Consider the following 112188-nt stretch of genomic DNA (forward strand, 5'->3'; position numbering starts at 1 on the left):
AAATTGACTTGGTTCTGTTCGAACGTCTGCTGATGGACAACGCCACCGCCAGACGCCCGCACAAGTCACCTGCGCACACTGTCAAAGATCACCGGAGTCGGCCTCAGCGCCTTCCCCTCAACCCCCCGAGCATTCCGCCCGAGGGAGCCGCACATCATACAGCAGTTTTCGTGGTCGTCAACACCTCGTCACTGCCGCTTCACCTCTTCCGGATCGGCGCGGGCGATCCGGCTGAGCCCTGAGCCGCTTCGCGGCCGACGGGAGGGACAGTCTACCTCGGCACGCCGGAGCTGGAAAGCTCGGCCGCGTTGGCTTTCGTGAAGCGGTTCGCTCGATGGCGGCCCCGTTTCCGACTGCGCTTCCCGTCGAAGGGGCGCGCATTGTGCACAGCGTCGGTGCGCTTGGGAAGAGCTTGACGCTGCGCCGGCGGGATCGGTATCCGCGCGTGCGCGGCGTTCGCTTGACGTCCTTTGCGGAGTGCCCGAACGTCGCTGGCACAGCGATGTCCGGAGGTGGCCGATGCGGGTGCGGGCGGTATGTGCAGCGGGGGTGCTGCTGGTGTGCGCGGGGTGCGCGAGCGGCGGTGAGCGCTGGGTGGAGCTCAACGGGGAGCGCTACACGGTCGAGATCGCCGACGACGACGCGGAGCGCGCGCGCGGGCTGATGTTCCGCGATCACCTGGACGCACAGCGCGGCATGCTGTTCATCCATGAGCGCGAGGAGCCGCAGGCGTACTGGATGAAGAATACGCGCATCCCGCTCGACATCCTCTACTTCGACAGCCAGCGCCGCCTGGTCAAGCAGCAGCGCGAGGTGCCGCCGTGCTCAGCGGGCGATGCCTGCCCGAGCTATCCGAGCGGCGCGCCGGCGCGCTACGTGCTCGAGCTCAATGCCGGGCAGGCGGCGAAGCTGAAGCTGCAGGACGGCGCGGTGCTGCGCTTCGGGCCCGGCATCGAGGAGTGATGCGCCTCAGAGCGCGACCATCTCGAAGTCGTCCTTGGTGACGCCGCAGTCGGGACAGGTCCAGGTGTCCGGCACGTCCTCCCAGCGCGTGCCCGGCGCGATGCCCTCCTCCGGCAGCCCCTTCGCCTCGTCGTAGATGAAACCGCAGACGACGCACATCCAGGTGCGGTAGGCGGTGGTCGTGGCGGCTTCGCTCATCGGCGGATAATGGGAGCAACGGCGGGGCCCGCATTGTCCCACCGACCCGCATCAACCGGAAGCGAACCCGATGAGCCGACGCTGGCCTGCACGCGGGCTGTACGCGATCACGCCCGACGAACGCGACACCGCGCGGCTGTTGGCGCGCGTGCGCGCCGTGGTGGACGCGGGGGCGTGCTGGCTGCAGTACCGCAACAAGACTGCGGACGACCGGTTGCGGCGTGAGCAGGCGAGCGCGCTGCTGCCGCTGTGCCGTGCCGCGGGCGTGCCGTTGATCGTGAACGACGATTGGCGGCTGGCTGCGGCGATCGGCGCCGACGGCGCGCATCTGGGGGAGGACGACGGCGAACTCGGCGAGGCGCGCGCCGCGCTCGGCTCCGACGCGCTTCTCGGCGCTTCGTGCTACGCCAGCCTCGAACGCGCGCGCGATGCGGTGACGCGCGGCGCGAACTACGTCGCGTTCGGCGCGTTCTTCCCCTCGCCGACCAAGCCGCATGCCCGCCGCGCGTGCCCGACATTGCTGCAGGCGAGCGCCGCGCTCGGCGTGCCGCGGGTGGCGATCGGCGGGATCACTCCGGACAATGGCCGCGCGCTGGTGGCCGCCGGCGCCGACTTGCTCGCGGTGATCAGCGGCGTGTTCGACGCGCCCGATCCGGCCGCGGCCGCACGCGCCTACCGGCGCTGCTTCGACTGACCTTCCCCCGGGCGCTGCCCATCACGGATGCCGATGCATGAAAACCGACCGTTCCCATGAGCTGTTCACCCGCGCGCTCGAGCTGATTCCGGGCGGCGTCAACTCGCCCGTGCGCGCGTTCAAGTCGGTGGGCGGCGAGCCGTTCTTCGCGCAGCGCGCGGAAGGCGCGTACCTGTACGACGTCGATGGCAACCGCTATGTCGACTACGTCGGTTCGTGGGGGCCGATGATCGCCGGCCATGCGCATCCACACGTGCTCGAAGCGGTGGCGCGCACGATGCGCGATGGACTCAGCTTCGGCGTGCCGAATCCGTTGGAAGTGACGATGGCCGAGACCATCGCACGGCTGGTGCCGAGCTGCGAAATGGTGCGGATGGTGAACTCGGGCACCGAGGCCACGCTGTCGGCGATCCGGCTGGCGCGCGGCGCGACCGGGCGCGCGCGCATCGTCAAGTTCGAAGGCTGCTACCACGGCCACGGCGACAGCTTCCTGGTGAAGGCCGGCAGCGGCGTGATGACGCTGGGGCTGCCGAACTCGCCGGGCGTGCCGGCAGCGCTGGCCGATCTCACGTTGACCCTGCCGTACAACGATTTCGATGCCGCCACGCGGCTGTTCGAAGAAATCGGACAGGAGATCGCGGCGCTGATCATCGAGCCGATCGTCGGCAACGCCAACTGCATCCTGCCGCGCGAAGGCTACCTGCAGCACCTGCGTGCGCTGTGCACGAAGCACGGTGCGCTGCTGATCTTCGACGAGGTGATGACCGGCTTCCGCGTCGCGCTCGGTGGCGCGCAGGCGCGCTACGGCATCACGCCGGACCTGTCGACGTTCGGCAAGATCATCGGCGGCGGCATGCCGGTGGGTGCGTACGGGGGGCGTCGCGAGTTGATGCAGCAGATCGCGCCGGCAGGGCCGATCTACCAGGCCGGCACGCTGAGCGGCAACCCGGTGGCGATGGCGGCCGGGCTGGCGACGCTGGATCTGATCCAGGCGCCGGGGTTCCACGACGGGCTCGAACGCCGCACGCATGCGCTGTGCGAGGGGCTGGAGGCGGCGGCGCGCGAGGCGGGCGTGGCGTTCTGCACCACGCGGGCGCCGGGGATGTTCGGGCTGTATTTCCGCGAGGGGCCGGTGGAAACGTTCGAGGACGCCAAGGCCTCGGATACCGCGCGCTTCAACCGCTTCTTCCACGCGATGCTGCGGCGGGGCGTGTATCTGGCGCCGTCGGCGTTCGAGGCGGGGTTCGTGTCGAGCGCGCACGGCGACGCCGAGATCGCGCACACGCTGGCGGCGGCGCGGGAGGCGTTTGCGGAAGTGGCATGAGGGGTTTTGGCCACGGATCCGCGCGAATGCACGCGGATTGGTTTTGCGTGTGCTTCGGTAGTGCCGCGGAGGGCGCATGTGAGTCGCTTCGGGCGCCCCCTAACCCCCCAACCCTCTCCCCCACGAGGTGGGAGAGAGGGGACGATAAGGCGGCGGCAGTGCGCAAGCGCCTTTCCATCGCTGTGGAATAGCGGGGAAGCGGGCAGGCGCGGCTTCGCGAGGCTCTGCCGTTGATCCGCGCCGCTCGAGCCCGCCGCCACTGATCCACGTTCATCCGCGGCAGTCCGTGGCAAACCCTCCGCTCAGCGCGCGCTGCGCCAGGCGTGCAGTGCGCTGCGCAGACGGTCGAGGCCGTCGGCGATGTCGGCGTCCTCGATGTTGAGCGCCGGCACGAAACGCAGCACGTCGGGGCCGGCCTGCAGCAGCAGCAGGCCGTGCGCGGCGGCGTGATCGAGGATGCTGGCGGCCTGGCCGGCGTGTTCGGGGCGCAGTGGGGCGCCGAGCATCAGGCCGCGGCCGCGGATCCCGGCGAACACGCCAAGTTCCGCATCGAGGCGGGCAAGGCCGTCGCGCAGCGCCTGCGATTGGCGGGCGACGTTGGCGAGCAGGGCCGGCGCAGCGAGCTCGCGCAGCGCGGCGCGGGCGACCGCGGCCGCGAGCGGGTTGCCGCCGAAGGTGGTGCCGTGCGCGCCGAACTGCATCGCTTCGGCGGCTTTCTCGCCGACCAGCATCGCGCCGATCGGGAAACCGCCGCCCAGCGCCTTGGCGAGCGTCACCACGTCCGGCGTCACCTGGTACCCGTGGCAGGCGAACAGCGCGCCGGTGCGGCCCATTCCGCACTGAATCTCGTCGAACATCAGCAGCGCATCGAAGCGATCGCACAGCGCGCGCAGCTCGTGCAGGAACGCCTCGCGCGCCGGCATCACGCCGCCCTCGCCCTGCACCGGTTCGACCAGCACCGCACAGATCTCGCCGCTTGCGAGCATCGCCTCGGCGGAGGCGATGTCGTTGAAGTCGGCGTAGTGGAAGCCCGGCGGCAGCGGCTCGTAGCCCTCGTGATACTTCGGCTGCGCGGTGGCGGTCACTGCGGCGAGGGTGCGGCCGTGGAAGCTGCCGCGGAAGGTGAGGATGCCGCGCCGTTCGGGCGGGCGGCCCTGCGCCGTCGCCCAGCGGCGCGCGAGCTTGATCGCGGCCTCGTTGGCTTCGGCACCGGAATTGCACAGGAACACGCGCCGCGCGAAGCGCGAGGCCTCCACCAGCTCTTCCGCCAGGCGCAGCGGCGGCTCGCTGACGAACACGTTGCTGGTGTGCCACAGACGGCCCGCCTGCTCCACCAGCGCGGCCCGCAGCGCCGGATGCGCATGACCGAGCGCGTTGACCGCGATGCCGGCGGCGAAATCGACGTACTCGCGACCCTGCGAGTCCCACACGCGCGAGCCCTGCCCGCGTTCCAGCACGATCCGGCGGGGGCGATAGATGGGCAGGTAGTAGCGCTCGGCGAGCGCCAGCAGGGATTCGGTCATGACGGGAGTCTCGACGGCACGGACGGCGTATTGTCGCCCGTTCGCGCGCCGCCGGCCGAAGACGCGGCGGGCGGTCGCGCCGGTGCCGGCGGCGAGCGCTCACCAGGTGCCGGTGTTCGGCATCGAGCGCCACGGCTCGGCCGGCGGCAACGGTTCGCCCTTTTGCAGAAGTTCGATCGAGATCAGGTCCGGCGAGCGCACGAACGCCATCCGGCCGTCGCGCGGCGGGCGGGCGATCGTGTAGCCCATCGCACTCAGGTGCGCGCACCTGGCGTAGATGTCGTCGACCGCGAACGCCAGGTGCCCGAAGTTGCGCGCGCTGCCGTAGTCCTCGGCGTCCCAGTTGTACGTGAGTTCGATCTCGGCCTCGGGGTTCTCGGGCGCGCCGAGATAGACCAGCGTGAAGCGGCCGTCGGGATACTCGCGCCGGCGGTTCTCCACCAGCCCGAGACCGTCGCGGAAGAAACGCAGGGAAGCGTCCAGGTCGCGGACGCGGACCATCGCGTGCAGATAGCGCATGTCGTCTCCTTGCTCAGCGGCGCAGCCACCACAGCAGCAGGCTCAGCACGACGCTCACGATCAGCATCGTGGCGAGCGGCACGTACACGGTGATGCGTCCGACGTGGAACACCAGATCGCCCGGCAATCGCCCGATCGGCACGCGCCGCAGCCACGGCCACAGCAGGCCGATGGCCAGCAGCAGCAGGCCGATGGCGATCAGCGCGCGCGACATCAGTCGAGGAACAGGTCCGGCAGCAGCGGCTGCGCAGGATCGACCGCATAGCGCGAAAAGTCGGTGACGCCGGCCTCGCGCAGGACCTCCTCGTCGATGAAGAAGCGGCCGTGGATATCGGCGGCGGCGCGCGTGAGGATCGTGTGCGCCGCGTCGGCGACGATCTCGGGCCTGCGGCAGCGGCTCGCGTCGACGCCGGGAATCATGTTGAGCGCGTCGGTGGCGATGATCGAGCGCGGCCAGAGCGCGTTCACGCCCACGCGGCCGGCGAACTCGGCGGCGAGCCCCAGGGTCACGAAGCTCATCCCCATCTTGGCCAGCGTGTAGCCCACGTGCGGCCCCCACCACTTCGGGTCGAGCGAAGGCGGCGGCGCGAGCGTGAGGATATGCGGATTGGCGGCCTGCAGCAGATGCGGCAGGCAGGCCTGCGCGCACAGGAAACTGCCGCGCGCGTTCACCTGCTGCATCAGGTCGAAGCGCTTCATCGGCGTGTCGAGCGTGCCGCGCAGCCAGATCGCGCTGGCGTTGTTGACGAGGATGTCGATGCCGCCGAACGCATCGACCGCCGCCGCCACCGCGGCGCGCACCTCGTCCTCCTCGCGGATGTCGCATTTCAACGGCAGCGCGCGGCCGCCGGCGCGTTCGACCTCTTCGGCGACGCTGTGGATGGTGCCCGGCAGCCGGGGATTGGGCACCGAGGACTTGGCGGCGATCACGACGTTGGCGCCGTCGCGCGCCGCGCGCAGCGCGATCGCGCGGCCGATGCCGCGGGAGGCGCCGGTGATGAAGAGGGTTTTGCCGGTGAGCATGGGTGGGGACCGGGAATCGGGAATCGGGAATCGGGAATCGGGAAGCGGGAAGCGGGAAGCGGGAAGCGGGAATCGGGAAGCGGGAAGCGGGAAGCGGGAAGCGTAGCGACTTCGGATGCGTCGCGAGCGTCGGCACGGCAGCCGCTTCTTGTGGCCCCCTCACCCCGACCCTCTCCCCCACGAGGTGGGGGAGAGGAGGAGGCAAGGCGGCGGCGCGGGGCTGTGCTGAGGCGGCATGAGGGTTGCTGGCCACGGATTCGCGCGGATGCACGCGGATTGGTTCTGGTATGTGCTTCGGTAGTGCCGCGGAAGGCGCGTGTGAGTCGCTTCGGGCACCCCCTCACCCCAACCCTCTCCCCCACTGGCGTGGGGGAGAGGGGGAGAAAGCGGCGGCGCGTGGCGTTGCGGAAGTGGCGTGAGGGTGCTGGCACGGATGCGCGCGGGCCGCACGCGGATTGGTTTCGGTGACGCTGGCGGAGTCGCGGGAGGACGGGCGGGTCGCTTCGCCCCCTCATCCCAACGCTCTCCCCCATGGCGTGGGAGTAGGGTGACCGAGAAGGTCGCTTCCCGCTTCCCGCTTCCCGCTTCCCGCTTCCCGCTTCCCGCTTCCCGCTTCCCGGTTCCCGGTTCCCGGTTCCCAGTTCCCAGTTCCCAGTTCCCAGTTCCCAGTTCCCAATTCCCAGTTCCCAATTCCCAGTTCCCAGTTCCCGGTTCCCGGTTCCCGGTTCCCAGTTCCCCGTTCCCCGTTCCCCGTTCCCCGTTCCCCGTTCCCCGCTTCCCGCTTCCCGCTTCCCGCTTCCCCGTTCCCCGTTCCCCGTTCCCCGTTCCCCGATCCCCGATTCCCGATTCCCGATTCCCGATTCCCGATTCCCGATTCCCGATTCCCGATTCCCGATTCCCGATTCCCGATTCCCGATTCCCGATTCCCGATTCCCACCCTCAAGGCTTCGGCCCTCGCCCCTCGTTGTCCTCCCACTTGAGGATGCGGCGGGTGAGCACGCGGTAGACGGGTTTGCCGGTGGCGAACCACAGCTCGCGCAGCCACGACTGGCGCCGGAGCAGGCGGCGCTCCACCGGCGTGAGCGCATCGCGGCAGTAGGTGCGCTTGTGCTTGAGCAGGTGACGCAGGTCCTCGCGCATCAGCAGGCGCAGCCAGCGCGAGCGCGGGTGGCCGAGCGAGGCGAGCTGGAAGTCGATGATCGCGGGGCTGCCGTCCTCGCGCACCAGCCAGTTGGCTTCCTTCGCCAGGTCGTTGTGCGCGATGCCGCGCCGGTGCAGCTCGAGCAGCAGACGGCGCGCGGCATGGAAATAGGCGACATCGCCGCGCGGCGGACGCTGGTACATCGCCGCGCCGTCCATGTAGCTGCGATCGAGGCGGCGGCCGTCCCAGCGGAGCAGTTGCGGCGTGCCGGGCAGACCGGCCACCCGCCGCAGCGCGCGCGCCTCGCGCCTTGCGAGGAACCAGGCGGGCAGCTGCAGCCAGGCGGGCACGTAGCGCAGATCGCGGCGCACGAACGCCCCGCGCGCGTCTTCCACGAGCGCGATGCGACCGAAGCTGTCGGACTTGAGGGTGGCGATCTCGCGTTCCTGCGCCATGCGGGCAGTGTACGCAACGCACGCGGCGGCGCGTTCGGACCGCTGCCTATAATCGGCCGATGCAGACGGACTGGATCGACAGCGCGACGGCCTGGATCGGCGCCCATCCCACTGCCGCGGGCGCGCTCATCTTCGCGATCGCGCTGTGCGATGCGCTGATCGTGCTCGGCATCGTGGTGCCGGCGCTGCCGTTGCTGTTCGCGGTCGGTGCGCTGATCGGCCTCGGCCACATCAACGGGCCCTATGCGCTCGCCTGCGCGGCGCTTGGCGCGTTCGTCGGCGACGGGCTGAGCTACTGGATCGGCCGCCGCTTCGGTCCGCGGCTGCGGCTGCGCTGGCCGTTCTCGCGTTATCCGCAGTGGATCGACCAGGGCGAACAACTGTTCCGTCGGCACGGCACCAAGAGCATCTTCATCGCGCGCTTCGTGGGCGCGGTGCGGCCGTTCGTGCCGGCGATCGCGGGGATGCTGCACGTGCCGCTGGTGCGTTATCTCGCGCCCAGCGCGATCGCCTGCGTGCTCTGGGCCGCGGCGTTCCTCGCCCCGGGCTGGGTGCTGGGCAAGTCGTACGACGCGGTGGCGGCGGTGGCCGACCGGCTGGCGCTGGTGCTGGGCGCGCTGCTGGTCGCGGTGGCGGCGGTGTGGGCGATCGTGCTCTACACCTGGCGCTGGTTCGCCGCGCGCGCCGACGCGCTGCTGGCGCGCGCCTTGCGCTGGACGCGCGAGCACCCGCACCTGGGCCGCTACGCGGCGGCGCTGATGGACCCGAACCGGCCGGAATCGCCTTCGTTGCTGGTGCTGGCGCTGTGCCTGATCGCGATCGGCTGGCTGTGGTTCACGCTGCTGGGCACGGTGCTCGCCGAAGGCGGTCCGCTGGCGCTGGACGTGACGATCCACCAGATGCTGGCCAACCTGCGCAACCCGCTCGCCGACCGGCTGATGGGCGCGCTGGCGAGCCTCGGCGATCCGCCGATGCTGGGCAGCGCGGTCGCGTGCGCGCTGATCTACCTGGCGTGGCGGCGGCGCTGGATCGCGGCGGCGCACTGGATCGCCGCGCTGCTGTTCGGGCTGGTGCTGACCAGCGTGCTGGGCGCCGCGATCGACATGCCGCGCCCGCCGAGCGCGCCGGCCGATTTCGGCTTCCCGTCGGTCGCGGTGACGATGACCACCATCGCGTTCGGCTTCTTCGCGGTGCTGATCGCGCGCGAGCTGCCGGGACGGCGGCGCGTGTGGCCGTACCTGCTGGCCGGCGTGGTCACCACGCTGCTGGGCTTCGCGCGGCTGTATTTCGGCGCGCACTGGGCCAGCGAACTGGTCGGCGGCACGCTGTTCGGCATCGTCTGGCTGCTGGTGCTCGGCATCGCCTACCGGCGGCACGTCTCGCGCAGCTTCTGGATGCGGCCGCTGGCGTGGGCGTTCTACGGCAGTTTTCTGGTCGCGGCGGTGTGGTACCTGCCGGGCGCGTCGGTGCGGATGGTCGAGAAGCTCGACGTCGCCGGCCCGACCCTGGTGCTCGAGACCCAGGGCTGGTGGGAGCGCGACTGGACGCGCCTGCCGGCGCAGCGCAGCGAGCGCGAGCCGCGCGGGCGCTGGCCGCTGAACGTGCAGATCGCAGGCCCCCTCGGGCCGCTGCGCGCGCGTCTGGAGGCCGCCGGCTGGCGCGTGCAGCCGCAGGCGGACTGGCTCGATACCGTGCGCCTGCTCGACGACGACCGCGCGCCGCACGAACAGGCCGTGCTGCCGGCCACGCTGGACGCGCAGGCCGAGGCGCTGCTGCTGCTGCATACGGGCGCGCGCGCGGACGAGCAGCACGCGCTGCGGCTGTGGCGCGCGCCGGCCGCGCTGCACGACGGCACGCCGCTGTGGATCGGCACCGCGCAGACGCTGCGGCTGGTGAAGCCGCTCGACACGGTGGCGATCTGGCGCCCGGAGCCGGCCGACAGCGGCGCCTACGCGCACCTGCGCACGGCGCTGGCCCCGCTCGGCGCGCTCGAGGCGCCGCATCCGGCCAACGGCACGCCGGTGCTGCGCCTGCGCACGGCGACGGACGGCCAGTAGGACGAAGGCCGACGCGGGCGGCGGATCAGTCGGGGATCAGCGTCAGCAACTGGTCCAGACGCTCGTGCGGATCGTCGATCTGCAACAGCGCCTGCCGCTGCAGATCGGTCAGCGGCAGCAGCTCCGCGAGGCGCCAGCCGACCCAGGCGGCATCGTCGAAGCGCGCGTGCTCGGCGCGCGCATGCTCGCCCCCGACATGCTCGATCACCCGCTCCAGCACCGTCGACAACAGACCGTGCTCGGGCCGCAGCGGCTCGACCGGATCGCGCTCGCACCAGTCCACTTCCGCCATCTGCAGGCCGTTGTCGCGCACCCGCACGCGGCGCGTGTGGAAGCGGCGCGCACCGCGCAGATGCAGCGTGAGCGCGCCGTCGGCGGCGGTGTCGAAATCCTCCACCAGCGCCTCGGTGCCGAACGCCGCGGGCACCGCGGGCGCGCCGCCGCCCTCGCCGTCCAGGATCAGGCAGACGCCGAAGCCGCGGCCCAGGCGCCCGCATTCGCGCACCAGGTCGAGAAAACGCAGGTCGGACACGTGCAGCTCGAGCGCCGCTCCCGGCAGCAACACCGCGTGCAGCGGAAACAGGCCGAGGGTATCGAGCGCGGGCGCGTGCGGCAGGGCATCCATGCCGCGCAGTGTACGCGTCAGCCCTGCCGCAGCGCGTCGAAGAACCGGCGCGGCGCGCCGTCGAAGCCGCCGTTGGACATGAACACCACGTGGTCGCCGGCGCGCGCGCGCTCCAGCAGCGCGGCGATCAGCGCATCGGCGGTGGGCACGGTGACGCCCTCGCCGCGCAACGCGCCGACCACCTTGCCCGCGTCCCACGGCAGCTCCGGACGGTGCAGGAACACCACCGCGTCCGCCTCGTGCAGCGAGGGGGCGAGCGCGTCGGCGTGCGCGCCCAGCCGCATCGAATTGCTGCGCGGTTCGATCGCCACCAGGATGCGCGCGCCTGCGACCTTCGCGCGCAGGCCGGACAGCGTGGTGGCGATCGCGGTCGGGTGGTGGGCGAAGTCGTCGTAGACGGTGACGCCGGCGTGCTCGCCGATCACCTCCAGCCGGCGCTTGACGCTGCGGAAGTTCGCCAGCGCGCCCAGCACCGCGCGCGGATCGACGCCGACCGCGTGCGCGGCGGCGAGCGCGGCCAGCGCGTTCATCACGTTGTGGCGGCCGAGCAGGGGCCAGCGCACTTCGCCGAGCGCCTCGCCCCGGTGCAGCAGCACGAACGCGCTGCCGTCGGCGGCGAGCAGGCGCGCGCTCCAGTCGAACGCGCCGTCCAGCCCGAACGTCTCCACCGGCGTCCAGCAGCCCATCGCCAGCACCTCGCGCAGGCGCTCGTCCTCGCCGTTGACGATCAGCCGGCCGCGCCGCGGCACGGTGCGCACCAGATGGTGGAACTGGCGCTGGATCGACGCCACGTCGGGGAAGATGTCGGCGTGGTCGTACTCGAGGTTGTTGAGGATGGCCACCCGCGGCCGGTAGTGCACGAACTTGGAACGCTTGTCGAAGAACGCGGTGTCGTATTCGTCGGCCTCCACCACGAACTCGCGGCCGCGGCCCACGCGCGCGGAGACGCCGAAGTCCTCGGCGACGCCGCCGATCAGGAAGCCCGGCGCGCGGCCGGCCGCTTCCAGCAGCCAGGTCAGGATGGTGGTCGTGGTGGTCTTGCCGTGGGTGCCGGCCACCGCCAGCGTGTCGCGCCCGGGCAGCACGTTCTCGGCCAGCCATTGCGCGCCGGAGACGTAACGCCGGCCGTCGTCGAGCACCTGCTCCACCGCCGGGTTGCCGCGCGAGAGCGCGTTGCCGATCACCACGGTGTCGCAGTCGGGCGCGATGTGCGCCGGGTCGTAGCCCTGCTTCAGCGAGATGCCGAGTTTTTCGAGCTGGGTGGACATCGGCGGATAGACCGCCTGGTCGCTGCCTTCGACGTCGTGCCCGAGTTCGCGCGCCAGCGCCGCCACGCCGCCCATGAAGGTGCCGGCGATGCCGAGGATGTGGAGTTTGGCCATGCCGCGATTGTCGCCGATTCCGCTCCCGTTCGTGCCGGGGTATCGAAAGGCGCGGGCGCCCGCGCAGATCCGCAGGTTGGGCTGTGCCGAGGGCGAAGCCCAACGTCGCTTTCGCAGCGCGATGGTGGGCTGTGCTCAGCCCACCCTACGAAACTGCGGCGGCCGGCGCGGGCACGGGATCGCGCGCGAGGGCCGTTGCGCCGCAGCACGCGGGCGCCGCCGCGCGCCGGCGGAAACGCACCGATGCGCGGCTGCCGACGCCCGTGACCGGCTCATCACACGCGGGCCCGATCGACGCTGCTAGGTTCGGCCGCCGCCTGTCCCCGCACAGGCGGTAATCCGGCCGCCCCCTCATCACGGAGCCTCCGATGCGCAACTCCCGCTCTTCCCGCAAGGTCGTCCTCGCTCCCCTCGCCGCCGCCCTCGTCCTCGCGTGCACCAGCCTGTCCGCCTGGGCCGCCGACGAGGTCGCGCCCGCGCTGCGCGCCGCCATGCAGCGCGACCTCGGTCTGTCGTCCGACCGCCTCGTGCAGTACCTCAAGGTCGAACGCGCCGCGCTGCAGCAGGAACGCGCGCTCGCGCGCCAGTTCGGTCGCCACTACGCGGGCAGTTGGATCGAGCAGCGCGCGGACGGCTCGTTCCGGCTGGTCGCGGCGCGGACGACGGCCGGCGGCAAGGCGCCGGCCGGCGTCGAAGTGCGCCAGGTGCGCCACAGCCTGGCCGAGCTCGATGCCTCCAAGGCGCGACTCGACCTCCTGTTCGCGCAGGGCGCGAAGGTGCCGAAGGGCGTGTACAGCTGGCAGGTCGATCTGCCCCGCAACGCGGTCACCGTCAGCATCGCGCCCGGCGCCGAGCAGGCCGCGATCGACTTCGTCGCGCTCAGCGGCATCGACGCGGGCGTGGTGCGCCTGGAAACCATGGACGCGCCGCCGATGCTGCACGTCGACGTGAAAGGCGGCCTCGGCTATCTGCGCAATCCGGGCGACGGCTACCTCTACGCCTGCTCGGTCGGCTTCTCGGTGACGCAGAACGGCGCGCCGGGCTTCGCGACCGCGGGCCACTGCGGCACCGCCGGCGAGGCGGTCTACCACGAGCCGTCGCAGTGGACGCTCGGCCCGCGCTGGGGCGCGTTCGCGGCCTCGCGCTTCCCGGCGCCGGGGCAGTCCGGTCCCGACTATGCGTGGGTGCGGCTCGACGCCGGGCATGCGCTGACCGCCACCGTCCACGGCTACGGCCAGGGCGACGTGACCGTGCGCGGCAGCACCGACGCCCCGGTCGGCGCCGCGGTGTGCCGTTCCGGGCGCACCACCGGCTGGCGCTGCGGCACCATCGAGGCGCGCAACGTCACCGTGACCTACGTGTCCGGCGAGACCGTGCTGAATCTGACGCGCACCACCGCCTGCTCCGAAGGCGGCGATTCGGGCGGCTCGTTCATCACTTCGGCCGGCCAGGGCCAGGGCGTGCTGTCGGGCGGCAGCGGAAGCTGCAAGGGCAACACACGGCGCAGCCGGAGCTACTTCCAGCCGCTCAATCCGATTCTGCAGGCGTACAACCTCAACCTGCTGACGAGCCCCTGAGCCGGCACACGCCGGCGGAAACGAAGAACGCCCCGGACGGGGCGTTCTTCTTGCGCATCGCAGGAGCGCTCAGCCGACGGCCTTGGTGGCGGGCTCCAGCACCTCGACGATGCGGCTGAACACTTCGTCCAGCGAGCCCACGCCGTCCACCATCGCGAGCTTGCCCTGCTGCCGGTAGTGATCGACCACCGGCGCGGTGCGGGTTTCGTACACCTGCAGGCGGATCCGCACCGATTCCGGGCTGTCGTCGGCGCGGCCCTCGGCCGCGGCGCGGCCGGCGATGCGCTCGACCAGCAGCTCGGTCGGCACTTCCAGCAGCACCGCCACGTCCATCGGCTGGCCGATGCGCGCGAGCAGCGCATCCAGCGCGTCCGCCTGCGCGAGGTTGCGCGGGTAACCGTCGAGGATGAAGCCGTTCGCCGTATCCGGCTGCGAGAAACGCGACTCCAGCATGCCGAGCAGGATCTCGTCGGAGACCAGCTCGCCGCGCGCCATGACCTCCTGCGCCTGACGGCCGAGCTCGGTGCCGGCGGCGACCTCGGCGCGCAGCAGCTCGCCGGTGGAGATGTGCGGCACCCGCAGGTGCTCCTTCAGACGGGCCGCCTGCGTGCCCTTGCCGGAGCCGGGCGCGCCGAGAAGTACCAATCGCATCAACATCGCTCCTGGGACGCGGAATCCGGCGGCCGGGCCTCGACGGCCCGTCGGCGCCGCGGCGCTACACTCGCCGGGCCGCCTCCGCCGGATGTCCGGGGAAAATCAGGCGGCAGCTTACCGCATCCCGGTCCAGGAGCAGGCAAATCGCATGGCCGCAGGCACCCTGTTCTACGCCCAGTCCGGCGGCGTCACCGCCGTCATCAACGCCACCGCGGCGGCGGTGATCCGCGCCGCCCGCGCGCGCCGCGTGCCGGTGCTGGCCGGGCGCAACGGCATCCTCGGCGCGCTGCGCGAGGAGCTGATCGACACCTCCGCGCTCAGCGCGGCCGAGTTGAAGGCCTTGGCGCACACGCCGGGCGGCGCGTTCGGCTCCTGCCGCTACAAGCTCAAGTCGCTGCAGGACGACCGCGCGCAGTACGAGCGGTTGCTGGAGGTGTTCCGCGCGCACGACGTGCGCTGGTTCCTCTACAACGGCGGCAACGATTCGGCCGACACTGCGCTGAAGATCGCGCAACTGGCGGAGGAGTCGGGCTATCCGCTGGTCTGCGTGGGCGTGCCGAAGACGGTCGACAACGATCTTCCGCTCACCGACACCTGCCCGGGTTTCGGCTCGGCGGCGAAGTACACCGCCGTCTCGGTGCGCGAGGCGGCGCTCGACGTCGCCGCGATGGCCGACACCTCGACCAAGGTGTTCGTGTACGAGGCGATGGGCCGCCACGCCGGCTGGCTGGCCGCCGCCGCCGGCCTCGCCGGCCAGGGGCCCGACGCGGCGCCGCATCTGATCCTGTTTCCGGAGCGCCCGTTCGAGGAGGCGCCGTTCTTCGCCAGGGTGCGCGAGGTGGTCGAGCGCGTGGGCTACTGCGTGGTGGTGGCAAGCGAGGGCATCCGCACGCCAGACGGCCGCTTCGTCGCCGACGCCGGCGGCGGCAAGGACGCGTTCGGGCACACGCAACTGGGCGGGGTGGCCTCGCATCTGGCCGCGCGCGTCAAGGACGCGCTCGGCTACAAGGTGCACTGGACCCTGCCCGATTACCTGCAGCGCAGCGCGCGCCATCTCGCGTCGGAGACCGACTGGCGGCAGGCGACGGCGGTCGGCGAGGCGGCGGTGGAGTACGCGCTCAAGGGCATGAAAGGGGTGATGCCGATCATCCGCCGCACCGGCGATCGCCCGTACCGCTGGACCGTGCGCCCCGCCCCGCTGGCCGAGATCGCCAACCGTGAGCGGAAGATGCCGCCGGAGTTCATCCGCGAGGACGGCTACGGCATCACCGATGCGGCGCGCCGCTATCTCGAACCGCTGATCCGCGGCGAGGCGTATCCGCCGTATGGCCGCGACGGTCTGCCGAAGTATCTCGACGCGCGTCTGCCGCTGGTGGAGAAGCGGCTGGGGCCTGATTGACCGCCATCAGCCCAAGCGGGCACACTCGCCCGCGCCGCCGGAAGCAAGGAGGAGAGTTCCATGGAATGGTTCCTGCGAGTCGCTGCAGCGCTGGTATTGGCCGCGCTTCCGCTTCTCCCAGCGCACGGCAAGCGGCCGCCGTATGCCGATAAGTGGGGCGAGATCAAGACACCCTTCGACGAGGCTGCCGCCGAAGCGGCACTCGAGCCGGGCAACAGCCGACTGAGCGGGCGCACGTTCGCCAAACTCGGCTTCCTGAGCAAGAAGTACGGGGCAGAACGGCTCGTATTTCTCCTTCCGCTTGTTCCGTATTATGAGGAATGGTACGCCCGCTTCCGCCGAAACCCGGCGGTAGGCCTGGACTATCTGGACAAGCGGGCAGTCCAGTACCACGCGCGCGCGCTCACCGACGAGGAAGGCCGCTTCGTCTTCGAGAATCTCAAGCCGGGGCGTTATCTCCTCTACTCGACCGTCGGCTACACGATCACCAACGAATGGCGCGAAGTCGTCGGCGTCGAAAGAGGCTACAACGTTTTCGGCCACCTGATTTCGACAGTACCGATCTATGGGGAGCGCCATGTCGATATCATCCCGCTCACCCATCACATTCTTCGAATAGTCGAGATCAAAACGGATGGCGAACACGTTGACCTCGGCGATGTCAGATAGGAGCCCTTTCGATGCTCGTCATTCGGCTTGTCCTTGCACTACTGCTCCTCATGGCATCGGCAATCACGGCACCGGCGGACGCTCAACAGCCGCGCTCCTGTGAACCGGACGCCGCGAAGTGCTGGTACATCGTGTTCGCACTCGGTGACCCGCCGAAGCGCGAGTTGTTCATCACCAACCACGCGATCCGCGAGCTCGAAGCCGGCATCCGGCAACTGGAGCTCGTCCACATGTTCGAATCCCCCGATCAGCCGCAGTACGTCGTTCTCACGCTGGACTTCCGCTGCCGAACCGGAGAGTTCCGCCTTCGCAAGGCGAGCGGAAGCGACCGCAACGGCAAAGTCGCAAGCGCCAGTGCACCCGAGGAGGCGCCCGACTGGCACAAGGCGGCGAATTCTCCGTTGGAACCGGCGATGAACTTTGCGTGCAACCCCGATGTCCTCAAGAACCCCGAACGGCATTACGTGTCGTACTTCACGGATATGATTCGGGTTCCCGACGTCGTGCAACTGGCGCGCAGGACTTTCTGGCAGCAGCGCTGAGCGTGCTCATTCGCATGTGCCCCGCAACTGCAGGGTCGCTGCGAAGGACGGGAGCGAAACCTCCGAAGCGGCGGCGGATTGCCGTGAGGCGTCACTGAGATAGATCCGCGCCCTGCCCTGCGCATCGAGCGTCGGCGGTGCGGCGGTGCCGGGCTTGCGCCAGATGCGCACGATCGCCTGCTGCCGGGAGCAATCGGCATTTGGCACCCGAATCTCGTCGTTGAGGATCCAGCCGCGCACTGGCGATGGCACCGCCTGCGCGGCATCGACCAAACGGGCACGCGGCTGGCAGCGCGGCGAGGTGCGCACGGCGGTCAGCCGATACGGCGCCGCGGGATCGCCGGTGAACACGCCTTCCAACCGCGCACAGGCCTCGGGAATCGTGCGCACGCCGTGAACCGCGCCGGGCACCTGCGGCGCGGCAGGCGCGCGGCGGATCTCGGGCGCGTCCTGCGCCCATACAGGCAACACCAGAGCGAGCGTGAGCGTCAGGGCAAGGCGCATGGGAGGGCTCCGGCGACGATCTGCCGCGAGGCTGCCACGCGGCATATGAACCGCGCGGCATCGCTCGGTGTCTGCGTGCGAGACGCACCCCATGCCGCGGTGCAACAGCCCTTTCACCCCGGTTGCCGCTAGGCTCCACCTACGGCCGCGCGGCCGAGCAGGCCGCGGCCGGGTAGCCATTGACCTCGCGCGCGGACCGGCGCCCCACCGCCGGAGCTGCGGCACTCACTTGGGGAGAGTCGGAATGCTCGAACAGTACGGTCTGGTCCTGGCGCTCGTGTGCGCCGCGATCGCGGTTCTCTACGGTCTGTATTCCGCCCGCTGGATCGGGCGCCAGCCGGCCGGCAACGAACGCATGCAGCAGATCGCCGGCGCGATCCAGGAAGGCGCGCGCGCGTATCTCAACCGGCAATACACCACCATCGGCATCGCCGGCGTCATCCTGCTGCTGGTGATCGGTTTCGCGCTGAGCTGGCCGACCGCGATCGGCTTCCTGATCGGCGCGGTGCTGTCCGGGGCCGCGGGCTACATCGGCATGAACGTGTCGGTGCGCGCCAACGTGCGCACCGCCGAAGCGGCGCGGCACGGCATGGGGCCGGCGATGAACGTCGCGTTCAAGGGCGGCGCGATCACGGGGATGCTGGTGGTCGGCCTGGGGCTGCTGGGCGTGGCGGGCTACTACTTCGCGATGCAGCGCATGGGCACCTCGCAGAGCGACGCGCTGCACGCGCTGGTGGGCCTGGCGTTCGGATCCTCGCTGATCTCGATCTTCGCGCGCCTGGGCGGCGGCATCTTCACCAAGGGTGCGGATGTGGGCGCGGACCTCGTCGGCAAGGTCGAGGCCGGCATTCCCGAGGACGACCCGCGCAACCCGGCGGTGATCGCCGACAACGTGGGCGACAACGTCGGCGACTGCGCCGGCATGGCGGCCGACCTGTTCGAGACCTACGCGGTCACCGTGATCGCGACCATGCTGCTCGGCGGCCTGATGGCGGCCGAGGTCGGCAGCCACGGCGTGCTCTACCCGCTGGTGCTGGGCGGCGTGTCGATCGTCGCCTCGATCATCGGCGCGTTCTTCGTGCGGGTGAAGACCGGCGGTTCGATCATGGGCGCGCTGTATCGCGGGGTGATCGTGTCCGGCGTGCTGGCGGCGATCGCGTTCTACCCGATCACCGCGGAGCTGATGGACGAATCGCGCTACGGCGCGATGGCGATCTACGGCTGCGCGCTGATCGGCCTGGCGCTGACCGGCGCGATCGTATGGATCACCGAGTACTACACCGGCACCCAGTACAAGCCGGTGCGGCACGTCGCGCAGGCCTCGACCACCGGCCACGGCACCAACATCATCGCCGGCCTCGGCGTGTCGATGAAATCGACCGCGCTGCCGGTGATCGCGGTGTGCGCGGCGATCTGGGGCGCGTACGAGCTGGGCGGCCTGTACGGTGTGGCGATCGCGGCGACCTCGATGCTGTCGATGGCCGGCATGATCGTCGCGCTCGACGCCTACGGCCCGATCACCGACAACGCCGGCGGCATCGCCGAGATGAGCGAGCTGCCGCCGGAAGTGCGCAGCGTCACCGATCCGCTCGATGCGGTCGGCAACACCACCAAGGCGGTCACCAAGGGCTATGCGATCGGCTCGGCGGCGCTGGCGGCGCTGGTGCTGTTCGCCGACTTCACCCACAACCTCGACGCGGTCGGCAAGTCGACGCAGTTCATGCTGTCGGATCCGGCGGTGATCATCGGCCTGTTCATCGGCGGCCTGATCCCCTACCTGTTCGGCGCGATGGCGATGGAGGCGGTGGGCCGTGCGGCCGGCGCGGTGGTGGAGGAGGTGCGCCGCCAGTTCCGCGAGATCCCCGGCATCATGCAGGGCACGGGCAAGCCGCAGTACGACCGCGCGGTGGACATGCTCACCCGCGCCGCGATCAAGGAGATGATCCTGCCGTCGCTGCTGCCGGTGCTGGTGCCGGTGATCGTCGGCTTCGGCATGAACGCGCTGATGGGCCCCGGCGCCGGCGTGCGCGCGCTCGGCGGTCTGCTGATCGGCACCATCGTCACCGGCCTGTTCGTGGCGATCTCGATGACCACCGGCGGCGGCGCGTGGGACAACGCCAAGAAGTACATCGAGGACGGCCACTTCGGCGGCAAGGGCTCCGAGGCGCACAAGGCCGCCGTCACCGGCGACACCGTCGGCGATCCCTACAAGGACACCGCCGGCCCCGCCATCAACCCGCTGATCAAGATCATCAACATCGTCGCGCTGCTGCTGGTGCCGCTGCTGTAGGTCGGCCCGCGCAAGCGCCGCACCGAACGCCCCGCTCCGGCGGGGCGTTCCTTTTGGGGTGCCCGAAGGAGCGCCAACCTGCTTGCTGCATCGCAACAGAGGGCCGCGTAGAATGCGCGCCCACGTCATTTCCCGCCCGCGCGCTCCACCCGCGCGGGCCGCATTCGGAGCGAAGCATGGGTCTGGATCTGGTCCCCACCGGCAAGAATCCGCCGGAGGAAATCAACGTCGTCATCGAAATCCCGAAGGACGCCGAGCCGGTCAAGTACGAGGTCGACAAGGCCACCGGCGCGATCTTCGTCGACCGCATCCTGTCCACGCCGATGCGGTATCCGTGCAACTACGGCTACGTGCCGCACACGCTGTGCGGCGACGGCGATCCGGCCGACGTGCTGGTGGTGCTGCCGCTGCCGCTGATCCCGGGCTCGGTGATCCGCTGCCGCCCGGTCGGCGTGCTGAAGATGACCGACGAGGCGGGCAGCGACGAGAAACTGCTGGCGGTGCCGGTGGAGAAGGTGTTCGCCGGCTACGCCCACATCAGCGACATCGACCAGGTCAGCGCGCACTGGTGCGAGCGCATCGGCCACTTCTTCGAGCACTACAAGGATCTCGAGAAGGGCAAGTGGGTGAAGGTCGACGGCTGGGGCAACGCCGCCGAGGCCAAGCAGATCCTGATCGACGCGATCGCGCGCTACAACGCCACCGCCGACGCCGACAAGCCGAAGTTCTGACCGCGCGCCGCGCTCAGCCGTTGTCGGCCGCGCGGTGCGCGGCCGCCGGCTCCGCCTCCGGCAGCACCGCGGCGCGGCCGACCATCGCGTTGAGCGCGCCGAACCAGGCGAGCTCGTTCTCGAGCAACACCCCCTGGCTGGGTCCGCGGATCTCGTCCAGGAACCGCGCCAGCAGCGCGCGGAAGGCGGGGCGTCCGCTCTCGGCATCGCCATGCTCGGCCCACAGGCCGCGCCAGGCGCGCGCGAAGCGCCCGGCGATCTGGCCCATGACCGGCAGATTGGGGTGCGGGCGCGCATCGTTGAACAGCAGCGCCAGATGGGTGTTGAGTTCCCACGGGCTCATCACCGCCGGCACGTTGGCCGTTTCGCAGGGAAACGCCGCCCGCTCGCCCTCGACCGGCGCGACCATCCGCGGCGACCAGCCGGCGACGGCCGCCGCATGCGGGCGTCCCTTCGCCACCAGCTCCCAGAACGCGCTTCCGCCGACGGTATCGACCACGAGGTGGATGCGCTCGCGGACGGCATCGTTGACCACGCTGTGCTGGCGCCAGGTGTCGAAGATCCAGCACTCGCCCGCCGCCATGTGCAGGACCTGACCGCCGCATTCGAAGCGCACGGTCGGCTGGGTCACGATCGGAACGTGCACGCGCACGCGCTCGGCCCAGTAGTAGCCCTGGTCGGCGTGGCGGGTCACCTCGGCGTTGCCGGACAGCCGCATCAACCGGCTGCGTCCGACCACCGCGCCGAGACTGGCGAACACCTGGGTGAGATACGGACAGCGCAGCAGATGCGGCGTCGGTCGCATCGCGCCGGCGAAGCCCTCGTCGTCGGGGTCGCCGTTCACCGCCACCAGCGGCAGCATCGAATTGCCGGGAAAGCCCTGCGGGTGCGGCTTCCACGCGTCCTCGCCGATGGCCGCGATCTCGGCGGCCAGGCGGTCGGCGTCGAAGCGCAGCGGCAGTTGGATGAACGGTACCTGGAGTTTCATGGCGGCCCCTGCGTCGCCGCCATGGTAGCGCAGGGCCCCAAAAAGCTACGGCCCCTTGCGGGGCCGTAGCGTGCGCTGCGATCGGCCGGGCGATCAGAAGCGCTGGCGGTACTGCACGTACATGAAGCGACCGGGCACGTCGTACTGCGGATCGAACTGGTTGTAGTTCGCCGTCAGCGACAGCGGCGGATCCTTGTCGAACACGTTGTTCGCGCCGACCGAGACCGTGCCGTTCCACGGCGTGTTGTAGCGGAACTGCACGTCGTGGTAGGCCACCGCGCCCATGTGGTTGCGCGGCGCCGGACCGGTCGCGATGCGGCGGTCGGGGTCGGAGCAGTACTGCTGGGCATCCTCACCCGTGAACGGGCAATCCTCGTCGATGCCGGAACGGTAGCGGACGCCCCAGGTCGCACCGAAGTCGCCCATCGTCCAATCCAGGAACAGGTTGGACTTGATGCGCCAGTACGGATCGGACGGCAGGTACAGGCCCTGACGCTGTTCCGCCTCGGAATCGACCGTCGCCTTCGTGCTCCAGTTCGACGTGTAGCTCGTGTCCCACGTGATCGCGAAGCGACCGAACGCCGTCTCGGGCAGACGGTAGTTGACCGTCATGTCCCAGCCCTCGACCTCGTAGGACGCGAGGTTGAGCAGCGGCATGTCCATCTCGGTGATGATGTACGGGTCGCCCGGATAGTTCGGATCGCGCGAGAACAGGGCGCAGTAGATCGCCTGCTCGCCCGCGCTGCCCGCGTAGCACTTGTCGAGGATGAACTGCGCCTGCGGGCGCGAGATCGAGTTCTCGATCTCGACCTTCCACCAGTCGAGCGAGATGTCGAACCCTTCCAGCCAGCCCGGGCTGTAGACCATGCCGAGCGTGCGGGTGGTCGAGGTCTCCGGCTGCAGGGCCTCGTTCGAGGTCCAGGTGAACGGCTCGAGCGTCTGGCGCGACGAACCGTCGCCCGGCTGCACGAAGTCGGCCGGAACGCCCTCGGCCGTGCAGCGCGCTGCCACCTGCGGGTTCGCACGCAGCGGCGAATCGGACGAGCACGGATCGAGGTAGCTCTCGTACGAATCGGCATCGCCGGCGTACAGGTTGTTGATGGTCGGGGCGCGGAAGCCTTCCGACCAGTTGCCGCGGACCAGCAGTTCATCGAACGGCTTCCAGCGGAAGCCGAACTTGCTGTTCAGCGTGTCGCCGAAGTTGCTGTAGTCCGAGTAGCGGCTGGCGATCGAGAAATCGAGCAGCTTGGCGAACGGCACATCCGCCAGGACCGGAACCGCCAGTTCGACGTAGAACTCGTCGAGCGAGTAGGAACCCGCGGTGGGCAGGCTGCCGTTGCCGGTGCTGAGGCCCGCCGCGATGAACGCATCCGGCTCGAACTGGCCGCTCTCGCTCCGGTACTCGTAGCCGGCCGCGAAGCTCAGCATGCCGCCGGGCAGCTCGACGATGTCGCCGCTGATGTTGGCGGTGTAGCCCTTCGAGGTGACCGAGCTGGAGTCGTGGGCGGTGAACGACGCGTAGGCCAGGGCCTCCGGCGTGATCGAACCGTCCGGACCCAGCGGGTTCAGCGGCACGCAGCCGGCGATGACGTTGCCCGGCGTACCGCAGCGGATGACGCCGTCGGCGTCGCGGAACGACGGGCCGTACGCATTGCGCAGATTGGCGACGTTGAACAGACCATAGGTGAGGTCGTTCTGGTCGGTGCGGTCGTAGCGGTAGCCGACGTCCCAGTCGAACGCGCGCTCGCCGACTTCGAAGAAGCCGTTCAGGCCGCCGAAGAAGTGCCAGGTCTTCACGTTCTGGTTGAACGACCGGCCGCCGCTCTCGGTGTAACGGCGGTTGACGCCGATCAGCTCGCGGGCGCCGCCACCGACGCTGCCGCCGTAGAAGCCGTCGGGATTGGTCGGGTTGTAGTAGCTGTTGGCCGCCAGACGGAAACCGGTCACCGGCATCGCAGCCAGCAACTGCTCCGAAATGCGCTCGTTGTAGAGCATCTCGGTGCGGAAGCTGACCTTGTCGGTGATGTCGTAGGTCGCCTGGGCGAACAGCGAGGTGCGCTCCTGCGGCGTCAGCAGGTAGTTGTCGGGCGCGGTGTTGTAGCCGTTGACGACCGAGTCGTACGGCACCGGGTTGCCGTTGGCGTCGAGAACGTAGCGCTCCTCGTCGACCGGGTCGACGAACGAACCGGGCACGCCCGTGCCGCTCTGGCCGGCGTAGAACGGAGGACCGCCGGCGGAAATGCTGCGGTCGCCGGCCATCACGTGCTCTTCCTTCACGTACGAGGCGCCGAGCACCACGTTCGAGCGGTCGGTGCTGGTGCCGATCGTGAAGTCGTAGGCCTGACGGAAGCCATCGCCCTTGTCGAACTCGCCCAGGTAGGCGCCGGCTTCGGCACCGTCGAAGTTGGAGCGGGTGATGATGTTCACCACGCCCGCGATCGCGTCCGAGCCGTAGATGGTGGACGCGCCGTCCTTCAGGACTTCGACGCGTTCGATGATCGCGGCCGGGATCGTGTTGAGGTCGACGCTGCCGCCCAGGGTGGTGGTCCAGCGACGGCCGTTCACCAGAACGAGCGTGCGACCCTCGCCGAGGTTGCGCAGGCTGATGCCCGCAGAGCCGTCACCGCCGTTGTTGAAGGTGGTGTTCAGCGCAGCACCGTTGCTGGAAATGCGCTGCAGCACGTCGGCGACCGAGGTCACGCCCTGCTTCTGGATCTCCTGCCGGCTCAGCGTGAAGATCGGCTGGGACGTTTCGATGTCCGCGCGCTTGATGCGCGAACCGGTGACTTCGATGCGATCGAGCTCGGTCGGCTGGCTGCCCTCGGCACCCGCGTCCTGCGCGAAGGCGGCCGTCGGCGCCAGCGCGAACGCGATCGCCGCCGGCAGGACGCCGAACCGCACAGAGCGGTTGATGCGATGCTTCATCGTGATCTCTCTCCGGAAGTAGTTATCGGCGCGTTAAAGCGCTTCGCAAACTTACGTGCCGGTCTTCGATACCGCTTTGCCGCCCGCCCTCGAAGGCTTTGCCGGATTTGCCCGTGCAGTCATGTGCAGACCGCTGCGGTACTGCGTGGCCGACATCCCGTGCCGGGCGCGGAACGCGCGCGCGAAGCTGCAGCAGTTGTCGAAGCCGCACGCCGCGGCGACTTCGCCGATCGTCATCGTCGTGGTGCGCAGCAGGTCGGCGGCGCGGTCGAGACGGATGCGCACCGAAGCGGCCTGCGGACTTTCGTCGTAGAGCGAATGGAACGTCTTGGAGAAGTACCAGGCGGAGAAGCTGGTGAGCTGCGCCAGCTCGCCGATGCGCACGACGCGGTCGCTGTTGCCTTCCAGGTACAGGCGCGCGCGCTGCAGGCGGCCGAACACCTGGCGCTTGCGGCTGCGCGAGCGTCCCGGGCAGCGCGGGATGCGCGCGTGCAGTTCGCGCTGCAAGCCGCCCAGGTGCAGCAGCAGCGGACGCAGCGCGCCGACGTCGCGCTGGCCGTCTCCTTCGGCGAGCAGATGCTCGAGCGCGCGCCGCCAGAGCTGCAGGGTGATCCGGCGCTCGCGCGGGGCCATCGCGCCGCGGCCGGCGTACAGCACCGCCTCGGAGTACTGGCCCAGCAGGCGCTGGGCTTCGCCGTTCACCGCGAGGCCGATGCACAGCCCGTCGCGGTCGACCTGCACCGAGGGATGCGAGTCGCGCTCGAACGCGATCCAGTCGCCCGCGCGCAGGCGGAAGCGGCCTTCGCGGGCTTCCACCCAGGCGCTGCCGCGCAACTGGAACCAGACCGAGAACGCGTTGCCGGCGAGCTGGAGGCTGCCCAGTCGGGAGACGCCGAAGCACGCCGCCTGCGGCGCCGCATCCGGAAGATCGATCGACAGCAACTGGCCGCGGTCGGCCCAGAGCGCCTTGGACATGATCCACCTCGATTGCCTGAGAAAGGCCGGTGGATTTGCCTGATCCCGCCGCTGGCTTCAGGAAATTGGGCGGAGAGTCCTACGAAATCTTCCGGAAGCGTCCGACGAAAGAGTTCCGATAGCCGGATCGCCTTGCGGATCAATCACTTGACCCAGCCCGCCACCCCGCGCGGCGGCTCCGGCGGCAGCGGCATGAAGGCGATGTCGGAACCGTCCTCGGTCGCCAGCGGCACGTAGATCGCGTTGCCGCTGCCGCTGACGCTGAAGCCGTTGGTGGTGAACAGCCGGTCGCGATCGAGGCAACGCGGCGGCGGCGGCGCGTCGCTGCCGATCTCGCGCAGGCGGGCGGCGCAATCGGCCGCCTGCTCGAGGTAGTAGATGCGTCCGTCGCGGGCGATGTCCCAGTTGCGGAACGCCCAGCGCGCCGGCGCTTCGGCGTCGATCCGCCGCACGCTGCCCGGCGAGAGCGCGAGATCCGCCTGCCAGAGCCCGTCCTCGGACAGCCGGGTGAACAGCACGCGGTCGCGCAACGGATCGACCTTCGCCAGCGACACGTCTTCCAGCGTCGCCAGCGCGCGCCACGGCGCGCGGCTGCGGTCGAACAGCGTCAGCCGGACCTGGCCTGCGCCATCGCCGCTGCCGACCAGCACGCGATCGGGTTGCGGCAGGTACAGGCCCTGGATCGGATCGGTGACCGGCACCGGCAGCATCGTCACCTGGCCGGTGGCGGGCGTCACTTCGTACAGGCCGATCCGCCCCTGTCCGTCGCGGCCGACCACCAGCAGACGCCGGCTGTCCCACGACCACTCGGGCATGCGCCGCATGTCCGGATTCACCGCCGACAGCAGCCGCGGCGGCGTGCGCGCCGCCACGTCCGCCCACCACAGCGCGAACTGGCCGGAGCGGTCGGAGGTGAACACGATCTGCCGCGCATCCGGCGCGATCGCCGGCTGCGCGTCGCGCCCGGACGAGGCGAACAGACGCTCGCCGACCGCCTCCCGGCCCGACGGCGCCACCCGCTCGAAGCGGAACAGGCCGAACTCCGGACGGCGGTTGACGAACGCCAGCCAGCGCCCCGCCACCACCGGCGACTGCGCGTTGTCGATGCCGAGATCGCGCACCTCGCGCGTGCGCAGGTCGAAGCGGTACACGCGCGTGCCGCTGTCGATGCGGCGGCCGAACACCAGCCCTTCGCCGTCGGGAAGCCAGTCCCAGCCGCGGATCTCCATCCGCTGCCCGGTCAGCGGCTCGGCCCGCCCGCCCTCGGCCGGGACCCGCCACAGGTCGCCGAGCTGCGGGTTGCGCGCGAACACGATCCAGCGGCCGTCCGGCGAGTAGCGCGGCGCGTGGTCGAGATCGCGCGCGGCGCTGGCGTAGGGAATCGCGCGCCAGGCGCCGCTGGCCAGATCGAGCACGCGCAGCCCCACCCGCACGCCCTCGGCATGCATGCTGCCGAACAGCAGCCCCTGTCCGTCGGGCGTCCAACTGAAGCTGACCAGATCGCGCGGATCGCAGTCGGTCGCCTTGCGCGGCTCGCCGCCGCTGGCCGGCACCACCATCACGCTGCAGGCGGCGCCCGGGCCGCGGCGCTCGAACGCGATCCGGCGGCCGTCCGGCGACCACGCCGGATTGCGGTCGGAGGCGCCGGCGGGCGGCGCGGTCAGCGCGCGCGCCGTGGTCGGCTCGGTGGTCTGCACGAAGATCGCGGTGCCGCGCCGCTGCGGCCGGCTGGCGGCGTAGGCCACCATCGCCGCGTCCGGGGAGAGCGTCGGCGCGAATTCGAAGCCGGGCGCCGAGGTCAGCAGGCGGTAGGGCCGCCCCGTCTGCGAGGCGTCCGCGAGGCTGCGGGCCAGATCGGCCATTTCCGCCTCGCGCCGCACCAGCAGCACCGCCAGGATCAGCACCAGCGCGGTCAGCACGACCGCCGCGACGATGAGCGCGCGGCGCCCCGGGCTTGCGCCGCGGGCCGGGCGCGCGGGCGCCGCCGCAGGCGCTGGCGGGACCGGCGACGCAGGCAGGGACGGCGAGGGCTCGGGCGCGTCGATCACCGCCAGCGGCGGAAGCGTCACCGTCGCCACCGGCAGCGCGGGCTCCGGCGCGTCCAGCCACTCGACCTCGGCCAGAAGGCGGTAGCCGCTCTTGGCGATGGTCTCGATGTAGCGCGCCTCGCCGCGTCGCTCGCCGAACGCCTTGCGCAGCTGGGTGATCGCCTGCGTGACGACATCGTCGGTCGGCAGCGTGCCCGGCCATACCTCGGCCAGCAGCGTGTCGCGGCCGACCACCTTCCCCGCGTTGCGCGCAAGCGTCAGCAGCACGCCCATGGCCTTGGGCGTGATCCGCACCGGCCGGCGCGCGTGGGGCGCGCGCACCTCGCGCAGCGGAATGTCGACAAGACATTCGCCGACGCGCACGGTCTCGGTCGCTGTCAGGGCCATCGCGGTCGCGGAGCGCACCATCGGAAACCAGAAAGGATGACGGCGCGCTCAGGCACCGTCATGTGCTGAAGGGAACGGGGACAACGCAGCCGCCAGACTCGGCACAAGCGTGCGGATGCGCGAACGCAGCGATTGTAGGTGTTCGGCAAAGCCGCAGGCTGAACGCCGGCGATCAATCCGCGCGCGAACGCGCGCCGAGCATGGCCAGGCCGACCAGTCGCGACACCGCGACCGCGACGTACATCACACCGGCGAACATTTCCAGCATCACCAGCGCGCGCGCCGGCGCCCGTTGCGGCACCACATCGCTCAGCCCCACGCCCGAGAGCGTTGCGAAACTCAGAAACAACAGTTCCATCCAACTGCGCAATTCGCCGAAGCTGCCCGGGTACCACGCCTGGCACACCAGGAAGGCGAATGCGAACGCCCACGCCAGCAGGGTGAATGCCGCGCCGATCGCGAACCATTCGTCCAGCGTCACCCGGTGGTCGCGCAGCATGTAGAGCACCAGCCCGGCGGCGGCGTAGAGGTACAGCGCGCCTTCCAGCAGCCAGCCCCAGAGCTGCCAGTCCGCGCGGTCGGCCAGCACGCCGCCCAGCGAAAGCGCCGCTCCGGGCAGCGCCAGCAGCCAGGCGATCCAGTTGGCGGTCGGATTGCGGTTCACCACCCACAGCACGAGCGCCAGCACTGCCACCCCGAACGCGCCGAACATGGCGCGCCCGGCCGCGCTGTCGTCCATCGCCGGGTACAGCACGACGCCCAGAAGCTGCACCGCCAGCAGCCATGCCGATGGATGCCGCCGCGCGATCGCCAGCGCGCGCGATCCCGTGCCGGTGGGTGTCCTCATGCCGCAAGCTCCCGTTCGTGGTCCCAGACCGCATGGCCGAGCGCGTGCAGGAACGGCAACGCGACCTCGGCGTATTCGTAGCGGTCGTCGTTGAACACGCCGTCGCGATTGGCGTACACGCTGGCGGCGAGCGCGAACTGCAGACCGCGCGCGCGGTCCACCACCCACGCCGTCTCGGTGAGGAAACCGTACGCCATGCCGGCCTTGCCGAACACGGTCAGCTCCGGCGGGTAGCGGCCGCCGTCGCCGACGAACAGCCAGCGCGCATAGCCGTCGGGATGGGTCGCCTCCGGCCAGGTCGGCTCGCCGGCATCGCGCGGTCTTGCGGCGAGCGCATGCAGCAGTTGCGCGCGCAGCGGCCCGGCGATGCGCCAGCGCCGCCACCGCGGCACCGACTCGGGCACCAGGAAGGCCTGCAGCATGTCCAGCGCGTCCGCCAGCGGCAGGAAGTTCGCGTGCGCGAAGTCGTGCGGACCCGGACGCACGCTGCCGTCGTCCTCGCGCCAGCCCGTGCCGTCGAGCGCGGCGCCGAACGGAAACCGCCGCGGCCGGCCATCGCGCGCGGGAAGCGCGGCGACGATGCGCCCGTCCTCCTCGCGCACGCGCCCGCCGCCGGTGCGGCGGTTGGCTTTCCTGTCGGCGGACCCCAGACGCGCGATCAGCCGCACGTGCGGCCAGCCCATCGCGGCCAGCCGCGCGTGCACGGCATCGGTGCCCAGCAGCTCGTACCAGCGGTTGAACGGCGCGTTGTCGCTCACCGCGAACGTGCGGCGCAGCCCGTGCGCGAAGCTTTCCGCGGCGGGCTCGCCGGACGGCCATTCACCGCTCGCGGGCGGTGCGACCTCCAGCCGCGCCCGTGCGTCCAGACCCAGCGCCGAGAGCCGCTCGGCCATCAGCAGCGCCATCGGCAGCTTCACCACGCTGCCGGCGGAGTACCAGCGCCGGGGCTGCAGCCCCCAGTCGAAACGCTCACCGTGGGCCGGGCGCAGACACCGAAGTTGCACGCGGAACTGCGGATCGCGCGCCACCTCGGCCAGCGCGGACGGCATCCGCGCGAACACCGCCTCCCACCAGCCGCGCGCCGTTCCAGCGCCCCTCGCCCGCCGCGGCGACGCCAGCAGCGCCGCGCTTCCGAGCAGGAACGCGCGACGCCGCATCGCTCACACCGCCTTGTAGAGATCGCCGCCCTGGGCGCGGAACTCGGCCGCCTTCTCCGCCAGTCCGGCCTCGATCTCGCGCGCGGCGTCGGCCTTCGCCGCCTCGCGCACGTCCTGGGTGATCTTCATCGAGCAGAAGTGCGGGCCGCACATCGAGCAGAAATGCGCCAGCTTGTGCGCTTCCTTCGGCAGCGTCTCGTCGTGGTATTCGCGCGCGCGTTCCGGATCGAGGCCGAGGTGGAACTGGTCCTCCCAGCGGAACTCGAAGCGCGCCTTGCTCATCGCGTTGTCGCGCACCTGCGCGCCGGGATGGCCCTTGGCGAGATCGGCCGCGTGCGCGGCGATCCTGTAGGCGATGATGCCCTCGCGCACGTCGTGCTTGTTCGGCAGGCCCAGATGCTCCTTCGGGGTGACGTAGCAGAGCATCGCGGTGCCGTACCAGCCGATCATCGCAGCACCAATGGCGCTGGTGATGTGGTCGTAGCCCGGCGCGATGTCGGTGGTCAGCGGACCCAGCGTGTAGAACGGCGCCTCGCCGCACTCGCGAAGCTGTTTGTCCATGTTCTCCTTGATGAGCTGCATCGGCACGTGGCCGGGGCCCTCGATCATCACCTGCACGTCGTGCTTCCAGGCGATCTTGGTGAGCTCGCCGAGCGTCTCCAGCTCGCCGAACTGCGCCTCGTCGTTGGCGTCGGCGATCGAGCCCGGACGCAGGCCGTCGCCGAGCGAGAAGGCCACGTCGTAGGCCTTCATGATTTCGCAGATTTCCTCGAAGTGGGTGTAGAGGAAGTTCTCCCTGTGATGCGCGAGGCACCACTTCGCCATGATCGAGCCGCCGCGGCTGACGATGCCGGTGACGCGCTTCGCCGTCAGCGGCACATAGCGCAGCAGCACGCCGGCGTGGATGGTGAAGTAGTCCACGCCCTGCTCGGCCTGCTCGATCAGGGTGTCGCGGAAGATCTCCCAGCTCAGCTCCTCGGCGCGGCCGTCCACCTTCTCCAGCGCCTGGTAGATCGGCACCGTGCCGATCGGCACCGGCGAGTTGCGGATGATCCACTCGCGCGTCTCGTGGATGTGCTTGCCGGTGGACAGGTCCATCACCGTGTCCGCGCCCCAGCGGATCGCCCACACCAGCTTCTCGACCTCCTCGGCGATGCCGGAGGACACCGCGCTGTTGCCGATATTGGCGTTGATCTTGGTGAGGAAGTTGCGGCCGATGATCATCGGCTCGCTTTCCGGGTGGTTGATGTTGCACGGGATGATCGCGCGCCCGCGCGCCACCTCGTCGCGCACGAACTCCGGCGTGATCCGCTGCGGCAGGTGCGCACCGAAGCTCTCGCCCGGATGCTGCTTCAGCAGGTGCGCCTCGCGCACGGCCTCCAGCCGCTGGTTCTCGCGGATGGCGATGAACTCCATCTCCGGAGTGACGATGCCGCGACGCGCGTAGTGCAACTGGGTGACGTTGGCACCGGCCAGCGCGCGACGCGGCCGCGGCCGGTTCGGGAAGCGCACGGCCGCCAGCTTCGGATCCAGCTCGCGGCGGCGGCCGAACTCCGAACTCAGGCCCGGCAGCGTTTCGGTGTCGCCGCGCTCGGCGATCCATTGCGCCCGCAGCGGCGGCAGGCCGCGGGTGAGGTCGATGTCGGCCTGGGGATCGGTGTAGGGCCCCGAGGTGTCGTACACCGTGACCGGCGCGTTGTCCTCGCCGCCGAACAGCGTCGGCGTGCGCGCCAGCGCGATCTCCCGCATCGGCACGCGCAGATCGGGGCGCGAACCTTCGACGTGGATCTTGCGCGAGCCGGGAATCGGGCGCACGACGTCGGCCGAGAGCCGCTCGGCCTGCCGGATCAGTTCGCTGGGAATGGCGTTCATGCGTTCGTCCAGTGAGGAAGCGGGACGAAGCGGCGGCGCGCACCGGCCACGCGGTGTCGCGAAGCTTCCCTACGCCGGTATCAGCCGGATCAGGTTCGAAGGGTCTGTCTCAACCGCAGCGCTGCGGTACCCCCGCTTCGGCCGGCATTGAACCACGGGCGCGGCGGCGGAACCAGCGGCCGGGAATTCGCGCACCGAGCCGCCCGACGTCCGGGAGGGGGAGGGAGACGTCGGGACGGCTCGGAGGCGAAAACCGTCACGCCGCCTGCGGGCCGGGCTTGACCCGGAACCAGGCGGCATAGAGCGCGGGCAGGAACAGCAGCGTCAGCGCGGTGGCGACGATCAGGCCGCCCATGATCGCCACCGCCATCGGCCCGAAGAACACCGAGCGCGACAGCGGGATCATCGCCAGCACGGCGGCCAGCGCGGTCAGCACGATCGGGCGGAAACGGCGCACGGTGGCCTCGACGATCGCCTCCCACGCCGCCGCGCCGTGGCGGCGGTCCTGCTCGATCTGGTCGACCAGGATCACCGAGTTGCGCATGATCATGCCGAACATGGCGATCGTGCCCAGCATCGCCACGAAGCCGAACGGCACGCGCAGCGCCAGCAGGAACAGGGTCACGCCGATCATGCCCAGCGGCGCGGTCAGCATCACCATCACGGTGCGCGAGAAGCTGCGAAGCTGCAGCATCAGCAGCGTCGCCACCACCAGCACGAACAGCGGCACGCCGGCGGCGACCGAGCGCGAGCCGCGCGCGGAATCCTCCACCGTCCCGCCGGTCTGCAGCAGGTAACCCGCCGGCAGCGCGGCGCGGATCGGGTCGAGCGTCGGCTCGATCGCGGCGGTGACCGACGGCGGCGTGACCTCGCCCTGGATGTCGGCGCGCACGGTCACGGTGGGCAGGCGGTTGCGATGCCAGACGATGCCGTCCTCGAACGCGTATTCGAGCGTGGCGATCTGCGAGAGCGGCACGCTGCGGCCGTTCGCGGTCGGCACCGCCAGCGAGCCCAGCAGCGCGAGGCTCTCGCGCTCGCGCGCCGGGCCGCGCAGCAGGATCTCGATCAGCTCGTTGCCCTCGCGGTACTGGCTCACCGAGGTGCCCGCCAGCGCGCCGCGCAGGAACTGCGACAGCTCCGCGGTGCTGACGCCGAGCGCGCGGGCGCGGTCCTGGTCGATGCGCAGACGCACTACCTTGCTCGGCTCGGACCAGTCGAGATTGACGTTGCGCACGTGGGGGTGCGCGCGCACTTTCGCCATCACCTCGCGGGCGATGCGCTGCACCTCGTCGATGTGCTCGCCGGAGACGCGGAACTGGATCGGATAGCCGACCGGCGGGCCGTTCTCCAGCCGCGTGACGCGCAACTGCAGCGTCGGGAACTGCGGCGCCACCTCGTCCAGCAGCCAGGCGCGCAGGCGTTCGCGCGATTCGATGTCGCGCGTGAGCAGCACGAACTGGGCGAAGTTCGGCGCCGGCAGTTGCTGGTCGAGCGGCAGGTAGAAGCGCGGCGAACCGCTGCCGACGTAGGCGACGTAGTTCTCCAGCTCCGGCCGCTTCGCCAGCAGCTTCTCCAGCCGTTCGGCGGCGGCGGTGGTGGCCTTCAGCGACGAGCCTTCCGCCAGCTCCAGATCCACCATCAGCTCCAGCCGCGTCGAATCGGGGAAGAACTGCTGCGGCACGAAGCGGAACAGCACGATCGACGCCACGAAGGCCGCCACCGTGATCGCGATGACCGTCTTGCGGTAGCGCACGCACCACGCCACCACGCGGCGGAAGCGCTGGTAGAAAGGGGTCTGGTAGGGATCGCCGTGATGCGCGTGCGCGTCGCGCTCCAGCCAGGCGCGCAGCGGCCGGGGCAGCCGCGCGAGCAGCCGCCGGCGCGCGTCCCGCAGGCGCGCGGCGCGGCTGCCGGGCGCGGGCTCGCGCGGCGGCGCGGCGAAGTCCGGCAGCAGCTTGTCGCCCAGATACGGGATGAACACCACCGCGGCGATCCACGACAGCAGCAAGGCGATGGTCACCACCTGGAAGATCGAGCGGGTGTACTCGCCGGTGCTGGAGGCCGCGGTCGCGATCGGCAGGAAGCCGGCCGCGGTGACCAGGGTGCCGGTCAGCATCGGGAACGCGGTGAGATCCCACGCCGCGGCGGCGGCCTTGATGCGGTCGTAGCCCTGCTCGAGCTTCACCACCATCATCTCGACCGCGATGATCGCATCGTCCACCAGCAACCCGAGCGCCAGCACCAGCGAGCCGAGCGAGATCTTGTGCAGGCCGATGCCGAAGTAATGCATCGTCGCGAACGTCATCGCCAGCACCACCGGAATCGACAGCGCCACCACCAGCCCGGTGCGCAGCCCGAGCGAGAAGAAGCTCACCAGCAGCACGATCGCCACCGCCTCGGCGAGCACGCGCACGAATTCGTCGACCGAACTTGCGACCGCCTTCGGCTGGTCGCTGACCTTGTGCAGCGTCATCCCCACCGGCAGCGTGCCCTGGATGCGCGCGAACTCGCGCTCCAGCGTCCTGCCCAGCCGCAGGATGTCGCCGCCGTCCTTCATCGACACCGCGATGCCGATCGCGTCCTCGCCCATGAAACGCATGCGCGGCGCCATCGGGTCGGCCAGCCCGCGGCGCACCTCGGCGACGTCGCCGATGCGGAACGTGCGGTCGCCGACCCGGATCGGGAAGTCGCGGATGTCGTCGAGCGATTCGAACTCGCCGGTGACGCGCAGTTGCACGCGTTCGCTGCGGGTTTCGAAGAAGCTGGCCGGCGCGATCGCGTTCTGCGCCTGGATCGCCTGCTGCACCGCCGCCAGCGGCACGCCGAGCGTGGCCAATTTGGTGTTCGACAGCTCGATGTGGATCTTCTCGTCCTGCAGGCCGATCAGCTCGATCTTGCCGACGTCGGGCACGCGCTGCAGTTCCAGCTCGATGCGCTCGGCGTAGTCCTTCAGCACCGCGTAGTCGAAGCCGGGCGCGGTGAGCGCGTAGATGTTGCCGAAGGTGTCGCCGAACTCGTCGTTGAAGAACGGGCCGATCACGCCCTGCGGCAGCGTCGCGCGGATGTCGCCGACCTTCTTGCGCACCTGGTAGAACAGCTCGGGCAGCTCCTTCGAGCGCAGCGAATCGCGCGCGACGAAGAACACCTGCGATTCGCCCGGCCGCGAGTACGAGCGCACGAACTCGTACTTGCCGGTTTCCATCACCTTCTTTTCGATGCGGTCGGTGACCTGGCGCGCGACCTCGTCGGCGGTGGCGCCCGGCCACAGGGTGCGGATCACCATCACCTTGAAGGTGAAAGGCGGGTCCTCGGACTGCCCGAGCCGCTGGTACGAGAACACCCCGATCAGCGCCAGCGCCACCATCGCGTACAGCACCAGCGCGCGGTTGCGCAGCGCCCACTCGGAAAGGTTGAAGCGCATGGCTCAGCGCTCCGCGCGGGCCGGCAGCACGGGCCGGTTGCGGGCGTCCACCGGCGTCACCGCCTGCCCTTCGCGCAGCAGATGGCCGCCGGCCGCGACCACCCACTCGTCGCCGCGCAACCCGTCGAGCACCGGCACCGCGTCCTCGGCGAACGGCCCGGTGCGCACCGGACGCAGGCGGACGGTACGGCTTGCCGGATCGACCACCCACACCGCGGTGCCGTTCGCGCCGCGCTGCACCGCCGCCAGCGGCACCGCGAGCGAGGCCGCCTCTGCGACGCGGTACACGCGCGCGCTCTGGCCCAGCGCCAGCGCGTCGGCCGGCGCGTCCACCGTCGCGCGCACCGCGAACGTGCGCGAGGCCGGGTCGGCGGCCGGCGCGACCTCGCGCACCCGCCCGCGCCAGCGCTGACCGGGGCGCGACCACAGCTCCACGCTCACCGCCTGCCCCGGCCGCAACGCGCCCGCCTCGCCTTCCGGCACGGCGAAGGCCACTTCGCGTCCGCCGTCGGCGGCCAGCGCGAACACCGGCTGGCCGGCGCCGACCACCTGCCCGACCTCCGCCTCGCGGCGCGCGATCACGCCGTCGCGCGGCGCGCGCAACTGCGCGTAGGCGGCCTGGTTGCGGGCGATCGCCGCCTGCGCACGGGCGGCTTCCGCCTGGCCCTGCGCCGCCGCCAGCGCGGCCTCGGCGGAATCGAGCGTGGAGCGGCTGACCAGTTGCTGCGCGGCGAGCGCGGCGATGCGCTGGCGGTCGGCGCGCGCGCGCTGCAGTTGCGCTTCCGCCGCCGCGAGCTGCGCCCGCGCCGCGCCGGCCTGCTGGGCGACGTCGCGCGGGTCGATCACCGCCAGCACCTGCCCCGCGCGCACGCGGTCGCCGACGTCCACGCGCCGCTCGATCAGCGCGCCGCCGATGCGGAACGCCAGCACGCTCTCCTCGCGCGCGCGGACCTCGCCGGGGTAGGCGGTGGCGGCCGCGTCGGCGCGCAGCGGACGTGTCACCAGCGCCGGACGCGGCGCCTCGGCGGGCTTCTCCTCGCCGGCACAGGCGGCCAGAGCCAATACCGAAGCCAGCACAACTCCCGGCAGAACGGCAGCGACGCGCATGAACGACCCGCGAATTCGTGAACCGGCCGGTACTGTATAATTCACGAACCCGGCAGTCCAGTATTTCGCATGACCCGAGCCTCGCCCTCCCGCCCCTCCGCCCCGCCGAAGACGGCCGGTCCCGGCCGCCCGAAGGATCCGGAGAAGCGGGCCGCCATCCTGGAAGCGGCCAAGCAGCTTTTCCTGCGCCAGGGCTTCGCGGGGACCAGCGTCGAGCAGATCGCCGCCGCGGCCGGGGTGTCCAAGCTCACCGTCTACAGCCACTTCGGCGACAAGGACGCGCTGTTCGTCGAGGCGGTGAAGGCCAAGTGCGTCGCGCAGATGCCGGACGAGGCGTTCGAGCGGCCGGGGCGGGACATCCGCGCCTCGCTGCAGGCGATCGCCGAGAAGTTCCACGCGCTGGTGTCCAGCGAGGACGCGGTCGCCCTGCAGCGCGTGCTGATGACCGACGGCCGCGACAACCCCAAGCTGTGCCAACTGTTCTGGGACGCGGGCCCGGCTCGCATCAGCGCCAATCTCACCCGGTTCCTGCAGGAGGCGGTGGACGCCGGCCTGCTCGACATCCCCGACACCGCGCTGGCGGCCGAGCAGTTCCTGTGCCTGCTGAAGGGCACGGTCAACATGCAGGTGCTGCTGCCGGGCCTGTGCGTGATGCACGGCCACGACGCGGCCACCCACGTGCGCAACGTGGTCGACCTGTTCGTGCGGGCCTACGGCCGGCGGGACGGCGCGCGATGAGCCGCGCGCCGGGTGCCTTCGGTCGCGGTGACTTCCGGCACTCAGTGGCGGCCGCCCGCCCGGCCGATCCTGTCGCCGCAGCCGGATCGCACGGCGGCGTCCGCCGGACGCCTTACAATTCGCGATCCTCCGTCCGCCGATCCGCCCCCATGAGCCTTGCCGCCGACACCTTCGATTACGCCCGCGCCCGCGCCCTGATGGTCGAACAGCAGGTTCGGCCGTGGGACGTGCTCGACGAGCGCGTGCTCGACGTGATCGGCTCGGTGCCGCGCGAGCATTTCGTGCCCGAGTCGCACCGCACCCTGGCCTACGCCGACCTGGCGCTGCCGCTGCCGCACGGCGAGCGCATGTTCAAGCCGGTGGTGGAAGGCCGCGCGCTGCAGGCGCTGCAGCTCGACGCCGGCGACGACGTGCTGGAGATCGGCACCGGCAGCGGCTACCTGACCGCGTGCCTGGCCAGACTGGCGCGCGAGGTGGTCAGCCTCGACATCCACGCCGACCTGGTCGATGCCGCACGCGCGCGCCTGGCGGCGCTGCGGATCGGCAACGTGCATCTGGAGCACGCCGACGCGTTCACCTGGGACAACCGCCGCCGCTTCGCCGCCATCCTGGTCGGCGGCGCGGTCGATGCGATCCCGTCGCGCTTCGTCGAATGGCTGGAGCCGGGTGGCCGCATGTTCGTGGTGCGCGGCCGCGCGCCGGCGATGGAGGCCGTGCAGCTCCGCAACGACTCGCCCGCCTCGCGCATCGAATCCCTGTTCGAGACCGACCTGCCCTACCTGATGGGGGCCGCGCCGAAGCCGACGTTCCGGCTGTAAGCGCGCGTTCCGGCGTCGACGAGGCGCGGAGCGGGCCGCTACGAGACCGTCCAACCGATGTTTCAAGGAAGCCGCATGATCCGCCGTCCGCTCGTTCTTGCCCTCGCCCTCGCGCTGCTGCCGGCCGTCGCCTCGGCCGAGGACTTGCTGCAGACCTACGAACTCGCCCGCACCGGCGACCCGGTGCTGTCCGCCGCCGAAGCCAACCGCCTCGCGGTCCGCGAAGGCTCGGTGCAGGCGCGCGCGGCGCTGCTGCCGCAGATCAACGGCCAGGCCACGCTGACGCGCACGCGCGATCACGGCCGCACCGTGCAGACCGACTTCGACGAGAACGGCAACATCGTCTCCTTCCCCGCCAGCAGCGACAGCGAAACCACCACCCGCCGCGTCGGCGTGAGCGCCGACCAGGTGCTGTTCGACTTCGGCCGCTTCTCCACCCTGCGCAGCCAGCGCGCGCTGAGCGAGGCGAGCGACTTCCAGCTCGAGTCGGCCAACGACGATCTGATCACGCGCACGTCGGCCGCGTACTTCAACGTGCTGGTGCAACTGGAGACGCTGGCCGCCGCCGAAGCCGCGGAAGCGGCGCTGAAGCGCCAGCTCGATTTCGCCGAGAAGCGCCTGGAGGTCGGCCTGGCGCCGATCACCGACGTGCACGAGGCGCGCGCCCAGTACGACAGCGCGCGCGCATCGACCATCCTCGCCCGCAACGCGGTGGAGGACGCCTACCAGGCGCTCGCCGAGATCACCGGGCAGCCGATCCGCACGCTGAAGGGGCTGCCGGAGGACTTCACCCCCGCGCTGCCGGAGGACAAGGGCGTCGAGCAGTGGGTGCAGACGGCGATCGAGAACAACCCGGCGCTGCGCGCGATGGAACTGCAACTGCGCTCGGCCGAGGCCGACGTGCAGACCGCCCGCGCCGGCCATCTGCCCACGCTCTACCTCAACGCCAGCTACGGCGACGACACCTCCTGGGGCGATCGCACCATCCTCGGCCGCACGCTGCCGACCGACAGCGAGGGCTACGGCCCGAGCGCCGGCCTGACGCTGTCGGTGCCGATCTTCTCCGGAGGCGCCACGCAGTCGCGCGTGCGCCAGGCGATCGCGCAGCGCGATGCCACCCAGGACGAGCTGGAACAGCAGCGCCGCGCGCTGGTGCGCAACACCCGCGCCGCCTACCAGGCGCTGGTGGCCGGCATCAGCGAGGTCGAGGCCCGCCGGCTGGCGGTGGTGGCCGCGCGCAGCGCGTACGAGGCTTCGCAGGTCGGCCTGGAGGTCGGCACGCGCACGGTGCTCGACGTGCTGGCCAACCAGCGCAACCTGTTCCAGGCCCAGCAGGCCTACGCCCAGGCGCGCTACAACTTCCTGCAGGCGCGGCTGACGCTGGAGCGGGCCGCGGGCACGCTCGACGTCGAGGACGTGGCGGCGATCAACCGCCTGCTGACCGCCGACATCACCGTCCCGGCCAACGACGCCGTCTCACGCTGAGGGTCCGCGCGGCGGCAGCGCCGGACGCAGCAGTTCCAGCGTCCGCGCCAGCGCGCCGCGCCCGCCCTCCAGCAGCGCCCGGCCCGCGCGCGCCATCGCCGCGCGGGCTTTTTCGTCGCCGAGCAGCGCCTCCAGGTGCGCGCCGACGCCGTCGGCATCGGCGCCCACGCGCAACGCCTGCGCCTCGCCCATGCGACGCGCGATCTCGGCGAAGTTGTGCAGATGCGGGCCGGTCACCACCGGGGTGCCGGTCGCGGCCGGCTCCAGCAGGTTGTGGCCGCCCACCGGCTGCAGGCTGCCGCCGACGAAGGCGACGTCGGCGCAGGCGTAGAACGCGGTGAGCTCGCCGAGCGTGTCGATCACGAACACCGCATCGTCGGCGCGCGGCCACTGCTGCGCCGAGCGCGTGCCGACGCCGAAGCCGGCCTCGCGCGCGGCCTCGGCGACCGCGCGGAAGCGCTCGGGATGGCGCGGCGCCCACAGCAGCAGCAGCTCCGGCCAGCGCGCGCGCAGGCGCGCGTGCAGCGCCAGCACCGGCGCCTCCTCGTCGGGGTGGGTGCTGGCGGCGATCCACACCGGACGGGCGCCGCATCGGGCGCGGCACTCCGCCGCGAAGCGGTCGAGGTCGGCCGGCACCGCGAGGTCGAACTTCAGGTTGCCGGTCTCCAGCACCTGCCCGGCGTGCGCGCCGAGCCGCACGAAGCGGCGCGCATCGGCCGCCGACTGCGCGGCGACCGCGCGCACGGTGCGCAGCGCGCGGCCGACCAGCGGCGCCAGCACCCGGTAGCCGCGCAGCGAGCGCGCCGACAGCCGCGCGTTGACGACGTACAGCGGCACCTGCGCGTCGCGGCAGCCGAACAGCAGGTTCGGCCACAGCTCGGTCTCGAGGATGATCCCCACGCACGGGCGGAAGTGGCCCAGGAAGCGGCGCACCGCACCGGGCAGGTCGTAGGGCAGATAGACGTGCGCGACCGACTCGCCCCACAGCGCGCGCACGCGCTCCGATCCGGTCGGCGTGATCGTGGTCACCAGCAGCGGCAGATCCGGGCGCTCGCGGCGCAGCGCTTCGACCAGCGGCGCGGCGGCGTTGACCTCGCCGACCGACACCGCATGCACCCACACCAGCCGCTCCGGCACCGTGTCGCGATAGACGCCGTAGCGCTCCGGCCAGCGCCGCAGGTACGCGGGCTGGCGGAAGCCGCGCCAGATCAGGTGGTAGAGGGTGACCGGCGCCAGCAGGTACAGCGCGGCCGAGTACAGGCCGCGCAGCAGGCGCTCGATCCATGACGTTCGCATCGCGGCAAGGATACCGGCTGGCGCGTCGCCGGCCGCGTGCTCAGGGCGGGGTGTCGCCGGCGTGCGCGCGCTCGCGCCGCAGCAGGTACAGCCCGCTGCCGACGATGATCGCCGCGCCAATCCAGGTCACCCCGTCGGGCAGCACGCCCCACAGGGTCAGGTCGAGCAGCACGCCCCACACCAGCGCGGAATACTCCAGCGGGGCGATCAGCGAGGCCTCGCCGATGCGGAACGCCTCGGTGATCGCGTATTGCCCGAGCGCGCCGGCCAGGCCGACTCCGGCGATGATCCAGGCGTCGCGCGCGCGCAGCGGAACCCAGTCCGGCCACGCCAGCGCGCCGGCGCCCAGCGCCATCAGCGCCAGCAGCCAGACCGTGATCGACTGCGTGCTGTCGGTGCGCGCCAGCACGCGCACGGTGATCGCGCTGATCGCATAGCCCAGCGCGGCGGCGAGCACGGCCACGCCCGCCAGCGAGAACACGCCCTCGCCGGTCGGCCGCAGCACCACCAGCACGCCGAGCAGGCCGACCACGATCGCGATCCAGCGCCGCGGCCCGACCTTCTCGCCGAGGAACGGCACCGACAGCGCGGTGATCAGCAGCGGCGCGACGAAGAAGATCGCGTAGGTGGTCGACAGCGGCAGCGTGCGGATCGCGTAGGCGAACGCCGCCATCATCCCGATGCCGATCGCGCCGCGCAGCAGGTGCAGCGACCAGCGCACCGGGCGCAGCACGCGCGCCCCGCCGCTCCACAGCGCCCACGCCAGCACGAACGGCAACGAGGCGGCGCCGCGCAGCGCGGTCACCTGGAACGGCGGGTAATGCGCGCTCAGCAACTTCAGGCCCGCGTCCATCAGCGCGAACAGGCCGACCGCGGCGAGCATGGTCAACGCCGCGCGGGTGGCATGGGAACGGTCGGTCATCCGGCACTCCGGCAATGGCGCGCGCGCCGCTCCGACGGTGCGCGCAGCACGTGGGGGAGGTAATGGTCCAGCAGCGAGCGCGCGAGCGCGAGATCCCCGGCCGCGATCAGGCCGTCGGCATCGCGCAGCCAGGCCTCGCGGCACCCGGCCGCCGCGCCGTCGCGCGCCGCGCACTCGAGCAGGCGGTCGAACGCGCGCCAGTAGCGCGCGAAGCCGGCGCGGTCCATCGGCGCGCCGTGCCCCGGCACCAGCGTCGTGAACGGCACCGCCTCCAGCCGCGCCAGCGCCGCGCGCCAGCCCTCGGCGCAGGCGGTGTCGAACAGCGGCGCGGGCAGCGTCACCAGATCGCCCGCGACCAGCACGCCGCTGGCCGGGTCGAACAGCCAGACGTCGCCGCCGCTGACCGCGCCGGTTTCCACGCCGAGCACGATCCGCCGCCCGGCCCATGCGTGCGCGCCGCCCGCGGTCAGCGGATGCGTCGGCAGCAGCCGCGGGCCTGCGGCGATGCGCGCGCGCTCGGCGCGCAGCGCTTGCGCCTGCGCGTCGCCGGGGGCGGCACCGGCGAGCATGGCGTCCAACTGGCGTGCGTAGTCGGCGAGGAACCCGTCGAGCGCGCGGCCGAGCTCGGGGCTCGCCCACACCTGCGCCCGCGGATGCGCCGCGCGCAGCATCGCGTTGCCGGCGACGTGATCCATGTGCCAATGGGTGTTGAGCACGACGCGCAACGGCAGCCCGCTGGCGCGGACGCTCTCCAGGATGCGCGCGGTGTGTTCGGGATGACGCCCGCTGTCGACCACGATCCACCCCGCCGGTGCGCGCAGCAGCACGGTGTTGCCGTCCGGCTGCGCGCCGGGCACGAAGCGTCCCCGCAGCAGTGCGACATCGGCCGCCACCGGCTCGCCCGGCAGCGGCGCCGGCGCGCGTACCGGCGCGCAGGCGGCCAGACACGACAACGCGATCGCCAGCAGTCCACGCATGCGGCACCTCCGCGCGGCACGGTGCGCGCCGCGCCGGCCGCGCGCAAGGGCCTAAGGTCGTGCCCCGGCGATGGCGAAGGTGCTCCGCAGCAGCGTCAGCGCCTCGCCCAGATCGCGCGCGACGCGGTGCGCCGCCGCGGGGCCGGGCGCGACCAGATCCGGCACCTGCACCGGCAGCGCGCCCGCGGCCAGCGCCGCGCGCACGCCGGGCAGCGAGTCTTCCAGCACCAGGCAGTCCTGCGGCGCGACGCCGAGCGCGTCGGCCGCGCGCAGGTACACGTCGGGCGCCGGCTTCGGCTGCGCCACCTCGTCGCCGCCCACCAGCGCGTGGAAACGCCCGCGCACGCCGGCCGCGCGCAGCTTGGCCTCGGCGCGCGCGCGCCGCGTCGAGGTCGCGATCGCGCGCGGCAGGCCCTGCGCATCGAGCCAGTCGAGCAGCGCCGTCAGCCCCGTCTTGAGCGGCAATCCGGCCGCGACGCGCTGCTCGTAGAGCGCGTTGGCGCGCCCGATCAGCGCGTCGGCGAGCGCGGCCGACAGCCGCGCGTGCAGCATCGCGTGGCAGGCGGCGTCGTGGATGCCGACCATCGACAGCCAGAACGCATCGTCGAGCCCGGCGTCGAGCTCGTCGTTCGCCTGCCGCCAGCACGCCAGCAGCGCGCGCTCGCTGTCGAGGATCAGGCCGTCCATGTCGAACAGCACCGCGCGCGGCGCGAACGGCAGCGGCGCGTTCGTGCCTGCCGCGATCATGCCGGCGCGCCGCCGACCGGCGCGAACACGCGCGCGATGTCCTCGGCCGCGAGCGCGCGCCACGCGCCCGGCGCGAGCCCGTCGAGCGCAAGCGCGCCGACGCGCGAACGATGCAGCGCCTCGACGTGGTTGCCGAGCGCGGCGAACATGCGCCGCACCTGGTGGTAGCGCCCTTCGGTCAGCACCACGCGCGCGTGGCGCGGGTCGAGCACCTCCAGCCGCGCCGGCGCCAGCGGCTCGGTTTCCGAGCGCAGCATCAGCGTGCCGCTTGCGAACACCTCGCCCTCGTCGCCGCGCAGATCGCGCGCGAGCCGCACCTCGTACACCTTCGCCACCGCGCTCTTCGGCGAGACGATGCGATGCAGCAGCGCGCCGTCGTCGGTCATCAGCAGCAGGCCGCTGGTGTCGCGGTCCAGGCGTCCGACCGTGGACAGCAGCGGCGTGCGCGCGCGGAAGCGCGGCGGCAGCAGGTCGTACACCAGGCGGCCGGCGTCGCGCGTGGAGCAGGTGTAGCCGACCGGTTTGTGCAGCATCAGCGTGAACGGCGCGGGCGGATCGAGCGGTTCGCCGTCCAGGCGCAGGCGCTCGTGGGCGATCTCCTCGTCGGGCGCGAGCGCGCGGCCGCTCTCGTCGGTGATGCGCCCGGCCTCGAACAACGCCAGCACCTGCCGCCGGCTGCCGTAGCCCAGATGCGCGATCCGCTTGGCCAGCCTCATGGCGCGCGCACCGCCTCGATCACCTTGTAGCCGTCCCGCTGCGCCACCGTGCGCACCTGCGCGAAGCCTTCGGCGAGCGCCGCCTCGTACGGCAGGTGCCGGTTCGCCACCAGCCACAGCCGGCCGCGCGGCCGCAGCGCCTGCGCGGCGGCGGCGATGAAACGGCGGCCCAGGTCGGGGCGCGCGTCGCGGTCGTGGGCGTGGAACGGCGGATTGCTGACGATCGCGTCGTAGCCGCGCGGCAGCCCCACGCCGACGTCGTGCCAGTGGAAGCCTAGCGGCACCCGCTGCGCCTGCGCGGCGAGGTTGGTCCGCGCCAGCTCGAGCGCGCGCGCCTCCGCCTCGTACAGATCCAGCCGCGCGATCCGCGGACAGCGCTCAAGCAGCGCCGCGGCGAGATGCCCGTACCCCGCCCCGAGATCGGCCGCCTCGCCGGCGAGATCGGCGGGCAGATGCGCGGCCAGCAGCGCGGAACCGGCATCGAGACGGTCCCACGCGAACACGCCCGGGCGGCTGACGAATCGACCATCGGCGATCGCGCGCGGCGCATCGAGCGCGCGCCAGCCGGCGGCGAGCGCGGGATCGAGCGGCCCGTCCAGCGGCGCGGTCCACGCCACCCGGCATTTGTGTTTGGACAGCACGCTCACCGCGCCCGCGAGCCGCGACAGATCGGCCTCGTGCGTGCGCGCGCCCTCGTCGTTGCGGGCGGCCAGCACCAGCCGGCCGCCGGGCGCGAGGTACCCGAGCGCGGTCGCGAGCAGCGCGCGCGCCTCCTCGCGCTGGCGCGGCGGCAGCAGCAGCACGAGCGGCCACGTGCGCGACGGTTCCGCTTCCGCGCGCACGTCGAAGCCGCCCTCGCGCAGGGCGTCGAACGCCGGCCGGAAGCTCTGCACGCAGATCAGCCCCGGCCATTCGCGCGCCTGCAGCGCGCCCGCACGCGCGCGCAGGAACAGCGCGCCGTCGGCGGGCCAGGATAGCCGGCCCTCGCGGATCGGCAGGAACAGCGCATCGACGGCGGCGTCCGTAGGCATGCGCGCATTGTAGGTGGGCCGCCGCGCGCCGCGCCCTTCATCGCGCTGCCACGACGCCCGCGGCAGCATGACGGCCGTGCACGAACCGGAGGTGAGGAGCATGCGCGCATTGTTCGTGGGCGGCGTGGTCGACAACACCGAGCTGGACATGGACGGCCGCGAGCCGCCGCTGCACTACCCGCCCGAGACCGGCAGCGGCACGCCGCGCTACCGCCTGCGCGCGGTGGGCCACGGCGACGGCGGCGTGCGCTGCGCGATCTACAGCCCGCCGGAGACGGCGCTGGACGATGTGCTGCGGATCGCCGGCGAACGCGACTACGCGCGCCGCTTCGAAGCCCGGCTGCAGCCGCTCGATACGCCCTGAGCGCACCGCGCAAGCCCCGCGCGGGGCTGCGCCCGACGCGCGCGGTCTGCGATCCTTTATGGGATGGAACCGCATCCTTCGTTTGGCCTGTTCGTCACCGGCACCGACACCGGCGTGGGCAAGACCCACGTCGGCACCGCGCTCGCGGCCGCGCTCGCCGCGCGCGGCGTAGACGTGCGCGTGCGCAAGCCGGTGGAATCCGGCTGCGCGCCGCGCGAGGGCGCACTGTTTCCGGCCGACGCCGACGCGCTGCGTCGCGCCGCCGGCGCGCGCGAGCCGCTGCAGAGCGTCTGCCGCTACCGGCTCGCCGCGCCGCTGTCGCCGGAACGCGCGGCCGCGCTGGAGGGCATCGCGCTGGAGCTGGACATGCTCCACCGCGCGTGCGTCGACGCCGTACCGCCGGAGGCGTGCCTGCTGGTGGAAGGCGCCGGCGGGTTCTATTCGCCGATCGCGCGCGGCGCGCTCAACGCCGATCTCGCGGTGCGCCTCGGCCTGCCCGTGCTGCTGGTGACGGCCGACCGCCTCGGCACGATCCATCACACCCTGCTGGCGGCGGAAGCGTTGCGCGCGCGCGGCCTGCGGCTGGCCGCGGTGGTGCTGAACCGCGTCGGCGCCGACGTCGATCGCGAGATGGACAACGCCGGCGAACTGGAGCGCTGGCTCGGCCATGCGGTGCTGCGGTTCCCGCACGGCGGCGATGCCGCGGCGGCGGAGCGCGCGCTGGCGCCGCTGCTGGCCGCGCTCGCGGAGCGACGGCCCGGCGGGGGACAATAGGCGCCCGCTCCGCGCCCGCCGACCGATGACCGCGACCCTCACCCTGCGCCGCCCCGACGACTGGCACGTCCACCTGCGCGACGGCGCGATGCTCGCCCGCGTCCTCCCGGACACCGCGCGCCGGTTCGCCCGCGCGATCGTGATGCCCAACCTGTCGCCGCCGGTGGCGACGGTGGCGGACGCGGCCGCCTACCGCGCGCGCATCCTCGCGGCGCTGCCGGAAGGCATGCGGTTCGAGCCGCTGATGACGCTCTACCTCACCGCGGCCACCACGCCGGAGGAGATCGTGCGCGCGAAGGAGAGCGGCTTCGTGCACGCGGTGAAGTTCTATCCGGCGCACGCCACCACCAACGCCCAGCACGGCGTGTCCGACCTGCGGCAGTGCGCCGCCGTGCTGGAGGCGATGCAGCGGGTGGATCTGCCGCTGCTGATGCACGGCGAGGTGACCGACCCCGACGTCGACGTGTTCGACCGCGAGGCGGTGTTCGTCGAGCGCCATCTGGCGCCGCTGGTGCGCGCCTTCCCGGCGCTGCGCGTGGTGCTGGAGCACATCACCACCCAGGCGGCCGCCGAGTTCGTCGCCGCCGCGCCCGCCAACGTCGCCGCGACGATCACCGCCCATCACCTGCTGCTCAACCGCAACGCGATCTTCCAGGGCGGCCTGCGTCCGCATCACTACTGCCTGCCGGTGCTCAAGCGCGAGCGCCACCGCCAGGCGCTGCTGGCCGCCGCCACCGGCGGCGATCCGAAGTTCTTCCTCGGCACCGACAGCGCGCCGCACCCGCGTCACGCCAAGGAGTCCGCCTGCGGCTGCGCCGGCCTGTACACCGCGCACGCGGCGATCGAGCTGTACGCGGAAGCGTTCGAGGCCGCCGGCGCGCTCGACCGGCTGGAAGGTTTCGCCAGCCTGCACGGCCCCGCGTTCTACCGGCTGCCGCCGAACGCCGAGACCATCACGCTGGAACGCGCGCCGTGGACGGTGCCCGCGCAGTACGAGGGCGAGGGCGGCGCGCTGGTGCCGATGCGCGCCGGCGGCGAGATCGCCTGGCGCCTGCGCTGAGCGCGGCGGCGCTCAGAACTCCAGCACCGCCTCCGCCGCCAGGCGCGAGCCCGCCAGCTCCGGGAACAGCCGGCGCGCGGCGTCGTCGGTGTGGTGGCCGGTCAGGCGCAGTTCGACGTTGCCGCCGTCGCTCCAGACCACGCCGATCTGCGCGTGCGAGTACGCCTCGCCGAGCACGTTGTCGAGCCGGTAGCGGCCGACCGCGCCCTCCACGCGCCAGCGCTCGCCGATCGGCACGCGCACGCCGACCTGGCCGTACTCGGCGCGTTCGCCGGCGTTGAAGGTGTCCGGCGAGTAGCCGACGCTGACCCAGGCGCGATCGCGCCAGGTCGCGGTCGCGGCCCACTCGGCATAGGCGAGCTCGCGCGCGTTGGCGTAGGTGTAGCGTGTCAGGCAGACGTCGATCGTCCAGTCCTCGCCCAGCGCACCGCTCCAGCCGAGGCCGTAGTCCAGTTCGGTATGCACCTGCGGCATGTCGTCGAACTCGACGCTGGAGCCCCACACCAACGCGTAGAAGCCGCCCTTCAGTCCGGCGGTCACGCCGGCCTGCACCGCCGCGCGTCCGCCGGTCTGCGACACGCCACGGAACACGTAGTCCGACACCAGCGCGGTGGAGCCCCCCAGCTCGACCGCACGCGCCTGGAATCCCAGCGCCAGCAACGCGAGCGCCGCCGCGTGCCGCAATGCCGTGCGCCAACGCACCTCGCCCGTCGATTTCGCACCCACCGCCATTCGTCCGTTCCCCTGCGGACCGCGCCGGTCCATGTCTCCGGTAACGGCCGCAGCGGCACGGGATTGAGCGCGGGCGCGGTCAGCTTCCTGAGCGTGCGCGCACGCCGCTCACGGCCGGCGTGTCCGGTCGGGAGGGGATGGGTCCGGAGCCGCGCGCGGCGCGGCTCAGGACAGCGCGCGCAGGGTGACGGACGGCGGCGTGTCGAGCACGCGACGCGTCGCCCACAGCCCGGCCAGCAGCGCCGCGACCGTGCCGACCGCCGCGCCGGTCGCGGCCATCGCCAGGTCCGGCTGCCACGGGATGTCGAACACGCGGGTGGCGATCACGCCCGCCAGCACCGAGGCGGCGATCGCCGCCACCAGTCCCGCCAGCAGACCGATCGCGGCGAACTCGGAGGCCTGCGCCAGCCGCAACTGACGCCGGCTGCCGCCCAGCACGCGCATCACGCCGCCCTCCAGCAGGCGCTCGTCCTGGCTGGCGCTGACCGCCGCCAGCAGCACCAGCACGCCCGCCGCCAGCGCGAACCAGAACACCACCTGCACCACCGTGCGCACCTGGTCGGCGGTGGCGCGCACCTGCTTCAACACCGCCTCCACGTCGATCACCGTCAGGTTGGGGAAGCGCTGGACGAGCGCCGCGGTGAAGCGCGCATCGGAGGGCGGCACGTGCACCGCGGTGATCCAGCTCGCCGCCTGGCCGTCCAGCGCGCCGGGCGAGGCCAGCACGAAGAAGTTCGGCCGGAAACTTTCCCAGTCGACCTTGCGCAGGCTGGTGATGGTGCCTTCGAAGCGGCTGCCGGCGATGTCGAACGCGACGCGGTCGCCGAGCTTCCAGCCGAGCGTTTCGGCGAACTCCACCTCCACCGACAGCTCCGGCCGCGCCGGCCGCGCCGCGCCCCAGAAGCGGCCGGCGACCACCTCGTTGTCCTCGCGCAGGGCCTGCGCCGTGGACAGGTTGAACTCGCGCTCGGCGAGCCGCCGCGCGCGACGGCCGGCGTCGTCCTCGCCGCGCGCCGCGTAGGTGCGGCCATCGACCGCGCGGCCGTTGTGCGCCACCAGCCGCGCGCGGATCATCGGGAACAGCGTCGGCGCGTCGAGCCCGCGCGCGGCGATGAACTCGCGCACCTCGGCGACCTGGTCGTCCTGCACGTTGACGATGAAGCGGTTGGGCGCGCGCTCGGCGAGCGAGAGCTGCCAGCGGTCGAGCAGATCGCCGTGGACGAAAGTGAGCAGCAGCAGCGCCATCAGACCGAGCCCCAGCGCCGCCACCTGCGCGATGCTGGTGCCCGCGCGCCGGCTGACGTTGGCGAGCCCGTAGCGCAGACTGCCGCGCAGGCGCGAACGCACGCGGCGCACGCCGACGATCAGCGCCCACGCCAGCAGCGCGAGCGCGCCGAGCGTGGCGGCGATGCCGAGCAGCATCGCCAGCGCCAGCGTCGCCGAGCCCGCCTGCCACCACAGCAGCGCCGCCAGCCCGCCCAGGCCGGCGAGCAGCACGATCCACGCGCTCGGCTCGGTCGAGTCCAGATCGTTGCGCAGCACGCGCAGCGCCGGCACGCGCCGCAGCGCCAGCACCGGCGGCGCGCCGAACGCCAGCAGCACCACCAGACCGACCGCCAGCCCCTGCAACGCGGGCGCCCCGCCGGCGGCGGGAATGGCGATCGCCAGCTCGCGCGCCAGCCACGCGCCCACGCCCCACTGCAACGCCCACGCCAACGCCACGCCGAGCGCGCTCGCCGCAAGGCCCAGCAGCACCAGCTCGCCGAGATGGATCGCCACCAGCGTCTTCTGCGCCGCGCCCAGGCAGCGCATCACCGCCGCGCCCGCCAGGTGGCGCGCGCTGTGCCGGCGCGCGGCCATCGCCACCGCCACCGCCGCCAGCACCACCGACACCAGCGCGGCCAGCCCGAGGAAACGTCCGGCGCGGTCGAGCGCCGAGCGGATCTCCGGCCGCGCATCGCCGATCGTCTCCAGCCGCTGGCCGCGGCCGAGGTGCGCCTTCGCCACCGCGGTGAAGCGCTCGACCGCATCGGCGCTGCCTGCGACCACCAGCCGATGGCGGATGCGGCTGCCCGGCTGCACCAGTCCCGTGCGCGGCAGATCGGCGGCATTGAGGAACACGCGCGGGGCGACGTTGAAGTAGTCCATCGCCGCGTCCGGCTCCTGCACCACCAGTGCGGCCAGCCGCAGGTTCGCCTCGCCGATGCCGATCGCATCGCCCACGCGCGCACCGAGCTGCTCGGCGCCGGCGCGGCTGAGCCAGAGCGTGCCCGCCTCCGGCACTCCGGCGGCGTCGCGCTCGCGGCCCTGCGCATCGACGATGCGGAAGCGCCCGCGCAGCGGAAAGCCGGCCCCGAGCGCGCGCAGCTCGCCGAGCTGCAGGCGCGCGGCTTCGCCTTCGCCGACGCGAATCATGCTCGGCATTTCACGCGTCTCCGCCATGCGCAGCCCGGGCGCCGAGGCCGCTTCGCGGATGCGGCCGCGGATCGGCGCGTCCGCGCTGACGAGTGCGTCGCCGCCGAGCAGGCGGTTCGCCTCCATCTGCAGCGCGCGTTCGGCGCGGTCGGTGACGAAGCCGACCGCGCTCACCGCGAGCACGGCCAGCACCAGCGCGGCGATCAGGATGCGGATCTCGCCCGCGGCCAGGTCGCGCCGCAGTTGCCGCCAGGCGAGCGCCAGCGCCCTCATGCCGCGGCCGCCAGCCGGCCGCCGTCGAGCCGCACGTGCCGCCTGCAGCGCGAGGCGAGCGCCTCGTCGTGGGTCACCAGCACCAGCGTGGTGCCGGCCTCGGCGTTCAGCGCGAACAGCAGCTCGATGATCGCCGCGCCGGTGCGGGTGTCGAGGTTGCCGGTCGGCTCGTCGGCGAACAGCAGCGCAGGACGCGTCACGAATGCGCGCGCCAGCGCCACCCGCTGCTGCTCGCCACCGGAAAGCTGGCGCGGGTAATGGCCGAGCCGCTCGCCCAGCCCGACCTTGCGCAGGATCTCGCGCGCGGGCGTCTGCGCATCGCGGTCGCCGCGCAGCTCCAGCGGCAGCATCACGTTCTCCAGCGCGGTCAGCGACGGCAGCAACTGGAAGCTCTGGAACACGAAGCCGACCTTCTCGCCGCGCACGCGCGCGCGGCCGTCCTCGTCGAGCGTGGACAGCGGCGCGCCGTCCAGCAGCACGCGGCCGCTGCTGGGCACGTCGAGCCCGGCCATCAGCGACAGCAGCGTGCTCTTGCCCGAGCCGGAGGCGCCGACCACCGCCACCGTGTCGCCGGGCGCGATCGCGAAGCTGACGTCCTCGAGGATGGTGAGCTCGCCCGACGGCAGCCGCACGCGCTTGCCGAGCCGCTCGACCTCCAGCGCCGGCACGAGGTGGGCGCCCGGGGCGCGGGCTTCAGACTGCGGTGCGGCGGAATCGGCCATCATCGGTCCCATCGTTGAGCCCGCGGACGCGGAGCGGAGGAGTCGTCGACATGAGTGCCCGATATTTGGCGAACCGGACGGGGCTTCAATGGGCCATTGGTTGGCTGCTGGCCGCGATGCTGGTCGCGCTCGCGGTTCCCGTTCAGGCGCAGAGCGCGCGCGCCAAGCCCGCCCCCGCGCCGGCGCGCACCGTGCTGGTGATGGGCGATTCGCTCTCGGCCGCCTACGGCCTGCCGGCGCGCCAGGGCTGGGTCGCCCTGACCGCCGAACGCATCGCCCGCCAGCACCCGGGCTGGAAGGTGGTCAACGCCAGCGTCAGCGGCGAGACCACCGCCGGCGGACGCTCGCGCATCGCGCGCGAACTGCAGCGGCATCGCCCGGCGCTGGTGGTGATCGCGCTCGGCGCCAACGACGGCCTGCGCGGCCTGCCGCTGGCGCAGATGAAGGCCAATCTGGAGGCGATGGTGCGCGCGGCGAAGGGCTCCGGCGCGCGCGTGCTGCTGCTCGGCATGCGGCTGCCGCCCAACTACGGCCGGGCGTACGCGCAGGGCTTCGAGGAGGTCTACCGCCAGGTCGCCCGCCAGCACGAGGTGCCGCTGCTGCCGTTCCTGCTGGAGCCGATCGCCCTGAACCGCGACGCCTTCCAGTCCGACAACCTGCACCCCACCGCCGCCGTGCAGCCCCGCCTGCGCGACCACGTGTGGACGGCGCTCGGGCCGATGCTGAGGTGAGGGTCGGGGTGCGGGATTGAGGGGCGGGGAACGGGGAACGGGAACGGGGAACCGGGCACCGGAGCCGGGATTCCCCCTCCCCTGCTTGCAGGGGAGGGTTGGGGAGGGGTTGACCGGTCACGCGACGAACCGACCCACGCAACCCCCTCCGACCTCCCCCTGCCTTCGCAGGGGGGAGCACACGCCCCCGCCGACAGGAACGCACATCCCCCCTCCCCTGCTTGCAGGGGAGGGTTGGGGAGGGGTTGACCGGTCACCCGACGAAACGTCCCCACGCAACCCCCTCCCAACCTCCCCCTGCCTTCGCAGGGGGAGGAGTACACGCCCCCGCCGCAAGTGGGCACCCCGTTCCCCTCCCCTGCTTGCAGGGGAGGATTGGGGAGGGGTTGACCGGTCACCCGACGAAACGCGCCATGCACCCTCGCGACCTCCCTGCCTTCGCAGGGGGAGGCGTGCCCGCACGCCTCATCCGTTCGCTCCCGCCCACGCGCCGCTCGTCGGCAGGCGTGCCGGTTGTCGGAAAAACCTCGGGAAATCAGCGACACCGTCACGTGAACGCAGTAATTTCGGACAGGGGCGGTTCAGGGAGTCGCGTGTCATGGAAGCGGGTCGTGCACGCCGCGCGCTCACGCGCGAGGCGGAGGAGCTGGCAGCGCTGTACGGCGCCGAGGCGCGGCGCCTGTTCTGCGAGCACAGTTGGGAGCAGCTCGAACCCACACTGGCGGAAGGCTGGCGCCGTATCCGCGGCGGCCATGCGCTCGACTGGCCGCAAGTCCGCCCCCGCGTCCACGCCGCCTGGCTCGCCGCCCGCGGCGTCGAACGCCGCTGCGGTTGAAGCAGGTTCCACCCCGCATCGCGCACGAATCCTCGGCCGTCATCCCCCGCGCAAGCGGAGATCATGGACGTTGACTGGAACCCTACGAACGTCCATGGGTTCCGGCCCTCGCGGGAACGACGAAGCGGGGGACCGCACCTTCCATACCCCATCCGCGCAGCGCGCGATATGGGCTCTCTCACCCGTCATCCCGCGCAAGCGGGAATCCATGGCCGTCTGTTGCAACCCGCCGCGAAACGCCCATGGGTTTCGCTTACTCGGGAACGACGAGGCCGGCATCCGCACCTTCCCGCGCCGTCGCGCGGGGGGCGGGCTTACGCGCCTACCCGTCGCCGTACCGCGTCGATGTCGCGCACCGGGCGCACTTCGATGCTGCCGAAGCGCGACCACGGGAAGCCCTCGGCGATCCGCACCGCCTCCTCCAGGCTGTCGGCCTCCAGCAGGTTGAAGCCGGCGAGCACTTCCTTGGTCTCCGCGAACGGGCCGTCGTACACGCGCGTCCGGCCGTCGCGGTGGCGGATCGAGCGCGCGGTGCGCGGCGGTTCGAGCTGCTGGCTGGCGAGCAGACGGCCCTCGCACGCCAGCTCGTCGGCGTGCTGCAGGCAGCCGCGCATCAGGCGGTCGAACTCCTCCTGCGGAAGCGCTTCCAGCAGCGCTTCATCGATGTAGACCAGCATCAGGAACTTCATGCGCACGCCCTCGGTCCTTGCGAGCGGCGAGCATAGCGGCGCGCCGTCGGCACGGCACGGGACTTTTCGCGCATCCGGAGGCTCGGCGCTTCAGCGCGGCAGCTCGCGCGCCAGCCAGTCGTCGAGCAGCCGCTTCTCGAAACGCAGCGGATCGCCGCCGGAGGCGCCGTGCAGCAGATAGCCCGGATCGCGCAGTCGCCGCGTGCCTTCGGCGCGCACGCGACCGTCGGCGTCGAGGCGGCGGAACGAGAGCTCGATCGCCGGCGGATACACGTCGCGGTAGATCCGCACGTCGCCGAGCGCGGGATCGGGTGCGGCCTCGTACTCGCCGGCGCGGGCGATGTCGACCAGCACCACCTCCAGCCGCTCGCCCGTCGGCAGCCGCGCCTGCGCGCGCTGGCGCAGGTGGCGGGCCAGCTCGGCCACCCAGTCGCCGCGCCGGGCCATCGCGCGGTTGCGACTGCGACGGATTTCGGTGAAGCCGGCGGGGTCGTGCCAGCTCACCTGCACCGGCCCCTCGGCCGGCAGCGCGCGCGGCGCGCCGGGATCGGTGACGTTGCGCACCGCCCACGCCGGCGCCGCCAGCAGCAGCGCGGCGACCAGCGCAAAAGCGGCGCGACGCACGCTCATTCGGACGCCGCTTCCGTGGCGGGCAGGCGGAAATACGGCTCGACCTTGCCCTTGATCTTCATCGTCATCGGATTGCCGCGACGATCCAGCGCGCGCCCCACCTGCACGCGGATCCAGCCCTCGCTGACGCAGTACTCCTCGACGTTGTGGCGCTCCTCGCCGTTGAAGCGCACACCCACGCCGCGGGCCAGCGCGTCGGCATCGTGGAAGGGGCTGCGCGGATCGACGGCGAGACGGTCGGGAGGCGTGTCGGACATGGCATTTCGAAACGAAAGTCGGGATGCGCGAGAGGATACCCCTCGCCCCGCGTTGCGGCGATCGCCGTCCTCGTGCACACCCGCGCCGTAAACGCGGCCGGAGAGGGTTGGGGGGTACGTGGTGGGCGTGTGCCTCGGTGACTGGATAACCCCCTCCCGACCTCCCCCTGCCTTCGCAGGGGGAGGAGCACACGCCCCCGCGGACAGGAACGCACCCCCCCCTCCCCTGCGTGCAGGGGAGGGTTGGGGAGGGGTTGACCGGTTACCCGACGAACCGCCCCCGCGCAACCCCCTCCCGACCTCCTCCTGCCTTCGCAGGGGGAGGAGCGCACGCCCCCGCCGACAGGAACGCACCCCCCCTCCCCTGCGTGCAGGGGAGGGTTGGGGAGGGGTTGACCGGTCACGCGACGAACCGCGCCCACGCAACCCCCTCCCGACCTCCCCCTGCCTTCGCAGGGGGAGGAGCACACGCCCCCGCCGACAGGAACGCACATCCCCCCTCCCCTGCGTGCAGGGGAGGGTTGGGGAGGGGTTGACCGGTCACCCGACGAACCGCGCCCACGCAACCCCCTCCCGACCTCCCCCTGCCTTCGCAGGGGGAGGAGTACACGCCCGCGTCGCAAGCGTGGAGGGTGAGCCGCGCCTGCCTGCGCAGCGAGATCGGAGACCCCGCCCGCACTGGGCATCGGCCCCGCCCGGTGCTAGCGTCGCCCCATCGCATCGGACGAGGGGGCGTCCATGCCGAAGGACTGGCGCAGTGCCGCCGCCGTGCTGCTGCTGATGCCGGCTGGCGCCATCGCCCACGGCGGCGGCCTCAACGCCGAGGGCTGTCACCACGACCGCAAGCGCGGCGGCTACCACTGCCACCGCGGCCCCGCCGCGCCCGCCCCGCAGCGCCTCGCCCCCGCCCGGCGCCTCGCACCGGCCCGCGCCGACGCGCACGAGCGCGACGCGGCGCGCGTGTACTACCCCAACTGCGCCGCCGCCCGCGCCGCCGGCGCCGCCCCGGTCCGCCGCGGCGACCCCGGCTACGCCCCGCACCTGGACCGCGACGACGACGGCATCGGCTGCGAGTAACCCCACCGTCCCGACCTATGGAGAAACGACGACCCATGCGTGCACTGATGCTGTCTCTCCTGCTTCTGGCCCCGCCCTGCTTCGCCGGAACTCCGCTGCCCGACGCCCCGCATGTCGTCACCCAGGGCGAGGGCCAGGCCAGTGCCACACCCGACCGCGCACGCGTCACACTGAGCGCGCAGTACCGCCATGCCCATGCTGCCGTCGCCAAGCAGTCGGTGGACCGCAGCGTGAACGCCTTTCTGGAACTTGCGCCCCGCTTCGGCCTGACGCCGCAGGACGTCACCGCCTCGGATGTCTCGGTCTCGGAGGACATCGAGTACGACGACCGCAATCGCCGTATCCCCAAGGGCTATGCCGCCAACCGCTCGGTCACGGTGACTCTGCACGCGCTCGACCGCCTCGGCGAATTCCTCGATGCCGCACTCGCCGCGGGCCTGACCGGGATCGACAACGTCGCCTTCGAATCCAGCCGCGAGCCCGAACTGCGCCGCCAGGCGCGCGACAAGGCCATCGCCGATGCCCGCGAGAAAGCCAACGGCCTCGCCACCGCCTTCGGCGCCGCGCTCGGCCCGGTGTACAGCATCAATAGCCTCCGCTCGGGCTTCGACGACGGCTATGGCGCCACGACGCTCGACCGCGTCGAAGTCACCGGCAGTCGCCTGCGGCGCCCCGCCTACCTGCAACCGACCGTCGAGTACACCGAGCGCGTGTCGGCGGTGTTCGAGCTGAAGCGGTGACTGCTTTGGAAGCGACGGAAAGCCCCGGCCACGCTTTCGCTCACACCCCGGCTACGGCAGGGCGGCCGGCATCGAGATGCCGCACTCGCGCGTCGTCGCGCTGGTCGCGCAGGGTCACCGTGGAGGTTCATCCACGCGATTGCGTCGACAGCGCATCACCCGGCACGTCTGCCAGGCGCGCGCGTTTTGCGTAGCCCGGGTAAGGGCAACGCCCGCACCCCCTCGAAACCCCGGGTGCGCTTCGCTACCCGGGCTACGCTGGCCACAAGGCAAGGGGCCAGGCCGACGAGCTACTGCATCAACGCCTGCCGCACCTCCGGCGGCAGCACGAGCGTTGCGGCGAACTGGGCGGCATGCTCGTTGAGCACCCGGCATGCGTCGGCGGCGGAGCCCTGGATGCCCTTGGCGGTGTCCTGCATGTCCTGCGCCACGGTGACGCCGAGCTGGTCGCGCATCAGCGGATAGAGCGTTTCCGGATCGGTGCCGTTGCGCAGGAGAAGCGCGCGCGCGCGATCGCGTTCCGCTGCATGCACCGCATCGAAGGCCTTCGCGAACGGCGCCAGATCCACCCCGTGACTACGGCAGTACTCGGGCCGCGCACGCGTATTGACGAAGTAGAACCCGTAGAACAGCGAGGCCGCCGTCAGCGCGCGCTTGTCGCCGGTTTGCTGCGCGAGCTGGGCGGAGGCGCGCTCGGCAGCCACCGCCTGCAACGCTTCGGACTTGGCCAGGTTCGGATGGCGTTTGTCGGCTTCCGTCCGCAGCGTGTCCATCTCCGCCGCCATCGCCTCTTTCACCTCCTGCGGATCGGCGGGACGATCCTGCAACGCCTTGAGCACGACCATCGCGACCGCGATGGCCACCAGGCCAGCGAGCACTTTCCCCAGCGTCATGAGACCACTCCCCCTGTCGAGGGTTGCAGTCTAACGCTCGAGCCCCCGCGACATTCCTTTCAGACGGGCGAATGTCGCGTGTCGTGGGCGGGCGCCACGAACGCCTCGCGTTGTGCTGCTGTGCGCTCCAGGTGATACAGGTAATACGGGCGATCCGGCGACTCGGCCACGGGCGTGCCGAGCGCGCGGCGTCGCCAGTATCCGCTCCGCCTCCGGCAAAATGCGCCTACGGCCGCGACGGCCCCCGTGCGATGGCGGGAGCCAAGACCCGGCACTTCGCAGGCGTCCGCCCCCCGCACCGACCGAGCTGTCGATCCGCCACGGATCGAATACTCGCTCAGCGTGTGCGCTCGGCCTGGTGCTGCGAGCGATACGAGGAAGGCCGCTTCTGCGCCATCATCGGAAACGTCGCGCCGCTGTGGTAGGTCACGGTCCCGCACATGAAGTCGCCCTTGGCCGAAAGCCTGCCGTCGAACGTGACATCGCCCTCGGCGGAAGCGACCACCATCCGGATGCGGTTGCCGGTCAGCGTGATCGAGCGCAGGACCACCGGCGCGGTCCGCACGGGCACCAGCGCGCCGCCGTACTCGGCGCCGACGAAGCCGATGGACATGACGCCGAAGCTGGGCGCTCCCTGGGGAACCATGAGGAAATCCCAATTGCCGTGCAGGTTCGGAGCCTCGCCGCCCGTCTCCTCCGCGCCGGCGTCGCAGGTCATGGCGACCGAAGCCGCCGGCGGTGTCGCAATGGCTTCAGGCGCGGCGAAGGCGGCGGCCAGGGCCAGCAGGATCGAGCGTTTCATCTTCATTCTCCGGGTCGGACAGGCGTTGAGTGGGTCGGCGCGCGTCGCGCGGTGCCCGGACGCCGGCGGCATGGGGCATGCCAGTGTCGAACACGAACGCCCCGCCGCCACCTGCCAAAAGGGGGTCACTTCCGGCCGCACGCGCACGGCGCGCCGCGCCGTTGCGCCCCGGCCTACGGCGCGTCGCCCGCCGAAGCCATCAGCGACGAAGAACCGCGGTTATGTGCGTCTGCCTTCAGCAGCAACGCTGCGTACGGAGGCGACGACGACCGCGCAACGGTATCGGCGTCGTTCGAACTGAAGCGTTGAGGCCTGCGCGGCGCAAGGCCCCGGGTGCGCTGCGCTTACCCGGGCTACGCCGGCTGCGAGCAGGCCGCGCCGCGGTCCGCCGATGGATGGGCTCAATCCTCGTCCTGCGCCTCGCGCCCTTGCTGGCGGATCAGCGCGAGTTCGCGCGCGTCGTTGATCGCATCGCGCACGCTGTCGAGATCGACGTCGCGCTCGTCGGGCGTGAACTCACCGCTGAGCTCGGTGTCCGGCTGCAGCGCGCCGGCTTCGAACAGCGCCCACATCTCCTCGCCGAACCACGTGTCGAGCAGGTCCGGCGCCCAGCGGCCGAGGCTGGCGGTGAGGTTGTTGACGTCGCGCAGCAGCATCGTGCGCGCGGCGTTGTTGCCCGCGGCGCTCACCACCTGGGGAAAGTCGATCACCACCGGGCCGTCGGGGCCGACGAGCACGTTGTATTCCGACAGGTCGCCGTGGATGAGGCCGCTGCACAGCATCCGCACCACGTCGCGTACCAGCACGCGGTGGAATGCGCGCGCCTGCGCCTCGGTGAGCTCGACTTCGCCCAGGCGCGGTGCGGAATGGCCGTCCGCATCGGTGACCAGCTCCATCACCAGCACGCCGTGGAAGTAGCCGTACGGTTCCGGCACGCGCACGCCGGCGGCGCGCAGTTGGTACAGCGCGTCCACCTCGGTGTTCTTCCATTCGGCTTCCTGCTGCTTGCGGCCGTAGCGCGTGGCCTTGCCGATCGCACGCGCCTCGCGGCTGCCGCGCACCTTGCGCCCTTCCTGGTACTGCACGCGCTGCTTGAAGCTGCGCTGCGCCATGTCCTTGTAAACCTTCGCGCAACGCACCTCGTCGCCCGCGCGCACCACGTACACGGCCGCTTCCTTGCCGCTCTTGAGCGGGCGCACCACCGCGTCGATCACGCCGTCGTCGATCAGCGGCTGCAGGGTTTCGGGGGTCTTCACGGCATCCGGGCGGGCATCGACGAAGCCGCCGACGGGCGTGCAGTGTCGCAGGGATGACCTGCCCCCGCTGAGCCGTACCACTCGAAGCTAGGTAGAGTCCGTCGCCAAGAGAGGACGGACATGCGCAAGAGTCGCTTCACCACGGAACAGATCATTGGCTTTCTCAAGCAGGCCGAAGCCGGCATGGCGGTATCGGAGTTGGGCCGGCAGCACGGCTTCAGCCCGGCCAGCTTCTACGCCTGGCGCGCCAAGTACGGCGGCATGGAAGCGGAGGACGCCAAGCGCCTGAAGGAGCTCGAGTCCGAGAACGCGCGGCTCAAGCGGTTGCTGGCCGAAGCGCATCTGGACATCGAGGCGCTGAAGGTCGGCTTTGGGGTAAAACGCTAGCCCCGCAACGCAAGCGCGAGGCGGTCCGTCGCATGCTCGAAGCCACGGCAGTGAGCGAGCGACGGGCCTGCCGCCTTGCGGGGCTGTCCCGCGATGCGTTCCGCCACCCGCCCGGGCAGGCGCCTGCGACGCAGGCGCTGTCGGCGCGGATCATCGAGCTGGCGCAGGTGCGCCGCAGGTTCGGCTACCGCCGCCTGCACGACCTGCTGCGTCCGGAGTACCGTTCCGGGACGAGTGCTTGAACGAACACTGGTTCACTTCACTTGCCCAGGCCCGCAACGTCATCGCCGAGTGGCGCCGGGACTACAACGAGGTTCGACCACACAGCAGCTGCGGACGCATCCCACCCGCCCAATTCGCTGCCAATCACCGCACCCAAACCCACCAGGCCGAAGTACCCTTCAACCCCGGGCTCTCCCAGTAACTGGTGGTACGGCTACTGGGGGCAGGTCAGCATGTTTCTCTCCGAAAGAAAAGCCCCCGACCTTTGCGGGGGCTCCCTGACATCACACGGTCAGCGGATTCGGCTTCTCCACATCTATCTTGTACTGCTTGATCGCCCTCGCCACATCCTTCGCCGTCATCTTGCCCTCCGCCGCCAGCGCCGCGATGGCGGCGTGGGCGATGTGGTAGCGGTCGACCTCGAAGAAGCGGCGCAGGTTGGCGCGGGTGTCGGACCTTCCGAAGCCGTCGGTGCCGAGCACGGTGTAGCGCATCGGGACGAACTCGCGGATCTGGTTGGCGAACGCACGCACGTAGTCGGTGGCGGCGATCGCCGGGCCCTGGCGGCCTTCGAGCAGTTGCGTGACGTACGGCTTGCGCGGGGTCTCTTCCGGGTGCAGGCGGTTCCAGCGTTCGGCATCAATGCCGTCGCGCGCCAGCTCGGTGAAGCTGGGGCAGGACCAGATGTCGGCGGTGACGCCGAAGTCCTTGTCCAGCAGCTCGGCGGCGGCGATCGCCTCGCGCAGGATGGTGCCCGAGCCCATCAGCTGCACGCGCAGCTCGCCCTTCTTCGGCTTGCCGGGGCTGCTGAGCAGGTACATGCCCTTGATGATCCCCTCGGCCGCGCCTTCCGGCATGTCCGGGTGCGCGTAGTTCTCGTTCATCAGGGTGATGTAGTAGTACTCGTCGACCTGCTCTTCCAGCATGCGCTTCATGCCGTGCTGGACGATGGTGACCACCTCGTAGCCGAAGGTCGGGTCGTAGGCGCGGCAGTTGGGGATGGCGCTGGCGAGCAGGTGCGAGTGGCCGTCCTCGTGCTGCAGGCCTTCGCCGTTGAGCGTGGTGCGGCCGGCGGTGGCGCCGAGCAGGAAGCCGCGCGCGCGCATGTCGGCGGCCTGCCAGGCGGAGTCGCCGATGCGCTGGAAGCCGAACATCGAATAGAAGATGTAGAACGGCAACATCGGCAGGTCGTTGGTGCTGTAGCTGGTGGCACTGGCCATCCAGCTCGCGAACGCACCCGCCTCGGTGATGCCTTCCTCCAGCACCTGGCCCGCCGCGTCCTCGCGGTAGTACATGAGCTGGTCGCGGTCGACCGGCTTGTACTTCTGGCCGAACGGCGCGTAGATGCCGATCTGGCGGAACAGGCCTTCCATGCCGAACGTGCGCGCCTCGTCGGCGACGATCGGCACGCAGCGCGGGCCGACCTGCTTGTCGCGCAGGATGATGTTGAGCGCCTGCACGAACGCCATGGTGGTGCTGATCTCGCGCTCGCCGGTGCTCTTGAGCAGGCGGTCGAACGTCTCGAGCTTGGGCACCGTGAGCGACTGGCTGCTCTTGCGGCGGCGCTGCGGCAGGAAGCCGCCGAGCGCGCGCCGGCGCTCGATCATGTACTCGACTTCCGGCGAGTCCTTGCCGGGGTGGAAGAACGGCACCTGGCCGTCCTTGAGCTGCTCGTCGCTGACCGGGATGTTGAAGCGGTCGCGGAACGCGCGCACCGCCTCGTCGTCGAGCTTCTTGGTCTGGTGCGTGGGGTTGAGCGATTCGCCGGCCGCGCCCATGCCGTAGCCCTTCACCGTCTTGGCGAGGATGACGGTCGGCATGCCCTTGGTGTTCACCGCGGCGTGGTAGGCCGCGTAGACCTTGTGCGGGTCGTGGCCGCCGCGGTTGAGGCGCCAGATGTCCTCGTCGGACAGGTTCGCGACCAGCGCGGCGGTCTCCGGGTACTTGCCGAAGAAATGCTCGCGCGTGTACTTGCCGCCGAACGCCTTGCAGTTCTGGTACTCGCCATCGACCGTTTCCATCATCAACTGGCGCAGGCGGCCGGTGGTGTCGCGCGCCAGCAGCGGATCCCAGTAGCTGCCCCAGATCAGCTTGATGACGTTCCAGCCGGCGCCGCGGAACACGCCTTCCAGTTCCTGGATGATCTTGCCGTTGCCGCGCACCGGGCCGTCGAGGCGCTGCAGGTTGCAGTTGACGACGAACACCAGGTTGTCGAGCCCTTCGCGGCCGGCGACCGAGATCGCACCGAGCGATTCGGGTTCGTCGGTCTCGCCGTCGCCGAGGAAGCACCACACCTTGCGGTCGGTCTTCGGCAACAGGCCGCGCGCTTCCAGGTACTTCCAGTTGCGCGCCTGGTAGATCGCGGCGATCGGGCCGAGGCCCATCGACACGGTGGGCAGCTGCCAGTAGTCCGGCATCAGCCAGGGATGCGGATAGCTGCTGACGCCGCGGCCGTCGACCTCCATGCGGAAGTGGTCGATCTGCGATTCGCTGATGCGGCCCTCGAGGAAGCTACGCGCGTAGATGCCGGGCGAGCTGTGGCCCTGGATGCCGATCATGTCGCCGGGGTGCTCGCCTTCCGGGCCGCGCCAGAAATGGTTGAAGCCGACGTCGTACAGCGTCGCCGAGCTGGCGAAGCTGGCGATGTGGCCGCCGAGATCGCCCGGCTTGCGGTTGGCGCGCACCACCATCGCCATCGCGTTCCAGCGGATGATCGAGCGGATGCGCCATTCCATCGCGGCATCGCCGGGGCTCTTGGCCTCCAGGTGCGGCGGGATGGTGTTGATGTATTCGGTGGTGGGCGAGAACGGCAGGTGCGCGCCGGCGCGGCGGGTCACCTCGACCATGCCTTCCAGGAGCTGGTGCGCGCGCTCGGCGCCGTCACGGGAGATGACCGCCTGCAGCGATTCGATCCACTCGCGGGTTTCGGTGGGGTCGGGGTCGTTGTGCAGCAGGTCGTCCAGCCAGTTCATGCGTGGGGGCTCCGGCGCCGTCGCGGCGCGTGGTTTTCGTCGGCGGTTAGAGTCCGGATTCTAACAGCCGCTCGCGGCGCGACCTGGGCCGCCTGAAGGACGCTGAATTCGTATTCGCGGCGGGTGGAACGCGCGTCCAACGTGCCCGTCGCCCCGGCGCAGGCCGCGGCCCATGGTTCGCTGCTGCGGTGGCGTTGCTGCGGGAAGCCAAAGCACATTGGGCCCCGGCCTGCGCCGGGCGATGGGGATGCGGGTGATGCAGAGGGCGAAGCGGATCACGCGAGCTGCAACCGCTCGGCGAGGAAGTCGACGAACACGCGCACCTTGGGCGCGAGGTTGCGCCGGGTGGGGAAGATCGCGGCGACCACGGCCGGTTCCGGTTCGTAGGCTTCCAGCAGCGGCACCAGCGCGCCGGAGGCGAGTTCGTCCTTCAGGAACAGCGCCGGGAAGCGCAGGATGCCCAGGCCATCGAGCACCGCGCGCTTGAGCGCGCCGTCGTTGTTGCAGCGGATGCGGCCACCCACGCGCACGGCGACCCGCTGGCCGTTGACGCGGTAGCGCCACTCGCTGGGGGTGCGATCGAGGCTGTAGCCGAGGCAGTCGTGATGTTGCAGATCGGCCGGCGTCCGCGGCACGCCGCGCGCGGCGAGGTACGCCGGCGTGGCCACCGTCAGCAGCCGCGTGCGCGCCAGCGGTCGTGCCACCAGTGAGGTGGGCGACATGTCGGTGCTGATCCGCAGGCCGACGTCGAACCCTTCGGCGACCAGATCGACCAGACGGTTGTCCAGGTCCAGTTCCAGGCGCAGATCCGGATAGCGCGCGCAGAACTCGCGCAACTGCGGCGCGAGCCACACCTCGCCGAAGTGCACCGGCGCGGTGATGCGCAGGCGGCCGCGCGGCGTGCCGGTGAGTTCGGTGACCGCGGCCTCGGCGGCGGCGAGATCGGCCAGCGCGACGCTGGCCCGCGCATAGAGCGCCTCGCCCGCCTCGGTGAGCGTGAGGCGGCGCGTGGTGCGGTTGAGCAGGCGCGCGCCGAGGCGCTTCTCGAGGCGGCCGACGTACTTGCTGACCACCGCCTTGGACAGCTCCAGGTGTTCGGCCGCGGCAGTGAAGCTGCCGCGCTCGATCACCTGCACGAATACCGCCAGGTCGGTCAGCGTGTCCATCGATTTTGCCACCTTCGTGAACAATGCTATTCCCGCAGGGTGGATTATTGACTTCGGTGCGGTCAATAGAGTGGTCGCCGAGCCGGAATTCCCCGGCGCCTGTTGGAGATTCGGCATGACCACCCCCGCCTACGACTTCGAGCGCGCGCAGCGCTACTTCCAGGACCGCGTGGCCTTCACCACCGGCGTGCACGAGCTGGAGGTGCTGATCGGCAGCCCGCGCGCGGGCGCGCCGTTCCAGGTCGTCGACGTGCGTTTTCCCGACGACTACGCGCAGGGCCGCGTGCCCGGCGCGATCAACCTGCCCAAGGGCAAGTGGCGCAACCCGGCCGGGCTGGATCGCGACGCGACCCTCTACGTCTACTGCTACAACCAGACCTGCCACCTCGCCGCCGAGGCCGCGGTGCTGCTGACCGCGCAGGGCTATCGCGTGGTGGAAGTCGAAGGCGGCTGGAAGGGCTGGGTCGACAACGGCTACCGCCAGGACACCACCCCGCTGGCGGCCTGAGGAGACGACCATGAGCATCGAACGCAATGCGCAGTACGCCGCCGCCCTGCTGCGGATCAGCTTGGGCGCGATGTTCCTCGCGCACGGGCTCGTGCTGAAGCTGTTCACCTACGGCATGGACGGCACCGCGCAGTACTTCGTCTCGATCGGGCTGCCGGCGTGGACCGCCTACGCGGTGGTGACGGCGGAAATCGTCGGCGGTGCGCTGCTGGTGCTGGGCATCGGCACGCGCTGGGTGACGGCGGCGCTGATGCCGATCCTGCTGGGCGCGCTGTGGGCGCATGCCGGCAACGACTGGGTGTTCTCGGCGCCGAACGGCGGTTGGGAGTTCCCGGCCTATCTGGTGGTGCTGGGGGTCGCCCAGATCCTGCTCGGTGACGGCGCGTGGTCGCTGGCGGCGCGGCGCCAGCGGGCGGGTGCCGGCGGACTGCTGGCCACACGCTGAGCGCAGGTTCGCGGCATGGGCCCGGCCATCGTCGACGTGACGGGCTCGTCGCCCCGGCGCAGGCCGGGGCCCAGGTTTCGTTGCGGCGGTGACTTTGCCGTGGGAAAGGCAAAGCACATTGGGCCCCGGCCCGCGCCGGGGCGACGGAGGAGCCGCGGTGGGGCCACCGCACCTCCCCCGGAAGGCAGTTTGGCAGGTTGGGCTGAGCGCAGCGAAGCCCAACATCGCGTTGGGCCGACGTTGGGCTTCGCCTTCGGCTCAGCCCAACCTACGGTCGATCGCGCCGTCACCCCTTGTCCGGCCCGCCCCTCCCCCTGCGAAGGCAGAGGTGAGGCGGGCCTGCTTGCGCGGCACTTCCCGCCGACCGCCCGCGCCGCAGCGCGGGCCGGGGGGGGGTTGCGAGGGGGTTGCGCGGTGAGGCTCAGCCGTCGCGGCGCGCGGCGCGGATCTGGGCGTCGACCGCGGCGATCGCGGTCATGTTGACCACGCGGCGCGGGGTGGAGGCCGGGGTGAGGATGTGCGCCGGCTGGTCCAGGCCCATCAGGATCGGGCCGATGGCGACGCCGTCGGTCATCACCCGCACCATGTTGTAGACGATGTTGGCGGCGTCGAGGTTCGGCATCACGAACAGGTTGGCGCGGCCGTGCAGGCCGGAGCTGGGGAAGATGCGGCGGCGCAGCTCCTCGTCCCAGGCGGTGTCGCCCTGCATCTCGCCTTCGACCTCGAGCTTCGGCGCGCGCGCCTTGATGAGCTCGCGGGCGCGGCGCATCTTCGCCGCGGAGGCGTTGTCGTGGCTGCCGAAGTTGCTGTGCGACAGCAGCGCCACCTTCGGCTCGATGCCGAACAGCTTGAGGCGCCAGGTCGCCTGCAGGGTGGCCTCGGCGATCTGCTCGGCGCTCGGATCGACCTGCACGTGGGTGTCGAGGAAGAACCAGGCGCCGAGGTTGTTGATCACCGCGGTCATCGCCGCGGTGCCGGTGACGCCGCGGTCGAAGTCGAACACGCTGCGCAGGTAGCCGAGCTTCTTGTGGTAGCGGCCGACCAGGCCGCAGATCATGGCGTCGGCCTCGCCGCGCTCGACCATCAGCGCGGCGATCAGCGTCGGCCGCGAGCGGATCAGGTTCTTGGCCGCCGCCGGAGTCACGCCGCGACGCTCGGTGAGCGCGTGGTACTGCTGCCAGTAGGCGTCGAAACGCGGGTCGGAGTGGATGTTGGTCAGCTCGAAATCGACGCCCGCGCGCATGCGCAGGCCGAGCCGCTGGATGCGCTTCTCGATCACTTCCGGACGGCCGATCAGGATCGGGAAGGCGAGCTTCTCGTCGATCACCGTCTGCACCGCGCGCAGCACGGTCTCCTCCTCGCCCTCGGCGTAGACCACGCGCTTGAGGTCGCTGCGCGCGCGGTCGTACACCGGCTTCATCAGCAGGCCGGTGCGGTAGACGAACTGGCCGAGACGCTCGCGGTAGGCGTCCATGTCCTCGATCGGACGGGTGGCGATGCCGGAATCCATCGCCGCCTGCGCCACCGCGGGCGCCAGCATCATCAGAAGGCGCGGATCGAACGGACGCGGGATCAGGTAGTCGGGGCCGAACGTCGGCACCTCGCCGCCGTAGGCGCCGGCGAGGTCGCTCGCCTCCATCCGTGCGAGCTGGGCGATCGCGCGCACGCAGGCCAGCTTCATCGCCTCGTTGATGCCGGTGGCGCCGACGTCGAGCGCGCCGCGGAAGATGTACGGGAAGCAGAGTGCGTTGTTGACCTGGTTCGGGTAGTCCGAGCGGCCGGTGGCGATGATGCAGTCCGGGCGCACGCGCTTGGCGTCCTCCGGCAGGATCTCCGGATGCGGGTTGGCGAGCGCGAGGATGATCGGGCGTTCGGCCATCGTCGCCACCATCGCAGGCGACAGCACGCCGCCGGCCGACAGGCCGAGGAAGATGTCGGCGCCCTCGACGATCTCCGCCAGCGTGCGCTTGTCGGTGTCGCGCGCGTAGCGCTGCTTGTCGGGGTCCATGTTCGCCCGGCCGGTGTAGAGCACGCCGTCGCGGTCGACCGCGAGGATGTTCTCCGGCTTCATGCCCAGCGCCACCAGCATGTCCAGGCAGGCGATGCCGGCCGCGCCGGCGCCGGCGGTGGCGAGCTTCACCTCGTCGATCCTCTTGCCGACGATCTCCAGCGCGTTGAGCACGGCGGCGCCGACGATGATCGCGGTGCCGTGCTGGTCGTCGTGGAACACCGGGATTTTCATCCGCTCGCGCAGCTTGCGTTCGACGATGAAGCACTCGGGCGCCTTGATGTCCTCGAGGTTGATGCCGCCGAAGGTGGGTTCGAGCGCGGCGATGATGTCGACCAGCCGGTCCGGATCGCGCTCGGCGATCTCGATGTCGAACACGTCGATGCCGGCGAACTTCTGGAACAGCACGCCCTTGCCTTCCATCACCGGCTTGCCGGCGAGCGGGCCGATGTCGCCCAGGCCCAACACGGCGGTGCCGTTGGTGATGACCGCCACCAGGTTGCCGCGCGCGGTGTAGTCGCGCGCGGTGTTGGGGTCGGCGACGATCGCCTCGCAGGCATAGGCCACGCCCGGCGAATAGGCGAGCGCGAGATCGCGCTGCGTCACCAGCGCCTTGGTCGGCGTGACCTTGATCTTTCCGGGCGGACTGGCGCGGTGGTAGTCGAGCGCGGCGTTCTTGAGGTCGTCCTGTTTGCTGTGATCGGGCATTGCGAGGCGCGGCCGGCGAGGTGGACGCTGATTCTAGCCGCGCGCGGGGAAGCTTCGTGGAAGGACGCGGACGCCGCCGCTCAGAGATCGGCCACCGCGTCGGGCCCGGCGATGGCGTCCAGCCGGATGCGGTTGGCGAACAGCGAGAACGCCAGCATGCCCGCCAGCCCGTTGGCGCGCACGATCCACGGCGGCAGCCAGCGCGGCCGCTTCAGCACGCCGCAGTCGAACAGCGGCTCGAAGCGCTGCACGTCGGCCAGCGTCATCTTGCCGGCGAACAGCCAGCGGCCGAGATGCAGCTTCTGCTGGCGCAGCGACCAGCGGAAGAACGTGTGCACGCCGACCAGCCCGCGCAGGTACACCGTGTCCTTGGTGAACGCCGCGCCGCCGGTGGTCGGCACGCCGCGGAACACGCGCTGCGCCGAGGCGAAGCTGTCCTCGGCGGTCTGGCCCTGATCGAGGAAGTAGCGGAACACCTCGACGAAGTCGGCGCCGTCCAGCGCGCGCGCGACCGCCTCGATGCGCAGGCTCAGCCGCTTCATGCGGCCGATGTCGATGCTGCCGGTGATCTGCTCGGCGAACGTGGCCAGGCCTTCCTGCGTGGCCGTGCTGCGCGGCGAGGACAGCGCCAGGCTGCCGAGCACCGGCTGCTCGCGGCCGTTGAGCGCGGTCAGCGAATGCACGAACGCTTCGTGCTGCAGCAACTGCTGGCGGTCGTACTCGCTGAAGGCGGCGCCGGTGCGCAGGCGGATGCGGGTGGCGCCGGCGGCAGCCTTGGCGATCAGGTCGGGATCGAGCTGCACCTCGATCCGGCGACCGTCGAAGAAATCGTCCAGATCGCGCTGCAGTTGCAGGCTGAGCGCGGTGGCGGAGATGCGGATCTGCTCGGACGGCGCCAGCAGCGCGTGATCCAGCTCGTTGGCGATGCTGATGAAGTGCTGCGCGGCTTCGCGCGTGGTCGGCCCGTGGCCCGGCAGCGGCTCGTCGGGGCGGCCGAACAGCGCGACCGACAGGTCGGTCACGCGCGGCGTGCCGAGCGATTCGCACAGCTCGGCGGCGATCGACCAGGTGCGGGCCGATTCGGCGAGGTACTGGCCGAGCGGGTGGTCGCGGTCGGCCTCGCGCACGATGGCGTCCAGCTCGCGCCGCGCCTCGGTGAAGTCCTGCGCGGCGTAGCGCACCTCGGGCAGCCGCACGCGCCCGCGCGCGAACTCCTTCAGGAAGCGCGCGCCGACCTCGGCCGGCCAGCTCGCCAGCGCCAGCAGGCGGATGCCGCGCGCGGCCCGCACCATGCGCGCATCGAGCGCGGCGTGGTGCGCCACGTCCGGCGCCAGGCGGCCGTGCGGCGCGCTCGGGGTCGGCTCGTCGCTGTCGTCGTGGACGGTTTCCATCATCGCGGCCAGGCCGGTTGCGGGGCGGGCCCTTCCCCGTTGGCGGCCGCGACCGCGCCGGACTTGAAGCGGCCGCCCGCCTCAGCGCCGGCCATGCCGGTCGTCGACGCGCTTGTTCGGCGCACGGCCGGGCGTCTTTTCCTCGCCCTTCTGCGCGCGCCGCTGCGCCAGCGTGCGCGCCGCGCCCTCGACCTCCTCGCGCAGCTTGAGGTAGTGGGCGAAGCGGTCCTCGTCGAGCGTGCCGGCGTCGATCGCGGCGCGCACCGCGCAGCCGGGCTCGCGCTGGTGCGAACAGTCGCGGAAGCGGCATTCGGCGGCTACCGCCTCGACGTCGGCGAAGGTGTCCGCGACGTCCTCCTCGCCGGTCGGCTTCAGCTCGCGCATGCCGGGCGTGTCGATCAGGCAGGCGCCGGACGGCAGCGGGATCAGCGCGCGGTAGGTGGTGGTGTGGCGGCCGCGCGAGTCGTGCGCGCGCACCTCGCCGGTCTTCATCCGCTCGATGCCGAGCAGGGTGTTGGTGAGGGTGGACTTGCCGGCGCCGGAGGAGCCGACCAGCACCGCGGTGCGGCCCGGCTGCAGCCAGCGGTCGAGCTGGGCGACGCTGGCGCGCTCGCGCGCGTTGACGGCGACGATGGCGACGCCGTCGGCCGCCACATGCGCGAGCGCGGCGCGCGCGCGGTCCGCGTCCGGGCACAGATCGGCCTTGGTGAGCACCACCACCGGTTCGGCGCCGCCGCCGACCAGCAGCAGATAGCGCTCGATCCGGCGCGGGTTGAAGTCGCCGTCCAGCCCGCAGACCACGAACGCGGTGTCGACGTTGGCGGCGATGAGCTGCTGGCGGTAGTGCTCGCCGGCGGCGCCGCGCTTGATGGTGCTGCGGCGGGGCAGCAGGCCGACGATGCGGCCGCCCTCGATCAGCACCCAGTCGCCGACGCCGGCGCGCTGCTCGGGCGGAAACTTCGGGCGCTGCCAGTCCGGCGGCGATTCGACCTTGAAGCTGCGCTGCGGGCCATCGGCGACCACATAGCCGGTGCGGTGCTGTTCGACCACGCGCGCCGGCCGGGCCTGCGGGTGCGCCGCCAGCGCCTCGCGCCAGGGGGGGAACTCGGGCTGCCCATCGGCACCCACGGGCCAGCCGATCGCCTGCAGCGCGGCGGTCTCGGGGCTCAAGCGTGGGCAAGGCGCGGGGACATGCGGCCGATTCTAGCGCCGGCGCTCGCGGCGGACGGTCGAACGCGGTCGCAAGTCCGACGCCGGCAGGTCCGGGCGGCGTTTTTCCGCTAGGCTCACGTCTCTTTTCCCGACGCCCGCCCCGCAATGTCCCTGCCGCCGATCAAGACCCGCGAACGCCTGACCGAAGTCCGCTACGAGATCCGCGGCGAACTGGCCCGCCGCGCGCGCGAGCTGGAGGCCCAGGGCCGCCGGCTCATCAAGCTGAACATCGGCAACCCGGGCGCGTTCGGCTTCCGCGCGCCCGAGCACCTGCAGCGCGCGATCGCCGACCGCATCGCCGACACCGATCCCTACACCCACCAGCAGGGCCTGCCGGCCGCGCGCGAGGCGATCGCCGCGTTCCACAAGCGGCGCGGCACGCCGAACGCCAGCCCGGAGCGGGTGTTCGTCGGCAACGGCGTCAGCGAGCTGATCGACCTCAGCCTGCGCGCGCTGCTCAATCCCGGCGACGAGGTGCTGGTGCCCTCGCCCGACTACCCGCTGTGGTCGGCCGCGACCATCCTCAACGACGGCCGCCCGGTGTATTACCGCTGCGCGCCGGAGAACGGCTTCCTGCCCGATCCGGACGAGATCGCCGCGCTGGTGTCGCCGCGCACGCGCGCGATCGTGCTGATCAACCCCAACAACCCGACCGGCGCGGTGTACCCGCGCGAACTGCTCGAGCGCATCGTCGCCATCGCCGCGCGCCACAAGCTGCTGCTGATGTGCGACGAGATCTACGACCACATCCTGTACGACGGCGCGCGGTTCCAGCCGGTCGCGCCGATCGCCGGCGACCTGCCGTGCCTGAGCTTCGGCGGCCTGTCGAAAGTGCATCGCGCCTGCGGCTGGCGCGTCGGCTGGGCGGTGCTGTCGGGCGATCCGGTCGCCAGCGGCGACTTCCACCACGCGATGGATCTGCTCGGCGCGTTGCGGCTGTGCGCCAACGTGCCGGGGCAGTTCGCGATCGAGGCCGCGCTGCACGGCGAGGACACGATCTCGGCCCTGTGCGCGCCGGGCGGCCGCCTGCACGAGGCGCGCCGCGCGGTGATGGACAGCGTCGCGGCCAGCGCGCACCTGCGGATGGTGGCGCCGCAGGGCGCGCTGTACGCGTTCCCGGCGGTGACCGGCGAGGCCGCGCACGGCTTCGACGACCACCGCTTCGCGCTCGAGCTGCTGGAGACCGAGGACGTGCTGGTCGTTCCCGGTTCCAGCTTCAACGTCCCCTACCGGCACCACTTCCGGGTCACCCTGCTGCCGCAGCCGGAGGACCTGCGCGAGGTGTTCCGCCGCATCGAGCGCCTGCTCGACCGCTGCGCCGAACGCGCCCGCGCCCAGCGCGTCGCGGTGGCCTGATGCTGCGTTATCTCGCGCTCGGCGACAGCTACACGATCGGCGAGGGCGTCGCGCCTACGCAGCGCTGGCCGGCGCAACTGGTCCGCGCGCTGCGGCAGGACGGCATCGAGCTCGCCGAGCCGCACTACATCGCCACCACCGGCTGGACCACCGGGGAACTGGCGAACGCGATCGATGCCGCGCAGCCGCTCGGCCGCTGGGAGTTCGTCAGCCTCGGCATCGGCGTCAACGACCAGTACCGCGGCTACAGCCGCAGCGCCTACCGCGAGGGCTTCGAACACCTGCTCGCGACCGCGCTGCACCTGACCGGCCGCGAAGACCGCGTGCTGGCGGTCTCGATCCCGGACTGGGGCGTCACCCCGTTCGCGCTGCGGCAGGGCCGCGACCCCGACGTCGTCCGCCGCGAGATCGACGACTTCAACGACGTCGCCCGCCGGCACTGCGAGGCGCATCGCGTCGCGTTCGTCGACATCACCCCGATCAGCCGCGACCGCGGCGGCGAGGCGGACATGCTGGCCGACGACGGCCTGCACCCGTCGGCGGCGATGTACGCGCGCTGGGTGGACGCGATCCTGCCGGTGGCGCACACGCTGCTGGCCGCCGACGCATGAGCGCGGCGACGGCGCCGCTCGACCGCGGCCGGGCGCAGTCGATCGCGCGCGCGTTCGCGCCGGCGCATCCGCTCGGCAACCGCTGGGACTATCACTACGCGCGCATCAAGCTCGCCAGCGACCCGCTGTATCCGGGCGTGTGCGAGGCGCTGCGCGGCAGCACCGCGCCGCTGCTGGATCTCGGCTGCGGGCTCGGACTGCTGGCGCACGCGCTGCGCGCCGAAGGCATCACGCTGCCCTATCGCGGCGTGGACGTGGACGCGCGCAAGATCGCCCGTGCGCGGCGCGCGGCGCAGCGCGGCGGCCTGCAGGATGCATCGTTCGAGGTGGTGGATCTGCGGCGCGAGTACCCGCAGCATCGCGGCAGCGTCGCGCTGCTGGACGTGCTGCAGTTCATCCCGCCGGACGCGCAGGCGCGCACGCTCGACGCCGCGGTGGCGATGCTCACGCCCGGCGCGCGGCTGGTGATCCGCACCGGCCTGGCCGACGGCAGTCGCCGTGCGCGCGTCACGCGGGCGGTGGACGTGGTGTCGCGCGCGGTGGGCTGGATGGTCTCGGGGCCGACGCGCTATCCCGAGCCGGACGCGCTGCGCGCGCGTTTCGAGGCCGCCGGACTGCACGCGACGTTCACCCCGCTGTACGGGCGCACGCCGTTCAACAACTGGCGGATCGTGGCGACCCGGCCGGGCTGACGTTTTTTCACAGCAGGCGCCGCGAGACGAGCCGGTCGCGCAGCACCCACTGGTGCCAGAGCGCGGCCGCCACATGCAACGCCACCAGCCCGGCCAACGCCCACGCGCTCCAGCAGTGCACGTACCAGGCGATCGCGCGCCAGGTCTCGTCGTCCGCCGGCGGCGTGAACAGGCGCGGCACCTGCCCCAGGCCGAACACGTCCCGCGGGCCGTCCATCCACACCCAGATCACGTAACCGCTGAGCGGCAGCACGAACAGCAGCAGGTAGAGGGCTGCATGGACGCACGCGGCGAGCCGGCGTCGCCACGGCCGCGCATCGACCGTGGCGGGCGGCGGCAGCCCATGCAGCAGGCGCCGGCCGGCACGCAACACCATCAGTGCCAGCAGCAGCATGCCGAGCGGGAAGTGGAGGTGGAGCAGGCGCGCGCCGGTGTCGCGCTCGGATGCCGTTTCCGCCGCCCAGCCCAGGCCGATCTGGACGAGCACGCCGAGCGCGACCGCCCAGTGCAGAAGGCGGGCCAGCGGCGGATAGCGCTCGTCGGCTCGGGCACCGGGCCGGTTCAGCGCGCGCGGCATTCGCGGTACCCCGGCACGCCCTGGCCCAGCACGATGTCGCGCTCGACCTGCCATACCCCGTCGCCGGACCGGCGCGGCACGACCAGGCCGGCACCGCCCACGCCCTGCACCAACTGCCGTTCCTGCGCCGGCGTCAGCCTGGGATCGTCGCGGAACACCACGTCGTCGATGAAGTAGGTGAAGCAGCCGGGCTCGACGACCTGCATGTGGATGTGCTCGGGAATGTCCTCGCCCGGATAGGCGCCCGGCCGGATGGTATCGAAGGCGTAGCGCCCCTGGGCATCGGAACGCACCCAGGCGCGCAGACGGCCATGCCGCATGGCGCCGGCGTCGGACGCCGCGCGCGGCTTCGGATAGCGGCCGGCATGGTCGGTCTGGTAGGCGTACACGATCACGCCGGCACGCGCGCGACCGGAGCGGTCCAGCACGCGTCCCGACACGGTCATCGGCGCGCCCGGCTGGTCCGCGGGCGCGATCCGCGCGCGGGAGGGGATCGTCGCCGGCATGCCGTCGAACACCGCCTCGCATCCTTCGCAGGCGTGGCCGATCACGGGCAGCGTCGCGCGGACGACAGCGTCGGCGCGGTCGTCGCGCGTGCCTGCGCCGGATCCTGCGGCGATGGCCGGCACGAGTACCGCGGCGGCGAAGAGCGATCGAAGCGGCATGTCCGGCTCCGGATGGGGTTCGGGAACGGACGTGCCCGCGGCGGCCGGCGTTAACCGGACTCCGTGCCCGTCGCCGGCAACGCGTCCGGCCATTGCAGCCACCACCGCTTGGCTCGCGGATAGGGCAGTGCGTCCCACCACGGATCCAGCGCCGCCGGCGTGCGGCGCACGATCGCCTCGCGCGCGACCGGCGGCGCGTCCGGCAGAAGTTGGACCAGCCGGTCGTACAGCGGCCCCTGCGCCAGCTCGGGGTGACGTTGCAGGAGCATGAGCAGACTGATGGCGTCCTGCGGGCGCGATGCGGCGATCAGCCGGCGCACCTGCTCGCCGGCGGGCGGCACCCGCCCGCCTCGTGCGTCGATCGCCTGCAAGGCTGCGACGAACGCGGCGCTCGCACCCAGATCGCGCGGCGTGCCCGCTCCAGCACCGCGGCGCAGGGGCACGGTCGCACCGCGCGGCACCAGCACCTCGCCCGCGCCGGCATCCACCAGCACCCAACCGCTGAGCACGGTCAGCGCGCCGTTGCCCGCGGCGTCGCTCTCGACCACGAATTCGCATCCCAGGTCCAGCGCCTCGGCGCCCGGCAACCGCACGCCGAAATGCAGTGGCGGCGCCCACACCCGCGCCCGCAGGCGTCCCTGCAGCAGCCGCACCCGGTGCCGGCCGGAACGCGTCTCCTCCAGCCGCAGCCGCGAGTCCGCGCCGAGCCACAGCTCGCCGATGCGCGCCACGCGCAGGCGGGCACGCCCCTGCTCGCCGGTGACGATCTCGCCTCCCGGGGCCAGACGCCCTGGCGTCGGCCCGTCCTGCCAGCGCACCTCGCCCGTGGTCGTCAGCACCTGCCAGGCCTCGCCGTCCGGCCAGGCCAGACGGTGCTGCAGCAGCAGCGTCACGGCCAGTGCGCAGACCGCCAGCGTCGCCGCCAGCGCCAGCGTCGTCCGCGCCCGGCGCGCTGGGCGCGGGCCCGGGCTTCCGCGGTCGGCGCGCCACGCCGGCGGCAGGCCGTGCGGACGATGTGCGTAAGGCGCCAATAGCCGCTCCAGGCGCTCGATCTCGCGATCGCGCCCGGCCTTCGTCCACAGATAGTCGTCGTGGCCGCTCATGATCGCGCCCCTTCTTCTCGCACCGCCAACGCCTGGCGCAACTGCGCCATGCCGCGGTGCAGGTTGACCCGCACGCTGCCCGGCGTCAGGCCGGTCAGTTGCGCGATCTCCGGTCCCGTCAGCCCCTCCACCAGACGCAGGATCAGGGTCTCGCGATAGGCCTCGGGCAGCGCGCGAATCGCCCGCAGCACGCGTTCGGCGTCGGCGCGGTCCTCGTGCGTGGCGCCGCCGGCGGGCAGCTCGATTCCGACGCCGGTCAACGGCGCGCTGCGGCGACGCTGGTCCAGCGCGGCCCGCCGCGCCACGCTCACGATCCAGCCGGGGAACGCGGCATCCTCGCGCAGATCGGCGAGCCGTCCGAGCGCGACCTCGAACACGTGCTGGGTCAGGTCCTCGGCATCGGCGTGCTGCACGTAGCCGAGCAGCACACCGTGCACCACGGGCGCGAAACGGCGGTACAGGCGTTCCAGCGCGCCGCCGTCTCCCCGGCGCGCGGCGGCGACCAGCGCGGCTGTTGCTTCGGTTTCGCTCAAGCAGTGGATTTCCCGATGTCCTGCCGGACGGACCGATGGGCTGGAGCGTTAACCGCCTCCGTCGGCGGAGGGATCGCACCGGGCCGACCGGCTACGCCACCTCGAGCGGCTCCGGCAGCACCGTGCGATAGCCGAGCGCGTCCAGCCGCTGCAGCAGCCGCGCGAGCATCTCGACGTTGCGGCCGTGGCGGGCGCCCTCGTGCAGCAGCACGATCGCGCCGGGCGCGAGGTCGCGCTCGATGCGGGCGATGGTGCGCGTCACGTCGCTGAGCACCGCGTCGTAGCCGCGCGCGCTCCACGCCACGCGTGCGAGTCCGTGCGCGCGCAGCGCCGGCGCCAGGAACGGATTGGCGTGACCGGCCACCGCGCGGAACCAGCGCGGCGCACGCCCGCACAGCGCCGTCAGCGTGCGCTGCGCCTCGTCGATCTCCGCGCGCATCCGCCGCGGCGGCAGCGCCCAGAACCACGCCGACGGGTGGCACTGGCTGTGGTTGCCGATCCCGTGCCCGCGCTCGACGATCGCCCGCACCAGCTCCGGCCGCGCCCGCGCGCGCTCGCCGACCACGAAGAACGTCGCCTTCGCCCCGTGCGCATCGAGCAGATCGAGGATCGCGCGCGTGTCGTCCGACGGGCCGTCGTCGATCGTCAGCCACACCACGCGTTCGGAGGTCGGCAGACGGCGCAGCACCGGGCTGAACAGCGCCGAGCCGGGGGCGAGCGTGCCCCACCAGAACGGCAGATGCGAGGCGATCATCGCCGGCAGCCCCCAGCGCGCGCCGAACCGCCACCACAGCGCCGCCACCAGCAGTTGCGACAGCAGCAGCGCCGCCAGCCACGCGTGCGGACGGCGCGGCGGACGGTGCGGAGCGGACACGGCCGAGTTCATGACCGGATCGTAGCGCGAGGCGTACACTGCGCGCCTTTCCCGCACGGTCCGTCCTTCATGTCGCTCGATCCCGCCCTGCGCTCGCGCATCGAAACCCTGCTGCAGTCGCACCCGGTGGTGCTGTTCATGAAGGGCGCGCCGCAGGCGCCGCAATGCGGCTTCTCGGCCAAGGCCGCCGGCATTCTCGATGCGCTGCTGCCCGAGGGGTACGCGCACGTGGACGTGCTGGCCGATCCGGAGATCCGCGAGGGCATCAAACTCTACGGCCAGTGGCCGACCATTCCGCAGCTTTATGTGCGCGGCGAGCTGGTGGGCGGCAGCGATATCGTCGAGCAGCTCGCCAGCAGCGGCGAGCTGCACGCCCTGCTCGGCCTGCCGGCGCCGGACCGCAGCCCGCCGAAGCTTTCGATCACGCCGGCCGCGGCCGAGCAACTGCGCGCGGCGATCGCCAACGCGGGCGGCGAGTACGCGGTGCGGCTGGACGTGGACGCGCGCTACAACGCGCGATTGCAGCTCGCGCCGGTCGATCCGCACGCGCTCGCGGTCGAGGTCGAAGGCGTGCGCGTGCAGACCGACTGGATGAGCGCGCGGCGCGCCGACGGCCTCGTGATCGAGTGGGTCGACGATCAGCGCGGCCGCGGCCTGATGGTGCACAACCCGAACGCGCCCGCGCCGGTCCGCGCGATCGCGCCGGCCGAGGCCGCCGAGCGCGTGCGCACCGGCCGTCTGCGCCTGATCGACGTGCGCCCACCGGCCGAACGCGCGTTGGCGAGCGCGCCGGTGCCGTTCGACACGCTCGATGGCGGCGTGGACGCGCTGGAGGCGCTGCCGAAGGACACGCCGCTGGCGTTCCTGTGCCATCACGGCGGACGCAGCGCGCAGGCCGCCGAGCATTTCCGCGCCAAGGGCTTCCGCGAGCTCTACAACGTCGAGGGCGGCATCGACGCCTGGGCCGACGCCGATCCGGCCGTGCCGCGGTATTGAGCGCGGCGCGGCGGCAACGCTCCGGCAGGCGCGCGATCGCGGCACCGCAGCCGTGACGCGCGCAGAGAGGCGCACGTGCCACGCTTCGCAGCCGCTCTGCCGTGCACGGGGTGAGGAGGCGCGCTTGCGAGCCGCAGGCTGCGGCGGGCCGGATGGGGGGTTGGGGCGAGGGCGCGCGCCGAAGGCGCGCAGGCGTCGCGACTGAAGCCGCTTCTGCGGCGGGATGTCTTTGCGGGCGCGGCGCGCATGCCCGCTCAGCCGGCGAAACCGCCGCCGTCGAGGTAGGCGCGCTCCTCCGCGGTCGTGGTGCGGCCGAGCAGCGGATTGCGGTGCGGGAAGCGCCCGAAGCGCGCGATCACGTCGCGATGCAGCAGCGCATAGCGCAGGTACTCCGCATCGCCCAGCGCCTCGAACAGCGCCACCGCGCGTTGCTGGTCGCGCAGATCTTCGGAGTGCTCGAACGGCATGTAGAAGAACGCGCGCAGCGCCGGCTCGAACGCCGCATCGTGGCCGGCGTCGATGGCGCGCTCGGCGCAGTGCCGCGCCAGCGGGTCGGTCGCGAACGCGTGCGCGCTGCCGCGGAAGATGTTGCGCGGCACCTGGTCGAGCAGCAGCACCAGCGCGAGCGCGCCGGTGGCGTCCTCCAGCCAGCGCTCGTGCTCGCGGCGGGCGGCGGCGAAATGGTCGGCGGCGAAGCGCGACTCCAGCTCGCGGTCGAACTCGGCATTCACCGCGAACCAGCGCGCGTATCCGGCCTTTCGCCAGAACTCGACGATCTCGCGGGGTTCGGCCATGCGGGGCGCTCCGGTCAGGTGCCGAGCTGCGTTTCCAATTCGGCGATGTAGGCGGCGGTGAGGCTTTCCAACGTGACGGCGTGGATCATCGGCTGGATCGCGCCCTGCGAATAACAGCGCGCGATGAACTGTGCATAGCGCTCGCGGAACGTCAGCCACGCCAGATGCGCGCGATCGAACGCCGCCAGCCCGGCCGGATCCAGTTGCTGGCGCAGATGCACGACCAGCGCGTCCAGGCGCGCATCGACGCTCTGGAACTCGACGATCGCCTTCTGGTTCATCTCGTCGTGGCTGCGCAGCGCGGTGAACGCCTCGCGCGCGACGGCCTCCGCCTGGCTGACGTAGCCGTCGGCGATCTGCAGCGCCGTCTCGGCCTTGCCGATCAGGCGCGATTCGAACTCGCGCAGCTCCTCGATGCTGGTGCGGCTGCCCTCCATGTCCTGCTTGAGGTCCAGCAGCTTCTGGCTGCGTTCGATGGCCTCGGTGGCCTTGCGCCGCTCGACGCGGCGCTGGAGGAAGTAGAACGCCCAGGTGAGGCATGCGCCCACCGCGAGATAGATGACCTGTTCCATATGCCTGCCCTCTTGGAACGACAGTCTGCCGCGCGACCATCGCACCGCCCGCGACGGGCCGCGGCGCATCCGGCGTGCGGGTGGGCGCGGCTTCAGCGGGAGGCATGCTGTCGCGCCTGGCGGTCGCGACCGAAGCCGCGTGCCTGAACGCGTCGATCGCCGTCGGTGGCGGGCGTCACGCGTCGCAGCGCGCAAGACGGGCTCAGAGATGGCCGGTGACCGCGGGCGGATGGCCCCAGTCGTCGTCGCGGCCGTTGGCGAAGCGCACCGGCAGGGCGGCCTTGTGCTCGGGCGTGAGGTCGTCCAGGCACGCCACGCTCACCGAGACGAACGCGCCGAAACCCGGAATCTCGCCGCGACTGAAGACGTGGGTGCCGCAGATGCGGCAGAACGGCCAGTGCACGTGGTGGGCGCCGAACTGGTAGTCGGTCAGGTCCGCCTCGTCGCTCAGCAGGCGGAAAGCGTCCGGCTTCACGGCCGCGCCCCAGTGGCGCAGCTTGCTGCAGATCGAGCAGTTGCATTTCCCGGTGGGCGCATCCGCATCGAGGTCCACTTCGAAGCGGATGCGGCCGCAATGGCAGCTACCGGTGCGGGTGTGGGCGGCCATGGCGCGTCTCCGGGAAGGGCCGCGCCGAGTGTAATCGCTACTCGTCGAAGCGCAGGTGGCGGACCGACTTGCCGTGGCGACGGATGAGCCGCAAGGCCTCGATGCCGACCTGGATGTGGTTGTCGACGAACTCGCGCGTGACCCGCGCGTCGGAGGCCTCGGTCTTCACGCCCTCCGGGATCATCGGCTGGTCGCTGACCAGCAGCAGCGCGCCGGTGGGGATGCGGTTGGCGAAGCCGGCGGCGAACACGGTGGCGGTCTCCATGTCGATCGCCATGCAGCGCAGCCGGCGCAGGTATTCCTTGAAGGCGTCGTCGTGCTCCCAGACGCGCCGGTTGGTGGTGTAGACGGTGCCGGTCCAGTAGTCGTGGCCGAGGTCGCGGATCATGGTCGAGACCGCGCGCTGCAGGGCGAACGCGGGCAGCGCCGGCACTTCCGGCGGCAGATAGTCGTTGCTGGTGCCTTCGCCACGGATGGCGGCGATCGGCAGGATCAGATCGCCGAGCCTGTTCTTCTTCTTCAGCCCGCCGCACTTGCCGAGGAACAGCACCGCCTTGGGCTGGATCGCCGACAGCAGATCCATCACCGTCGCCGCGTTCGGACTGCCCATGCCGAAGTTGATCATGGTGATGCCGTCGGCGGTGGCGCTGGGCATCGGGCGGTCGAGGCCGACCATCTCGGCGCCGGTCAGGCGGCTGAAGGTGTGCAGGTAGCCGCCGAAGTTGGTGAGCAGGATGTGCTCGCCGAAGCCGTCGAGCGGCACGCCGGTGTAGCGCGGCAGCCAGTTGTTGACGATCTCGTTCTTCTCGCGCATCGAGTGGAAACGGTGGGGGAACCGCGGGACAGGGTACCCGTCGCGGCCGCAGGCGGCACGGGCGTGCGCGCGATCGCGGCCGGCATGACCAAAGTCATGTTGGCCGCCCCCGGCCCAGCCGCTACGGTGCGGGACTGGTTGTTGGACCGTGGAGACCCCGATGCTTCGTCCCCTGCTGGCCGGCTGCGCGCTCACCGCGCTGCTGGGCGCGGCGCACGCCGCGCCGCCCGCCAAGCCCTCGCGCTTCGCGCAGGACCCCTACCCGAGCACCTACCGGCCGATCGCCGCGCCGCCCACGCTGCTGCGCAACGCGGTGGTGCTGACCGGCACCGGCGAGCGCCTCGACGGCGCCGACGTGCTGATGCAGGACGGCCGCATCGCCGCGGTCGGCCGCGGTCTCGCCGCGCCGGCCGGCGCCACCGTGATCGACGCCACCGGCAAGTGGATCACGCCCGGCCTGATCGACGTGCACTCGCACCTGGGCGTCTACGCCAGTCCCGGCGTCAACGCGCACAGCGACGGCAACGAGATCACCGGTCCGGTCACGCCCAACGTGTGGGCCGAGCACTCGGTGTGGCCGCAGGATCCGGGCTTCGCCGCCGCGCTCGCCGGCGGCATCACCACTCTGCAGATCCTGCCGGGCTCGGCCAACCTGATCGGCGGCCGCGGCGTCACCCTGAAGAACGTGCCGGCGGTGACCTACCAGGCGATGAAGTTCCCGGGCGCGCCGTGGGGCCTGAAGATGGCCTGCGGCGAGAACCCCAAGCGCGTCTACGGCGGCCGCAACCAGCCGCCGGGCACGCGCATGGGCAACGTCGCCGGTTATCGGGCCGCGTTCATCGACGCCAGCGAGTACCTGCGCAAGATGCAGCCCAGGCAGCAGCCGCCGGCCAAGCGCCGCTGGTGGCAGAGCGCACCGAACGGCAACGACGGCGCCGACAGCGAGAAGGACACCGGCGGCAAGCGCGACCTCAAGCTCGACACGCTGGCCGGCGCGCTCAACGGCGACATCCTCGTGCACATCCACTGCTACCGCGCCGACGAGATGGCGGTGATGATGGATCTGGCCAAGGAGTTCGGCTTCAGGATCGCCGCCTTCCATCACGGCGTGGAAGCGTACAAGGTCGCCGACCGCCTCGCGCAGGAAGGCATCTGCGGCGCGCTGTGGGCCGACTGGTGGGGCTTCAAGATGGAAGCGTTCGACGGCATCCAGGAGAACATCGCGCTGGTCGACCGGCCGCAGAACGGCTGCGCGATCGTGCATTCGGATTCGGCCGAAGGCATCCAGCGGCTCAACCAGGAGGCGGCCAAGGTGATGGCGCAGGCGAAACTGGCCGGCATCGACATCCCGCCCGAGCGCGCGATCCGCTGGCTGACCGCCAACGCGGCGAAGTCGCTCGGCGTGGAGCAGCGCACCGGCACGCTGGAGGCCGGCAAGATGGCCGACGTGGTGGTGTGGAACGGCAACCCGTTCTCGGTGTACGCCAAGGCCGAGCAGGTCTACGTCGACGGCGCGCGCCTGTACGACCGCAACGATCCGGCCCGCCAGCCGAAATCCGATTTCCTGCTGGGCCAGACCGCCGAAGGAGGTGTGCGATGAACCGCCTCGCCCGTCTCGCGTCCGCGATCGCGCTCGCCTGCGCCGCATTCGCCGCCCCCGCCCAGCAGCCCGCAGCGCGGCCGGGGCAGGATCTGCTGATCCGCAACGCCACCGTGCACACCGCCACCGCGCAGGGCACGCTGCAGGGCGCCGACGTGTGGATCGACGACGGCCGCATCCGCGCCGTCGGCAAGGGCCTGGCCGCGCCCGCCGGCACCCCGGAGTTCGACGCCCAGGGTCGCCCGCTCACGCCGGCGCTGTTCGGCGGCGTGACCGCCATCGGCATCGAGGAGGTGCCGAGCGAGAGCCCGACCAGCGACGAAACCCTCGCCCTCGGCGCCGCCACCAAGGAGATGACGGTGCGGCCGGAGTTCGACGTCACCCTCGCCTACAACCCCGACTCGGTGCTGGTGCCGGTCGCGCGCGTGGCCGGCCTGGGCTGGACCGTCCTCGGCGCCGGCACCGCGCCGGGCGGCTCGATCGTCGCAGGCCAGGGCGGCGTGGTGCGCTTCGACGGCAGCGCCGATCCGGTCGGCGCGCGCGTGCTGTTCGTGCGCCTGGGCGGCGATGCCTCGCCGCTGACCGGCAACTCGCGCGCGGGCCAATGGATGCTGCTCGACCAGCTCCTCGACGAGGTGCGCGGCCGCATCCCGCCGGATTCCGCGCATGCGCTGCTGACGCCCGCCGGCCGCCGCGCGCTGGCGAAGTATTTCGGCGGCGGCGGACGGGTGCTGGTGGAAGTGCATCGCGCGGCCGACATCCGCCAGCTCCTGCGCTGGTCGCAGCGCAACGGCGTGCGGGTGGCCATCATCGGCGGCGCCGAGGCGTGGAAGCTGGCGCCGCAGCTCGCCGCGGCGAAGGTGCCGGTGTTCGTCGATCCGCTGGTGAACCTGCCGAACGACTTCGACCAGATCAACGCCACGCTCGAGAACGCCGCGCGGCTGCGCGCCGCCGGCGTGCCGGTGAGCTTCAGCCAGGCGGGCGACGGCTCGCACAATGCCCGCAAGATCCGCCAGTTGGCGGGCAACGCGGTGGCCAACGGGCTGCCCTGGGAGGACGCGCTGGCGGGCCTGACGCGCGTGCCGGCGGAGGCGCTGCGCGTGTCCGGCGAGCTGGGCACGATCGCGCCCGGCAAGCGCGCCGATCTCGCCCTGTGGAGCGGCGATCCGCTGGACGTGGCGAACGTCGCCCTGCAGGTCTGGCTGGACGGCCGCGCGCTGCCGATGCGCAGCCGCCAGACCGAGCTGCGCGACCGCTACCTGCGCGCGCAGCGTCCGCCCGAGCAGGGCGGCCTGCCGCGGGCCTATCCTGCGCAGGACGCGCGCTGACGCCGCCGCACCGCGACGGCGGCAGACGCAGGCGCGGTCGGGATCGCCATCGCGATTCCGCCGCGCCGGTCCGGATCCGATCCCACGAGCGAGGAGACGACGGCGATGATGGCGAATCCCAACTGGCTGGCGGTGCTGGCGGCGGCCGCCTCGGCGTTCGCGCTGGGCGGCATCTGGTACGGGCCGCTGTTCAAGAACGTCTGGTGCCGCGAGGCCGGGATCGATCCCGCCGCGCCGTCCAAGCGCCACCCCGGCGCGGTGTTCGCGCTGGCCGGGGTGTGCAGCTTCGTCGCCGCGCTCGCGTTCGCCGCGGCGCTGCCGGCCGAGGCCGACCTGCCGCGCGCGGTCGGCTTCGGCGCGCTGATCGGCGGCGGCTGGGTCGCGATGAGCTTCGCGATCAACTACGCCTTCGCCGGCCGCAGCCTGACGCTGTGGCTGATCGACGCCGGCTACCACCTGCTGCAGTTCGTGCTCTACGGCCTGATCCTGGGCGCTTGGCGCTGAGGCCGCGATGGACGCACGCGCGCTGCGCTGGTACTTCGACTTCGTCTCGCCGTTCGCCTATCTGCAGTGGCCGCGGATCCGGGCGCTGCGGCAGGCGCGCGCGGTGACGCTGGTGCCGATCCTGTTCGCGGCGGTGCTCGACGCGCGCGGGCAGAAGGGCCCGGCGGAGATTCCCGGCAAACGCGAGTTCACCTACCGGCACGTGCTCTGGCAGGCGCGCCGCGCGGGAGTGCCGCTGCGCTTTCCGCCGGCGCATCCGTTCAATCCGCTGCCGGCGCTGCGGCTGGCGATCGCGGCCGGCTGCGGCGAAGCGGCGGTGGATGCGGTGTTCGACTGGATCTGGGCGCAGGGGCATGCCGCGGACGACCCCGCGGCGCTGCGGCCGCTGGCCGAACGTCTGGGGCTGGACGAGCAGGCGCCGGCGTCGGCGCCGGTCAAGGCCGCCCTGCGCGCCAACACCGAGGCCGCGCTCGCGGCCGGCGTGTTCGGGGTGCCGACGCTGGCGCTGGGGCCGCACCTGTTCTGGGGCAACGACGCCCACGACTTCGCCCTGGCGGTGCTGGACGATCCGGGCCTGCTGGACGAGCCCGAGATGCGCCGGCTGGCGGCCCTGCCTGTCGGGGCGGCCCGCCGGCCCTGAAGGGTGCGTCGGGTCACACCCCGACTGCGGAGTGCGGCAGGATTTGTCACTATCCTGTCAACCGCACCGCGCCCGGGGGAGGGTCTATGCGTATCGGACTGGTGGTCGACTCCGCGTGCGACCTGCCGCTGAAGTACCTGCAGGCCAACGACATCCACATCCTGCCGATCACCGTACGGATCGGCGAGGAGCTGCGGGTCGACCATCGTGACGAGGCCGAAACGCTGGCGTTCCTGCATTCGCACGTCGCCGAACGCGGCGCCGAGGCGGAGACCACGCCGTTCACCGTCGAGCAGACCACCGCGCTGTTCCTCGACCGGCTGGTGATCGATTACGACCACGTGTTCTGCCTGACCATCACCAAGGAACGCAGCGGCGTCTACGAGAACACCCAGCAGGCGAGCTTCGCGATCCTCAACGGCTACAAGGAGCGACGCGCCGCCGCCGGCATCGTCACGCCGTTCGCGATGCGCGTGATCGACACCCAGAACCTGTTCGCCGCCGCCGGCGTCGGCGCGGTCGAGGCGGTGCGCCTGCGCAACGCGGGCGAGGGCGTGGGCAAGATCCGCGCGCGGCTGGAGAATCTCGCGCTGCACACCCACGGCTACATGGTGCCGCGCGATCTGTACTACCTGCGCGCACGCGCCCGCAAGAAGGGCGACCGCAGCGTCAGCCTGTTCAGCGCCGCGCTCGGCAGCGCGCTGGACATCAAGCCGGTGCTGCGCTGCTACCGCGGCCATACCAGTCCCGCCGCCAAGCTCAAGGGCTTCGAGCCCGCGGTGGAGAAGCTGTTCGCATTCACCGCCGAGCGCGTGCGCGCCGGCCTGATGACGCCGACGCTGAGCCTGTCCTACGGCGGCGAACTCGCCGAGATGCGCGCCCTGCCCGGCTACGACGCCCTGCGCGAGGTGTGTGCCGAGCACAACGTCGAGGTGTTCGAGAGCATCATGAGCCTCACCGGCATGGTCAACGTCGGCAAGGGCGCGGTGGTGGTCGGCTTCGCCGCCGAGAACGCGCCGGTGTTCGAGGGCTGAGCGCGGATGAGCGTCACGATCTACCACAATCCGGCCTGCGGCACCTCGCGCAATACGCTGGCGATGATCCGCAACGCCGGCATCGAGCCGCGCGTGATCGAATACCTGACCACGCCGCCCGATCGCGCCACGCTGCGGCGGCTGATCGCCGATGCCGGCCTCACCGTGCGCGAGGCCCTGCGCAGCAAGGAACGGCTCTACGCCGAGCTCGGACTGGATACGCCGATGCTGGACGACGACGCGCTGCTGGACGCGATGCTCGCCCATCCGGTGCTGATCAACCGCCCGTTCGTGGTGACCCCGCTCGGCACGCGCCTGTGCCGCCCCTCCGAACTCGTGCTCGACATCCTGCCGGCGCCGCAGCGCGGCGCGTCCGTGGACGCGTAGGGCGGGACTTGTCCCGCCGCCGCCCCGATGGGCGGGACGTGTCCCGGCGCCGCCGCGAGGGGCGGGACGTGTCCCGCCGCCGCCGCGAGGGGGCGGGTCGAGACCCGCCCTACGGCACCTCGGCGCACCCTCACCCACCTCTCTCCGGCCGAGCGGGAGAGGGGCTGCAAGAACGCGTAGGGCGGGACTTGTCCCGCCGCCGCCCCGATGGGCGGGAGGTGTCCCGGCGCCGCCCGCGAGGGGCGGGTCGAGACCCGCCCTACGGCACCTCGGCGCACCCTCACCCACCTCTCTCCGGCCGAGCGGGAGAGGGGCTGCAAGAACGCGTAGGGCGGGACTTGTCCCGCCGTCCGCGAAGGGCGGGACGTGTCCCGCCGCCGCCCGCGCGCACCTTGCCGCGATGCCGGCACGCGCGCGGCACGACTTCCGGCCTACACGGGCCGCCGCGGCAGCGGGTACGCTCGGGCTCTTTGTCCGCTCCGGGTCGCCGAACCATGCCGCACCGTCACCTGCTCGCGCTCGCTCTCGCCGCCGCCCTCGCCTCGCCGGCGTACGCACAGAATCCGCCCGCGCCGCAGCCCGCACCGCAGGAGAAGAAGGACAAGCAGGACGAGAGGGACAAGCAAGCGCAGCTCGAACAGGACGCGCTCGATCCGGCCGGCACCGATCCGGCCAAGGCCGCCGCGCAGACCGCCAAGGGCCGCAGCAGGCCTGGCGAGAACGAGGCCGACGACAAGAAGTGGGACGTCAACGCGCCGCACGGCCCGACCAAGACCGTGCGCTTCAGCACCGACGAAGGCACCTGGCTCGACGTCGACGTCTCGCCCGACGGCCGCACGCTGGCGTTCTCGCTGCTGGGCGATCTGTACCTGCTGCCGATCGAAGGCGGCAGCGCGCGCCGCATCACCTCGGGCCCGGCGTGGGACGTGCAACCGCGCTTCTCGCCGGACGGCAAGGAACTCGCGTTCACCTCCGACCGCGGCGGCGGCAACAACCTGTGGCGCATCCGCACCGACGGCACCCATCCGGTGCAGGTGACGAAGGAGGACTTCCGCCTGCTCAACAATCCCGCCTGGACGCCCGACGGCCAGTACCTGATCGGCCGCAAGCACTTCACCAGCGAGCGCTCGCTGGGCGCGGGCGAGCTGTGGATGTACCACGTCGCCGGCGGCACCGCCGGCATCCAGCTCACCACCAAGAAGAACGACCAGCAGGATCTCGGCGAGCCGGCGGTGTCGCCGGACGGCCGCTACGTGTACTTCTCCGAGGACGTCAGCCCCGGTCCGACGTTCCAGTACAACAAGAACCCGCACGGCGTGATCTACGCGATCAAGCGCCTGGACCGCCAGACCGGCCGCATCGACACCCTGATCGCCACCCCGGGCGGCGCGGTGCGTCCGCAGCCCTCGCCGGACGGCCGGTCGCTCGCCTTCGTCAAGCGCATCCGCGACAAGTCGGTGCTGCACGTGATGGATCTGAAGAGCGGCGAGGTGCGCCCGGTGTGGGACGGCCTCTCGCACGACCAGCAGGAAGCGTGGGCGATCTTCGGCCCGTATGCCAACTTCGACTGGACGCCGGATTCGAAGGCGGTGGTGGTGTGGGCGCAGGGCAAGCTGTGGCGCGTGGACATCGCCAGCGGCACGCCGGCGAACATTCCGTTCACCGCCGAGGTCGAGCAGACGGTGACCGCGCCGCTGCGGTTCGAGCAGAAGATCGAGGAAGGCACGTTCGCGCCGAAGATGATCCGCGACGTCGCCACCAGCGCCGACGGCCGCACGGTGATCTTCCACGCGCTCGGCCAGCTCTGGCGCAAGCGCCTGCCCGACGGCAGGCCCGAGCGCGTCACCGCCAACGAGGGCGTGTACGAATACCAGCCCAGCTTCAGCGCCGACGGCCGCAAACTGCTCTACACCACCTGGTCCGATGCCGGCATGGGCGCGATCTACGTGCGCGACGCCGCCGGTGGCGGCATGGGCAAGCGCCTCACGCAGGAGAAGGGCTTCTACTACGGCCCGCGCTTCTCGCCCGACGGCCGCCGCATCGTGTATTCGAAGACCGGCGGCGGCGGTCTCACCGGCTCGCTGTGGTCGGGCGAGAAGGGCATCTACGTGATGTCCGCCGACGGCGGCACGCCGGTGCGCGTGGCGCTGGAAGGCGAGTCCCCGCAGTTCAGCGCCGACGGCAAGCGCGTCTACTACTTCACCGGCGGCGGGCTCAAGAAGAAGCTGATGTCGGTCGGCCTCAACGGCGAGGAGCCGCGCGAGGTGTTCGACCTCAAGTACGTCGACACGGTGACGATCTCGCCGGACGGCAAATGGGTCGCGTTCACCGAGCTGTTCAACGCCTACGTCGCGCCGATGCCGACGCTCGGCAAGGCGATCGAGCTGAGCAAGGACACCAAGGCGCTGCCGGTCACGCGCGTGACCGCCGACGTCGGCAGCTACCTGCACTGGAGCGCGGACTCGCAGTCGCTGCACTGGATGGTCGGCGACCGCTACTTCTCGCGTCCGCTCAACCAGGCGTTCGCGTTCCTGCCCGGCGCGCCTTCGGTGCTGCCGAAGCCGAGCAACGACGGCGGCGTCGCGCTCGGCCTGAGCGCCGAGGTCTATACCCCGCGCGACACCTTCGCCTTCACCGGCGCGCGCATCGTGACCATGCGCGATGCCGAGAAGACGCAGGAGGTGATCGAGGACGGCACGCTCGTGGTGAAGGGTGACACCATCGTCGCGGTCGGCCCGTCCGCGCAGGTGCAGGTGCCCGCCGGCGCGCGGGTGATCGACGCCCGCGGCAAGACCATCGTGCCGGGCTACATCGACGTGCACGCGCACTCGGCCAACTTCGGCCAGGGCGTGATCCCGCAGCAGAACTGGGCCTACTACGCCAACCTCGCGTTCGGCATCACCACCATGCACGACCCGTCGGCCAGCACCGAGTTCGTGTTCTCGCAGGCCGAGCTGCTGAAGGCCGGAAAGATGGTCGGCCCGCGCCTGTTCTCGACCGGCACGATCCTGTACGGCGCCGACGGCGACTTCAAGGCGGTGGTGAACTCGCTCGACGATGCGCGCAGCCACCTGCGCCGGATGAAAGCGCACGGCGCATTCTCGGTGAAGAGCTACAACCAGCCGCGCCGCGATCAGCGCCAGCAGATCGACCAGGCCGCGCGCGAGCTCGGCATGCTCGTCGTGGAGGAAGGCGGCTCGACCTTCCACCACAACATGACCATGATCCTCGACGGCGTCACCGGCATCGAGCACAACATCCCGATCGCGCCGCTGTACAAGGACGTGATCGGCCTGTGGTCGCAGACCGACGTGCGCAACACGCCGACGCTGGTGGTCAGCTACGGCGGCCTGTCCGGCGAGTACTGGTGGTACGCGCGCGACAACGTGTGGGAGGACAAAAAGCTCAACCGCTTCTTCCCGCGCGAGACGCTCGATGCCCGCAGCATCCGCCGCGAGACCGCGCCCGATTGGGACTACTGGCACATCGAGGTTGCAAGGGCCACCAAGAAGCTGCGCGATGCCGGGGTGAAGATCCAGATCGGCGGCCACGGCCAGCTGCAGGGCCTTTCGCCCAACTGGGAGACCTGGATGCTGACGCAGGGCGGCTTCAGCAACTTCGAGGCGCTGCGCGCGGCGACCATCGACGGCGCCGACTACCTGGGCCTGGCGAAGCAGATCGGCTCGCTCGAGCCCGGCAAGCAGGCGGACCTGGTGGTGCTGAACGCCAATCCGCTGGAGAACATCCGCGCCACCATCGACACCCGCTACGTGATGGTCGACGGGCGTCTGTTCGACGTCGATGCGGACATGGCGGAGATCGGCAACAAGGGCGAGAAGGCGCCGCACTTCTACTGGCAGCGCCACCGCGACGGCCAGACGTTCGGACTGGAGTACGGCCCCACCGCGGTGTGCCACTGCCCGAAGGGCGCGCATTTCGGCCACGACCATCCGGAAGACTGAGGCGGATTCCACGCCGCCGCGCCGGTCACGGGTCGCGCCGGCGCGTTCCGCGGACAGCGCCCGTGTCGTTGGCGGCAAGCCATCGTGCAACGGCGCGGGGTTCCCGCGTGCGCGGGAACGATGGCGCGGGCTTCATTGCCGCTACGCGGGCCGGCGTCTAGGCTGAAGCTGTGGTCGAACCAGGAGGCCCCGATGGCGATCCGCTACTACCTGCGTCTTCCCGACGGCGCCCGCGCGCGCGGCAGCGACCCGGCGCTGTCCTTCACCGCGCACGGTGCCGAGGAGTTCGCCGAGCAACTGCAGCGCGCGCTGCGCGAGCCGGCCCTGTTCGAACGCTGGCGCGCGCAGCAGGAGGATCCGGACGACGTCGATCCGGCGCTCGGCGCCACCGATCCGGCCGCGACCGTGCGCGGCGAGCAGGACGACCTGCACATCAACCTGCTCGTCACCACCGCGCTGCCGGGCGACATCCTCAAGCACCGCCTGCGCCTGCTGGCGGGCAGCGGCTGGGAACTGCGCGACGTCACCACCGCCTGAGCCGGCGCGTCAGGCGCGCAGCGCGGCGGCGTGGTAGGCGACGTGCTCGCCGATGAACGTGGCGATGAAGTAGTAGCTGTGGTCGTAGCCGGGGTGCAGGCGCAGCGTGAGCGGATGCCCCGCCGCCGCGCACGCCTCGCGTAGCCGTTCGGGTTGCAACTGGGTCGCCAGGAACTCGTCCGCCTCGCCCTGATCGACCCGCAGCGGCAGGCGCTCGCGCGCCTGCGCGACCAGCGCGCACGCGTCCCATTCGCGCCAGACCGCCGGATCCTCGCCCAGATAGGCCGCGAACGCCTTGCGGCCCCACGGCACCTCGGTCGGCGCGACGATCGGCGCGAACGCCGACACGCTGCGATAGCGCCCGGGATTGCGCAGCGCCAGCACCAGCGCGCCGTGCCCGCCCATCGAATGGCCGCTGATCGCGCGGGCGTCGTCGGCGGGAAAGTGCGCCTCGATCAGCGCCGGCAGTTCGTGCACCACGTAGTCGTGCATCCGGTAGTGCGCCGACCACGGCGGCTGCGTGGCGTTCAGGTAGAAGCCCGCGCCCTGGCCCAGGTCGTAGCCGTCGGCATCCGGCACGCCGGCGCCGCGCGGGCTGGTGTCCGGCGCCACCACGATCACGCCATGCTCGGCGGCGTAGCGCTGCGCACCCGCCTTGGTGATGAAGTTCTGCTCGGTGCAGGTCAGGCCGCTGAGCCAGTACAGCACCGGGCAGCGCCCGTACGCCGCCTGCGGCGGCAGGTAGACGCCGACGCGCATGGCGGTGCCGAGCGTGTCGGCGCGGTGCTCCCAGACGTCCTGCCAGCCGCCGAAACAGGCGCGGTGTTCGATGCGCTGCATCGCCCCCCCGTGCGCTCAGAAATGGATGACGCTGCGGATCGACTTGCCTTCGCGCATCAGCTCGAACGCCTCGTTGATGCGCTCCAGCGGCATCGTGTGGGTGACGAACGGCGCCAGCTCGATCTCGCCGCGCATCGCCTGCTCCACCATGCCCGGCAGCTCGCTGCGGCCCTTCACGCCGCCGAACGCGGTGCCCATCCACCTGCGGCCGGTGACCAGTTGGAACGGCCGCGTGCTGATCTCCTGGCCGGCGCCCGCCACGCCGATGATCACCGACTGCCCCCAGCCGCGATGCGCGCACTCCAGCGCCGCGCGCATCACCTGCACGTTGCCGATGCACTCGAACGAATGATCGACGCCCCAGCCGGTCATCTCGATGATGACCTGCTGGATCGGCTTGTCGTGATCTTTCGGATTCACGCAGTCGGTGGCGCCCATGCGGCGCGCCAGTTCGAACTTGGCCGGATTGACGTCGACGGCGATGATGCGCCCCGCCTTCGCCTGCCGCGCGCCCTGGATCACCGCCAGCCCGATGCCGCCTAGGCCGAACACCGCCACCGAATCGCCCGGCTGCACCTTCGCGGTGTTGCGCACCGCCCCGATGCCGGTCGTCACGCCGCAGCCGAGCAGGCACACCTGCCCGTGGTCGGCCTGCGGGTCGATCTTCGCCAGCGAGACCTCGGCCACCACCGTGTACTCGCTGAAGGTCGAGCAGCCCATGTAGTGGTGGATCGGCTGGCCCTGGTGGGAGAAACGCGTGGTGCCGTCGGGCATCAGGCCCTTGCCCTGGGTCGCGCGCACGGCGACGCACAGGTTGGTCTTGCCGGAGCGGCAGAACAGGCACTCGCCGCATTCGGCGGTGTACAGCGGGATCACGTGATCGCCCGGCGCCACGCTGGCGACGCCCTCGCCCACCTCGACGACGACGCCCGCGCCTTCGTGGCCGAGCACGGCGGGAAACACGCCTTCCGGATCGTCGCCGCTGAGCGTGAACGCGTCGGTGTGGCACACGCCGGTGTGGGTGATGCGCACCAGCACCTCGCCGCGGCGCGGCGGTTCGACGTCGATCTCGACGATGCGCAACGGCGCGCCCGGAGCGAAGGCGACGGCGGCACGGCTTTTCATGCGAAGGTCTCCGGAAGGCGGCCGGACACGGCCGGCAATGGCGGCGCGCGCGGCACTGGACGCGCGCGGCGCGGGCCCCATTGTGGCCCGCCCGTGCGACGGCGATGCGAGCGCGGCACCGCATCGGGCGGAATGCCGCGGCGCGGCCCAGCCGTTGCGCCGCCACCGCCTGCGGGCGGGCGCGCTACTTCACGCGCCTGCCGTGCTTGATCACCAGATCCACGCGCTGCAGCAGCGCGATGTGCCGCAGCGCGTCGCCGCGCACGGCGATGATGTCGGCGTACTTGCCCCCGGTGACCGTGCCGTAATCGCGATCGGCCTTCATCGCCACCGCCGGCCAGTAGGTCGCGGCGCGGATCGCATCGACCGGCGGCACGCCCAGCCTGTTCACCCACACGTCCAGCTCGTTCCATGTGCTGCCGCTGTGGAACTTCATCGGGATACCGGAATCGGTGCCGACCAGCAGCAGCGCGCCCGACTCGCGCAACTGCTCGAACTTGCGCTTGAGCGTCGGCCAGCGCTGCGGCGTCTGCTGGAAGTAGGAGATGCGCTCGGGATGCGCCAGCGACTGCCGGATGTCGGCCACGATCCCGGGCGGCAGGCCCTCGTGCCAGGCGGTGCCGTCGATGTGTTCGTGATGGCGCACCGTGTACGGAAAGTTGTAGAGCCCTTCGATGGTCGGCGTCCAGAACAGCGGGCCGGCCGCCATGTTGGCGGTGCGCTCGCGCAGCAGGGCGACGATGTCCTCCGGATACTCCGGCGCGGCGCCGAGCCCGGTGTGCTCGAAGCCATCCACGCCCGCCCGCAGGCCGCGCCGGATCTCCTCCGGCCGGTGCGCGTGGGCGATCACCGGCAACCCGTGGCGGTGCGCCTCGTCGACGATCGCGCGCACTTCCGCCTCGTTCATCTGGTCCTGGTCGATCAGCTTGATCACGTCCACGCCGGCCCGCGCCAGCCGCGCCACCTTGGCGCGCGCGTCGGCGGGCGAGTCGACGCCCCAGCGGAACGCCTCGGTGCCCGGGTACGGCTTCTTCTGGATGAACGGGCCGGAGACGAACAGCGTCGGCCCGGGGATGCGGCCGGCGCGGATCGCCTCGCGCACCGCGAGGATGTCCTCCAGCGGCGCGCCGAGATCGCGCGCGCCGGTCACGCCCGCCAGCAGCAACTGCTTCGCCGACGCCGGCATGATCACGTCGCGCTGGCGGTCGAGATACGCGCGGTCCCAGTGGTCGTAGTCGGCGTGGCCGTTGATCATCAGATGCACGTGCATGTCCCACAGGCCGGGCAGCACGGTCATGCCTTCGGTGGAGATCACCGTCGCGCCGTCGGGGACCGGCAGCGTGTCCACGGTGCCGACCGCCCTGATGCGCTCGCCTTCGATCAGGATCACGCTGTCCTCGATCGGCTCGCGCAGGGTGCCGTCGACCAGCGTGCCGCCCACCAGCGCGGTCACCTGCGCCGAGGCGTACGGGGCGATCAGCGCCAACGTCGTCAGCATCCAGATCAGGACGGCACGCATGCACGCTCTCCGGCAGGGGATGCGGGCATCCTAGCGCCGACCGCGTGATAGCGTGGGCGGATGACCCGCATTTCCCTCCTGCTCTCCTGGAGCGGCGGCAAGGACGCCGCGTGGACGCTGCACACCCTTCGCCGGCGCGACGACGTCGAGGTCGTGGGCCTGCTGACCACGTTCACCGAAGGGTACGACCGCGTGGCGATGCAGGGCATCCGCCGCGAGCTGCTGCACGCGCAGGCGCGCGCGGCGGGGCTTGCGGTGATCGAGGCGTGGATGCCGCAGCGGTCCGACAACGCGGTGTACGAGGCCGCGTTCGCGCGCGCGCTGCAGGCGGCCGCCGCGCGCTGGCCCGGGCTTGCCGACATCGCCTTCGGCGATCTGTTCCTCGCCGACATCCGCGCCTATCGCGACGCCTTGTGCGCGCGGCTCGGCTGGCGCGCGCACTATCCGCTGTTCGGGGCGGATACGGCCCGGCTCGCGCGCGAGATGATCGCCGCCGGACTGCAGGCGCACCTGACCTGCGTGGACACGCAGCAGCTCGATGCGGGTTTCGCCGGACGCGCGTTCGACGCCGCCCTGCTCGATGCGCTGCCGCCGGCGTGCGACCCGTGCGGCGAGAACGGCGAATTCCACACGCTGGTCACCGCCGGGCCGATGTTCGCCGCACCGCTGAACGTGCGGCGCGGCGAGACGGTGCTGCGCGACGGCCGTTTCGCCTACGCCGACTTCCTGCCCGGCTGATCACTCCGCGACGCGGTCGCGGCCCGCTTCCTTGGCGCGGTAGAGCGCGGCGTCGGCGGCCGCGACCAGATCCTCCGGCACCCCGCCCTCGGCCGGCTCGACCTGCGCCCAGCCGACGCTGATGCTGACCGTGCCGCCGTCCGGATGCGGCATCTGCAGCGCGCCGACCGCGTCGTGCAGACGATGCGCGACCGCGCGCGCCTGCGCGCGGTCCAGCCCGCGCACCAGCACCGCGAATTCCTCGCCGCCGACCCGCGCGACCACGTCCTCGCCGAGCTGCATCACCCCGCGCAGCGCCGCCGCCACCCGGCGCAGGCAGGCATCGCCCGCCGGGTGCCCGAGCGCGTCGTTGTAGCGCTTGAACCGGTCGATGTCGCACATGAACGCGGTGACGGTCTGGTACTCGTCGCCGGCGCGCTGCCAGAGCATCGCCATCGCCTGCACGAAGCCGCGGTAGTTGCTGCAGCCGGTCAGCGCATCGGTCGCCGACAGCGCACGCAGCTCGCTGTTGGCGCGACGCAGCGCGGCGGTGCGCTCGGCGATCACTTCCTCGCGCTCCTGCACCGTGCGGGTAAGCTCGTCGCCGAGCCGGTTCTTCTCCACCAGCGCCGAGCGCAACGTTTCGTACGACTCGCTCAGGCGCTGGCCCATGCGGTTGAAGGCGTCGGTGAGGTCGCGGATCTCCGCCGGCGCCGACGGCAGCGGCAGGTGGCCGTTGCCTTCGCCATCGAACGCGTACTCGCGCATGCGCAGGGCCAGCGTGCGGATCGGCTGCGCCAGCCGTCCCGCCAGCGCGCTCGCCGCCCACACCGCGGCGATCAACGCCAGCAGGCCGGGAAACAGCAGATTGAACGCGTTGAGCCGCAATTCGCCGTTCAGCCGCTCGACCGGCTCCAGCACCACGACCGTCCAGCCGAACCCGGTGCGCGCGCTGGCGAAGTGGGCGCCCTCGCCGGGCGCGTAGACGTCGGGCAGCTCGCCCAGCGCGGTGGGATCGGCCGGCGGCGGCGGCAGGGCGACGGTCTGCAGCGCGCGCAGGCGCAGATCGCGCGTGGCGTACACCACGCGGCCGCGACGGTCGAGCACCAGCAGCGCCATGCCGCGCCGCGCCATCGCCTCGGCGCGCGCGGCGGCGAACGCGGGCGATGCGATCGAGCCTTCGACGATGCCGTTCACGCGTCCGCGCGCATCGAACACCGGCGCGCTGAGGGCGATGATCGGGTCATCGCCGTAGCCGCGGCCGACGAACACGTCCGACACGTACGGCCGCCCGGTCCGCATCGGCACGCGGAAATAGTCGCGATCGGCGACCGCGTGCCCGGCCCAGCGGAACGGCGCTTCCCCATCCGCACGCAGCTGCGGTTCGCCGTGCAGGATGCGCCCCTCGGCATCGGCGGCCAGCACGGTGAGGAAGGCCGGGAAGCGCTCGCGCAGTTCGAACAGCGCGCGCCGGCCGTCCGGCTCCAGCGTGTGGCGGGCGGCGCACAGCGAGACGGCGGCCTGGTGGTGCGCGATGAAGTCGGCGATCTGGGCGGCGCTGAGTTCGGCGGTCACCGTCAGCCGCTGGCGCACCGCTTCGCGCAGCAGGGCGGCCGAGTGCACGAACTGGGCGCAGGCCGCGGCGAGCACGACCACGATCCCCGCGGCCACCAGCCGGCCGCGGAAGAGACTCTTGATGGAAGGGGTGCGGCCGCGCATGGGCTCCCGTCGCTAACGAGCGGAACCGCGTTCGCCCCGACCCGTCGGCCCCGGGGTGCAGCCGCGCGCGCCCGGGCCCTGCCGCGGTGCGCAGGTCCAGTCCTGCCCGTTATCGGCAGCCTACCGAAAAGCTTGAATGTCGTCACACGACGGCGCGGCGCTCAGTAGGCGAACTCGCGGAAGACCGGATCGACCCGGCCCTGCCACGGGCCGTGGAACAGCGCCAGCTTGCGTTCGGCCGGCGTGATGCCGGCTTCGGCCAGCTCCATCAGCGGCGCGAGGTAGACCGTCTCGTCCGAGCCGTGGCGGCTTATGCGTGCGCGCCGGCGCAGGCCCTCGGCCGCGATCGCCAGCGTCTGCCGCGCCAGGTCGAGCACGGTGCCGCGGCGGAACGGCAGCTTGAGCGCGTGCCGCGGCACGCCGTCGCGCAGGGCGTGGCGTTCCTCGTGCGTGAAGTCCTTCACCAGATCCCACGCCGCATCGAGCGCGGCATCGTCGTACAGCAGGCCGACCCAGAACGCCGGCAGCGCGCAGATGCGGTTCCACGGTCCGGAATCGGCCCCGCGCATCTCCAGGTACTTCTTCAGCCGCACTTCGGGGAAGGCGGTGGTGCTGTGGTCGGCCCAGTCCTTGAGCGTGGGCCGGTGCCCCGGATACGCCGGCAGGCGGCCTTCGAGGTAGTCGCGGAACGACTGCCCGCTGGCGTCGATGTATTCGCCGTCGCGGTAGATGAAGTACATCGGCACGTCGAGCAGGTAGTCGACGTAGCGCTCGTAGCCGAAGCCGTCCTCGAACACGAAATCGAGCATGCCGGTGCGGTCCGGATCGGTATCGGTCCAGATGTGCGAGCGGTAGCTGAGGAAGCCGTTCGGCGCGCCGTCGGCGAACGGCGAATCGGCGAACAGCGCGGTGGCGACCGGCTGCAATGCGAGCGCGACGCGGAACTTCTTCACCATGTCGGCCTCGGAGCCGACATCGAGATTGACCTGCACCGTGCAGGTGCGCGTCATCATGTCCAGGCCGAGATTGCCGACCTTGGGCATGTAGGCGCGCATGATCCGGTAGCGCCCTTTCGGCATCCACGGCATGTCCTCGCGCCGCCACTTCGGCTGGAAGCCCATGCCGAGGAAGCCGAGCCCCATCGGCTCGGCCACCGCGCGCACCTCGCGCAGATGGCTGGACGCCTCGGCGCAGGTCTGGTGCAGGTTGTCCAGCGGCGCGCCGGACAGTTCGAGCTGGCCGGCCGGCTCGAGCGACACCGAGGCGCCGTGGCGCGTCAGCGCGATCACCCGGCCGTGCTCCTCCACCGGCTGCCAGCCGAAGCGCGTGAGCCCCTTCAGCAGCGCCTCGATCCCGCGCTCGCCGTCGAACGGCGGCGGGCGCAGGTCGTCGAAGTAGTAGCCGAACTTCTCGTGCTCGGTGCCGATCTTCCAGGCCTCGCGCGGGCGGATGCCCGAGGCGAGGAACTCGATGAGCTGGGCGCGGCTTTCGATGGGAACGTCTTGGACCTGGCTGGGACCGGACACTCGGACCTCGCGGGGGACACGGAGGGCCGCGCGCGTGCGTGGCCTACAATCGGCGAACCTCGGCAGTGTAGCCCCCGACTTGTCGCGAACAACGCCGATCCTGCAACGCATCGGTCTGGCGCTGTGGCTGGCGTTCACCTCGCCGTGGGCGTCCGCCGCCACGCTCGAACGCGGCAACGGACCGGAGCCCTCGACGCTGGACGCGCACCGCTGCCAGGAACTCGCCTGCGGCAACATCCTGCGCGATCTGTATGAAGGCCTCGTCACCGAGGACGCCGGCGGGCGGCTGGTGCCAGGCATGGCCGAGCGCTGGACGGTGTCCGCCGACGGCCGCACCTGGACCTTTCGCCTGCGCCCCGGCCTGCGCTGGAGCAACGGCGAAGCCCTCGACGCGCCGCAGGTGGTGGCGAGCTTCCGGCGCGCGTTCGCGCCCGCCACCGCGGCGCCGTTCGCCGAGCTGTTCGACGCGCTGGCGAACGCGCGCGAGGTGCAGGCCGGCCGAATGCCGCCCGAACGGCTCGGCGTGTCGGCACCGGACGCGCGCACGGTGGTGTTCCGGCTGACCCGCAGCGCCCCGCTGCCGGCGCTGCTGACGTTGCCGATCGCCTTCCCCGTCTATCTGCCGGCGGTCGAACGCCACGGCGCGCAGCACACCCGGCCGGGCACGCTGGTGAGCAACGGCGCCTACCGGCTGGCGGCGTGGACGCCGCAGGCGAACGTGCTGCTCGAGCGCAATCCGCATTTCCATGCCGCGCGCGCGGTGCGCATCGGGCGCGTGCGCTTCCACGTCACCGAGGACGCCGCCGCCGAGCTGCAGCGCTTCGCGGCGGGCGATCTGCACATCACCGAAACCGTGCCGCCGCAGCCGCTGCCGGCGCTGCGCGCGCGCTTCGGCGGGCAGTTGCGGATCAGCCCGTACGTCGGCGCGTTCTGGCTCGGCTTCAACCTCACCCGCCCGCCGTTGCGCGATGCGCCCGCGCTGCGCGAGGCGCTTTCGCTCGCGATCGACCGCGACCTGCTGGTGCGCCACGTCACCGGCTTCGGCGAGCGGCCGGCCTACGGCCTCGTGCCGCCGCTGCCGGGCTACGTGCCGGCACGCACCGTGTGGGCGACGCGCACGCAGGCCGAGCGCGTGGCACGGGCGCGCTCGCTGTACCGCCGCGCGGGCTATTCGGCGGCGAACCCGCTGACGATCGAGCTGCGCTACAACACCTCGACGCCCCACCGCCGGCTCGCGCTGGCGGTCGCGGCGATGTGGCGCGACACGCTCGGCGTGCGCGTGCGGCTGCGCAACGAAGAATGGAAGGTGTTCGTCGGCAACCGCAGGCAGCGGGCCATCACCCAGGTGTTCCGCGGCGGCTGGATCGGCGACGTCGCCGATCCGCGCAACTTCCTCGCCGCGTTCGGCAGCGACGGCCCGCTCAACTGGACCGGCTACGACGACGCCGGCTTCCGCGAACGGCTGGCGAAAGCCGACGCCGCACGCAGCGAAGCCGCCCGCAACGCCTGGCTGCGCGCGGCCGAGCAGCGCCTGCTCAACGCGCATGCGGTGGTGCCGCTGTACTTCTACACCTCCAAGCACCTGGTCAAGCCGCAGGTGCGCGGCTTCGAGGCCAACCCGCTGGACCGCCATGCGAGCCGGTGGATGTGGCTGGAGGGGGAGTGATGGATGAGCGGCGGGGATCCATGGACGTCGATCCGGTCCGCCGTTGAAGCATCGAGCCCTCCGCCAACACACCCGAACGCCCCGCGACGATCCCTGAGCCCCCGCCGACCGCCCCGCATGCTGAAACCCCTCGCCGCCCGCCTGCTCGAAGCGCTGCTGACGCTGTGGCTGCTGGCCACGCTGTGCTTCGTGCTGCTGCGCGCGGCGCCGGGCGGGCCGTTCGATGCCGAGAAGGCCGCGCCGCCGGAAGTCGAGGCCGCGCTTGCCGCGCAGTACCGGCTCGACCGCCCGCTGCCGGCGCAGTACGCGCTGTGGCTGGGCGATGTGGTGCGCGGCGATCTGGGGCCCTCGTTCCAGTACCCGGACTACACGGTCAACCAACTGGTCGGCCAGGCGCTGCCGGTGTCCGCGCTCAACGGCGGGCTGGCGTTGCTGCTGGCGTTGGCGCTCGGGGTGCCGCTCGGCGTGCTGGCGGCGCTGCGCCGCGGGCGCGCGCTCGACCGTGTGCTGATGTTCGGCGCGGGCCTCGGCCTGGCAGTGCCGAAGTTCGTCGCCGCGCCGCTGCTGGTGCTGCTGTTCGCGGTGACGCTGAAGTGGCTGCCGGCCGGCGGCTGGGGCGAGTGGCGGCACGTGGTGCTGCCGGTGATCGCGCTGGCGCTGCCCAACCTCGCCTGGTGCGCGCGGCTCACCCGCGCCTCGATGCTGGAAACGCTGTCGGCCGACTACCTGCGCGCGGCGCGCGCCCGCGGCCTGTCGGAGACGCGGCTGCTGTTCGCGCACGCGCTGCGGCCGGGCCTGCTGCCGGTCGTCGCGTGGCTGGCGCCGGCGCTGATCAACGTCGTCACCGGCTCGGCGGTGGTCGAGCAGGTGTTCGGCATCCCCGGAATGGGCCGCTACTTCGTGCAGGGCGCGCTCAATCGCGACTACACGCTCGTGCTCGGCGTGGTGCTGGTGGTGGGCGCGCTGATCGTGCTGATCGGCGCACTGGTCGACGCGCTGCGGGCGGCGCTCGATCCGCGCCTGCGCGAGGCGCGCTGAGCGGGCACGCGCCGCGCAGGGCGGGGCGGCGTGCACGGCAGGCGGGCGCGGACTACACTCGGGCCGGTTCATCCGGAAACAGCGACGACCATGCCCAAGAAAGGCCGGGCGACTTCGGTCGACATCGCCCATCTCGCCGGCGTCTCGCAGGCCACCGTCTCGCGCGTGCTGCGCGGCAGCCCGCTGGTGAGCGCGGAAACGCGCCGGCGCATCGAGGAACTGGTCCGCCAGTACAACTACAAGGTCGACAAGCACGCCTCCAGCCTGCGCACGCAGCGCGCGAGCACGCTGGCGCTGCTGCTGTTCGAGGACCCCTCGCCGGACGAGTCGCACATCAATCCGTTCTTCCTGTCGATGCTGGGCTCGATCACCCGCGCCTGCGCCCGGCACGGGCAGGACCTGCTGGTCTCGTTCCAGCAGTTCTCCGACGACTGGCACGCCGACTACGAGGACAGCAAGAAGGCCGACGGCCTGATCCTGCTCGGCTACGGCGATTACCTCGCCTACGAGGAGAAGCTGCGCAAGCTGGTCGAGCAGGGCACGCACTTCGTGCGATGGGGCGCGGTGCTGCCGGACCAGCCGGGCGTGTCGATCGGCTGCGACAACTTCGACGGCGGGCGCAAAGTCGGCGCGCATCTGGCCGAGCGCGGGCGACGCCGCGTCGCCTTCCTCGGCGAGGCGTCCAGCGGCTGTCCGGAGTTCCTCGAACGCCGGCGCGGCTGCGAGGAGGCGCTGCGCGAAGCAGGCGGCGCGGTGGTGGCGCAGTTCGATGCGGTCAGCTCGGAAGACGCCGGCGCATCGGCCGCACGCGCGCTGCTGGAAAGCGGCACCGCGTTCGATGCGGTGTTCGCCGCCAGCGACCTGATCGCGATCGGCGCGCTCGGCGCGTTCGCCGAGGCCGACGTGCGCGTGCCGGAGGACGTGGCGCTGGTCGGCTTCGACGATATCCCGATCGCCCGCTTCACCCGTCCCGCGCTGACCACGGTGTTCCAGGACACCCAGCGCGCCGGCGAGCTGCTGGTGGACTCGCTGATGCGCCTGATCCGCGGCGAGAGCGTGCACAGCGAGATGGTCCCGGCGCAGTTGGTGGTGCGGCAGTCGGCGTAGGCGCGCTCTGGCCTGCGTGCTGCGCGCCCTCACCCCAACCCCTCGTCCCACGTTGGGCTTCGCCTTCGCTCGGCCCAACCTGCGAATCGAGCGCGCGTAGGGGGCCTTGGCCCGCCGTTGTGCGATCACGGAGCAGCGGATGCAGCGATCCGCGTCCATCCGCGGTGATCCGTCGCTCACCCGCTCAGCGCCGCCCCTTGCGCGTCATCGCCTTGCGCAGCGCGGCGCGCAGGTCGGGGCGGGTTGGGGCGGCGTCGAGCAGGAACACTTCGACGTCGTGCGCGGCGACCGTCGTCTCGAGCGCGCTGCCTTCGGCCACGGTCACGGTGGTGCCGGCGAAGGCGGCCCGCCAGGCGCCCGGTTGCAGCCGCTCGCGGATCGCGAAGCGCGCCGGCGCATCGCCCTTGTTGAGCAGCACCAGCGCGATCTGCGCCGTGCCGCCATCGTCGAGCACGCGGTAGAACGCGGCGCGGTCGCCCTCGAACAGCAGGTTGATCTGCAGCCCGCGCTGCAATGCGGGCGTGGCCTCGCGCAGGCGCGCGATGCGGGTCAGGCGCTCGCGGATCGGATGGGTGCGCGCGCGGGCGATGTTCTCGACGCCGAAGTAGTTGCGGTTGCCGGCGTGCTCGGCCGTACCGCGTTCGAAGCCGATCTCCGAACCGTAGTAGATCACCGGAATGCCGCGCGCGGTGAACAGGAAGTTGTGCGCGTCGATGAAACCGGCATCGTCGGCGTCCATGCGCGGCATGTCGTGGTTGTCGTAGAAGGTCATCAGCTCGTACGGATTGGCGTACGGGCCGTCGGTCAGGTACAGCCGCGGCAGCAGGATCTCGAAGCCGGCGCGCTTGCGGCCGAACACCTCGATCAGACCTTCCTTCAGCGGAAAATCGAGCACGCTGACGTTGGCGTTCTCCGCCCAGGTGAACGGCGCGATGTTCGCGGCCTTGGTGTCGAACGCCTCGCCGAACATGAAGAAACCGGGATGCTCGGCGCGGATGCGGCGCGCGAACGCGTGCCAGAACGCCTGCGGCATGTGGCGGATGGTGTCGATGCGGAAGGCGTCGGCGCCCTGTGCGATCCACTGCGAGTACGCACCGACGAAGTAGTCCATCACCGCCGGGTTCCCGTCGTTGAGGTTGGACAACTGCACCAGGTCGCGCTTGGTGTGGAAGAAGCGGTGCAGCGGGTTGTTGGCCGGATCGAGCCGCTCCGGCGGCAGGTTCTGGTGATCGGCGACCAGCCGGCCCTCGGCGTCGTAGATCTCGCCGAACTTCGGCTGGTCCACCGGCATCGTGAACGAGGGCGAGCCGTGATTGGCGACGATGTCGAGCACGGTCTTCAGCCCGTGCGCCTCGAGACCGGCGTCGAGCGCGCGGAAGTCCAGGCCCGGGCTCGGCAGGTGCTCGTCCAGCCGGTAGAAGTTCACGCCCCAGTAGCCGTGATAGCCGGTCTTGCCGCGGTCCTGGAACAGGCCGCCCCACTTCACCTCGTCGCCGCCGGTGAAGGCCTCGTCCGGGTTGTCGACGATCGGCGTGATCCACACCGCGCCGAAGCCCATCTCGCGGATGTAGCCGGCGTGGTCGAGCAGGCCTTTGAAGTCGCCGCCGAGGTAGCCGATGTTGTCGCTGCGGCCGGGCGGGCCGCCGGGCACCGGGCGGTCGAAGGTGCGGTTGGCGCCGCCCTGGTCGCGGTGGTCGTTGGACGGATCGCCGTTGACGAAGCGGTCGGTCAGCACGAAGTACACCGCGCGGCTCGCGAACGGTTCGCGGGTGCCGTAGAACGCTTCGGCTGCGCGCTCGCGCGGCGCGCTGGCGCAGGCGGCGAGCAGTGTGGCCGCGAGGGCGAGCGAGGCGCTCCGGGGGAAGGACGTCATGCGGGCTGCTCCTCCAGGACGAGGGCCGGTTCGCGCACCCACAGCACGCACAGGCCGGAGACGATCATGCTGACGCCGCCGATCGCCAAGGCGTAGATCGGCTGCCCCGCGAAACCGGCCTTCAGCAGGAAGCCGAGCACGCTGGCGGCGACGAGCTGCGGGATCACGATGAAGAAGTTGAAGATGCCCATGTACACGCCCATCTTCGCCGCCGGCACGCTGTCGGAAAGCAGCGCGTAGGGCAGCGACAGGATCGACGCCCAGGCGAAGCCGACGCCGACCATCGACAGCAGCAGCCAGTCGGGATCGCGGATCCACAGGAACGACAGCAGGCCGAGCCCGCCGAGCGCGCAGTTGATCAGATGCGTCAGCCGCAGGCCGAGCCGGCGCGTCATCGGCGGGATCAGCACCGCCGCCAGCGCGGCGAAGCCGTTGTAGGCGGCGAACAGCACGCCGACCCAGTTCGCGCCCTCGTTGTACGCGGCCGAGGTGGTGTCGCTGCTGCCGAAGTGCACCGAGGTCACCGCGCCGGTGGTGTAGATCCACATCGCGAACAGCGCGAACCAGGAGAAGAACTGCACCACCGCGAGCCGGCGCATCGTGCCGGGCATGGTCTGCAGGTCGCGCATGATGCCGGCGAACATGCGCTCGGGCCGTGCGCGGCGGGCGAGCAGGAACAGCGCGCCGACCGCGGCGAGGCCGCCCGCGAGCACGTAGAGCTGGCGGTCGAGCGCGAACTGGCGGATCGCCGCCACGCCGGCAAGCCCGATCGCCAGCAGCGCGATCGCCAGCCCCGGCCCGCGCGCCGGCGGGGCTTGATCGCGCACCGGCGGCTGGGCGTCGTCGAACCGCGCCAGTTGCTCCGGCGGATACTCGCGCGTGCTGAGCACGGTCCACAGGATCGCGCCGAACATCACCGCACCGCCCAGGTAGAACGCGTAGCGCACGGTGTCCGGCACCTCGCCGGCGGCGGCGGTGTTGCCGACGCCGGCCTTCGCCAGCAGCCACGGCAGCAGGCTCGCCACCACCGAGCCGACGCCGATGAAGAAGCTCTGCATCGCGTAGCCGCCGGCGCGCTGCGCGGGCGGCAACTGGTCGCCGACGAAGGCGCGGAACGGCTCCATCGAGACGTTGATCGAGGCATCGAGGATCCACAGCAGGCCGGCGGCGATCCACAGCGTCGGCGAGTTGGGCATCGCGAAGAGCGCCAGCGTCGCCAGCACCGCGCCGATCAGGAAGTACGGCCGGCGCCGGCCGAGCCGGGTCCAGGTGCGATCGGACAGGTAGCCGACGATCGGCTGCACCAGCAGCCCGGTCAGCGGCGCGGCGATCCACAGCATCGGGATGTCGTCCATCGGCGCGCCGAGCGTCTCGAAGATCCGGCTGACGTTCGCGTTCTGCAGCGCGAAGCCGAACTGGATGCCCAGGAAGCCGAAGCACATGTTCCAGATCTGCCAGAACGACAGCCGGGGTTTCGCGGTCATTCGCGTTCCTCGTCGATGGGCGCGGCGTCGATCGGCTCGATCACCAGCGCCTGGATGTCCGCCGCGTTCAGCGGCCCGCTCTCGCCGCCCGCGCCGCCGGTGTAGCGGGCGAAGTGGTCGAGATCGCTCATGTTGAGCCCGTCCTCCAGCGCGAAGCGGCAGTCCGCGCCGGCGGCCGCGCGGAACGTCCACGCGGTGGAATCCTGCACCCGCACGCTGTGCGGCATCACCACCGGGCCGGCCTGCACGGGCTGGTCCGCGCATGCGATGCGCCAGCGTTTCACCGCGGCGGTGATCCCGGTGTTGATCGGCCCGTGCGGATTGGCGTAACGCAGGTGCAGCCGGTAGCGGCCCGCGCGTGGCGCCTGCCAGCGCCAGTCGCCGCGGCCGGGCAGCACGTGCTCGGGGCCGAGGCAGCGCATGGGGCCGTGCAGCGATTCCAGCCCGCGCGCATCCACGCGGGTGAGGCTCAGGCAACGGCGGGCGCCGCGGTCGGCGAGCAGGTGCTCCGTGGCGGTGGCGCCCGCCTCGGCCACGCGCCGGCCATCGACGTACAGCCGCGTGTGCGCCGGCAGCGCGATGCGCCATTGCGTCCCCGCTGCGGTCACCTGTGGCGCGTCCGGCGCGGGGGGCGCGACCAGCGCGGCGTCGAGCGGCGCATCCGCCGCAGCGGCGGCCGGCGTGCCCACCAGCTGCACGCGCAGCGTGTCGCCCTGCACCTGCATGGGACCTGCGACCAGCAACGCGCCCTCCGCATCGCGCGGGCGCAGCAGCGTCACCGTGCGCCGGCCGAGCCGCAGCGAGATCGCTTCGCGCTCGCCGAACAGCAGCGGCAGCAGCGCGCGCGGCAGCTTCGGCACGACCTGGCCGTCCGCCTGCAGGCCGAACACGCCCTGGATGACCATGTCGAGGTAGCCGGCGAGCGACCACAGTTGCCGCTCCGAGTTCACCACCGGTCCGCTCAGCGCGCCGTCCTCGACGCGCACGGCCTGGGTGGTCAGCTCGTAGTTCTCCATGTGCGAGCCGGCCAGCGCCGCGCCGCGCATCAGCGAGCGGATCTCGTGCTCGATGCGCCCGGCATCGCCGGTCATGCGCGCGGCACGCAGGGCATAGGCGCTGACGAACGGCCAGATCGCGCGGTTGTGGTAGATCGCCACGCCCGGCTGCTGCGGCCAGATCACCGGACTGCCGGCCTCGGCGTGCGGATAGCGGGCCAGTGCGCGCCGCGCGCGTTCCGGCGGCGCGATGCCGGCGGTGACGACCAGCGCGGTGCCGAGCAGGTCGTAGGCCTCGAACGGCACCGGGTGCGCGGCGGAGCCGATGTAGCTCATGTACAGCCCGCGGTCCTCGCGCCAGAAGCGGGCATCGATGGCGCGGCGCAGGGCGTCCGCCTGGCGGGCGTATTCCGTCGCGCGCGCATCGCCACGCCCGCGCGCCATCCTCTCGGCCAGCCGCAGCGCGCGGTAGTGCAGCACGTTGGTGGACAGCGCGAACGATTCGGCGATGAAGCGCACGTCGTCCCTCGTCCACGGCGGGTAGCTCTGCTCGCGCCAGTCGAGGAACGAGGTCTCGCCGCGGTAGAGGCCGACCTGCGGATCGAACGCATAGACGCGGTCGTGCGCGAGCGTGTCGGTCAGCGCGCGCCAGACCTCCTCGGCGAACGCCGGATCGCCCAGCAGCGATTCGGCGGCGAGGAACCACACCACGCGGTCGGTGCTGACCGGCCAACTGCCGCCGCTGCCGGTGTCCTGCGCGACCACGCGCGCGGCCGGCAGCTTCGGGTTGCGCACATCGCCCAGCTTGAAGCGCAGCGCGGCGCGCGTGCGCTCGGGCTCCAGCCGCGCCAGCGCCAGATCGGCGGCATAGGACACGTCGCGCGTCCACACGTACGGCCACTTCTCGCCGGTCTCGAAGCACTCGCAGGGAATCGGTGCACCGTGCGCGAACGCGCCGTCGCGGATGACCTCGACCTTGGCCTGCTCCAGCTCCGCCTGCGCGAGCGCGAACAGCGCATCGAACATCGGACTTGCGGTCTCGCTGCGCAGGCGCGGCGCGGGGATCGTCACCTCGCGCTCCGGCGTGCGCAGGCGATAGCCGTCGGCGACGACGTGCGCGCTCGCCTCGCGTCCGCGCCAGCGGATGGCGTCGGCGTCGGGCGCCTGCGCGGTCGCCGCCGCGGTGGCGGCCACCAGCCAGAAGGTGATGCTCATGCGCGCGCGGCGTCTCCTCGTTCGCGGCCGGGCCGCGTCGCGTCCGCATGGTAGTGCGGCGCCGCTTTGCACAATTCCGCATGAATACGTATTCATGCGATCGCCCGCGACACGGACGCGATGTGCGACCGCGCGGCGTGGAATAGTGCGCGCCTCGCGAGTGCATCGGACGAACGACGAGTACGACGGATGGCGACGGCACCCTGGTGGCGCGGCGCGGTGATCTACCAGATCTACCCGCGCAGCTTCCGCGACAGCGACGGCGACGGCATCGGCGATCTGCCGGGCATCCTCGAGAAGCTCGACTACGTGGCGGGCCTCGGCGTCGATGCGATCTGGATCTCGCCGTTCTTCAAGTCGCCGATGGCCGACTTCGGCTACGACATCGCCGATTACCGCGCGGTCGATCCGATGTTCGGCACGCTGGAGGATTTCGACCGCGTGCTGCAACGCGCGCATGCGCTCGGCCTGAAGGTGATGATCGACCAGGTGCTGAGCCATACCTCCGACCAGCACCCGTGGTTCCAGCAAAGCCGGCAGAGCCGCGACAACCCAAAGGCCGACTGGTACGTCTGGGCCGACGCCAAGCCGGACGGCTCGCCGCCCAACAACTGGCTGTCGATTTTCGGCGGCGTGGCCTGGCAGTGGGAGCCGCGGCGCGGGCAGTACTACCTGCACAACTTCCTGACCTCGCAGCCGGACCTCAACTTCCACAATCCGGAGGTGCGGCGCGCGGTGCTGGACAACGTCGAGTTCTGGCTTCAGCGCGGCGTCGACGGCCTGCGGCTGGATGCGATCAACTTCTGCTTCCACGACCGCCTGCTGCGCGACAACCCGCCCAAGCCGCCGGAGCTGCGCGTCGGGCGCGGCTTCAGCCCCGACAACCCGTACGCGTTCCAGTACCACTGGCACAACAACACGCAGCCGGAGAACCTCGCTTTCCTCGAGGAGCTGCGCGCGCTGATGGACCGCTATCCGGGCACCGCCGCGCTGGGCGAGATCTCCTCCGAGGATTCGCTGGCGACGATGGACGAGTACACCCGCGCCGGTCGCCTGCACATGGGCTACAGCTTCGAGCTGCTGACCGAGGACGCCTCGGCCGCCTACATCCGCGCCACCGTCGAGCGGCTGGAGGCGCAGATGAAGGAAGGCTGGCCGTGCTGGTCGATCAGCAACCACGACGTCGCCCGCGTGGCCAGCCGCTGGCATCCGGGCGGCACGGTGCCGCCGCACTTCGCCACCCAACTGAGCGCGATGGTGTGCTCGCTGCGCGGCTCGGTGTGCGTGTACCAGGGCGAGGAACTGGGGCTGCCGGAAGCGGAGCTGCCGTTCGAGGCGTTGCAGGACCCCTACGGCATCGCGTTCTGGCCCACCTTCAAGGGCCGCGACGACTGCCGCACGCCGATGCCGTGGACCGACGCGCCCGATGCCGGCTTCAGCAGCGGCCGGCCGTGGCTGCCGGTGCCCGAGGCGCACCGGCCGCTGGCGGTGTCGCGGCAGGAGGCCGACCCGGCCTCGCCGCTCAACGCGTTCCGCCGCTTCCTGCGCTGGCGGCGCGCGCAGCCGGTGCTGGTGCACGGCGACATCGCCTTCCTCGACGCGCCCGAACCGCTGCTGGCGTTCCGCCGCACGCACGCCGGCAGCGCCGTGCTGGCGGTGTTCAACCTCGGCGAGCGCGAGGCGCGCTGGCCCCTGCCGGACGGCTGCCGGCCGCGCGCGCTGGACGGCCACGGCCTGCCGACCGGCGTGATCGACGGCAGCGTGCTGGTGCTGCCGCCGCGCGGCGTCTACTTCGGCCGCCTCGACTGAGCCGGGCGTGCGCGCACGCCGCCTACGCGACCGCTTCCGTCCGCGCCGCGCAATGGCGGGCGATGAAGTCCTCGTGCGCCGGCATCACGCCGACCGCGTTGTCGAGCACGGCTTTGGTGCGCGCCATGAACTCCGCCAGCTCGTCCGCGCCGAGACCATCGACGATCGGATGATGATGCGCGGGCAGGATGCGCTGGCCGACCATCACCTGCAGCCAGCCGACCTCGGTGAACAGCTCCTCGCGTTCGCGCACGATGCGGCCGCTGCTGCGGAACAGGTCGAGCTTGGCCTGCAGGGTGTCCGGGATCGCCATCGAGCGGCATTCGCGCCAGAACGGCGTGTCCTCGCGCTCGGTGGCGATGTAGTGCAGGATCAGGAAATCGCGCGCGCGCTCGAACTCGAAGCGGCTCTGCCGGTTGTATTCGGCGATCTCCACCGGGCTGAAGCGGCGGTCGGGGAACAGCGCCACCAGCCGCGCGATGCCGGCCTGGATGAAGTGGATGCTGGTCGATTCCAGCGGCTCCATGAAGCCGCTCGCCAGACCGATCGCCACCACGTTGCGGTTCCAGAACTGCCGGCGCATGCCGGTGACGAAGCGCAGCGGACGCGGCTCGGCCAGCGGCGCGCCGTCGAGATGGGCGAGCAGCGTCGCGGCCGCCTCGTCGTCGCTGACGAAGCGGCTGCAATAGACGTAGCCGTTGCCGATCCGGTGCTGCAGCGGAATGCGCCACTGCCAGCCGGCGGCGCGCGCGGTGGCGCGGGTGTACGGCGTCAGCGGCCGCACCGGTTCGCACGGCACCGCCAGCGCGCGGTCGCACGGCAGCCAGTGCGACCAGTCCTCGTAGCCGGTCTTCAGCGCCTGCTCGATCAGCAGCCCGCGGAAGCCGGAGCAGTCGACGAACAGCTCGCCCTCGATGCGTTCGCCGCTTTCCAGCACCACCGCCTCGACGAAGCCGTCCTCGGCGCGCAGGCGCACGTCGCGGATGCGGCCTTCGGTGCGGCGCACGCCGAGGCGCTCGGCGTACTCGCGCAGGTAGCGCGCGTACAGCCCGGCGTCGAAATGGAAGGCGTAGGCGATGCGGCCCAGCGGCGAATCGGGCATCGCCACCGGCCGCATGAAACGGTTTCGCACGCCGGCCAGGTTGGCGAACACGTAATCGCCCAGCGGGCCCGCGCGGCCCATCCGGTGCGCCTTCGCCCAGTACTGGTGGAACGGCACCAGGCCGAGATCGCGTCCGCCGACCGGGCCGAACGCATGCATGTAGACGTCGCCCGGCCGCGCCCAGTCGACGAACTGGATGCCGAGCTTGAACGTGCCCTGCGTGCGGCGCACGAAGTCGTCCTCGTCCAGCCCGAGCAGGGCGTTGAACAGGCGGATCTGCGGAATCGTCGCCTCGCCCACGCCGACCGTGCCGATCTCGTCGGACTCGATCAGGCGGATGCGCAACTGCGTCCCCATCAGCTTCGCCAGCGCGGCGGCGGTCATCCAGCCGGCCGTGCCACCGCCGACGATCACCACATCGCGAACCGGACCGTCCATCCCCTCACCCTGCGTCTGCAAGCCCGGGCAGCCTACGCGATGCCGCGGGCGCACGAACACGAGGCGATCGCATGAAGACGTATTCATCCGCCGGGCTGGCGCTCGGGCTGGCGCTATCGCTCACCGCCCGCGCGCACGCCGGCCCGCCGCTGGCGACCTGCGACCAGGACGTGCCGGCGCGGACGCTGATCGCGCAACGCGATGGCGAAACGCCGCCCGCGCGCGCGCACTGGCTCGACGGCCGGCGCCTGCGCTGGCCGGGGGCGCCGGCCGACGCCCGCTATGCGCTCTACGTCTCGCACGCCGCCGCGCTGGTCGCCAAGCCGGGCGCGCCGGTGGCGGGGTCCGACCAGCGCCTCGCACTCGAGGCGGACGACGAACCGCTGCCGCCCGCGCTCGCCGCGCGCTTCCGCTTCGTCGGCGACGGTGCGGCGTTGCGCCTGCGCGACGCGGACGAGGCGGCGCTGCGCGCGCTGCACCGCGGCCAGGTGCTGCTGGTGCGCGAGGACGACGCCGGCCGCGTGCTGGAAGCCACCCGCCTCCAGCACGCCGGCGCGCTCGACGATCTGTTCGCCGCCGCCGAGCCGCTCGCCTTCGGCGCGTTCCCCACGCCGGCGCAGACGCTGTTCCGGCTGTGGGCGCCGACCGCGCGCGCGGTGTCGGTCTGCCTGTATCCGGACGCCGCCGCGCCCGCGCGCGAACGGCGCGCGCTGCGCCTCGATCCGCGCACCGGCGCGTGGTCGCTGGCGCTGCCCGGCGACCGCAGCGGCGCGTACTACCGCTATCTGGTGGAGGTGTACGTGCCGGGCGTGGGCATCGTCCGCAACGCGGTCACCGACCCGTACTCGGTCAGCCTGAGCGCCGATTCGCGACGCAGCTACGTGGCCGACCTCGACGCGCCCGCGCTCAAGCCCGCCGGCTGGGACGGCGCGCCGCGGCCCGCGCCGCTGACGGCCATGACCGATCTGGCGGTGTACGAACTGCACGTGCGCGACTTCTCGCGCGACGACGCCACCGTGCCGGTCGCCCACCGCGGCAAGTACCTCGGCTTCACCCACCCCGACAGCGCGGGCATGCGCCACCTGCGCGCGCTGGCCGAAGCCGGCATCACCGACGTGCACCTGCTGCCGGTGTTCGACATCGCCACCGTGCCGGAGCGCGGCTGCGCGACGCCCGCCATTCCGCGCGCCGCGCCCGACGGCGAGGCGCAGCAGGCGGCGGTGACGGCCGCGAAGGCGCGCGACTGTTTCAACTGGGGTTACGACCCCTACCACTTCAACGCGCCGGAAGGCAGCTACGCGACCGACGCCGACGACGGCGCGGTGCGCGTGCGCGAGTTCCGCGCGATGGTGATGGCGCTGCACGCGGCCGGCCTGCGCGTGGGCATGGACGTGGTCTACAACCACACCACGACCTCGGGCCAGGCGCCGACTTCGGTGCTCGATCGCATCGTGCCGGGCTACTACCACCGGCTCGACGCCGACGGCCGGGTGGAACGCAGCACCTGCTGCGAGAACACCGCCACCGAGCACCGCATGATGGCCAAGCTGATGATCGACTCGGCGGTGCTGTGGGCGAAGCACTACCGCATCGACTCGTTCCGCTTCGACCTGATGGGCCACCAGCCGCGCGAGGCGATGGAGCGCCTGCAGCGCGCGGTGGACGCCGCGGCCGGCCGCCGCATTCCGCTGATCGGCGAGGGCTGGAACTTCGGCGAGGTCGCCGACGGCGCGCGTTTCGTGCAGGCGGCGCAGCTTTCGCTGGCCGGCGCCGGCATCGCCACCTTCAGCGACCGCGCGCGCGATGCGATCCGCGGCGGCGGGCCGTCCGACC

Annotated in this window: 98 protein-coding genes, 2 pseudogenes and 1 riboswitch (1 of these 101 only partly in view); of the genes and pseudogenes, 43 read left to right on the plus strand and 57 right to left on the minus strand. The window is 71.7% G+C overall.

The window, feature by feature from the left end; translation table 11 throughout:
* Nucleotides 1-242 (plus strand): hypothetical protein (locus FQY64_RS14915; RefSeq protein ID WP_222431746.1); only part of this gene is annotated, 242 nt, incomplete at its 5' end.
* A gap of 277 nt (nucleotides 243-519) precedes the next feature.
* Nucleotides 520-963, plus strand: coding sequence for a DUF192 domain-containing protein (locus FQY64_RS03365; protein ID WP_146472301.1), 444 nt, complete (start codon nucleotides 520-522; stop codon nucleotides 961-963).
* 6 nt (nucleotides 964-969) lie between these two features.
* Here FQY64_RS03365 and FQY64_RS03370 read toward each other — a convergent pair.
* A pseudogene (locus FQY64_RS03370) lies at nucleotides 970-1253 on the minus strand (rubredoxin).
* Between FQY64_RS03370 and thiE the strand changes: the two are divergent.
* Nucleotides 1232-1855 carry a thiamine phosphate synthase gene (thiE, locus tag FQY64_RS03375; protein ID WP_146472303.1) on the plus strand — a complete coding sequence of 208 codons (624 nt, stop codon included), beginning with the start codon at nucleotides 1232-1234 and terminating at the stop codon, nucleotides 1853-1855. The pseudogene FQY64_RS03370 and the gene thiE overlap by 22 nt on opposite strands.
* A gap of 37 nt (nucleotides 1856-1892) precedes the next feature.
* Nucleotides 1893-3179 (plus strand): glutamate-1-semialdehyde 2,1-aminomutase, encoded by a 1287-nt coding sequence (hemL, locus tag FQY64_RS03380; RefSeq protein ID WP_146472304.1) that lies wholly within the window; start codon nucleotides 1893-1895, stop codon nucleotides 3177-3179.
* Between the two features lie 302 nt (nucleotides 3180-3481).
* Here hemL and FQY64_RS03385 read toward each other — a convergent pair whose 3' ends face one another.
* From FQY64_RS03385 to FQY64_RS03405, 5 genes are all read right to left on the minus strand, one after another.
* Entirely contained in the window at nucleotides 3482-4702 is a 1221-nt protein-coding gene (locus FQY64_RS03385) for an acetylornithine/succinylornithine family transaminase (RefSeq protein ID WP_146472305.1), read from the minus strand.
* A 99-nt stretch (nucleotides 4703-4801) separates the two neighbouring features.
* Complete coding sequence (locus FQY64_RS03390; protein WP_146472306.1) at nucleotides 4802-5221, minus strand: VOC family protein; 420 nt, start codon at nucleotides 5219-5221, stop codon at nucleotides 4802-4804.
* A 13-nt stretch (nucleotides 5222-5234) separates the two neighbouring features.
* A complete protein-coding gene (locus FQY64_RS03395; protein WP_146472307.1) occupies nucleotides 5235-5435 on the minus strand; it encodes a DUF2905 domain-containing protein in 201 nt (66 codons plus the stop codon).
* Nucleotides 5435-6244 (minus strand): SDR family oxidoreductase, encoded by an 810-nt coding sequence (locus FQY64_RS03400; protein ID WP_146472308.1) that lies wholly within the window; start codon nucleotides 6242-6244, stop codon nucleotides 5435-5437. The genes FQY64_RS03395 and FQY64_RS03400 overlap by 1 nt, the downstream gene beginning before the upstream one ends.
* Nucleotides 6245-7183: 939 nt before the next feature.
* Nucleotides 7184-7840 carry a phosphotransferase gene (locus FQY64_RS03405; protein ID WP_146472309.1) on the minus strand — a complete coding sequence of 219 codons (657 nt, stop codon included), beginning with the start codon at nucleotides 7838-7840 and terminating at the stop codon, nucleotides 7184-7186.
* Between the two features lie 59 nt (nucleotides 7841-7899).
* Here FQY64_RS03405 and FQY64_RS03410 point away from each other — a divergent pair, with 59 nt between their 5' ends.
* Nucleotides 7900-9897 (plus strand): bifunctional DedA family/phosphatase PAP2 family protein, encoded by a 1998-nt coding sequence (locus FQY64_RS03410; protein WP_146472310.1) that lies wholly within the window; start codon nucleotides 7900-7902, stop codon nucleotides 9895-9897.
* A gap of 25 nt (nucleotides 9898-9922) precedes the next feature.
* On the opposite strand, the gene FQY64_RS03415 is transcribed toward FQY64_RS03410, so the two are convergent.
* Together FQY64_RS03415 and mpl are read right to left on the minus strand one after the other, a co-directional pair.
* Nucleotides 9923-10522, minus strand: coding sequence for an LON peptidase substrate-binding domain-containing protein (locus FQY64_RS03415; RefSeq protein WP_146472311.1), 600 nt, complete (start codon nucleotides 10520-10522; stop codon nucleotides 9923-9925).
* A gap of 17 nt (nucleotides 10523-10539) precedes the next feature.
* A complete protein-coding gene (mpl, locus tag FQY64_RS03420; RefSeq protein WP_146472312.1) occupies nucleotides 10540-11904 on the minus strand; it encodes a UDP-N-acetylmuramate:L-alanyl-gamma-D-glutamyl-meso-diaminopimelate ligase in 1365 nt (454 codons plus the stop codon).
* Between the two features lie 368 nt (nucleotides 11905-12272).
* Between mpl and FQY64_RS03425 the strand changes: the two genes are divergently transcribed.
* Nucleotides 12273-13481: a S1 family peptidase gene (locus FQY64_RS03425; protein WP_146472313.1), complete on the plus strand. Its 1209-nt coding sequence runs from the start codon at nucleotides 12273-12275 to the stop codon at nucleotides 13479-13481.
* Nucleotides 13482-13550: 69 nt separating this feature from the next.
* Here FQY64_RS03425 and FQY64_RS03430 read toward each other — a convergent pair whose 3' ends face one another.
* Complete coding sequence (locus tag FQY64_RS03430) at nucleotides 13551-14132, minus strand: adenylate kinase (RefSeq protein WP_146472314.1); 582 nt, start codon at nucleotides 14130-14132, stop codon at nucleotides 13551-13553.
* 151 nt (nucleotides 14133-14283) lie between these two features.
* On the opposite strand from FQY64_RS03430, the gene FQY64_RS03435 reads away from it, so the two are divergent.
* From FQY64_RS03435 to FQY64_RS03445, 3 genes are read left to right on the plus strand one after another with little or no spacing between them, the layout of a single operon-like run.
* Nucleotides 14284-15534, plus strand: coding sequence for a 6-phosphofructokinase (locus FQY64_RS03435; RefSeq protein WP_146472315.1), 1251 nt, complete (start codon nucleotides 14284-14286; stop codon nucleotides 15532-15534).
* Between the two features lie 60 nt (nucleotides 15535-15594).
* Nucleotides 15595-16203, plus strand: coding sequence for a carboxypeptidase-like regulatory domain-containing protein (locus FQY64_RS03440; RefSeq protein WP_146472316.1), 609 nt, complete (start codon nucleotides 15595-15597; stop codon nucleotides 16201-16203).
* An 11-nt stretch (nucleotides 16204-16214) separates the two neighbouring features.
* A complete protein-coding gene (locus tag FQY64_RS03445) occupies nucleotides 16215-16745 on the plus strand; it encodes a hypothetical protein (protein ID WP_146472317.1) in 531 nt (176 codons plus the stop codon).
* A 6-nt stretch (nucleotides 16746-16751) separates the two neighbouring features.
* On the opposite strand, the gene FQY64_RS03450 is transcribed toward FQY64_RS03445, so the two are convergent.
* Nucleotides 16752-17249, minus strand: coding sequence for a hypothetical protein (locus tag FQY64_RS03450; protein WP_146472318.1), 498 nt, complete (start codon nucleotides 17247-17249; stop codon nucleotides 16752-16754).
* A gap of 244 nt (nucleotides 17250-17493) precedes the next feature.
* Here FQY64_RS03450 and FQY64_RS03455 point away from each other — a divergent pair, with 244 nt between their 5' ends.
* Nucleotides 17494-19539 (plus strand): sodium-translocating pyrophosphatase, encoded by a 2046-nt coding sequence (locus FQY64_RS03455; RefSeq protein WP_146472319.1) that lies wholly within the window; start codon nucleotides 17494-17496, stop codon nucleotides 19537-19539.
* 176 nt (nucleotides 19540-19715) lie between these two features.
* On the plus strand, nucleotides 19716-20270 hold the full coding sequence (gene ppa, locus FQY64_RS03460; RefSeq protein WP_146472320.1) for an inorganic diphosphatase: 555 nt from the start codon (nucleotides 19716-19718) through the stop codon (nucleotides 20268-20270).
* Nucleotides 20271-20283: 13 nt separating this feature from the next.
* Here ppa and FQY64_RS03465 read toward each other — a convergent pair whose 3' ends face one another.
* The 9 genes from FQY64_RS03465 to FQY64_RS03505 form a co-directional block, all read right to left on the minus strand.
* A complete protein-coding gene (locus FQY64_RS03465) occupies nucleotides 20284-21258 on the minus strand; it encodes an aspartyl/asparaginyl beta-hydroxylase domain-containing protein (protein ID WP_146472321.1) in 975 nt (324 codons plus the stop codon).
* Nucleotides 21259-21351: 93 nt separating this feature from the next.
* A complete protein-coding gene (locus FQY64_RS03470) occupies nucleotides 21352-24183 on the minus strand; it encodes a TonB-dependent receptor (RefSeq protein WP_146472322.1) in 2832 nt (943 codons plus the stop codon).
* A 51-nt stretch (nucleotides 24184-24234) separates the two neighbouring features.
* Complete coding sequence (locus FQY64_RS03475; protein ID WP_146472323.1) at nucleotides 24235-25158, minus strand: helix-turn-helix domain-containing protein; 924 nt, start codon at nucleotides 25156-25158, stop codon at nucleotides 24235-24237.
* 143 nt (nucleotides 25159-25301) lie between these two features.
* Complete coding sequence (locus FQY64_RS03480) at nucleotides 25302-27593, minus strand: winged helix-turn-helix domain-containing protein (protein ID WP_146472324.1); 2292 nt, start codon at nucleotides 27591-27593, stop codon at nucleotides 25302-25304.
* A 172-nt stretch (nucleotides 27594-27765) separates the two neighbouring features.
* Nucleotides 27766-28440, minus strand: a complete 675-nt coding sequence (locus FQY64_RS03485) for an ion channel (protein WP_146472325.1) — start codon at nucleotides 28438-28440, stop codon at nucleotides 27766-27768.
* A complete protein-coding gene (locus FQY64_RS03490; RefSeq protein WP_146472326.1) occupies nucleotides 28437-29597 on the minus strand; it encodes a serine hydrolase in 1161 nt (386 codons plus the stop codon). Before FQY64_RS03490 ends, FQY64_RS03485 begins: the two co-directional genes overlap by 4 nt.
* A 3-nt stretch (nucleotides 29598-29600) precedes the next feature.
* Nucleotides 29601-31469 carry a phosphomethylpyrimidine synthase ThiC gene (gene thiC / locus FQY64_RS03495; RefSeq protein ID WP_146472327.1) on the minus strand — a complete coding sequence of 623 codons (1869 nt, stop codon included), beginning with the start codon at nucleotides 31467-31469 and terminating at the stop codon, nucleotides 29601-29603.
* A 48-nt stretch (nucleotides 31470-31517) separates the two neighbouring features.
* A riboswitch (TPP riboswitch) is annotated at nucleotides 31518-31613 on the minus strand.
* A 112-nt stretch (nucleotides 31614-31725) separates the two neighbouring features.
* Entirely contained in the window at nucleotides 31726-34890 is a 3165-nt protein-coding gene (locus FQY64_RS03500) for an efflux RND transporter permease subunit (protein ID WP_146472328.1), read from the minus strand.
* Nucleotides 34891-34893: 3 nt separating this feature from the next.
* The gene (locus FQY64_RS03505; RefSeq protein ID WP_146472329.1) at nucleotides 34894-35997 is read right to left on the minus strand and encodes an efflux RND transporter periplasmic adaptor subunit; all 1104 of its coding nucleotides are present in this window, start codon (nucleotides 35995-35997) and stop codon (nucleotides 34894-34896) included.
* 69 nt (nucleotides 35998-36066) lie between these two features.
* Here FQY64_RS03505 and FQY64_RS03510 point away from each other — a divergent pair, with 69 nt between their 5' ends.
* The 3 genes from FQY64_RS03510 to FQY64_RS03520 all read left to right on the plus strand — a co-directional run bounded on the left by FQY64_RS03510 (nucleotide 36067) and on the right by FQY64_RS03520 (nucleotide 39038).
* Nucleotides 36067-36735, plus strand: coding sequence for a TetR/AcrR family transcriptional regulator (locus tag FQY64_RS03510; RefSeq protein WP_146472330.1), 669 nt, complete (start codon nucleotides 36067-36069; stop codon nucleotides 36733-36735).
* Nucleotides 36736-36884: 149 nt separating this feature from the next.
* Nucleotides 36885-37553, plus strand: coding sequence for a protein-L-isoaspartate O-methyltransferase family protein (locus FQY64_RS03515; RefSeq protein ID WP_146472331.1), 669 nt, complete (start codon nucleotides 36885-36887; stop codon nucleotides 37551-37553).
* 75 nt (nucleotides 37554-37628) lie between these two features.
* Nucleotides 37629-39038, plus strand: a complete 1410-nt coding sequence (locus FQY64_RS03520; RefSeq protein ID WP_146472332.1) for a TolC family outer membrane protein — start codon at nucleotides 37629-37631, stop codon at nucleotides 39036-39038.
* Here FQY64_RS03520 and waaA read toward each other — a convergent pair.
* Genes waaA through FQY64_RS03550 form a run of 6 tightly spaced genes read right to left on the minus strand, consistent with a single transcriptional unit; the run spans nucleotide 39030 to nucleotide 44727 of the window.
* The gene (gene waaA / locus FQY64_RS03525) at nucleotides 39030-40334 is read right to left on the minus strand and encodes a lipid IV(A) 3-deoxy-D-manno-octulosonic acid transferase (protein WP_146472333.1); all 1305 of its coding nucleotides are present in this window, start codon (nucleotides 40332-40334) and stop codon (nucleotides 39030-39032) included. The genes FQY64_RS03520 and waaA overlap by 9 nt on opposite strands.
* A 40-nt stretch (nucleotides 40335-40374) precedes the next feature.
* Nucleotides 40375-41256 (minus strand): DMT family transporter, encoded by an 882-nt coding sequence (locus FQY64_RS03530; protein WP_229814923.1) that lies wholly within the window; start codon nucleotides 41254-41256, stop codon nucleotides 40375-40377.
* Nucleotides 41253-42233: an MBL fold metallo-hydrolase gene (locus FQY64_RS03535; protein WP_146472334.1), complete on the minus strand. Its 981-nt coding sequence runs from the start codon at nucleotides 42231-42233 to the stop codon at nucleotides 41253-41255. Before FQY64_RS03535 ends, FQY64_RS03530 begins: the two co-directional genes overlap by 4 nt.
* A 51-nt stretch (nucleotides 42234-42284) precedes the next feature.
* Nucleotides 42285-42980, minus strand: a complete 696-nt coding sequence (locus tag FQY64_RS03540; protein ID WP_146472335.1) for an HAD family hydrolase — start codon at nucleotides 42978-42980, stop codon at nucleotides 42285-42287.
* Entirely contained in the window at nucleotides 42977-43696 is a 720-nt protein-coding gene (locus FQY64_RS03545; RefSeq protein WP_146472336.1) for a pseudouridine synthase, read from the minus strand. The genes FQY64_RS03540 and FQY64_RS03545 overlap by 4 nt, the downstream gene beginning before the upstream one ends.
* Entirely contained in the window at nucleotides 43693-44727 is a 1035-nt protein-coding gene (locus tag FQY64_RS03550) for a class I SAM-dependent methyltransferase (protein ID WP_146472337.1), read from the minus strand. Before FQY64_RS03550 ends, FQY64_RS03545 begins: the two co-directional genes overlap by 4 nt.
* A 100-nt stretch (nucleotides 44728-44827) precedes the next feature.
* Here FQY64_RS03550 and FQY64_RS03555 point away from each other — a divergent pair, with 100 nt between their 5' ends.
* The 3 genes from FQY64_RS03555 to pyrC all read left to right on the plus strand — a co-directional run bounded on the left by FQY64_RS03555 (nucleotide 44828) and on the right by pyrC (nucleotide 46925).
* Nucleotides 44828-45091 carry a hypothetical protein gene (locus FQY64_RS03555; RefSeq protein WP_146472338.1) on the plus strand — a complete coding sequence of 88 codons (264 nt, stop codon included), beginning with the start codon at nucleotides 44828-44830 and terminating at the stop codon, nucleotides 45089-45091.
* Nucleotides 45092-45154: 63 nt separating this feature from the next.
* Entirely contained in the window at nucleotides 45155-45865 is a 711-nt protein-coding gene (bioD, locus tag FQY64_RS03560) for a dethiobiotin synthase (RefSeq protein ID WP_146472339.1), read from the plus strand.
* Nucleotides 45866-45890: 25 nt separating this feature from the next.
* Nucleotides 45891-46925: a dihydroorotase gene (gene pyrC, locus FQY64_RS03565; RefSeq protein WP_146472340.1), complete on the plus strand. Its 1035-nt coding sequence runs from the start codon at nucleotides 45891-45893 to the stop codon at nucleotides 46923-46925.
* A gap of 12 nt (nucleotides 46926-46937) precedes the next feature.
* Here pyrC and FQY64_RS03570 read toward each other — a convergent pair whose 3' ends face one another.
* The 3 genes from FQY64_RS03570 to FQY64_RS03580 all read right to left on the minus strand — a co-directional run bounded on the left by FQY64_RS03570 (nucleotide 46938) and on the right by FQY64_RS03580 (nucleotide 51070).
* A complete protein-coding gene (locus FQY64_RS03570; RefSeq protein ID WP_186760838.1) occupies nucleotides 46938-47651 on the minus strand; it encodes a TorF family putative porin in 714 nt (237 codons plus the stop codon).
* A gap of 171 nt (nucleotides 47652-47822) precedes the next feature.
* Nucleotides 47823-50345: an ABC transporter permease gene (locus FQY64_RS03575; RefSeq protein WP_146472342.1), complete on the minus strand. Its 2523-nt coding sequence runs from the start codon at nucleotides 50343-50345 to the stop codon at nucleotides 47823-47825.
* Nucleotides 50342-51070, minus strand: coding sequence for an ABC transporter ATP-binding protein (locus FQY64_RS03580; RefSeq protein WP_386112876.1), 729 nt, complete (start codon nucleotides 51068-51070; stop codon nucleotides 50342-50344). Before FQY64_RS03580 ends, FQY64_RS03575 begins: the two co-directional genes overlap by 4 nt.
* Nucleotides 51071-51117: 47 nt before the next feature.
* Here FQY64_RS03580 and FQY64_RS03585 point away from each other — a divergent pair, with 47 nt between their 5' ends.
* Complete coding sequence (locus FQY64_RS03585; protein ID WP_146472343.1) at nucleotides 51118-51798, plus strand: arylesterase; 681 nt, start codon at nucleotides 51118-51120, stop codon at nucleotides 51796-51798.
* Nucleotides 51799-52396: 598 nt separating this feature from the next.
* The gene (locus FQY64_RS03590) at nucleotides 52397-52633 is read left to right on the plus strand and encodes a hypothetical protein (RefSeq protein ID WP_146472344.1); all 237 of its coding nucleotides are present in this window, start codon (nucleotides 52397-52399) and stop codon (nucleotides 52631-52633) included.
* 314 nt (nucleotides 52634-52947) lie between these two features.
* On the opposite strand, the gene FQY64_RS03595 is transcribed toward FQY64_RS03590, so the two are convergent.
* The 3 genes from FQY64_RS03595 to FQY64_RS03605 all read right to left on the minus strand — a co-directional run bounded on the left by FQY64_RS03595 (nucleotide 52948) and on the right by FQY64_RS03605 (nucleotide 54209).
* Complete coding sequence (locus FQY64_RS03595) at nucleotides 52948-53322, minus strand: YciI family protein (protein WP_146472345.1); 375 nt, start codon at nucleotides 53320-53322, stop codon at nucleotides 52948-52950.
* Nucleotides 53323-53412: 90 nt separating this feature from the next.
* Entirely contained in the window at nucleotides 53413-53952 is a 540-nt protein-coding gene (locus FQY64_RS03600; RefSeq protein ID WP_146472346.1) for a DUF3016 domain-containing protein, read from the minus strand.
* Complete coding sequence (locus FQY64_RS03605) at nucleotides 53949-54209, minus strand: DUF3297 family protein (RefSeq protein WP_146472347.1); 261 nt, start codon at nucleotides 54207-54209, stop codon at nucleotides 53949-53951. The genes FQY64_RS03600 and FQY64_RS03605 overlap by 4 nt, the downstream gene beginning before the upstream one ends.
* 738 nt (nucleotides 54210-54947) lie before the next feature.
* Between FQY64_RS03605 and FQY64_RS03610 the strand changes: the two genes are divergently transcribed.
* On the plus strand, nucleotides 54948-55286 hold the full coding sequence (locus tag FQY64_RS03610) for an excalibur calcium-binding domain-containing protein (protein WP_146472348.1): 339 nt from the start codon (nucleotides 54948-54950) through the stop codon (nucleotides 55284-55286).
* Between the two features lie 47 nt (nucleotides 55287-55333).
* The gene (locus FQY64_RS03615; protein WP_186760839.1) at nucleotides 55334-56026 is read left to right on the plus strand and encodes an SIMPL domain-containing protein; all 693 of its coding nucleotides are present in this window, start codon (nucleotides 55334-55336) and stop codon (nucleotides 56024-56026) included.
* Nucleotides 56027-56316: 290 nt separating this feature from the next.
* Here FQY64_RS03615 and FQY64_RS03620 read toward each other — a convergent pair whose 3' ends face one another.
* From FQY64_RS03620 to FQY64_RS03630, 3 genes are all read right to left on the minus strand, one after another.
* Complete coding sequence (locus FQY64_RS03620; RefSeq protein ID WP_146472350.1) at nucleotides 56317-56919, minus strand: hypothetical protein; 603 nt, start codon at nucleotides 56917-56919, stop codon at nucleotides 56317-56319.
* A gap of 337 nt (nucleotides 56920-57256) precedes the next feature.
* Nucleotides 57257-57721 carry a hypothetical protein gene (locus FQY64_RS03625; RefSeq protein WP_146472351.1) on the minus strand — a complete coding sequence of 155 codons (465 nt, stop codon included), beginning with the start codon at nucleotides 57719-57721 and terminating at the stop codon, nucleotides 57257-57259.
* 401 nt (nucleotides 57722-58122) lie between these two features.
* Nucleotides 58123-58977 carry a PA4780 family RIO1-like protein kinase gene (locus FQY64_RS03630; protein ID WP_146472352.1) on the minus strand — a complete coding sequence of 285 codons (855 nt, stop codon included), beginning with the start codon at nucleotides 58975-58977 and terminating at the stop codon, nucleotides 58123-58125.
* 120 nt (nucleotides 58978-59097) lie between these two features.
* On the opposite strand from FQY64_RS03630, the pseudogene FQY64_RS03635 reads away from it, so the two are divergent.
* A pseudogene (locus tag FQY64_RS03635) lies at nucleotides 59098-59582 on the plus strand (transposase); the annotation flags it as partial.
* A 20-nt stretch (nucleotides 59583-59602) separates the two neighbouring features.
* A complete protein-coding gene (locus FQY64_RS15225) occupies nucleotides 59603-59788 on the plus strand; it encodes an integrase core domain-containing protein (protein ID WP_425476669.1) in 186 nt (61 codons plus the stop codon).
* 82 nt (nucleotides 59789-59870) lie between these two features.
* Here the strand turns inward: FQY64_RS15225 and aceE are convergent, their stop codons facing one another.
* Nucleotides 59871-62558, minus strand: a complete 2688-nt coding sequence (aceE, locus tag FQY64_RS03640; protein ID WP_146472353.1) for a pyruvate dehydrogenase (acetyl-transferring), homodimeric type — start codon at nucleotides 62556-62558, stop codon at nucleotides 59871-59873.
* Between the two features lie 275 nt (nucleotides 62559-62833).
* Nucleotides 62834-63724: a LysR family transcriptional regulator gene (locus FQY64_RS03645; RefSeq protein WP_146472354.1), complete on the minus strand. Its 891-nt coding sequence runs from the start codon at nucleotides 63722-63724 to the stop codon at nucleotides 62834-62836.
* 115 nt (nucleotides 63725-63839) lie between these two features.
* Here FQY64_RS03645 and FQY64_RS03650 point away from each other — a divergent pair, with 115 nt between their 5' ends.
* Both FQY64_RS03650 and FQY64_RS03655 read left to right on the plus strand, forming a co-directional pair.
* The gene (locus FQY64_RS03650) at nucleotides 63840-64232 is read left to right on the plus strand and encodes a rhodanese-like domain-containing protein (RefSeq protein ID WP_146472355.1); all 393 of its coding nucleotides are present in this window, start codon (nucleotides 63840-63842) and stop codon (nucleotides 64230-64232) included.
* Nucleotides 64233-64242: 10 nt separating this feature from the next.
* The gene (locus FQY64_RS03655; RefSeq protein ID WP_146472356.1) at nucleotides 64243-64677 is read left to right on the plus strand and encodes a DoxX family protein; all 435 of its coding nucleotides are present in this window, start codon (nucleotides 64243-64245) and stop codon (nucleotides 64675-64677) included.
* Between the two features lie 421 nt (nucleotides 64678-65098).
* Here FQY64_RS03655 and FQY64_RS03660 read toward each other — a convergent pair whose 3' ends face one another.
* The 3 genes from FQY64_RS03660 to rsgA form a co-directional block, all read right to left on the minus strand.
* Nucleotides 65099-67393, minus strand: coding sequence for an NADP-dependent malic enzyme (locus tag FQY64_RS03660; RefSeq protein WP_146472357.1), 2295 nt, complete (start codon nucleotides 67391-67393; stop codon nucleotides 65099-65101).
* 80 nt (nucleotides 67394-67473) lie between these two features.
* Entirely contained in the window at nucleotides 67474-68685 is a 1212-nt protein-coding gene (locus FQY64_RS03665; RefSeq protein ID WP_229814924.1) for a flavohemoglobin expression-modulating QEGLA motif protein, read from the minus strand.
* A gap of 180 nt (nucleotides 68686-68865) precedes the next feature.
* Entirely contained in the window at nucleotides 68866-69954 is a 1089-nt protein-coding gene (rsgA, locus tag FQY64_RS03670) for a ribosome small subunit-dependent GTPase A (RefSeq protein WP_146472359.1), read from the minus strand.
* A gap of 147 nt (nucleotides 69955-70101) precedes the next feature.
* On the opposite strand from rsgA, the gene FQY64_RS03675 reads away from it, so the two are divergent.
* The 3 genes from FQY64_RS03675 to FQY64_RS03685 are packed head-to-tail and all read left to right on the plus strand — an operon-like array spanning nucleotide 70102 to nucleotide 72655.
* On the plus strand, nucleotides 70102-71352 hold the full coding sequence (locus FQY64_RS03675; protein WP_146472360.1) for a pyridoxal phosphate-dependent aminotransferase: 1251 nt from the start codon (nucleotides 70102-70104) through the stop codon (nucleotides 71350-71352).
* Nucleotides 71352-71963: an SGNH/GDSL hydrolase family protein gene (locus FQY64_RS03680; protein ID WP_146472361.1), complete on the plus strand. Its 612-nt coding sequence runs from the start codon at nucleotides 71352-71354 to the stop codon at nucleotides 71961-71963. Before FQY64_RS03675 ends, FQY64_RS03680 begins: the two co-directional genes overlap by 1 nt.
* The gene (locus FQY64_RS03685; protein WP_146472362.1) at nucleotides 71960-72655 is read left to right on the plus strand and encodes a methyltransferase domain-containing protein; all 696 of its coding nucleotides are present in this window, start codon (nucleotides 71960-71962) and stop codon (nucleotides 72653-72655) included. The genes FQY64_RS03680 and FQY64_RS03685 overlap by 4 nt, the downstream gene beginning before the upstream one ends.
* 7 nt (nucleotides 72656-72662) lie before the next feature.
* Here the strand turns inward: FQY64_RS03685 and FQY64_RS03690 are convergent, their stop codons facing one another.
* The 5 genes from FQY64_RS03690 to FQY64_RS03710 form a co-directional block, all read right to left on the minus strand.
* The gene (locus tag FQY64_RS03690) at nucleotides 72663-73232 is read right to left on the minus strand and encodes a cytochrome b (protein WP_186760840.1); all 570 of its coding nucleotides are present in this window, start codon (nucleotides 73230-73232) and stop codon (nucleotides 72663-72665) included.
* Nucleotides 73217-73897 carry a dioxygenase family protein gene (locus tag FQY64_RS03695; RefSeq protein ID WP_146472364.1) on the minus strand — a complete coding sequence of 227 codons (681 nt, stop codon included), beginning with the start codon at nucleotides 73895-73897 and terminating at the stop codon, nucleotides 73217-73219. The genes FQY64_RS03690 and FQY64_RS03695 overlap by 16 nt, the downstream gene beginning before the upstream one ends.
* Nucleotides 73898-73947: 50 nt before the next feature.
* On the minus strand, nucleotides 73948-75000 hold the full coding sequence (locus FQY64_RS03700) for a FecR domain-containing protein (RefSeq protein ID WP_146472365.1): 1053 nt from the start codon (nucleotides 74998-75000) through the stop codon (nucleotides 73948-73950).
* On the minus strand, nucleotides 74997-75533 hold the full coding sequence (locus FQY64_RS03705) for an RNA polymerase sigma factor (RefSeq protein WP_222431747.1): 537 nt from the start codon (nucleotides 75531-75533) through the stop codon (nucleotides 74997-74999). Before FQY64_RS03705 ends, FQY64_RS03700 begins: the two co-directional genes overlap by 4 nt.
* Nucleotides 75534-75624: 91 nt before the next feature.
* Nucleotides 75625-76419 carry a polysaccharide deacetylase family protein gene (locus FQY64_RS03710; protein ID WP_146472367.1) on the minus strand — a complete coding sequence of 265 codons (795 nt, stop codon included), beginning with the start codon at nucleotides 76417-76419 and terminating at the stop codon, nucleotides 75625-75627.
* 57 nt (nucleotides 76420-76476) lie between these two features.
* On the opposite strand from FQY64_RS03710, the gene grxD reads away from it, so the two are divergent.
* Entirely contained in the window at nucleotides 76477-77403 is a 927-nt protein-coding gene (gene grxD / locus FQY64_RS03715; RefSeq protein WP_146472368.1) for a Grx4 family monothiol glutaredoxin, read from the plus strand.
* 254 nt (nucleotides 77404-77657) lie between these two features.
* On the opposite strand, the gene FQY64_RS03720 is transcribed toward grxD, so the two are convergent.
* From FQY64_RS03720 to FQY64_RS03735, 4 genes are all read right to left on the minus strand, one after another.
* The gene (locus FQY64_RS03720; RefSeq protein ID WP_146472369.1) at nucleotides 77658-78197 is read right to left on the minus strand and encodes a DUF924 family protein; all 540 of its coding nucleotides are present in this window, start codon (nucleotides 78195-78197) and stop codon (nucleotides 77658-77660) included.
* Nucleotides 78198-78211: 14 nt separating this feature from the next.
* A complete protein-coding gene (locus FQY64_RS03725) occupies nucleotides 78212-78769 on the minus strand; it encodes a lysozyme inhibitor LprI family protein (protein WP_186760841.1) in 558 nt (185 codons plus the stop codon).
* A gap of 202 nt (nucleotides 78770-78971) precedes the next feature.
* Nucleotides 78972-79376, minus strand: a complete 405-nt coding sequence (locus FQY64_RS03730; RefSeq protein ID WP_146472371.1) for a GFA family protein — start codon at nucleotides 79374-79376, stop codon at nucleotides 78972-78974.
* Nucleotides 79377-79413: 37 nt separating this feature from the next.
* Nucleotides 79414-80190 carry an AMP nucleosidase gene (locus FQY64_RS03735; RefSeq protein ID WP_146472372.1) on the minus strand — a complete coding sequence of 259 codons (777 nt, stop codon included), beginning with the start codon at nucleotides 80188-80190 and terminating at the stop codon, nucleotides 79414-79416.
* A gap of 160 nt (nucleotides 80191-80350) precedes the next feature.
* Between FQY64_RS03735 and FQY64_RS03740 the strand changes: the two genes are divergently transcribed.
* From FQY64_RS03740 to FQY64_RS03775, 8 genes are all read left to right on the plus strand, one after another.
* Nucleotides 80351-81790, plus strand: coding sequence for an amidohydrolase (locus FQY64_RS03740; protein WP_146472373.1), 1440 nt, complete (start codon nucleotides 80351-80353; stop codon nucleotides 81788-81790).
* A complete protein-coding gene (locus FQY64_RS03745; protein WP_146472374.1) occupies nucleotides 81787-83118 on the plus strand; it encodes an amidohydrolase family protein in 1332 nt (443 codons plus the stop codon). Before FQY64_RS03740 ends, FQY64_RS03745 begins: the two co-directional genes overlap by 4 nt.
* 105 nt (nucleotides 83119-83223) lie before the next feature.
* The gene (locus FQY64_RS03750) at nucleotides 83224-83622 is read left to right on the plus strand and encodes a DUF1761 domain-containing protein (RefSeq protein WP_146472375.1); all 399 of its coding nucleotides are present in this window, start codon (nucleotides 83224-83226) and stop codon (nucleotides 83620-83622) included.
* 7 nt (nucleotides 83623-83629) lie between these two features.
* The gene (locus FQY64_RS03755) at nucleotides 83630-84262 is read left to right on the plus strand and encodes a 2-hydroxychromene-2-carboxylate isomerase (RefSeq protein ID WP_146472376.1); all 633 of its coding nucleotides are present in this window, start codon (nucleotides 83630-83632) and stop codon (nucleotides 84260-84262) included.
* A gap of 86 nt (nucleotides 84263-84348) precedes the next feature.
* A complete protein-coding gene (locus FQY64_RS03760; protein WP_146472377.1) occupies nucleotides 84349-85296 on the plus strand; it encodes a DegV family protein in 948 nt (315 codons plus the stop codon).
* Nucleotides 85297-85302: 6 nt separating this feature from the next.
* Nucleotides 85303-85683 (plus strand): arsenate reductase (glutaredoxin), encoded by a 381-nt coding sequence (gene arsC, locus FQY64_RS03765; protein WP_146472378.1) that lies wholly within the window; start codon nucleotides 85303-85305, stop codon nucleotides 85681-85683.
* Between the two features lie 494 nt (nucleotides 85684-86177).
* Entirely contained in the window at nucleotides 86178-89645 is a 3468-nt protein-coding gene (locus tag FQY64_RS03770) for an amidohydrolase family protein (protein ID WP_146472379.1), read from the plus strand.
* Between the two features lie 192 nt (nucleotides 89646-89837).
* Nucleotides 89838-90182 carry a hypothetical protein gene (locus tag FQY64_RS03775; protein ID WP_146472380.1) on the plus strand — a complete coding sequence of 115 codons (345 nt, stop codon included), beginning with the start codon at nucleotides 89838-89840 and terminating at the stop codon, nucleotides 90180-90182.
* A gap of 9 nt (nucleotides 90183-90191) precedes the next feature.
* Here FQY64_RS03775 and fghA read toward each other — a convergent pair whose 3' ends face one another.
* The 3 genes from fghA to FQY64_RS03790 all read right to left on the minus strand — a co-directional run bounded on the left by fghA (nucleotide 90192) and on the right by FQY64_RS03790 (nucleotide 93666).
* Nucleotides 90192-91022 carry an S-formylglutathione hydrolase gene (gene fghA, locus FQY64_RS03780; RefSeq protein WP_146472381.1) on the minus strand — a complete coding sequence of 277 codons (831 nt, stop codon included), beginning with the start codon at nucleotides 91020-91022 and terminating at the stop codon, nucleotides 90192-90194.
* 15 nt (nucleotides 91023-91037) lie between these two features.
* The gene (locus FQY64_RS03785) at nucleotides 91038-92147 is read right to left on the minus strand and encodes an S-(hydroxymethyl)glutathione dehydrogenase/class III alcohol dehydrogenase (RefSeq protein ID WP_146472382.1); all 1110 of its coding nucleotides are present in this window, start codon (nucleotides 92145-92147) and stop codon (nucleotides 91038-91040) included.
* 184 nt (nucleotides 92148-92331) lie between these two features.
* Nucleotides 92332-93666, minus strand: a complete 1335-nt coding sequence (locus FQY64_RS03790; RefSeq protein WP_146472383.1) for an amidohydrolase family protein — start codon at nucleotides 93664-93666, stop codon at nucleotides 92332-92334.
* Between the two features lie 60 nt (nucleotides 93667-93726).
* On the opposite strand from FQY64_RS03790, the gene FQY64_RS03795 reads away from it, so the two are divergent.
* Nucleotides 93727-94404, plus strand: coding sequence for a Dph6-related ATP pyrophosphatase (locus tag FQY64_RS03795; RefSeq protein WP_146472384.1), 678 nt, complete (start codon nucleotides 93727-93729; stop codon nucleotides 94402-94404).
* Here FQY64_RS03795 and FQY64_RS03800 read toward each other — a convergent pair whose 3' ends face one another.
* A complete protein-coding gene (locus FQY64_RS03800) occupies nucleotides 94405-96102 on the minus strand; it encodes a diguanylate cyclase domain-containing protein (RefSeq protein ID WP_146472385.1) in 1698 nt (565 codons plus the stop codon).
* 161 nt (nucleotides 96103-96263) lie between these two features.
* Nucleotides 96264-97628, minus strand: coding sequence for a glutamate--cysteine ligase (locus tag FQY64_RS03805; protein WP_146472386.1), 1365 nt, complete (start codon nucleotides 97626-97628; stop codon nucleotides 96264-96266).
* 79 nt (nucleotides 97629-97707) lie between these two features.
* Here FQY64_RS03805 and FQY64_RS03810 point away from each other — a divergent pair, with 79 nt between their 5' ends.
* The 3 genes from FQY64_RS03810 to FQY64_RS03820 all read left to right on the plus strand — a co-directional run bounded on the left by FQY64_RS03810 (nucleotide 97708) and on the right by FQY64_RS03820 (nucleotide 101439).
* The gene (locus tag FQY64_RS03810) at nucleotides 97708-99294 is read left to right on the plus strand and encodes a peptide ABC transporter substrate-binding protein (protein ID WP_186760842.1); all 1587 of its coding nucleotides are present in this window, start codon (nucleotides 97708-97710) and stop codon (nucleotides 99292-99294) included.
* Nucleotides 99295-99411: 117 nt separating this feature from the next.
* Nucleotides 99412-100332, plus strand: a complete 921-nt coding sequence (locus FQY64_RS03815) for an ABC transporter permease subunit (protein WP_146472388.1) — start codon at nucleotides 99412-99414, stop codon at nucleotides 100330-100332.
* Nucleotides 100333-100422: 90 nt separating this feature from the next.
* Nucleotides 100423-101439 carry a LacI family DNA-binding transcriptional regulator gene (locus tag FQY64_RS03820; RefSeq protein ID WP_146472389.1) on the plus strand — a complete coding sequence of 339 codons (1017 nt, stop codon included), beginning with the start codon at nucleotides 100423-100425 and terminating at the stop codon, nucleotides 101437-101439.
* Nucleotides 101440-101623: 184 nt separating this feature from the next.
* On the opposite strand, the gene FQY64_RS03825 is transcribed toward FQY64_RS03820, so the two are convergent.
* From FQY64_RS03825 to FQY64_RS03835, 3 genes are read right to left on the minus strand one after another with little or no spacing between them, the layout of a single operon-like run.
* Nucleotides 101624-103312 carry an alpha-amylase family glycosyl hydrolase gene (locus FQY64_RS03825; RefSeq protein ID WP_146472390.1) on the minus strand — a complete coding sequence of 563 codons (1689 nt, stop codon included), beginning with the start codon at nucleotides 103310-103312 and terminating at the stop codon, nucleotides 101624-101626.
* Nucleotides 103309-104796: an MFS transporter gene (locus FQY64_RS03830; protein ID WP_146472391.1), complete on the minus strand. Its 1488-nt coding sequence runs from the start codon at nucleotides 104794-104796 to the stop codon at nucleotides 103309-103311. The genes FQY64_RS03825 and FQY64_RS03830 overlap by 4 nt, the downstream gene beginning before the upstream one ends.
* Nucleotides 104793-107006 carry an alpha-L-rhamnosidase-related protein gene (locus FQY64_RS03835; RefSeq protein ID WP_146472392.1) on the minus strand — a complete coding sequence of 738 codons (2214 nt, stop codon included), beginning with the start codon at nucleotides 107004-107006 and terminating at the stop codon, nucleotides 104793-104795. The genes FQY64_RS03830 and FQY64_RS03835 overlap by 4 nt, the downstream gene beginning before the upstream one ends.
* Before the next feature lie 189 nt (nucleotides 107007-107195).
* Between FQY64_RS03835 and FQY64_RS03840 the strand changes: the two genes are divergently transcribed.
* Nucleotides 107196-108815, plus strand: coding sequence for an alpha-glucosidase (locus FQY64_RS03840; protein ID WP_146472393.1), 1620 nt, complete (start codon nucleotides 107196-107198; stop codon nucleotides 108813-108815).
* 22 nt (nucleotides 108816-108837) lie between these two features.
* On the opposite strand, the gene FQY64_RS03845 is transcribed toward FQY64_RS03840, so the two are convergent.
* Nucleotides 108838-110355, minus strand: coding sequence for a tryptophan halogenase family protein (locus FQY64_RS03845; RefSeq protein WP_146472394.1), 1518 nt, complete (start codon nucleotides 110353-110355; stop codon nucleotides 108838-108840).
* Between the two features lie 71 nt (nucleotides 110356-110426).
* Here FQY64_RS03845 and FQY64_RS03850 point away from each other — a divergent pair, with 71 nt between their 5' ends.
* Nucleotides 110427-112188 carry the 5' portion of an alpha-1,6-glucosidase domain-containing protein gene (locus FQY64_RS03850; RefSeq protein WP_146472395.1) on the plus strand. 950 nt of this gene lie beyond the right edge of the window, so only the first 1762 of its 2712 coding nucleotides appear in the window; its start codon is at nucleotides 110427-110429; its stop codon lies off the right edge, out of view.

It is taken from the genome of Vulcaniibacterium thermophilum (assembly GCF_007923255.1).
GTDB classification, from domain to species: Bacteria; Pseudomonadota; Gammaproteobacteria; order Xanthomonadales; family Xanthomonadaceae; genus Lysobacter_F; species Lysobacter_F thermophilum.

Excerpts from the sequence above, each read along its gene's own strand:
- FQY64_RS03835 (WP_146472392.1), bottom strand. The coding sequence starts at position 107,006 with ATGAGCATCACCTTCTGGCTGGTGGCCGCCACCGCGGCGGCGACCGCG.
- FQY64_RS03655 (WP_146472356.1), top strand. The coding sequence starts at position 64,243 with ATGAGCATCGAACGCAATGCGCAGTACGCCGCCGCCCTGCTGCGGATC.
- pyrC (WP_146472340.1), top strand. The coding sequence starts at position 45,891 with ATGACCGCGACCCTCACCCTGCGCCGCCCCGACGACTGGCACGTCCAC.
- FQY64_RS03840 (WP_146472393.1), top strand. The coding sequence starts at position 107,196 with ATGGCGACGGCACCCTGGTGGCGCGGCGCGGTGATCTACCAGATCTAC.
- FQY64_RS03615 (WP_186760839.1), top strand. The coding sequence starts at position 55,334 with ATGCTGTCTCTCCTGCTTCTGGCCCCGCCCTGCTTCGCCGGAACTCCG.
- FQY64_RS03685 (WP_146472362.1), top strand. The coding sequence starts at position 71,960 with ATGAGCGCGGCGACGGCGCCGCTCGACCGCGGCCGGGCGCAGTCGATC.
- FQY64_RS03795 (WP_146472384.1), top strand. The coding sequence starts at position 93,727 with ATGACCCGCATTTCCCTCCTGCTCTCCTGGAGCGGCGGCAAGGACGCC.
- FQY64_RS03585 (WP_146472343.1), top strand. The coding sequence starts at position 51,118 with ATGAGTGCCCGATATTTGGCGAACCGGACGGGGCTTCAATGGGCCATT.
- waaA (WP_146472333.1), bottom strand. The coding sequence starts at position 40,334 with ATGCGAACGTCATGGATCGAGCGCCTGCTGCGCGGCCTGTACTCGGCC.
- FQY64_RS03415 (WP_146472311.1), bottom strand. The coding sequence starts at position 10,522 with ATGGATGCCCTGCCGCACGCGCCCGCGCTCGATACCCTCGGCCTGTTT.
- FQY64_RS03710 (WP_146472367.1), bottom strand. The coding sequence starts at position 76,419 with ATGAACTCGGCCGTGTCCGCTCCGCACCGTCCGCCGCGCCGTCCGCAC.
- FQY64_RS03600 (WP_146472346.1), bottom strand. The coding sequence starts at position 53,952 with ATGAGCGTGCGTCGCGCCGCTTTTGCGCTGGTCGCCGCGCTGCTGCTG.
- FQY64_RS03480 (WP_146472324.1), bottom strand. The coding sequence starts at position 27,593 with ATGGCCCTGACAGCGACCGAGACCGTGCGCGTCGGCGAATGTCTTGTC.
- arsC (WP_146472378.1), top strand. The coding sequence starts at position 85,303 with ATGAGCGTCACGATCTACCACAATCCGGCCTGCGGCACCTCGCGCAAT.
- FQY64_RS03450 (WP_146472318.1), bottom strand. The coding sequence starts at position 17,249 with ATGCGCCTTGCCCTGACGCTCACGCTCGCTCTGGTGTTGCCTGTATGG.
- FQY64_RS03445 (WP_146472317.1), top strand. The coding sequence starts at position 16,215 with ATGCTCGTCATTCGGCTTGTCCTTGCACTACTGCTCCTCATGGCATCG.
- fghA (WP_146472381.1), bottom strand. The coding sequence starts at position 91,022 with ATGCAGCGCATCGAACACCGCGCCTGTTTCGGCGGCTGGCAGGACGTC.
- FQY64_RS03830 (WP_146472391.1), bottom strand. The coding sequence starts at position 104,796 with ATGACCGCGAAACCCCGGCTGTCGTTCTGGCAGATCTGGAACATGTGC.
- FQY64_RS03475 (WP_146472323.1), bottom strand. The coding sequence starts at position 25,158 with ATGTCCAAGGCGCTCTGGGCCGACCGCGGCCAGTTGCTGTCGATCGAT.
- FQY64_RS03790 (WP_146472383.1), bottom strand. The coding sequence starts at position 93,666 with ATGCGTGCCGTCCTGATCTGGATGCTGACGACGTTGGCGCTGATCGCC.
- FQY64_RS03620 (WP_146472350.1), bottom strand. The coding sequence starts at position 56,919 with ATGACGCTGGGGAAAGTGCTCGCTGGCCTGGTGGCCATCGCGGTCGCG.
- FQY64_RS03395 (WP_146472307.1), bottom strand. The coding sequence starts at position 5,435 with ATGTCGCGCGCGCTGATCGCCATCGGCCTGCTGCTGCTGGCCATCGGC.
- FQY64_RS03755 (WP_146472376.1), top strand. The coding sequence starts at position 83,630 with ATGGACGCACGCGCGCTGCGCTGGTACTTCGACTTCGTCTCGCCGTTC.
- FQY64_RS03690 (WP_186760840.1), bottom strand. The coding sequence starts at position 73,232 with ATGCCGCGCGCGCTGAACCGGCCCGGTGCCCGAGCCGACGAGCGCTAT.
- thiC (WP_146472327.1), bottom strand. The coding sequence starts at position 31,469 with ATGAACGCCATTCCCAGCGAACTGATCCGGCAGGCCGAGCGGCTCTCG.
- FQY64_RS03675 (WP_146472360.1), top strand. The coding sequence starts at position 70,102 with ATGTCCCTGCCGCCGATCAAGACCCGCGAACGCCTGACCGAAGTCCGC.
- FQY64_RS03425 (WP_146472313.1), top strand. The coding sequence starts at position 12,273 with ATGCGCAACTCCCGCTCTTCCCGCAAGGTCGTCCTCGCTCCCCTCGCC.
- mpl (WP_146472312.1), bottom strand. The coding sequence starts at position 11,904 with ATGGCCAAACTCCACATCCTCGGCATCGCCGGCACCTTCATGGGCGGC.
- FQY64_RS03750 (WP_146472375.1), top strand. The coding sequence starts at position 83,224 with ATGATGGCGAATCCCAACTGGCTGGCGGTGCTGGCGGCGGCCGCCTCG.
- bioD (WP_146472339.1), top strand. The coding sequence starts at position 45,155 with ATGGAACCGCATCCTTCGTTTGGCCTGTTCGTCACCGGCACCGACACC.
- FQY64_RS03385 (WP_146472305.1), bottom strand. The coding sequence starts at position 4,702 with ATGACCGAATCCCTGCTGGCGCTCGCCGAGCGCTACTACCTGCCCATC.
- FQY64_RS03770 (WP_146472379.1), top strand. The coding sequence starts at position 86,178 with ATGCCGCACCGTCACCTGCTCGCGCTCGCTCTCGCCGCCGCCCTCGCC.
- FQY64_RS03610 (WP_146472348.1), top strand. The coding sequence starts at position 54,948 with ATGCCGAAGGACTGGCGCAGTGCCGCCGCCGTGCTGCTGCTGATGCCG.
- FQY64_RS03745 (WP_146472374.1), top strand. The coding sequence starts at position 81,787 with ATGAACCGCCTCGCCCGTCTCGCGTCCGCGATCGCGCTCGCCTGCGCC.
- FQY64_RS03555 (WP_146472338.1), top strand. The coding sequence starts at position 44,828 with ATGCGCGCATTGTTCGTGGGCGGCGTGGTCGACAACACCGAGCTGGAC.
- FQY64_RS03510 (WP_146472330.1), top strand. The coding sequence starts at position 36,067 with ATGACCCGAGCCTCGCCCTCCCGCCCCTCCGCCCCGCCGAAGACGGCC.
- FQY64_RS03505 (WP_146472329.1), bottom strand. The coding sequence starts at position 35,997 with ATGCGCGTCGCTGCCGTTCTGCCGGGAGTTGTGCTGGCTTCGGTATTG.
- FQY64_RS03390 (WP_146472306.1), bottom strand. The coding sequence starts at position 5,221 with ATGCGCTATCTGCACGCGATGGTCCGCGTCCGCGACCTGGACGCTTCC.
- thiE (WP_146472303.1), top strand. The coding sequence starts at position 1,232 with ATGAGCCGACGCTGGCCTGCACGCGGGCTGTACGCGATCACGCCCGAC.
- FQY64_RS03400 (WP_146472308.1), bottom strand. The coding sequence starts at position 6,244 with ATGCTCACCGGCAAAACCCTCTTCATCACCGGCGCCTCCCGCGGCATC.
- FQY64_RS03535 (WP_146472334.1), bottom strand. The coding sequence starts at position 42,233 with ATGCGTGGACTGCTGGCGATCGCGTTGTCGTGTCTGGCCGCCTGCGCG.
- FQY64_RS03645 (WP_146472354.1), bottom strand. The coding sequence starts at position 63,724 with ATGGACACGCTGACCGACCTGGCGGTATTCGTGCAGGTGATCGAGCGC.
- FQY64_RS03665 (WP_229814924.1), bottom strand. The coding sequence starts at position 68,685 with ATGGTGCGGGCCGCGCGCGGCATCCGCCTGCTGGCGCTGGCGAGCTGG.
- FQY64_RS03410 (WP_146472310.1), top strand. The coding sequence starts at position 7,900 with ATGCAGACGGACTGGATCGACAGCGCGACGGCCTGGATCGGCGCCCAT.
- FQY64_RS03820 (WP_146472389.1), top strand. The coding sequence starts at position 100,423 with ATGCCCAAGAAAGGCCGGGCGACTTCGGTCGACATCGCCCATCTCGCC.
- FQY64_RS03695 (WP_146472364.1), bottom strand. The coding sequence starts at position 73,897 with ATGCCGCTTCGATCGCTCTTCGCCGCCGCGGTACTCGTGCCGGCCATC.
- FQY64_RS03405 (WP_146472309.1), bottom strand. The coding sequence starts at position 7,840 with ATGGCGCAGGAACGCGAGATCGCCACCCTCAAGTCCGACAGCTTCGGT.
- FQY64_RS03530 (WP_229814923.1), bottom strand. The coding sequence starts at position 41,256 with ATGACCGACCGTTCCCATGCCACCCGCGCGGCGTTGACCATGCTCGCC.
- FQY64_RS03490 (WP_146472326.1), bottom strand. The coding sequence starts at position 29,597 with ATGCGGCGTCGCGCGTTCCTGCTCGGAAGCGCGGCGCTGCTGGCGTCG.
- FQY64_RS03440 (WP_146472316.1), top strand. The coding sequence starts at position 15,595 with ATGGAATGGTTCCTGCGAGTCGCTGCAGCGCTGGTATTGGCCGCGCTT.
- FQY64_RS03515 (WP_146472331.1), top strand. The coding sequence starts at position 36,885 with ATGAGCCTTGCCGCCGACACCTTCGATTACGCCCGCGCCCGCGCCCTG.
- FQY64_RS03775 (WP_146472380.1), top strand. The coding sequence starts at position 89,838 with ATGGCGATCCGCTACTACCTGCGTCTTCCCGACGGCGCCCGCGCGCGC.
- FQY64_RS03485 (WP_146472325.1), bottom strand. The coding sequence starts at position 28,440 with ATGAGGACACCCACCGGCACGGGATCGCGCGCGCTGGCGATCGCGCGG.
- FQY64_RS03700 (WP_146472365.1), bottom strand. The coding sequence starts at position 75,000 with ATGAGCGGCCACGACGACTATCTGTGGACGAAGGCCGGGCGCGATCGC.
- FQY64_RS03435 (WP_146472315.1), top strand. The coding sequence starts at position 14,284 with ATGGCCGCAGGCACCCTGTTCTACGCCCAGTCCGGCGGCGTCACCGCC.
- FQY64_RS03815 (WP_146472388.1), top strand. The coding sequence starts at position 99,412 with ATGCTGAAACCCCTCGCCGCCCGCCTGCTCGAAGCGCTGCTGACGCTG.
- FQY64_RS03605 (WP_146472347.1), bottom strand. The coding sequence starts at position 54,209 with ATGTCCGACACGCCTCCCGACCGTCTCGCCGTCGATCCGCGCAGCCCC.
- FQY64_RS03465 (WP_146472321.1), bottom strand. The coding sequence starts at position 21,258 with ATGAAACTCCAGGTACCGTTCATCCAACTGCCGCTGCGCTTCGACGCC.
- ppa (WP_146472320.1), top strand. The coding sequence starts at position 19,716 with ATGGGTCTGGATCTGGTCCCCACCGGCAAGAATCCGCCGGAGGAAATC.
- FQY64_RS03735 (WP_146472372.1), bottom strand. The coding sequence starts at position 80,190 with ATGCGCGAGAAGAACGAGATCGTCAACAACTGGCTGCCGCGCTACACC.
- FQY64_RS03545 (WP_146472336.1), bottom strand. The coding sequence starts at position 43,696 with ATGAGGCTGGCCAAGCGGATCGCGCATCTGGGCTACGGCAGCCGGCGG.
- FQY64_RS03730 (WP_146472371.1), bottom strand. The coding sequence starts at position 79,376 with ATGGCCGCCCACACCCGCACCGGTAGCTGCCATTGCGGCCGCATCCGC.
- FQY64_RS03595 (WP_146472345.1), bottom strand. The coding sequence starts at position 53,322 with ATGAAGTTCCTGATGCTGGTCTACATCGATGAAGCGCTGCTGGAAGCG.
- FQY64_RS03660 (WP_146472357.1), bottom strand. The coding sequence starts at position 67,393 with ATGCCCGATCACAGCAAACAGGACGACCTCAAGAACGCCGCGCTCGAC.
- FQY64_RS03455 (WP_146472319.1), top strand. The coding sequence starts at position 17,494 with ATGCTCGAACAGTACGGTCTGGTCCTGGCGCTCGTGTGCGCCGCGATC.
- FQY64_RS03680 (WP_146472361.1), top strand. The coding sequence starts at position 71,352 with ATGCTGCGTTATCTCGCGCTCGGCGACAGCTACACGATCGGCGAGGGC.
- FQY64_RS03740 (WP_146472373.1), top strand. The coding sequence starts at position 80,351 with ATGCTTCGTCCCCTGCTGGCCGGCTGCGCGCTCACCGCGCTGCTGGGC.
- FQY64_RS03650 (WP_146472355.1), top strand. The coding sequence starts at position 63,840 with ATGACCACCCCCGCCTACGACTTCGAGCGCGCGCAGCGCTACTTCCAG.
- FQY64_RS03825 (WP_146472390.1), bottom strand. The coding sequence starts at position 103,312 with ATGACGTCCTTCCCCCGGAGCGCCTCGCTCGCCCTCGCGGCCACACTG.
- FQY64_RS03720 (WP_146472369.1), bottom strand. The coding sequence starts at position 78,197 with ATGGCCGAACCCCGCGAGATCGTCGAGTTCTGGCGAAAGGCCGGATAC.
- FQY64_RS03470 (WP_146472322.1), bottom strand. The coding sequence starts at position 24,183 with ATGAAGCATCGCATCAACCGCTCTGTGCGGTTCGGCGTCCTGCCGGCG.
- FQY64_RS03550 (WP_146472337.1), bottom strand. The coding sequence starts at position 44,727 with ATGCCTACGGACGCCGCCGTCGATGCGCTGTTCCTGCCGATCCGCGAG.
- FQY64_RS03520 (WP_146472332.1), top strand. The coding sequence starts at position 37,629 with ATGATCCGCCGTCCGCTCGTTCTTGCCCTCGCCCTCGCGCTGCTGCCG.
- grxD (WP_146472368.1), top strand. The coding sequence starts at position 76,477 with ATGTCGCTCGATCCCGCCCTGCGCTCGCGCATCGAAACCCTGCTGCAG.
- FQY64_RS03845 (WP_146472394.1), bottom strand. The coding sequence starts at position 110,355 with ATGGACGGTCCGGTTCGCGATGTGGTGATCGTCGGCGGTGGCACGGCC.
- FQY64_RS03785 (WP_146472382.1), bottom strand. The coding sequence starts at position 92,147 with ATGAAAAGCCGTGCCGCCGTCGCCTTCGCTCCGGGCGCGCCGTTGCGC.
- FQY64_RS03575 (WP_146472342.1), bottom strand. The coding sequence starts at position 50,345 with ATGAGGGCGCTGGCGCTCGCCTGGCGGCAACTGCGGCGCGACCTGGCC.
- aceE (WP_146472353.1), bottom strand. The coding sequence starts at position 62,558 with ATGAACTGGCTGGACGACCTGCTGCACAACGACCCCGACCCCACCGAA.
- hemL (WP_146472304.1), top strand. The coding sequence starts at position 1,893 with ATGAAAACCGACCGTTCCCATGAGCTGTTCACCCGCGCGCTCGAGCTG.
- FQY64_RS03365 (WP_146472301.1), top strand. The coding sequence starts at position 520 with ATGCGGGTGCGGGCGGTATGTGCAGCGGGGGTGCTGCTGGTGTGCGCG.
- FQY64_RS03800 (WP_146472385.1), bottom strand. The coding sequence starts at position 96,102 with ATGCGCGGCCGCACCCCTTCCATCAAGAGTCTCTTCCGCGGCCGGCTG.
- FQY64_RS03725 (WP_186760841.1), bottom strand. The coding sequence starts at position 78,769 with ATGGAACAGGTCATCTATCTCGCGGTGGGCGCATGCCTCACCTGGGCG.
- FQY64_RS03430 (WP_146472314.1), bottom strand. The coding sequence starts at position 14,132 with ATGCGATTGGTACTTCTCGGCGCGCCCGGCTCCGGCAAGGGCACGCAG.
- FQY64_RS03760 (WP_146472377.1), top strand. The coding sequence starts at position 84,349 with ATGCGTATCGGACTGGTGGTCGACTCCGCGTGCGACCTGCCGCTGAAG.
- FQY64_RS03590 (WP_146472344.1), top strand. The coding sequence starts at position 52,397 with ATGGAAGCGGGTCGTGCACGCCGCGCGCTCACGCGCGAGGCGGAGGAG.
- FQY64_RS03580 (WP_386112876.1), bottom strand. The coding sequence starts at position 51,070 with ATGATGGCCGATTCCGCCGCACCGCAGTCTGAAGCCCGCGCCCCGGGC.
- FQY64_RS03625 (WP_146472351.1), bottom strand. The coding sequence starts at position 57,721 with ATGAAACGCTCGATCCTGCTGGCCCTGGCCGCCGCCTTCGCCGCGCCT.
- FQY64_RS03540 (WP_146472335.1), bottom strand. The coding sequence starts at position 42,980 with ATGATCGCGGCAGGCACGAACGCGCCGCTGCCGTTCGCGCCGCGCGCG.
- FQY64_RS03500 (WP_146472328.1), bottom strand. The coding sequence starts at position 34,890 with ATGCGCTTCAACCTTTCCGAGTGGGCGCTGCGCAACCGCGCGCTGGTG.